110 protein-coding genes, 1 pseudogene and 1 riboswitch (2 of these 112 cut by a window edge) are annotated in these 111803 nt (G+C 70.7%); of the genes and pseudogenes, 44 read left to right on the top strand and 67 right to left on the bottom strand.

Going from position 1 to position 111803, the window contains the following annotated elements:
* The 4 genes from ACQPZW_RS46290 to ACQPZW_RS46305 all read left to right on the top strand — a co-directional run.
* A protein-coding gene (locus tag ACQPZW_RS46290; RefSeq protein WP_433792336.1) for a FliI/YscN family ATPase crosses the window boundary here: on the top strand, positions 1 to 898 show its 3' portion. The gene continues 410 nt to the left of window position 1, outside the view; the window shows 898 of its 1308 coding nt (coding positions 411-1308); its start codon lies off the left edge, out of view; it ends in the stop codon at positions 896 to 898.
* A gap of 412 nt (positions 899 to 1310) precedes the next feature.
* Positions 1311 to 1769 carry a cell envelope biogenesis protein TolA gene (locus ACQPZW_RS46295; RefSeq protein ID WP_433792337.1) on the top strand — a complete coding sequence of 153 codons (459 nt, stop codon included), beginning with the start codon at positions 1311 to 1313 and terminating at the stop codon, positions 1767 to 1769.
* Positions 1766 to 2773 carry a transglycosylase SLT domain-containing protein gene (locus ACQPZW_RS46300; protein WP_433792338.1) on the top strand — a complete coding sequence of 336 codons (1008 nt, stop codon included), beginning with the start codon at positions 1766 to 1768 and terminating at the stop codon, positions 2771 to 2773. Before ACQPZW_RS46295 ends, ACQPZW_RS46300 begins: the two co-directional genes overlap by 4 nt.
* Positions 2774 to 2792: 19 nt before the next feature.
* Positions 2793 to 4958, top strand: coding sequence for a flagellar hook-length control protein FliK (locus ACQPZW_RS46305; RefSeq protein ID WP_433792339.1), 2166 nt, complete (start codon positions 2793 to 2795; stop codon positions 4956 to 4958).
* A 45-nt stretch (positions 4959 to 5003) separates the two neighbouring features.
* On the opposite strand, the gene ACQPZW_RS46310 is transcribed toward ACQPZW_RS46305, so the two are convergent.
* From ACQPZW_RS46310 to ACQPZW_RS46435, 26 genes are all read right to left on the bottom strand, one after another.
* Entirely contained in the window at positions 5004 to 5252 is a 249-nt protein-coding gene (locus ACQPZW_RS46310; protein WP_433792340.1) for a hypothetical protein, read from the bottom strand.
* Between the two features lie 6 nt (positions 5253 to 5258).
* Positions 5259 to 6779, bottom strand: a complete 1521-nt coding sequence (locus ACQPZW_RS46315) for a hypothetical protein (protein WP_433792341.1) — start codon at positions 6777 to 6779, stop codon at positions 5259 to 5261.
* Positions 6769 to 8817 carry a flagellar biosynthesis protein FlhA gene (locus tag ACQPZW_RS46320; protein ID WP_433792342.1) on the bottom strand — a complete coding sequence of 683 codons (2049 nt, stop codon included), beginning with the start codon at positions 8815 to 8817 and terminating at the stop codon, positions 6769 to 6771. Before ACQPZW_RS46320 ends, ACQPZW_RS46315 begins: the two co-directional genes overlap by 11 nt.
* A gap of 170 nt (positions 8818 to 8987) precedes the next feature.
* Entirely contained in the window at positions 8988 to 10079 is a 1092-nt protein-coding gene (locus tag ACQPZW_RS46325) for an EscU/YscU/HrcU family type III secretion system export apparatus switch protein (RefSeq protein ID WP_433792343.1), read from the bottom strand.
* A 47-nt stretch (positions 10080 to 10126) separates the two neighbouring features.
* Positions 10127 to 10891, bottom strand: a complete 765-nt coding sequence (locus ACQPZW_RS46330; RefSeq protein WP_433792344.1) for a flagellar biosynthetic protein FliR — start codon at positions 10889 to 10891, stop codon at positions 10127 to 10129.
* A 4-nt stretch (positions 10892 to 10895) separates the two neighbouring features.
* Entirely contained in the window at positions 10896 to 11678 is a 783-nt protein-coding gene (fliP, locus tag ACQPZW_RS46335) for a flagellar type III secretion system pore protein FliP (protein WP_433792345.1), read from the bottom strand.
* Positions 11656 to 12078: a flagellar biosynthetic protein FliO gene (locus ACQPZW_RS46340; RefSeq protein WP_433792346.1), complete on the bottom strand. Its 423-nt coding sequence runs from the start codon at positions 12076 to 12078 to the stop codon at positions 11656 to 11658. The genes fliP and ACQPZW_RS46340 overlap by 23 nt, the downstream gene beginning before the upstream one ends.
* A 5-nt stretch (positions 12079 to 12083) precedes the next feature.
* Positions 12084 to 12836 carry a flagellar motor switch protein FliN gene (gene fliN / locus ACQPZW_RS46345; RefSeq protein ID WP_433792347.1) on the bottom strand — a complete coding sequence of 251 codons (753 nt, stop codon included), beginning with the start codon at positions 12834 to 12836 and terminating at the stop codon, positions 12084 to 12086.
* Positions 12833 to 13663, bottom strand: a complete 831-nt coding sequence (locus ACQPZW_RS46350; RefSeq protein WP_433792348.1) for a flagellar motor switch protein FliM — start codon at positions 13661 to 13663, stop codon at positions 12833 to 12835. Before ACQPZW_RS46350 ends, fliN begins: the two co-directional genes overlap by 4 nt.
* Before the next feature lie 231 nt (positions 13664 to 13894).
* Positions 13895 to 14353, bottom strand: a complete 459-nt coding sequence (locus tag ACQPZW_RS46355; protein ID WP_433792349.1) for a flagellar basal body-associated FliL family protein — start codon at positions 14351 to 14353, stop codon at positions 13895 to 13897.
* Positions 14354 to 14369: 16 nt separating this feature from the next.
* A complete protein-coding gene (locus tag ACQPZW_RS46360) occupies positions 14370 to 15395 on the bottom strand; it encodes a flagellar motor protein MotB (protein WP_433792350.1) in 1026 nt (341 codons plus the stop codon).
* A 5-nt stretch (positions 15396 to 15400) separates the two neighbouring features.
* On the bottom strand, positions 15401 to 16036 hold the full coding sequence (locus tag ACQPZW_RS46365) for a motility protein A (RefSeq protein WP_433792351.1): 636 nt from the start codon (positions 16034 to 16036) through the stop codon (positions 15401 to 15403).
* Positions 16033 to 16191: a hypothetical protein gene (locus ACQPZW_RS46370; protein ID WP_433792352.1), complete on the bottom strand. Its 159-nt coding sequence runs from the start codon at positions 16189 to 16191 to the stop codon at positions 16033 to 16035. Before ACQPZW_RS46370 ends, ACQPZW_RS46365 begins: the two co-directional genes overlap by 4 nt.
* Positions 16191 to 16448, bottom strand: a complete 258-nt coding sequence (locus ACQPZW_RS46375) for a flagellar FlbD family protein (protein WP_433792353.1) — start codon at positions 16446 to 16448, stop codon at positions 16191 to 16193. The genes ACQPZW_RS46370 and ACQPZW_RS46375 overlap by 1 nt, the downstream gene beginning before the upstream one ends.
* Positions 16449 to 16670: 222 nt before the next feature.
* Positions 16671 to 18008, bottom strand: a complete 1338-nt coding sequence (locus ACQPZW_RS46380) for a flagellar hook protein FlgE (RefSeq protein WP_433792354.1) — start codon at positions 18006 to 18008, stop codon at positions 16671 to 16673.
* A 45-nt stretch (positions 18009 to 18053) separates the two neighbouring features.
* On the bottom strand, positions 18054 to 18482 hold the full coding sequence (locus ACQPZW_RS46385) for a flagellar hook assembly protein FlgD (protein WP_433792355.1): 429 nt from the start codon (positions 18480 to 18482) through the stop codon (positions 18054 to 18056).
* A gap of 143 nt (positions 18483 to 18625) precedes the next feature.
* Positions 18626 to 19114, bottom strand: a complete 489-nt coding sequence (locus tag ACQPZW_RS46390) for a hypothetical protein (RefSeq protein ID WP_433792356.1) — start codon at positions 19112 to 19114, stop codon at positions 18626 to 18628.
* A gap of 7 nt (positions 19115 to 19121) precedes the next feature.
* Positions 19122 to 19484, bottom strand: a complete 363-nt coding sequence (locus ACQPZW_RS46395) for a response regulator (RefSeq protein ID WP_433797838.1) — start codon at positions 19482 to 19484, stop codon at positions 19122 to 19124.
* Positions 19481 to 19966 (bottom strand): chemotaxis protein CheX, encoded by a 486-nt coding sequence (locus ACQPZW_RS46400; RefSeq protein ID WP_433792357.1) that lies wholly within the window; start codon positions 19964 to 19966, stop codon positions 19481 to 19483. Before ACQPZW_RS46400 ends, ACQPZW_RS46395 begins: the two co-directional genes overlap by 4 nt.
* A complete protein-coding gene (locus ACQPZW_RS46405) occupies positions 19963 to 20358 on the bottom strand; it encodes a response regulator (protein ID WP_043533206.1) in 396 nt (131 codons plus the stop codon). Before ACQPZW_RS46405 ends, ACQPZW_RS46400 begins: the two co-directional genes overlap by 4 nt.
* A complete protein-coding gene (locus tag ACQPZW_RS46410) occupies positions 20355 to 21200 on the bottom strand; it encodes a CheR family methyltransferase (RefSeq protein WP_433792358.1) in 846 nt (281 codons plus the stop codon). The genes ACQPZW_RS46405 and ACQPZW_RS46410 overlap by 4 nt, the downstream gene beginning before the upstream one ends.
* Positions 21197 to 22357, bottom strand: coding sequence for a protein-glutamate methylesterase/protein-glutamine glutaminase (locus tag ACQPZW_RS46415; RefSeq protein ID WP_433792359.1), 1161 nt, complete (start codon positions 22355 to 22357; stop codon positions 21197 to 21199). The genes ACQPZW_RS46410 and ACQPZW_RS46415 overlap by 4 nt, the downstream gene beginning before the upstream one ends.
* Positions 22358 to 22370: 13 nt before the next feature.
* The gene (locus ACQPZW_RS46420) at positions 22371 to 23243 is read right to left on the bottom strand and encodes a hypothetical protein (protein ID WP_433792360.1); all 873 of its coding nucleotides are present in this window, start codon (positions 23241 to 23243) and stop codon (positions 22371 to 22373) included.
* Positions 23243 to 23680, bottom strand: coding sequence for a chemotaxis protein CheW (locus ACQPZW_RS46425; protein ID WP_093619555.1), 438 nt, complete (start codon positions 23678 to 23680; stop codon positions 23243 to 23245). Before ACQPZW_RS46425 ends, ACQPZW_RS46420 begins: the two co-directional genes overlap by 1 nt.
* Before the next feature lies 1 nt (position 23681).
* A complete protein-coding gene (locus tag ACQPZW_RS46430) occupies positions 23682 to 26042 on the bottom strand; it encodes a chemotaxis protein CheW (protein ID WP_433792361.1) in 2361 nt (786 codons plus the stop codon).
* An 86-nt stretch (positions 26043 to 26128) separates the two neighbouring features.
* Positions 26129 to 26827 (bottom strand): response regulator transcription factor, encoded by a 699-nt coding sequence (locus ACQPZW_RS46435; RefSeq protein WP_433792362.1) that lies wholly within the window; start codon positions 26825 to 26827, stop codon positions 26129 to 26131.
* A 308-nt stretch (positions 26828 to 27135) separates the two neighbouring features.
* Here ACQPZW_RS46435 and ACQPZW_RS46440 point away from each other — a divergent pair, with 308 nt between their 5' ends.
* Positions 27136 to 27705 carry a CAP domain-containing protein gene (locus ACQPZW_RS46440; protein WP_433792363.1) on the top strand — a complete coding sequence of 190 codons (570 nt, stop codon included), beginning with the start codon at positions 27136 to 27138 and terminating at the stop codon, positions 27703 to 27705.
* 6 nt (positions 27706 to 27711) lie between these two features.
* On the opposite strand, the gene ACQPZW_RS46445 is transcribed toward ACQPZW_RS46440, so the two are convergent.
* On the bottom strand, positions 27712 to 28674 hold the full coding sequence (locus ACQPZW_RS46445; RefSeq protein ID WP_433797840.1) for a UDP-N-acetylmuramate dehydrogenase: 963 nt from the start codon (positions 28672 to 28674) through the stop codon (positions 27712 to 27714).
* A gap of 147 nt (positions 28675 to 28821) precedes the next feature.
* Here ACQPZW_RS46445 and ACQPZW_RS46450 point away from each other — a divergent pair, with 147 nt between their 5' ends.
* From ACQPZW_RS46450 to ACQPZW_RS46460, 3 genes are all read left to right on the top strand, one after another.
* Positions 28822 to 29580 carry a maleylpyruvate isomerase family mycothiol-dependent enzyme gene (locus ACQPZW_RS46450; protein WP_433792364.1) on the top strand — a complete coding sequence of 253 codons (759 nt, stop codon included), beginning with the start codon at positions 28822 to 28824 and terminating at the stop codon, positions 29578 to 29580.
* An 86-nt stretch (positions 29581 to 29666) separates the two neighbouring features.
* Positions 29667 to 31052 (top strand): GH1 family beta-glucosidase, encoded by a 1386-nt coding sequence (locus ACQPZW_RS46455; RefSeq protein WP_433792365.1) that lies wholly within the window; start codon positions 29667 to 29669, stop codon positions 31050 to 31052.
* A gap of 14 nt (positions 31053 to 31066) precedes the next feature.
* Positions 31067 to 32080 carry a LacI family DNA-binding transcriptional regulator gene (locus tag ACQPZW_RS46460; RefSeq protein ID WP_433792366.1) on the top strand — a complete coding sequence of 338 codons (1014 nt, stop codon included), beginning with the start codon at positions 31067 to 31069 and terminating at the stop codon, positions 32078 to 32080.
* A 315-nt stretch (positions 32081 to 32395) separates the two neighbouring features.
* Here the strand turns inward: ACQPZW_RS46460 and ACQPZW_RS46465 are convergent, their stop codons facing one another.
* The 9 genes and pseudogenes from ACQPZW_RS46465 to ACQPZW_RS46505 form a co-directional block, all read right to left on the bottom strand.
* Positions 32396 to 32941 (bottom strand): O-acetyl-ADP-ribose deacetylase, encoded by a 546-nt coding sequence (locus tag ACQPZW_RS46465; RefSeq protein WP_433792367.1) that lies wholly within the window; start codon positions 32939 to 32941, stop codon positions 32396 to 32398.
* A gap of 268 nt (positions 32942 to 33209) precedes the next feature.
* The gene (locus ACQPZW_RS46470; RefSeq protein ID WP_433792368.1) at positions 33210 to 34016 is read right to left on the bottom strand and encodes an EI24 domain-containing protein; all 807 of its coding nucleotides are present in this window, start codon (positions 34014 to 34016) and stop codon (positions 33210 to 33212) included.
* 106 nt (positions 34017 to 34122) lie between these two features.
* On the bottom strand, positions 34123 to 34623 hold the full coding sequence (locus ACQPZW_RS46475) for a hypothetical protein (RefSeq protein ID WP_433792369.1): 501 nt from the start codon (positions 34621 to 34623) through the stop codon (positions 34123 to 34125).
* Between the two features lie 199 nt (positions 34624 to 34822).
* Positions 34823 to 35713, bottom strand: coding sequence for an alpha/beta fold hydrolase (locus ACQPZW_RS46480; protein ID WP_433792370.1), 891 nt, complete (start codon positions 35711 to 35713; stop codon positions 34823 to 34825).
* A gap of 4 nt (positions 35714 to 35717) precedes the next feature.
* The gene (locus ACQPZW_RS46485) at positions 35718 to 36029 is read right to left on the bottom strand and encodes a DUF2516 family protein (protein ID WP_433792371.1); all 312 of its coding nucleotides are present in this window, start codon (positions 36027 to 36029) and stop codon (positions 35718 to 35720) included.
* A 69-nt stretch (positions 36030 to 36098) separates the two neighbouring features.
* Positions 36099 to 36569 (bottom strand): hypothetical protein, encoded by a 471-nt coding sequence (locus ACQPZW_RS46490; RefSeq protein WP_433792372.1) that lies wholly within the window; start codon positions 36567 to 36569, stop codon positions 36099 to 36101.
* 29 nt (positions 36570 to 36598) lie between these two features.
* Positions 36599 to 36949: pseudogene (locus ACQPZW_RS46495) on the bottom strand (helix-turn-helix domain-containing protein); the annotation flags it as partial.
* 81 nt (positions 36950 to 37030) lie between these two features.
* The gene (locus tag ACQPZW_RS46500) at positions 37031 to 37939 is read right to left on the bottom strand and encodes an asparaginase (protein WP_433792373.1); all 909 of its coding nucleotides are present in this window, start codon (positions 37937 to 37939) and stop codon (positions 37031 to 37033) included.
* Positions 37936 to 38769 (bottom strand): 3-keto-5-aminohexanoate cleavage protein, encoded by an 834-nt coding sequence (locus tag ACQPZW_RS46505; protein WP_433792374.1) that lies wholly within the window; start codon positions 38767 to 38769, stop codon positions 37936 to 37938. The genes ACQPZW_RS46500 and ACQPZW_RS46505 overlap by 4 nt, the downstream gene beginning before the upstream one ends.
* 113 nt (positions 38770 to 38882) lie before the next feature.
* On the opposite strand from ACQPZW_RS46505, the gene ACQPZW_RS46510 reads away from it, so the two are divergent.
* Complete coding sequence (locus tag ACQPZW_RS46510; RefSeq protein ID WP_433792375.1) at positions 38883 to 41201, top strand: endo-1,4-beta-xylanase; 2319 nt, start codon at positions 38883 to 38885, stop codon at positions 41199 to 41201.
* 48 nt (positions 41202 to 41249) lie between these two features.
* On the opposite strand, the gene ACQPZW_RS46515 is transcribed toward ACQPZW_RS46510, so the two are convergent.
* Both ACQPZW_RS46515 and ACQPZW_RS46520 read right to left on the bottom strand, forming a co-directional pair.
* Positions 41250 to 42278, bottom strand: coding sequence for a YgfZ/GcvT domain-containing protein (locus ACQPZW_RS46515; RefSeq protein ID WP_433797841.1), 1029 nt, complete (start codon positions 42276 to 42278; stop codon positions 41250 to 41252).
* Between the two features lie 8 nt (positions 42279 to 42286).
* Positions 42287 to 42709, bottom strand: a complete 423-nt coding sequence (locus ACQPZW_RS46520; RefSeq protein ID WP_093619539.1) for a Fur family transcriptional regulator — start codon at positions 42707 to 42709, stop codon at positions 42287 to 42289.
* A gap of 18 nt (positions 42710 to 42727) precedes the next feature.
* Here ACQPZW_RS46520 and ACQPZW_RS46525 point away from each other — a divergent pair, with 18 nt between their 5' ends.
* The gene (locus ACQPZW_RS46525; protein ID WP_433792376.1) at positions 42728 to 43474 is read left to right on the top strand and encodes an aminotransferase class IV; all 747 of its coding nucleotides are present in this window, start codon (positions 42728 to 42730) and stop codon (positions 43472 to 43474) included.
* 107 nt (positions 43475 to 43581) lie between these two features.
* Here the strand turns inward: ACQPZW_RS46525 and ACQPZW_RS46530 are convergent, their stop codons facing one another.
* A complete protein-coding gene (locus ACQPZW_RS46530) occupies positions 43582 to 44181 on the bottom strand; it encodes an FABP family protein (protein ID WP_433792377.1) in 600 nt (199 codons plus the stop codon).
* Positions 44178 to 44282: a small membrane protein MtfM gene (gene mtfM, locus ACQPZW_RS46535; protein WP_433792378.1), complete on the bottom strand. Its 105-nt coding sequence runs from the start codon at positions 44280 to 44282 to the stop codon at positions 44178 to 44180. Before mtfM ends, ACQPZW_RS46530 begins: the two co-directional genes overlap by 4 nt.
* Positions 44283 to 44296: 14 nt before the next feature.
* Between mtfM and ACQPZW_RS46540 the strand changes: the two genes are divergently transcribed.
* A complete protein-coding gene (locus tag ACQPZW_RS46540; RefSeq protein WP_433792379.1) occupies positions 44297 to 44671 on the top strand; it encodes a DsrE family protein in 375 nt (124 codons plus the stop codon).
* A 260-nt stretch (positions 44672 to 44931) separates the two neighbouring features.
* On the opposite strand, the gene ACQPZW_RS46545 is transcribed toward ACQPZW_RS46540, so the two are convergent.
* From ACQPZW_RS46545 to ACQPZW_RS46555, 3 genes are all read right to left on the bottom strand, one after another.
* A complete protein-coding gene (locus ACQPZW_RS46545; protein WP_433792380.1) occupies positions 44932 to 45849 on the bottom strand; it encodes a hypothetical protein in 918 nt (305 codons plus the stop codon).
* A gap of 545 nt (positions 45850 to 46394) precedes the next feature.
* Entirely contained in the window at positions 46395 to 46838 is a 444-nt protein-coding gene (locus ACQPZW_RS46550; protein ID WP_433792381.1) for an NUDIX domain-containing protein, read from the bottom strand.
* Between the two features lie 332 nt (positions 46839 to 47170).
* Entirely contained in the window at positions 47171 to 49423 is a 2253-nt protein-coding gene (locus tag ACQPZW_RS46555; protein ID WP_433792382.1) for an ATP-dependent DNA helicase, read from the bottom strand.
* Between the two features lie 56 nt (positions 49424 to 49479).
* Between ACQPZW_RS46555 and ACQPZW_RS46560 the strand changes: the two genes are divergently transcribed.
* Entirely contained in the window at positions 49480 to 49992 is a 513-nt protein-coding gene (locus ACQPZW_RS46560; RefSeq protein ID WP_433792383.1) for a DUF402 domain-containing protein, read from the top strand.
* A 42-nt stretch (positions 49993 to 50034) separates the two neighbouring features.
* On the opposite strand, the gene sigJ is transcribed toward ACQPZW_RS46560, so the two are convergent.
* Complete coding sequence (gene sigJ / locus ACQPZW_RS46565) at positions 50035 to 50925, bottom strand: RNA polymerase sigma factor SigJ (RefSeq protein ID WP_433792384.1); 891 nt, start codon at positions 50923 to 50925, stop codon at positions 50035 to 50037.
* A 99-nt stretch (positions 50926 to 51024) separates the two neighbouring features.
* Here sigJ and ACQPZW_RS46570 point away from each other — a divergent pair, with 99 nt between their 5' ends.
* The 3 genes from ACQPZW_RS46570 to ACQPZW_RS46580 all read left to right on the top strand — a co-directional run bounded on the left by ACQPZW_RS46570 (position 51025) and on the right by ACQPZW_RS46580 (position 53696).
* Positions 51025 to 51969 (top strand): hypothetical protein, encoded by a 945-nt coding sequence (locus tag ACQPZW_RS46570; protein ID WP_433792385.1) that lies wholly within the window; start codon positions 51025 to 51027, stop codon positions 51967 to 51969.
* 86 nt (positions 51970 to 52055) lie between these two features.
* Positions 52056 to 52682, top strand: coding sequence for a DUF47 domain-containing protein (locus tag ACQPZW_RS46575; RefSeq protein WP_433792386.1), 627 nt, complete (start codon positions 52056 to 52058; stop codon positions 52680 to 52682).
* Positions 52683 to 52685: 3 nt separating this feature from the next.
* On the top strand, positions 52686 to 53696 hold the full coding sequence (locus ACQPZW_RS46580; RefSeq protein WP_433792387.1) for an anion permease: 1011 nt from the start codon (positions 52686 to 52688) through the stop codon (positions 53694 to 53696).
* 240 nt (positions 53697 to 53936) lie between these two features.
* Here the strand turns inward: ACQPZW_RS46580 and ACQPZW_RS46585 are convergent, their stop codons facing one another.
* Together ACQPZW_RS46585 and ACQPZW_RS46590 are read right to left on the bottom strand one after the other, a co-directional pair.
* Positions 53937 to 54206, bottom strand: a complete 270-nt coding sequence (locus ACQPZW_RS46585; protein ID WP_433792388.1) for a LysR family transcriptional regulator — start codon at positions 54204 to 54206, stop codon at positions 53937 to 53939.
* A gap of 247 nt (positions 54207 to 54453) precedes the next feature.
* Positions 54454 to 54867, bottom strand: a complete 414-nt coding sequence (locus tag ACQPZW_RS46590) for a hypothetical protein (RefSeq protein WP_433792389.1) — start codon at positions 54865 to 54867, stop codon at positions 54454 to 54456.
* 285 nt (positions 54868 to 55152) lie between these two features.
* On the opposite strand from ACQPZW_RS46590, the gene ACQPZW_RS46595 reads away from it, so the two are divergent.
* Entirely contained in the window at positions 55153 to 55350 is a 198-nt protein-coding gene (locus tag ACQPZW_RS46595) for a hypothetical protein (protein WP_433792390.1), read from the top strand.
* A gap of 156 nt (positions 55351 to 55506) precedes the next feature.
* On the opposite strand, the gene ACQPZW_RS46600 is transcribed toward ACQPZW_RS46595, so the two are convergent.
* Complete coding sequence (locus tag ACQPZW_RS46600) at positions 55507 to 56775, bottom strand: helix-turn-helix domain-containing protein (RefSeq protein WP_433792391.1); 1269 nt, start codon at positions 56773 to 56775, stop codon at positions 55507 to 55509.
* 211 nt (positions 56776 to 56986) lie between these two features.
* A complete protein-coding gene (locus ACQPZW_RS46605; RefSeq protein WP_433792392.1) occupies positions 56987 to 58039 on the bottom strand; it encodes a nucleotide disphospho-sugar-binding domain-containing protein in 1053 nt (350 codons plus the stop codon).
* 412 nt (positions 58040 to 58451) lie between these two features.
* On the opposite strand from ACQPZW_RS46605, the gene lxmK reads away from it, so the two are divergent.
* The 14 genes from lxmK to ACQPZW_RS46675 all read left to right on the top strand — a co-directional run bounded on the left by lxmK (position 58452) and on the right by ACQPZW_RS46675 (position 72198).
* Positions 58452 to 59588 carry a class V lanthionine synthetase subunit LxmK gene (gene lxmK / locus ACQPZW_RS46610; RefSeq protein ID WP_433792393.1) on the top strand — a complete coding sequence of 379 codons (1137 nt, stop codon included), beginning with the start codon at positions 58452 to 58454 and terminating at the stop codon, positions 59586 to 59588.
* Positions 59588 to 60541, top strand: coding sequence for a T3SS effector HopA1 family protein (locus ACQPZW_RS46615; protein ID WP_433792394.1), 954 nt, complete (start codon positions 59588 to 59590; stop codon positions 60539 to 60541). The genes lxmK and ACQPZW_RS46615 overlap by 1 nt, the downstream gene beginning before the upstream one ends.
* Before the next feature lie 86 nt (positions 60542 to 60627).
* Positions 60628 to 60822 (top strand): LxmA leader domain family RiPP, encoded by a 195-nt coding sequence (locus tag ACQPZW_RS46620; RefSeq protein ID WP_433792395.1) that lies wholly within the window; start codon positions 60628 to 60630, stop codon positions 60820 to 60822.
* A 68-nt stretch (positions 60823 to 60890) separates the two neighbouring features.
* Complete coding sequence (locus ACQPZW_RS46625; protein ID WP_317789878.1) at positions 60891 to 61073, top strand: LxmA leader domain family RiPP; 183 nt, start codon at positions 60891 to 60893, stop codon at positions 61071 to 61073.
* Positions 61074 to 61224: 151 nt separating this feature from the next.
* The gene (locus ACQPZW_RS46630) at positions 61225 to 61428 is read left to right on the top strand and encodes an LxmA leader domain family RiPP (RefSeq protein ID WP_433792396.1); all 204 of its coding nucleotides are present in this window, start codon (positions 61225 to 61227) and stop codon (positions 61426 to 61428) included.
* Positions 61429 to 61466: 38 nt separating this feature from the next.
* Positions 61467 to 61649 (top strand): LxmA leader domain family RiPP, encoded by a 183-nt coding sequence (locus tag ACQPZW_RS46635; protein WP_317789876.1) that lies wholly within the window; start codon positions 61467 to 61469, stop codon positions 61647 to 61649.
* Between the two features lie 67 nt (positions 61650 to 61716).
* Positions 61717 to 62736, top strand: coding sequence for a methyltransferase (locus ACQPZW_RS46640; protein ID WP_433792397.1), 1020 nt, complete (start codon positions 61717 to 61719; stop codon positions 62734 to 62736).
* 11 nt (positions 62737 to 62747) lie between these two features.
* Positions 62748 to 63638 carry an ABC transporter ATP-binding protein gene (locus tag ACQPZW_RS46645; RefSeq protein ID WP_433792398.1) on the top strand — a complete coding sequence of 297 codons (891 nt, stop codon included), beginning with the start codon at positions 62748 to 62750 and terminating at the stop codon, positions 63636 to 63638.
* Positions 63635 to 66622 (top strand): ABC transporter transmembrane domain-containing protein, encoded by a 2988-nt coding sequence (locus ACQPZW_RS46650; RefSeq protein ID WP_433792399.1) that lies wholly within the window; start codon positions 63635 to 63637, stop codon positions 66620 to 66622. Before ACQPZW_RS46645 ends, ACQPZW_RS46650 begins: the two co-directional genes overlap by 4 nt.
* Positions 66623 to 66638: 16 nt before the next feature.
* Positions 66639 to 67601 carry an LLM class flavin-dependent oxidoreductase gene (locus ACQPZW_RS46655; protein WP_433792400.1) on the top strand — a complete coding sequence of 321 codons (963 nt, stop codon included), beginning with the start codon at positions 66639 to 66641 and terminating at the stop codon, positions 67599 to 67601.
* Entirely contained in the window at positions 67598 to 68215 is a 618-nt protein-coding gene (locus ACQPZW_RS46660; protein ID WP_433792401.1) for a flavoprotein, read from the top strand. The genes ACQPZW_RS46655 and ACQPZW_RS46660 overlap by 4 nt, the downstream gene beginning before the upstream one ends.
* Positions 68212 to 69108, top strand: a complete 897-nt coding sequence (locus ACQPZW_RS46665; protein ID WP_433792402.1) for a hypothetical protein — start codon at positions 68212 to 68214, stop codon at positions 69106 to 69108. The genes ACQPZW_RS46660 and ACQPZW_RS46665 overlap by 4 nt, the downstream gene beginning before the upstream one ends.
* A gap of 34 nt (positions 69109 to 69142) precedes the next feature.
* Positions 69143 to 71536, top strand: coding sequence for a M16 family metallopeptidase (locus ACQPZW_RS46670; protein ID WP_433792403.1), 2394 nt, complete (start codon positions 69143 to 69145; stop codon positions 71534 to 71536).
* Positions 71533 to 72198, top strand: a complete 666-nt coding sequence (locus ACQPZW_RS46675; protein ID WP_433792404.1) for a GOLPH3/VPS74 family protein — start codon at positions 71533 to 71535, stop codon at positions 72196 to 72198. Before ACQPZW_RS46670 ends, ACQPZW_RS46675 begins: the two co-directional genes overlap by 4 nt.
* Positions 72199 to 72244: 46 nt before the next feature.
* On the opposite strand, the gene ACQPZW_RS46680 is transcribed toward ACQPZW_RS46675, so the two are convergent.
* Positions 72245 to 73222: a Gfo/Idh/MocA family protein gene (locus ACQPZW_RS46680; RefSeq protein WP_433792405.1), complete on the bottom strand. Its 978-nt coding sequence runs from the start codon at positions 73220 to 73222 to the stop codon at positions 72245 to 72247.
* Between the two features lie 93 nt (positions 73223 to 73315).
* On the opposite strand from ACQPZW_RS46680, the gene ACQPZW_RS46685 reads away from it, so the two are divergent.
* Complete coding sequence (locus tag ACQPZW_RS46685) at positions 73316 to 74086, top strand: NUDIX hydrolase (RefSeq protein ID WP_433797843.1); 771 nt, start codon at positions 73316 to 73318, stop codon at positions 74084 to 74086.
* A gap of 279 nt (positions 74087 to 74365) precedes the next feature.
* Here the strand turns inward: ACQPZW_RS46685 and pstB are convergent, their stop codons facing one another.
* From pstB to ACQPZW_RS46715, 6 genes are all read right to left on the bottom strand, one after another.
* Positions 74366 to 75142 carry a phosphate ABC transporter ATP-binding protein PstB gene (gene pstB / locus ACQPZW_RS46690; protein ID WP_433792406.1) on the bottom strand — a complete coding sequence of 259 codons (777 nt, stop codon included), beginning with the start codon at positions 75140 to 75142 and terminating at the stop codon, positions 74366 to 74368.
* Positions 75143 to 75156: 14 nt separating this feature from the next.
* Entirely contained in the window at positions 75157 to 76242 is a 1086-nt protein-coding gene (gene pstA, locus ACQPZW_RS46695; RefSeq protein WP_433792407.1) for a phosphate ABC transporter permease PstA, read from the bottom strand.
* Positions 76243 to 76315: 73 nt separating this feature from the next.
* Positions 76316 to 77389, bottom strand: a complete 1074-nt coding sequence (gene pstC / locus ACQPZW_RS46700; protein ID WP_433792408.1) for a phosphate ABC transporter permease subunit PstC — start codon at positions 77387 to 77389, stop codon at positions 76316 to 76318.
* 40 nt (positions 77390 to 77429) lie between these two features.
* Positions 77430 to 78524, bottom strand: coding sequence for a phosphate ABC transporter substrate-binding protein PstS (gene pstS / locus ACQPZW_RS46705; protein ID WP_433792409.1), 1095 nt, complete (start codon positions 78522 to 78524; stop codon positions 77430 to 77432).
* Between the two features lie 235 nt (positions 78525 to 78759).
* Positions 78760 to 79641, bottom strand: a complete 882-nt coding sequence (gene mshD / locus ACQPZW_RS46710; protein ID WP_433792410.1) for a mycothiol synthase — start codon at positions 79639 to 79641, stop codon at positions 78760 to 78762.
* Positions 79642 to 79656: 15 nt separating this feature from the next.
* Complete coding sequence (locus ACQPZW_RS46715) at positions 79657 to 80373, bottom strand: winged helix-turn-helix transcriptional regulator (RefSeq protein ID WP_109595296.1); 717 nt, start codon at positions 80371 to 80373, stop codon at positions 79657 to 79659.
* 280 nt (positions 80374 to 80653) lie between these two features.
* Between ACQPZW_RS46715 and ACQPZW_RS46720 the strand changes: the two genes are divergently transcribed.
* From ACQPZW_RS46720 to ACQPZW_RS46740, 5 genes are all read left to right on the top strand, one after another.
* Positions 80654 to 81658 carry a hypothetical protein gene (locus tag ACQPZW_RS46720; protein WP_433792411.1) on the top strand — a complete coding sequence of 335 codons (1005 nt, stop codon included), beginning with the start codon at positions 80654 to 80656 and terminating at the stop codon, positions 81656 to 81658.
* 87 nt (positions 81659 to 81745) lie between these two features.
* Positions 81746 to 82534, top strand: a complete 789-nt coding sequence (locus ACQPZW_RS46725) for an LmeA family phospholipid-binding protein (protein ID WP_433792412.1) — start codon at positions 81746 to 81748, stop codon at positions 82532 to 82534.
* Between the two features lie 69 nt (positions 82535 to 82603).
* Complete coding sequence (locus tag ACQPZW_RS46730; RefSeq protein WP_311772860.1) at positions 82604 to 82681, top strand: Ms5788A family Cys-rich leader peptide; 78 nt, start codon at positions 82604 to 82606, stop codon at positions 82679 to 82681.
* A 187-nt stretch (positions 82682 to 82868) separates the two neighbouring features.
* A complete protein-coding gene (locus tag ACQPZW_RS46735; protein WP_433792413.1) occupies positions 82869 to 83717 on the top strand; it encodes a sulfurtransferase in 849 nt (282 codons plus the stop codon).
* 2 nt (positions 83718 to 83719) lie between these two features.
* Entirely contained in the window at positions 83720 to 84055 is a 336-nt protein-coding gene (locus tag ACQPZW_RS46740) for a DUF1416 domain-containing protein (RefSeq protein WP_433792414.1), read from the top strand.
* Positions 84056 to 84118: 63 nt separating this feature from the next.
* Here ACQPZW_RS46740 and ACQPZW_RS46745 read toward each other — a convergent pair whose 3' ends face one another.
* Complete coding sequence (locus ACQPZW_RS46745; protein ID WP_433792415.1) at positions 84119 to 85372, bottom strand: AI-2E family transporter; 1254 nt, start codon at positions 85370 to 85372, stop codon at positions 84119 to 84121.
* Between the two features lie 151 nt (positions 85373 to 85523).
* On the opposite strand from ACQPZW_RS46745, the gene ACQPZW_RS46750 reads away from it, so the two are divergent.
* Positions 85524 to 85820: a GroES family chaperonin gene (locus tag ACQPZW_RS46750; RefSeq protein WP_433797845.1), complete on the top strand. Its 297-nt coding sequence runs from the start codon at positions 85524 to 85526 to the stop codon at positions 85818 to 85820.
* 7 nt (positions 85821 to 85827) lie between these two features.
* Here ACQPZW_RS46750 and ACQPZW_RS46755 read toward each other — a convergent pair whose 3' ends face one another.
* Together ACQPZW_RS46755 and ACQPZW_RS46760 are read right to left on the bottom strand one after the other, a co-directional pair.
* On the bottom strand, positions 85828 to 87303 hold the full coding sequence (locus ACQPZW_RS46755; RefSeq protein ID WP_433797846.1) for a PrsW family intramembrane metalloprotease: 1476 nt from the start codon (positions 87301 to 87303) through the stop codon (positions 85828 to 85830).
* A gap of 255 nt (positions 87304 to 87558) precedes the next feature.
* Positions 87559 to 88689, bottom strand: a complete 1131-nt coding sequence (locus ACQPZW_RS46760) for an FUSC family protein (RefSeq protein ID WP_433792416.1) — start codon at positions 88687 to 88689, stop codon at positions 87559 to 87561.
* Between the two features lie 29 nt (positions 88690 to 88718).
* Here ACQPZW_RS46760 and ACQPZW_RS46765 point away from each other — a divergent pair, with 29 nt between their 5' ends.
* The gene (locus ACQPZW_RS46765; RefSeq protein ID WP_433792417.1) at positions 88719 to 89357 is read left to right on the top strand and encodes an HD domain-containing protein; all 639 of its coding nucleotides are present in this window, start codon (positions 88719 to 88721) and stop codon (positions 89355 to 89357) included.
* On the opposite strand, the gene ACQPZW_RS46770 is transcribed toward ACQPZW_RS46765, so the two are convergent.
* A complete protein-coding gene (locus ACQPZW_RS46770; protein ID WP_433792418.1) occupies positions 89329 to 89613 on the bottom strand; it encodes a DUF4031 domain-containing protein in 285 nt (94 codons plus the stop codon). The two genes, ACQPZW_RS46765 and ACQPZW_RS46770, sit on opposite strands and share 29 nt — an antisense overlap.
* Positions 89610 to 91409, bottom strand: a complete 1800-nt coding sequence (locus ACQPZW_RS46775) for a glycerol-3-phosphate dehydrogenase/oxidase (protein ID WP_433792419.1) — start codon at positions 91407 to 91409, stop codon at positions 89610 to 89612. The genes ACQPZW_RS46770 and ACQPZW_RS46775 overlap by 4 nt, the downstream gene beginning before the upstream one ends.
* Before the next feature lie 176 nt (positions 91410 to 91585).
* On the opposite strand from ACQPZW_RS46775, the gene ACQPZW_RS46780 reads away from it, so the two are divergent.
* Complete coding sequence (locus ACQPZW_RS46780) at positions 91586 to 96856, top strand: Ig-like domain-containing protein (protein ID WP_433792420.1); 5271 nt, start codon at positions 91586 to 91588, stop codon at positions 96854 to 96856.
* A 61-nt stretch (positions 96857 to 96917) separates the two neighbouring features.
* Here ACQPZW_RS46780 and groL read toward each other — a convergent pair whose 3' ends face one another.
* A complete protein-coding gene (groL, locus tag ACQPZW_RS46785; protein WP_433792421.1) occupies positions 96918 to 98540 on the bottom strand; it encodes a chaperonin GroEL in 1623 nt (540 codons plus the stop codon).
* Positions 98541 to 99190: 650 nt separating this feature from the next.
* Between groL and ACQPZW_RS46790 the strand changes: the two genes are divergently transcribed.
* Complete coding sequence (locus ACQPZW_RS46790; RefSeq protein ID WP_433792422.1) at positions 99191 to 99694, top strand: N-acetyltransferase family protein; 504 nt, start codon at positions 99191 to 99193, stop codon at positions 99692 to 99694.
* Positions 99695 to 99740: 46 nt separating this feature from the next.
* Positions 99741 to 100175: a hypothetical protein gene (locus tag ACQPZW_RS46795; protein WP_433792423.1), complete on the top strand. Its 435-nt coding sequence runs from the start codon at positions 99741 to 99743 to the stop codon at positions 100173 to 100175.
* A gap of 233 nt (positions 100176 to 100408) precedes the next feature.
* Here the strand turns inward: ACQPZW_RS46795 and thrC are convergent, their stop codons facing one another.
* From thrC to ACQPZW_RS46815, 4 genes are all read right to left on the bottom strand, one after another.
* Entirely contained in the window at positions 100409 to 101692 is a 1284-nt protein-coding gene (thrC, locus tag ACQPZW_RS46800; RefSeq protein WP_433792424.1) for a threonine synthase, read from the bottom strand.
* 9 nt (positions 101693 to 101701) lie between these two features.
* Positions 101702 to 101840: riboswitch (SAM riboswitch) on the bottom strand.
* A 132-nt stretch (positions 101841 to 101972) separates the two neighbouring features.
* Entirely contained in the window at positions 101973 to 102881 is a 909-nt protein-coding gene (locus ACQPZW_RS46805) for a GNAT family N-acetyltransferase (RefSeq protein WP_433792425.1), read from the bottom strand.
* A gap of 68 nt (positions 102882 to 102949) precedes the next feature.
* Entirely contained in the window at positions 102950 to 103819 is an 870-nt protein-coding gene (locus ACQPZW_RS46810; RefSeq protein WP_433792426.1) for an ABC transporter permease, read from the bottom strand.
* A complete protein-coding gene (locus tag ACQPZW_RS46815) occupies positions 103816 to 106542 on the bottom strand; it encodes an alpha/beta fold hydrolase (RefSeq protein ID WP_433792427.1) in 2727 nt (908 codons plus the stop codon). The genes ACQPZW_RS46810 and ACQPZW_RS46815 overlap by 4 nt, the downstream gene beginning before the upstream one ends.
* Positions 106543 to 106661: 119 nt before the next feature.
* On the opposite strand from ACQPZW_RS46815, the gene ACQPZW_RS46820 reads away from it, so the two are divergent.
* The gene (locus tag ACQPZW_RS46820) at positions 106662 to 108875 is read left to right on the top strand and encodes an AAA family ATPase (protein ID WP_433792428.1); all 2214 of its coding nucleotides are present in this window, start codon (positions 106662 to 106664) and stop codon (positions 108873 to 108875) included.
* 66 nt (positions 108876 to 108941) lie between these two features.
* On the opposite strand, the gene ACQPZW_RS46825 is transcribed toward ACQPZW_RS46820, so the two are convergent.
* Together ACQPZW_RS46825 and ACQPZW_RS46830 are read right to left on the bottom strand one after the other, a co-directional pair.
* Complete coding sequence (locus ACQPZW_RS46825; protein WP_433797847.1) at positions 108942 to 109274, bottom strand: DUF3263 domain-containing protein; 333 nt, start codon at positions 109272 to 109274, stop codon at positions 108942 to 108944.
* A gap of 159 nt (positions 109275 to 109433) precedes the next feature.
* Positions 109434 to 110219: a DeoR/GlpR family DNA-binding transcription regulator gene (locus ACQPZW_RS46830; protein ID WP_433792429.1), complete on the bottom strand. Its 786-nt coding sequence runs from the start codon at positions 110217 to 110219 to the stop codon at positions 109434 to 109436.
* Positions 110220 to 110409: 190 nt separating this feature from the next.
* Here ACQPZW_RS46830 and ACQPZW_RS46835 point away from each other — a divergent pair, with 190 nt between their 5' ends.
* Both ACQPZW_RS46835 and ACQPZW_RS46840 read left to right on the top strand, forming a co-directional pair.
* Positions 110410 to 111333 carry an SIS domain-containing protein gene (locus tag ACQPZW_RS46835; protein ID WP_433792430.1) on the top strand — a complete coding sequence of 308 codons (924 nt, stop codon included), beginning with the start codon at positions 110410 to 110412 and terminating at the stop codon, positions 111331 to 111333.
* Positions 111330 to 111803 carry the beginning of an ROK family protein gene (locus ACQPZW_RS46840; RefSeq protein WP_433792431.1) on the top strand. 480 nt of this gene lie beyond the right edge of the window, so the window shows 474 of its 954 coding nt (coding positions 1-474); the start codon lies at positions 111330 to 111332; its stop codon lies off the right edge, out of view. The genes ACQPZW_RS46835 and ACQPZW_RS46840 overlap by 4 nt, the downstream gene beginning before the upstream one ends.

The following is a 111803-nucleotide window of genomic DNA, read 5'->3' on the forward strand; positions in this document are numbered from 1 at the left end:
CGAACAGATGTCCCTCGGGGTACGCGTTCTCGACACGCTCGTCCCGTGCGGCAAGGGCCAGCGCATCGGCATCTTCGCCGGCTCCGGTGTCGGCAAGTCCACCCTGATGAGCCAGATCACCCGGGGCACCGCCGCCGAGCTGAACGTGGTCGCCCTGGTCGGTGAACGCGGCCGGGAGGTGCGCGAGTTCATCGAGCACGACCTGGGGCCGGAGGGCCTGGCCCGCTCGGTGCTGGTGATCGCCACGTCGGACACGCCACCACTGGTCCGGCTCCGGGCCGGCGCGGTCGCCACCCGGATCGCCGAGTACTACCGGGACGAGGGCGCCGACGTGCTCCTCATGATGGACAGCGTGACGCGTGCGGCGATGGCGCAGCGTGAGGTCGGCCTGTCGGTCGGCGAGCCACCGGCCACCCGCGGCTACCCGCCGTCGGTCTTCGCGATGCTCGCCTCCCTGCTGGAACGGGCCGGACCGGGCGCGCGCGGCAGCATCACCGGCCTGTACACGGTCCTCGTCGAGGGTGACGACCACAACGAGCCGATCGCCGACGCGGCCCGATCGATCCTGGACGGGCACATCGTGCTCGACCGGAAACTGGCCACGGGCGGGCACTTCCCGGCCGTACAGGCCCTCGACTCGATCTCCCGTGTGGCCAACAAGATCACGAACCAGCAGCAGCGCTCCGACGCCACCGAGCTGCGCCGGATGATGGCCGCGCACCGCGAGGTCCGCGAGCTCGTCGAGATCGGCGCCTACGTGCCCGGCACCAACCACGAGGCCGACCGGGCGAACGCGGCGTGGCCGCAGATCACCGCCTTCCTCCGGCAGGACCTCGACGACCGCACCACGGCCGAGTCCGCGTGGACGGCACTGCGCGCGCTGATCGCCACCACCTGACCGGGTCGGGGAACCACCGCATCAGCCCGGCGGCCGCGTTGCGGCCTCGACCTTCGCGGACCTGGCGCGGCGCGGGCGGGGCGGTCCGGTCTGCGGTCGAGGACTTCTCCCTCCGTACGAGAAAAGGCGCGCGACACCACCGCAAGAGGCCGCACCGGTCGGCAGGGGTCGTAACCGGAACCCGGCCGCAGACCGCGCCCACCCGCCGCGCCCGGCCCCGGCCGACGTGAACCGGTAGCGACCGCGCACCGCGCCCACCGGGCCCGTTCGGAGCCGGAACGGCAGCGAACGGCGGTCTTGAGGGATGCCGTCCTGGCAGCTCAGTAGCGAAGTCGGTGCAGGGGCTCAGGGGTTCGGCGGGCGGACCGAAGCGGCTAGGTGAGGGCCCACCGGCCCCGCTAGGAGGCCAACGTTGAACCGCCTGTTCCGACTGGCGCCCGTGCTGCGTGCCCGCAAGGCACAGGAGGATGCCGCCCGCGGCGCCGTCATCCAGTCCCGCGCCGAGATCCGTGAGGCCGAGGCCATGGTCAAGCGCCGCAAGCTGGACCTCGTCGGGGCGGACGCGCCGAGCGAGGGGTCCGCCCGGGCGATGGTCGCCGCGCTGGTGGCCCGGCAGTCGCTGGCCGCCGGCCTGTTCGACGCGCAGCGGATGGTGACCAGCGCCGAGGTGATCGAGCAGGAGAAGCTGGCCGCTCTCGCCGACGCCGCCAAACGCCGCCGGGCGGTGGAGCTGATGGCCGAGCGCCACGCCGCCACCGTCAAAGCCCACGACCTGAAGACCGACCAGGCCGTCCTCGACGAGCTGGCGGTCACCGCCGAAGCACGGAACGCCGCCGGAACCGTCACCGACCCGAACCGGAGCGAAGCATGATGCTGGGTGTCACCGGAGTCATCTCCCGCGTCGCCGAACTGCAGGATCAGCTGGGCCTCAACCCTGCGCCCGCGGCGGCCGGCGGCACGTCGGGCGCCAAGTTCGCCTCGGCACTCGCCGGCGCCACCGGCTCGACCGGCGGCGCGCTCGCCACGTCCGGCCCGACCGGCGGCGACATCGTCGAGGCGGCCAAGAGATATCTGGGTACGCCGTACGTCTTCGGCGGCTCCGACCCGGCCAAGGGGCTGGACTGCTCGGCCCTGGTCCAGCGGGCCTACCGCGACCTCGGCGTCGAGCTGCCGCGTAACTCCTGGCAGCAGGCGAAGGCCGGCCGCCCGGTGGCGAGCCTGGCCGACGCCAAGCCGGGTGACATCCTGGCGTTCAACTCGCCGGTCGACCACGTGGCGATCTATCTGGGGGACAACCGGATGATCGCGGCCCCGAAGCCCGGTGACCGCGTCAAGATCCAGAATGTGTACGAGACACCGAGCGCCATCCGCCGGGTCCTCGACACCGTTCCCACCGCCGCAGTGCAGGACATGTCCTCGCTGCGCCCGGCCGGGCTGCGGACCGCCTCCGCCGGTGGGCTGGCCGGTGTGCCGTACGCGAACCTGTTCGAGCGGGCCGGCGCCGAGCACGGCGTCTCCCCGAAGCTCCTCGCCGCGGTGGCCAAGGTCGAGTCCGGCTACAACCCGAGAGCCGTCAGCAAGGCCGGCGCCCAGGGCCTGATGCAGCTGATGCCGGCGACCGCCCGCGGGCTCGGTGTAGACGACGCGTTCGACCCGGCCCAGGCCGTGGACGGCGCCGCCAAGCTGCTCGCCAAGCACCTGCGCGAGTTCAAGTCGGTGCCCCTGGCGCTGGCCGCCTACAACGCCGGTGGCGGGGCCGTGCACAAGTACGACGGCATCCCCCGTTCGCCGAGACCCAGGCTTACGTCCCGAAGGTGCAGAAGGCTCTGGCCGCCCTCGGCGGCTGACACCGCGCCCGGATCAGACACCCACTAGCAGGGGAGACCGTATGACCATGTCGAGTTCAGTGACGGGTCCCGAGCGCCGGGCGGGCGCCGACGCGACCAGACGAGCGGGCGGGAAGCGCGATGAGGGCGGCGCGGAGTTCGGGTCCGCGCTCTCGGCCGAGATGGGCCGGCCCGGCGACGACGACGAACGAGCGGTCGACCGGCCACCCGGGCGGCCGGAGTCCCGGAGCACCGGCGCCGACCCTCGGACCCTGGCCTCCTCGCACGCGGCGGCCCGGTTCGCGGCGATGTCGCGGGCCGCGGCCTCACGGACGGCGACATCACCGGCCGCGGCCTCACCGGCCGTGGCCTCACCGGCCGTGGGTGACCGCGCGGCCTCGCCGGATGCCGCCGACGGGCGGGAGGCGGCGCAGCGCGCGGCTTCCCGGACGGCGGACGGGCGGGAGGCCGCCCAGCGCGCCGCGGCGTCGCGGGCGGCTTCCGGGCGGGCTACGGCGTCACGGATCGCGGCCGAACGGGCGGCGGCTGACCGGGCCATGACCGAACGGACCACGACCGAACGACCCGGGCCGGATCGGGCCGGGGTTGACCGGACCGGCCGGCGCGCGGTCACGGACCGGGTCGACCCGCGTGCCGCCGACCGGGCCGGCCAACGGACGGCGACCGATCGGGCTCCGGAGGGGCGGGCCGCTGCCGGGCGGGACACGAAGCGGGCTCCGGACCCGGTGGCCGCCGGACGGGCCGCCGTGGATCGGGTGGCCGGTGGTTCGGCCGGTCCGGCGGACGCCACCGACTTGCAGGCTGGCCCCGCCGGGGCCGGGCCGGTCGAGGAGACCACGGTGACCGGCACGGACTCCGCCGCCGCGGAGACAACCGGTGCCGAGGAGACCACGGAGCCCGAGGAGAGCGCGGACGCCGCGGTGACCGTTCTGGCCACCGGCACGATGCCGGTTCTTCCGCTGCCCGTCACGCCCGAGGTCGCCGCGACCGAGGACACCGCTGCCGCCGGAACCGCGGCGATCACCGGTGCGGCGCCGCAGGCGGCCGCCGGGACGACCCTGACGGCCACCGACACGGGCGCGACACAGACCGCCACGACACCGGCGGGACAGCCGAGCGGCACGGCGACGGCCGAGACGCCGGCCGCTCCGGCCGATGGCACGGGCACAGGCACGGGCGCGAGCGCGAGCACGGCGGCTCCGGCCGGCTCCGGGGACGCGGCGGGCACCGCGACTGGATCGGCTGCTCAGGGCGCCGACGGGACCGTAGGTGCCGCATCGGCGTCCGGTGGCCAGGTCGCCGGGCAGGGGGCGGCTCCGGCTGCGGCGGGGGCGCCTCAGGGCGTACCCACGGGGACCGGATCTCCGGCGGCTCAGCCCGCGGCGACCGTCGTCGAGGCCGCGGCCGCGCCACGCCCGGAGGGGCTGCGTGCCCCGGAGGCCACCGCGGCCGCGCCGGCCGAGAACACGACCGGGGCGGCCACCGCCGACCCCGCGCCGACCGGCGAGGTCGCTCCGGACACCGGCGGACAGGGCGGCGCCGGGCAGGGCGACCGCTCGGGTCAGGGCGATGGATCCGGTACGGCCGGCGCCTTCACCGGCGGGGCCGAGCCGACCACCGAGCCCACCGCCGGTACGGCCACCGCGTTCCCGCAGATCAGCACACCTGCCGAGACCGGCGCCCCGGTAGCCCCGGCGACAGTGGGCCTGGGCGGGGTGACCGGCCCGCAGGCCGCCGCCCCCACGGTGCCGACCGCCGACGCGCCCGCTCCGCAGGAGGCTCCGGCCACACCGGCGCCTCCGGCGGCACAGCAGCTGGCCACCCGGCTCGTCCCGCTCCGGCTGGACGCGGACGGGGTCCACCGGCTGACCGTGCACCTGCACCCGGTCGACCTCGGCCCGGTGCAGGTGGTGGCGGAGATCCGCAACGGCGACATCACGGTGCAGCTGGCCGGAGGGACCGAGGCGGGCACCGAGGCTCTGCGGTCGTCGCTCGACGACCTGCGGCGTGAGCTGGAGAGCTCCGGGTTCGGCAACTGCACGCTCGACCTGCGCCAGGGCAACACCCAGCAGCAGGCCCGGCAGCAGCTCGCCGAGTCTCCGGGGCGGCGGGCGGACACGGCGCGCGGTGGCCCGGACGTCGGCGCCGAGCCCGCGCCGGTCGTCACCCGCCGGGTGGACCCGGGCTCGGGACGGCTGGACGTACAGGCCTGAGACGAAACGGCGCCGGCTCCCGTCATGTGCGGGGGCCGGCGCCGGTCAGTTGGACTTTCCGGGTTCGCGACTGTCGTACGGCTCGGGCACCATCACGGCGCCGGGCGTCTCCTCGTCCGCCTTGCGGTAACCGGAGAGGACGAATCGGAGCCCGGCCAGGAGCACGGCGGCGATCGGCACGGCGATGAGGAACCGGATCAGCACCTGGATCAGGTCCACCTCGTCACCGAGCAGACGGTAGAACGCCGGCGCGCTCATCAGCAGCGCGAACAGCAGAACCGACGGCTTGATCATCGGAGGTCAGCGGCGGCCCGAGCGGGTCACCCGCCGCGGCATCATGGCCGTCGGCATGACCTCGGCCGCGATCCGGGCGCAGAGCATGGCCGCCCAGGCGTGCGGCGTGGCCGGCTTGCCGTCCAGCGAGAAGATCGGGACGTCCAGGCCGAGCACCGACGCGGGGTCGGCGGTGAGCTCCACGCTGTGCACCACGAGCGCCTCGACCTCGCCGAGATTGCGCAGGTGGCGGGCCGAGTCGGCGGTCTTGCGGGTGGCGTCGACGACGGCCCACAGGGCGGTGGCGCCGAGTGCGTCGCACATGTCGTTGACCCAGAACGGATCCGTGCCGCCGACCGGCGCCTCGATCACCACCACCCACGGATGCTCCGAGCTCTGCAGCTTCTCGGCCCGCGACTCGGCCGCGCTGCGGCTGGAGACGAGCCGGGACGAGTGCAGCCCGGTGCCGGCCGTCGACGGCGCGGCGAGCAGCAGGTGGGTCTGGTCGACGTGCAGCTGCTCGAGGATTTGCTTGGCGATCGGCACCGCGGTGTGGACTTCGCCGGCCAGGACCAGGATCTCGCCGGGGCCGTCCGGGATGCCGGGCGCGGCCGGGCGCGCGGCGAGGACGCTGAGCACACCGGCGTACGTGTCCCCGCCGGTGATCTTGCGGGCCATCGACTCGGGCATGCCGACCGTGATCAGGTTGCGTTGCACCGGGTCCAGTTCGCCGGAGCGCAGTGCGGCCGGGGCGGTGGTGGCCGGGGCGGGCGAGGCCGGCGCCGGCTCGTCCAGTCCGTACACGTCGGCCGCGGACCGGATCGGAGCGGCCGGCTGGGCGAACGCGGCGCGCGGCGGGGCCGGGGTGGGCTCGGCGGTCCGGAACGGCGCCGGGGAGACCGAGCGTGGGGCGGCGGTGGCCGCCCGGATCGGGGTCATCGTCTCGCGGGGCTCCGCGGCCGGGCGCTCCTTGGCGGCGGGCCGCTCGGGGAAACTCGGCACGGTCGGCAGCGCCGCGGGGAGTGGCCGCTGACCCGCGTTGACCGCTGAGCCGGTGGCGGTGGCCGGTCGGAACGGGCGCACCGTGGGCGTCTCCTCTCGGGCCTCGGCCGGCTTGGATGCCTCGGCCGCGCGGGGCCGGGACGGCGCGCGGCCCTCACCGAGGTGACCGGCGACGTCGAGGCCGGCCATCAGCTCGGCGAACGCGGCCCCGGTGTCGCCGAGCCCGGCCTGCCGGCCCTCCTGGCGGGTTCGCCGTTCAGGGGATGCCGGCGCCCGCTCGGCGGTCACCCGGTCATGCGCCTCGGCCTGCTCGAGCAGGCGCTCGAAGTTGTGTGTGCCGTTGCCGGCGACGGTCTGTTGCGCCATGTCATCACTGTCCTCGGTTGGATCCGGTACCTCGACGGAGAGCTCGTAGTGCTGCTTCGCGAAGAAGCCCCCGATGCCACCACTTCGTACCTTGTCGGCGGAGATGATCCGGACGCTCGAGCCGTACTCGTCACGTACCTGAGCCAGCAGCGGCTCGATGGCCGGTCCCTCAAGCAGCACCCGCGTAGGCACCGTTCACCACCCCTATCGTCTCGATCTGTGCGGTGGAACCAGAGATTTCGCTGTACGACAGCACCTGAACCCGGCGCGAGCCGGCTCGCAGCAGTCGCATCAGGGGCAGCCGCAGCTGCGGGGAGCAGGCCAGGACGGGGTTGAGTCCCTGCTGCTCGGCGGCCTCGGAGAGCCGGCTCGCCTCACTGACGATCGCCTCGGCGCGCATGCCGTCGATCGCCATGAAGGCCCCGGTGTCGCTCGGCCGCAGCGACTCGAGCAGGCCCTGCTCGAGCATCGGGTCGAGGGTGATCACGGTGAGCCGGCCCGCGGTCGCGTACTGGGCGGCGATGGCCGGCCCGAGTGCGCCACGCGCCGCCTCGACCAGGCCGTCGTGGTCCTGGGAGGTCTTGGCCCGCAGCGACAGGGCCTCGAAGATCCGGACCAGGTCGCGGATCGGCACACCCTCGTCGAGCAGTGCCTGCAGCACCTTCTGCACCTGGCCGAGGCTGAGCAGCGCCGGGGTCAGCTCCTCCACCACCACCGGGTGGGTGCGCTTGACCATCTCGGAGAGCGCGCGGACGTCCTCGCGGCCGAGCAGTCGGCTGGCGTTGGTCCGGACGATCTCGGCCAGATGCGTGATGATCACCGAGGCCCGGTCGACCACGGTCGCGCCGGAGATCTCGGCCTGGTAGTGCAGCTCGGCGGGGACCCATTTGCCGGCCAGCCCGAAGACCGGTTCGACCCCGGCCCGGCCGGGGAGCGCCTGCAGTCCCTCGCCGATCGCCAGGACGGTGCCCGGCGGCGCCTGACCGGTGCCGGCGTCGACACCGGAGATCCGGATCGCGTACGAGGAGAGCGGCAGGTCCAGGTCGTCCCGGGTACGGACCGGCGGCATGATCACGCCGAGCTCCATGGCCATCTTGCGGCGCAGGGCGCGTACCCGGTCGAGCAGGTCCCCGCTGCTGGCGTCGACGAGGTCGACCAGGTCGGGGGCGAGCGCGAGCTCCAGCGGGTCGATGCGCATCTCGCCGAGCAGCTGTTCCGGCGAGTCGGGCGCGGGCAGGTCGACCGCCTCGGCCGCGGCGCCCTTCTCGATCGGCTCCGGGACCGGTTCCTTGATCCGATGAGCGATGAGCAGCACGGTTCCGCCGACCAGCAGGAACGGCAGTGGCGGCAGCCCGGGGATGATGCACAGGGCCATCGCCGCGCCGCCGCCGATCCGCAGGGCGAGCTTGTTCTGGCTGAGCTGGGTGGTGACCGTCTGGCCCATGTCGCCGGAGGTGGCCGAGCGGGTCACGATGAGACCGGTGGCGACCGACAGCAGCAGCGCGGGGATCTGCGACACCAGGCCGTCGCCGATGCTGAGCATGCTGTAGTGGTTCATCGCGTCGACCGGGGCCATGCCCGCCTGGAGAATGCCGACCGCGAATCCGCCGACCAGGTTGATCACCGTGATGATGATGGCCGCGATGGCGTCGCCCTTGACGAACTTGGATCCACCGTCCATGGCGCCGTAGAAGTCGGCCTCCGAGGACACCTCGGCGCGGCGCTTCTTGGCCTCGGACTCGTCGATCAGGCCGGCGTTGAGGTCGGCGTCGATGGCCATCTGCTTGCCGGGCATGGCGTCGAGGGTGAAGCGGGCGCCGACCTCGGCGACCCGCTCGGCGCCCTTGGTGACCACGATCATCTGGACGATCACCAGGATCGTGAAGATCACCAGGCCGATGACCAGGTTGCCGCCGACGACGAAGCTGCCGAACGCGTGGATCACCTTGCCGGCATCACCGTCACGCAGCACCAGGCGTGTCGCGCTGATGTTGAGCGCCAGCCGGAATAGTGTCATGACCAGCAGCAACGCGGGGAAGACGGCGAAGTCGAGCGGCTTCTGCACGAACATGGAGATCAACAGCACGAGCAGGGCGGCCGTGATGTTCACGGCGATCAGCAGGTCGAGCAGGAAGGTCGGCAGGGGGACGACCATCATGATGATGATGCCGACGACCCCTATGGGTACGGCGAACCTGCCTATGTTTCGGTTCTTCACGGCACCTTCCGAGCGTGGGCAGTCCGATGGCCATCCGAGCCCAGCCGTCGCCGTCCTGGCGATGTTCTGTTCGGCGTTCCGTCGCCGTCACTGAGGCCGCTGTGGCACCGCCACGTCTCGATCTTCCCTGCTCTTGCACCGCGTTGTGAGGAAATCTCCGGAATCGGTGGTTATGCCATGGCTGGGGTCGGGTTCGGGTTGCGGTGCAAACCGGCCGCCGCACCACGTGCCTTCAGGCTCATCACGAACGCCAGCACCTTCGCCACCGCGCCGTAGAACTCCGCCGGGATCTCCTGACCGATCTCGCAGTTCTTCTCCAGCGTCCGGGCCAGCGGGATGTCCTGGACCATCGGGATCCGGTTCTCGGTGGCGATCTCGCGGATCTTCGCGGCCATCGGGCCCTTGCCCTTCGCCACCACCCGCGGTGCGCCCTTCTGCGGCTCGTACCGCAGGGCCACCGCGACGTGCACCGGGTTGACCACCACGACGTCCGCGGTCGGCACGTCGGCCATCTGCCGGTTCCGGGCCATGGCGTGCTGCTTGGCCCGGATCTGGGCCTTGATCAGCGGGTCGCCCTCGGTGTTCTTGTGCTCCTGCTTGACCTCCTCCTTGCTCATCCGCAGCTGCTTCTTGGTACGCCGTCGCACCACGAAGTAGTCCGCCGCCGCCATCACGATGCCGGCCGCCGCCGCTGCCCGGATCAACTGGATCGCCGCGTCGCTGACCACCCCGAGCAGCGTGACGAGCGGGAGCCGTCCGGCGTCCATCAGCACCGGAATCATGTCCTGCATCGTGAACCAGAGGACCAGCCCCAGCACGACCGTCTTGATCAGGGCCTTGAAGCCCTCCCAGAGCGCCTGCGGGCCGAGCATGCGCTTGATGCCGCTGAACGGGTTGAGCCGGTTGAACTTGGGGATGAAGAGCTTGGTGGCGACCCGGATGCCACCCTGCGCGGCGGCCGCCACGATGCCGACGGCCATCATGGTCAGTGCCAGCGGCAACACCGCCCAGGCGGCGCTCAACAGCGCCTCGCGGAGGATGGCGAGCCCCTTGCCGACGTCCGGTTCGACGATCGTGTCGGGGATCTTCTCCATCAACTCCTGGGCGTGCTCCATGGCCTGCGTCAGGGTGCGCGGCAACATGATGCTCGCGGCGAGCATGCCGACCCACGCCCCCAGGTCCTGGGTCTTACCGATCTGGCCCTCTTGCTTGGCCTTCTTGAGCTTTTGTTGTGTCGGTTCCTCAGTCTTCTCACCGGACATGTCTCACCTCCCCGCGCTCGTGACCCTCCCCCGCTTTTCGGCGTGGTTCAGCCCCCGCTGAGCCGGACCACCACGGTGACCGCCTTCTCGACGAGCGTGTCGAGCGCGCCCGGCAGCATCGCGATGGCGATACCGGAGAGCGTCACCACCAGGAAGATCTTGATAGGGAAACCGAGCTGGAACGCGTTGAGCGCGGGCGCGACCCGGTTCAGCAGACCCAGCGCCACGTCGGCGAGGAACAGCACGGCGATCAGCGGCCCGGCGATCTGGACAGCGGCCACGAACATCTCGCCGATCCCCTCCAGCAGCAGCCGGCTCAACGTCTCCGTCGAGAACGTGGCGTCCAGCGGGAGCGTACGGAAGCTCTGCAGGAACCCGCGCAGGATCATCTGGTGCCCGTCCCCGGCGAAGAGCAGGGTCAGCGCCACCAGGTTGTAGAAGCGGCCGAAGATCGAGGCGCTGCTCTGCGAGAACGGGTCGTACGTCGACGCCAGCGTGAACCCGCTGAAGAGGTCGAGCAGGTCGCCGGCGGCCTGGATGGCGGAGAAGAGCATGAGCGTGAAGAAGCCGAGCGACGCGCCGACGAAGACCTGCAGGGCGGCCGCGAAGATCAGATCCCGGGTCTCCAGGGACGGGACCGTGGTGGTCAGGTACGGCGCCATCGGCAGTGTCAGGCCAACCGAGAGCAGCGCTTTGACCTGTCCCGGGATGAGCCGGGAGTTCAGCGGCGGGCACACCATCATCCACGCGCCGGTCCGCACCGCTCCCAGCATGATCGCCAGGAACTGCGCGATGGCGATGTCGAAGCTCATCGTCTCAGTACGAGCCGACCAGCGCCGTGATGATCAGGGCCCACCCGTTGACCAGCACGAACAGCAACAGTTTGAACGGCAGCGCGATGGTGACAGGGGGCAGCATCATCATGCCCAGCGACATCAGTGACGCCGACACCACGAGGTCGATGATCAGGAAGGGGATGAAGATGACGAACCCGATGATGAACGCGGCCCGCAGCTCGGAGAGCACGAACGCCGGCACCAGCGTGGTCAGCGGGACCGCCTGGATGTTGGGCGGACGGTCCGCACCGGACACCTTGATGAGCAGCGCCAGCTCGTCCTCGCGGGTCACCTCGTACATGAACTCGCGCAGCGGCTCGACACCGTCCTTGAAGGCCTGTGACTGGGTCTTGTCGCCGGCCAGATAGGGCTGCACGCCCTCGTCGTTGATCGCCGACAGGGTCGGGCCCATGATGAACAGGCTCAGGAACAGGGCGAGGCCCGCGAGCACCTGGTTGGGCGGCATGGTGGTCAGCCCGAGCGCGTTGCGGGTGATGCCGAGGACCATGAAGACCTTGGTGAAGCACGTGCAGAGCAGCAGCAGCGCCGGGGCGACCGACAGCAGAGTCAGGCCGAGGACGATCACGAGCGACGCGGCCGGCCGGCTGCCGTCCGGGTTGGTGCCGTTGATCCGGATGTCGATGCTGGGTGGTGTCGGCGCGGGCGCGGCAGAAGCGGCCGTCGGCAGCATGATCAGGGTCGCCACCAGGATCAACAGCGAATACGCGCGGCGGACCATGTCATCGCCTCGTAGTCCGGTCACGGAGGAACTCGATGGTCGAGACCCACGTCTTCGGCGAGAGAAGGGAGCCGTCGAGCCGGCCGCCGAGGCTCCTCGGGTGCCGGCCCGGAAGCTTGGCGTGCAGGCCGTCCGACTCCAGCTCCATGTGGTCCCGGTGCTCCTCGGGCTCGGTCTCGAAGGCGTCGATGTCCGTCTCGCCGAGGAGGCTGACCTGCTGTTCGGTGATCCCCAGCACCAGTGCCCGATCCGCCACCCGGACGACCGCCACCGCCGACCCACGGCTCAGCTGCTGACGGTTGAGCACCGCGAGGATCCCCTCCCGGCGGCTCGTGTACGGCCGGCGGACGGCCTTCGCGAGCAGCCACATCAGCATCAGGACGACCAGCAGGGAGGCGATGACGCGCAGGGTGAGCGAGATCAAGGCGGTTACTCCGCGCCCGGCGAGACGATCTCGGTGATCCGGATACCGAAGTTCTCGTCCACCACGACGACCTCGCCCCGGGCGATCAGCCGCCCGTTGACCAGCAGGTCGGCCGGACTGCCCGCGGCCCGGTCCAGCTCGACGATCGCGCCGGGGGTGAGCGAGAGCAGCTCCCGCACGCTCATCCGGGTCCGGCCCAGCTCGGCCGACACCTCCATCTCGACGTCGTGCAGCATGTCCAGGCCGCCCCGGCCGGTGGCCATCCGGCTCGGCGCCGCCCGCTGGGCGATGTTCACCGCACCCGGGTCGTCGCCGGGCCACTGGCTCAGCGCGAGGGCGACCACCGCCCGTACCTCTGTCTCGTCCCGGAGGGGAACCGCGACCGAGCCGTCCTTGGCGGCCAGCGCGCTCAGCGCGACCTCCGGTTCCATCAGCTGGCCGGGGTCGAGGACCACCGGGCCGAAGACCCGTGCGGCCGCCTCGAGGGCGGGCCGCACGGCGGCGGTGAGGTCCAGCTCGCCGAGCGGGCTCTCCCGGAGTGCGTCCGCCAGGTCCTGGCCGACCACCACGAGGACCTCACCGGAGGCCGCGCCGGTGAACCGCGCCGTGATCGCCTGGCCCTCGATCACCGTCCCGGCGTCCGGTACGACCGGATCGCCGACCACCAGGGCTCGGCTGGTGGGCAGGACGGCCAGCGCGGCCTCGGCGGCGTTCCGGGCGAGCGCCATCTGAGGCGCGGTCATGGTGGGCGCTGTCATGGGCGGCCAGACTCCTTGGACGAGCTCTCGTTGGGCGACGGCACGACGAGACAGGCGAGCCGGGCGCCCTGGTTACCGGGAACTGCATGCGCGAACACGATGTCGTGAACGGTCACCTCGAGCGGCCGGCTGGTCGCGTGTCCGAGCGGGACCACGTCGCCGGGGCGCAGATCCACGATGTCATCGGTACGCATCCGAATGGGCTGAAATCGCACTGCTACGTCGATCGGAGCTGCGGAAAGTCCGGCCGTCAGGTTCCGCAGGGCGGTGTCCTTCGCCTGGCGTTCGGCGGCGCTCAACACGATCGCCTCGGTACGCGACAGCACCGGCAGGATCGTGTTGAACGGCAGGCAGAGGGTGGAGATGCACTCCTCCGCGCCGATCTTGGTCTCGAAGGAGGCCACCACCACGGCGTCGCCGGGCGCGTGGGCACGCAGGAACTGCGCGTTGTACTCGATCTCCTTGAGCTTCGGCGAGATGTCCACCATGCTCTCGAACCCGTAGCGCAGCTCGCCCAGCATGCGCTCCATCAGGCCGCGCAGCAGCGGCATCTCCACCTCGGTCAGCGGCCGCTCCGGCTGATTGCCGCCGGGGCCGCCGAGCATGTGATCTATCGCGGTCATCACCGCCGACTGGGCGATCTCCAGCAGGACCGTCCCGGGCAGCGGGTCCAGCGTGACCACACCGATGATCGTCGGGTTGGCGAGCGCGGCGACGTACTCGTCGTAGTTCAACTGCTCGATGGAGATCAGACTGACGTTGCTGACCGCCCGGAGCCGGGTGGTCAGCAGGGTGCCGCAGCTGCGCGCATAAGACTCGAAGACCATCTGCAGCGTACGGACGTGTTCGCGGGAGAGCTTGATGGGGCGCCGGAAGTCGTACGCGGTCGGGCCTCCGCTTTGGCCGCGACGTGACATCCTGCCGGGGGATCGCTGAGCGGTGGTCACGTCGTCCTCATCGGCTCACTTACCGAACCGCTGAGCCGTGGCGGCGTTTTCATCCAGTTCTCGCACCGATGGGCGGGTCCCCCTGGGGAGACCCGCCCGGCCGGCGCTGACTTACTGGGTGACGAAGGAGGTGTAGTAGATGTCCATGACCTCCTTGACGTCCTCCACCGTGTAGGTCTTGATGAGCTCGGTCAGCAGCTCTTCCTTGATCTTGGCGCGGCCCTCCGCGGTGGAGAGCTCGGCGATCGTGCGGCCGGTGTACTCGTCGATCACCAGCTGGTAGGCCTCGCTCAGGTCGATCGCGTGGTCACCGGACTCCTCGGTCTGCTGGATGGCGAAGCCGAGCTTCAGGTAGTGACCGTCGGCCAGGTTCACCGTGATGGTGCTCTCGGCGACCGTGACGATCCCCTTCTTCGGCTTCTCCTCAGCGGCCTCGGCTGAGTCTCCGCGGAGCATGAAGAACGCCCCGGCCCCACCACCACCCAGGACGACCAGCACGAGGGCGATGACGATCATCATCATCTTGTTGGACTTCTTCGGCGCCTCGGCCGTTTCCTTCTCGTCTGCCATGAGAACTCCCCTCGGTTCAGTCGTGCGTGGTGGTCGTGGTGGTGTGCTCGGTGGTGGTGCTCGGCGCCGTGGTCTCGCCCGACGCCTTCTGCTCGGCGGCGTACTCGGCGGTGGTCTGACCGGTGTGCAGCTTCCCGTCCGCGCCGGCCGCGGAGGGCAGCAGTGCGGCCTGGTCAGCGGTGAGCTGGGTCAGAACGACGACGTCCACCCGGCGGTTCATCTGGATCGAGCGCGGGTCCTTCGGGTCGATCAGCGGCTTGGTGTCGGAGAAGCCCACCGCGCTGAGCCGCTTCTTCGGCAGACCGTGGTCACCGAAGAACCGGACCGTGGTCGAGGCGCGCGCCGCGGACAGCTCCCAGCCGCTCGGGTAGAACGTGGTGCGGGCCTTGAGCTGGTTGGTGTGGCCGTCGACCTCGATGCTGTTGGGCAGGCCCGCCAGCGTCGGGGCGATCGCGCCGAGGATCTTCTCGCCACCGCTCTGCAGCTCCGCCCGGTTGCCGGCGAAGACCACCTCGTTGGTGACGATGGTGACGATCAGGCCCCGCTGGTCGATCGTGAACTTCGCGCTGCCGAGCATCTTCTGCGCCGCCAGTGCGTCGGCGATCTTCCGTTCGATGGCCTTCAGGTCCTCGGCCTCCTTGGCGGCTTTCTCCGCGTTGGCCGAGGCCTTCTTACGGTCCTCGGCCTTGATGGCCCGCTCGACCGCTTCCTTCTGCTTCTGGTTCAGGCCCTCGGTGCCCGAGCTGCCGTCACCGGGGTTGGAGCCCGGGTCGATCTGCACGACCTGTGCGTTGTTGGAGGCGCCGTCCAGCGGGGCGTAGTTACCGCTGAACGCCGCGCTCTTGGAGCCGAAGCCCTGTGACAGGCCCTGCGCCAACTGGGCGAACTTCTTCTGGTTCACGTCGCTCATCGAGAAGAGCACCACGAAGAGAACGAACAGCAGGGTCATCATGTCTGCGTACGACACGAGCCAGCGCTCGTGGTTGGCGTGCTCCTCGTGCTCCTCGTGCTTCTGCTTACGCTTGCCCCCGCCGGAACTCATCTAGGTCAGGCCGCCTTCTTGCTCGAGGCCGCAGCTTCGGCCTTCTTCATCTCGTCCGGGGGAAGCAGACTGCGGAGCTTCTGGGCGACCAGACGCGGGTTCGAGCCGGCCTGGATGGCCAGGACACCGTCGATGACCAGCTCCATCTCCTCGGCCTCGATCGCGCTCAGCCGGGCCAGGCGGGCACCCATCGGAAGAAGGATCATGTTGGCGCTCAGCACGCCCCAGAGGGTCGCGCAGAAGGCCGCGGCGATCGAGTGGCCGAGCGTCTCGGGCTTGTCCAGGTTCTCCATGACGAGCACCAGACCCATGACCGTGCCGATGATGCCGATGGTCGGCGCGTAACCACCCCAGGACTCGAAGAACTTCACGCCGGCCTTGTCGGCCTTCTTCTTGGCGGCGACCTCGGCGTGCAGGATGTCGTGCAGCTCGTCCGGGTCGGTGCCGTCGATCGCCAGCTGCAGGCCCCGCTTGAGGAAGGGGTGCTCGACGGTCTTGACGGCGTCCTCGAGGGCCAGCAGACCCTCGCGCCGGGCGCGCTCGGCCAGCTTCACGACGCTGTCGAGCAGCACGGCCGACGGGACGACCTTCTTGGTGAAGCCCTTCTTGAGCTGGTCACCGAAAGCCTTCGTGTCCTTCATGACGCCACCCGCCATGGCGGCGAAGAAGCCCCACCGAAGACCAGGAGCATCGACGGCCACAGCATGATCGAGGTGGGTGATCCGCCTTCGACGAGCTGCACCGTGAAGACCACGGCCAGTCCGGCGACGACACCGATAATGGTAGCGAGGTCCATCAGCGTTCCTTCCGGTGCAGCGGGAGCACCTTGGCGTCGAGCTCGTCATCCAAGGAGGACGAGGATGTGGTGAGAGCCGAGGGCTCGGGCTCCATGCGGCTCGCCTGGGCGATCAGCGAGGCGCGGTAGTGACGCACCGAGTCGATGAACTCGGGCACGGACTCGGCGATGACGTACTTGGTGCCGTCCACCAGGGTGACGACCGTGTCGGGCGTGCAGTCCACGCGCTCGACCAGATCGGGATTCAGGGCGAACACGGCACCGTTGATACGAGTTACGAGAATCAAGACAGTTCCGTCCTTGGGTCGTCCTTGGCTGGTGGGGCCGTCCGTGGCCCTTCGCCTGTTACTTCGGCCCGATCCCGGTTGCCGATGAGATCGAGGCGGTCGCGATCCGGGTGCGAAGCGCTCACCCGACCAGATCGCACGAACGGCCGGGACGGGCACGTTCGCCCGTCCCGGCCGCCCGGGTGCTGTCGCCTACCGCTTCATGCTGACGAGCTCCTGGAGGATCTCGTCGGAGGTCGTGATGATGCGGCTGTTGGCCTGGAAGCCGCGCTGAGCGACGACCAGGTTGGTGAACTCCTGCGCGAGGTCGACGTTGGACATCTCCAGCGCGCCGGAGATGACCTGACCCATGCCGGCACTGCCGGGTTCGCCGACCTGGGCGTACCCGGAGTTGACCGTGGTTCGGAACAGTGAGTTGCCGACCTTCTCCAGGCCGTTGACGTTCTTGAAGGTCGCCATCGCGACCTGGCCCAGCGTTTGCTTCAGGCCGTTGCTGTAGACGCCGATGATCTCCCCGCTGTCGGACACGGTGTAGGAGAGCGAGGTGAGAGCGCCGGCCGTCTGGCCGTCGGTGTCGAACACGCGCGCGTCGGTGTTGCCCGAGTACGACGTGACGTCGCTCAGATCGACCGTGTACGGGGGGTTCGCACCGACCGAGATGGTCTTCAGGATGTTGAGCGGGTCGTCCTCGGGCGCGGTGTTGTCGATGACCGGCTTGCCGTTCTGGAACTGGACGTCGACCGAGGGGCCGACCAGGGGCAGCGGGGTCAGCGGGTCGCCGTCGTCCTCACCGAGCAGTTGCACGCGCCAGGTCGAGATCGGCGGGTCCTGCGTGTTGTCCATCGCGGTCCGGGTGAACTTCGCGGTGACCGTGTGGGTGCCGCCCTGCTCGTCGAAGACCTTCACCGGAATGGTGGTGATGTAGCCCGGCCGCGCGACGGGGTCGGACGGGTCCTCGACCCCGTAGTTGTCCTTGTCGTTGACGTCCGGGATGTTGTCGCTGCTCAGGTTGCCCTTGAGAGTCATCGTCGTGGTGCGCTCCGGCGGGATGGTCGCGCCGAGCGGCATCCGGATGTCTCCCGGCTTGGCGGCCGAGTTGACCTTGCCGTCCACCGCGGTCCAGCCCTGCACCGGCTCACCTGTCGACGTGGCGAGCACGCCGTTCGCGTCGAAGAAGAACGAGCCGGCCCGGGTGTAGAGGCTCTCGTTGCCGCTGCGGGTGATGAAGAACCCGTCGCCCTGGATCATCATGTCGCCGGACTTGCCGGTGGTCTGCGCCGAGCCCTGGCTGAAGTTCGCCGTGATACCGCCGACCCGCACACCGAGGCCGACCTGCGCCGGGTTGGTGCCGGCCATGCCGTCCTGGGGGGAGCCGCCCGCACCCATCATCTGGCTCAGGGTGTCGTTGAACTGCACCTGGGACGACTTGTAGCCGGTGGTGTTGACGTTCGCGATGTTGTTACCCGTGACGTCGATCATCCGCTGGTGAGCGTTGAGGCCGCTGATGCCGGAATAGAGAGAACGCAGCATTAAGAACTGTCCTTACGCTTTGGAGGGGAAGGGCGATCGGATGGGTCAGGCGGTCTTGGAGTCGGTGACTTCCGTGACCTTGGACAGCTGCACATCCGTGTTCCCGACCTTGAGCGTCGGTTCGCTGTCTCCATTGAGCTTTGCCGCAGTGATCACGCCGGTCTGTGTCGCACCGGTGTCGTCCATGTACGTGACCGTCTTGCCGACCAGGGAGCTGGCGCCGATCATGCGCTGCGACTGCAGCATGCCGATCATGTCTTCCAGCTTCTCGACCTGCGTGAACTGGGCGGTCTGCGCCAGGAACGCGGTCGAGTCGGCGGGTTTGGTGGGGTCCTGATACTTCAGCTGAGCGACCAGGAGCTTCATGAAGGTGTCCTTGTCGCCGAGCGATTTGCTCTTGGCCTCGGCGGCTTTGGCCGCAGCCACGGCCTTCGTAGGATCGGCTCCGGTTGGTCCGGACATCGGTGAGGTCATCGACTTCTCCTGTCCCGTAGCAGGCTCAACCTAAGCTTCGGCCCGGCCCTGGATTTGCTTAGACAGAAATTTGCGGGCCCGCCATCCGGCGGGCCCGCAACGGGAGATCTTCAAATTTGTACGCCTTCGGCGGATCTGTCGGGTCAGGGCGCGAGGGAGAGGCTGAGCTTTCCCTTGCCGTACCGGTTGACCTCGACCGACAGGTCGAGACGCCGGCCCAGGGCGAGCAGGACGGCGCGCGCGTCGGCCGGCAGCTCCTGCTTCGGGTAGATCACCTGATGAAGCTTCACATGCGGCGATCCCTCCTTGTTGAGAAGGCTGGTGAAGATGTTGCACAGCTCGAAGACGTTCTCCGCCAGGTTCGGGAAGAGCTGCTTCTCATCGATGCTGTCCTCGGCGGCGCCGGCCGGCAGCAGACCGAGCGCGGCGCCCGCGTTGGCGGCGAGGCTGAGCGTCATGCCCATCACCGCGAAGATCTTCTGGCCGTTGTCGGTGAAGATCGCACAGGTGGTGAGAGGCACCTCGGGCGCGCCGATCGGGTCGCCGGGGCTGACCGTCACCTCCCGACCGAGAAGGTCCTCGAAAAGGTTACGTACGGCTAGAGAGCCGGGAAGAACCGAGACGTCTGACATGTCTTAATCATCCCAAAATAGGAGCGAACACTTCGTCGAATCGCTCAGCGGTGAAGGGTTTGACGATGAAGAACGCCGCGCCGGCGCCTTCGGCGGCTGACTTCATCTCCGGAGTGCTCTCCGAGGTCACGAAGCCGAACTTGACGTTGTTGCCGGCGGCACGAAGCTGACGCAGCACCTCGATACCGGTCATCTGCGGCATGTTCCAGTCGGAGATCACCAGGTCCGGCTTCTCCGTGCCGACCATGTCGAACGCCTCCTTGCCGTCCGCGGCCTCCACCAGGTCGTGATCCCCGAACCCGGCCTGTCGCAGGGTCCGGACGACGATCTGCCGCATCACCCGGCTGTCATCGGCGATGAGGATCTTCATGCACCCTCCTCCTTGTTGTCGCTGCTGCTCTGCCACATCGAAATGGACACCGGTTCGCCTTCCCACGTCCCGTACACGCCGCTGATGCGCTCGGTGTTCGGGAATCGCGCCGAAGCCTCCGGCGCGAGTACCACCTGCGGGAGCGACAACTGCGCCCCCGGCGGCAACATGGCTTTGACGTTGCCACCGACGATGTTGGCCAGTTCACCGAGCGTGTCGGACATGTCCTCCTCACTCACTTCCTCAAGCTCCATGGCGAGGAAGGCGGCCGCGGCGCGCTGGGCGGCGGCACGGGAGGACGCGTACACGACGTGCCCGGACCAGGACCCGGTGATCGATACCGAGGAGTGCACCTCGGAAGGCTGGTTTTCGTCGTACGTCGGGATCAGCGGACTGACCCCCTCGGGGTCCAGGTATGACTCCCATACCTGCTCCACCATCTCGGCGAGGTCACTCTCGTCGACCTCGACTTCGACACTCATGAGTTCGCTCCGGTCGGGACGAGGCCCAGCAGGGCCAGCTTTTCGATCATGGCGCCTTCGGTGAAGGGCTTGATCACATATTCGTGGGCGCCCGCGGCGAGCGCCCGGACGATCTGGCTCTGTTCGCTCTCGGTGGTGACCATCACGAGCGTCATCTCCCGCAGTCGCGGGTCGGCCCGGACCTTGGTGACGAATTCGAGCCCGTTCATGTTGGGCATGTTCCAGTCGATGAGGGCCAGCTCCGGCACCTCCGTCATGTCGGCCAGAAGGTCCATCGCCTCCTTGCCGTCCCCGGCCTCCACCGCCTCGAAGTTGAGCTTCGTGACAATGCGCTTGAGGATCATTCGCATCGCGCGCGAGTCGTCGATAACCATGGCACGCATCGGCGTCATCCCCTTCTCGCGGCGCCGGCCGGCGCCGCTGTACGAGACCGGTAGGCAGAGGTGCGCCCGGCGGCCACCCGTTCGTAGTTGTCGTCGATCCCGATCGTGGTCTCGGCAGCACCGAGGAAGAGCAACCCGTCCGGGCGCAGGATCTTGGCAGCGTTCTGCAGCACCTGACGCTTGGTGGCGACGTCGAAGTAGATGAGCACGTTCCGCAGGAAGATCACGTCGAACGGCTGCATCGGAGGGAAGGGCGCAGTCAGGCTCATGTGCTTGAACGACACGTTCTTGCGCAGCGCCGGGATGATCCGCCAGTGCGCGCCGGCCCGCTCGAAATACTGCACGAGCTGTGTGGCGGCCAGACCCCGGTTCACCTCGACCTGGCTGTACTCGGCCTTTTGCGCCCGCTCCACCATGGCGGTGGAGATGTCGGTACCGAGGATCTCGTACGTCCATCCGGCGGGCAGGTTCTCCTGCAGCGTGATGGCCAGGCTGTACGCCTCCTGCCCACTGGAACTGGCCGCGGACCAGAAGCGCAGCTTGCGCACGGTGGCCCGGGACTTGATCAGTTCCGGCAGGACGACGTCGGTGAGAGCGGCGAACGGCTCACGGTCGCGGAAGAACGAGGTCTCGTTGGTGGTGAGCGCGTCGATGATCTTGCGCTGGTGCGTCGGGTTCGGGCGCCTCTGCAGGTCACCGATGAACTCGTTGACGTTGGGTGCCCCGACCGCCCGGGCGACCGGGATGAGCCGGGCCTCGACCAGGTACTCCTTACCCGGCGCGAGGACGATGGACGCCTCTTTGCGCACCAGGTTGGAGACGAAGGAGAACTCCGCTTGCGACAGGGTCATCGGGCCACCGCCGGCGACCGGCCCACCCGGACGCGGTTGATCAGGGCCCCCGCGATCCGGTCCAGCGGCAGCACCTCGTCGGCCAGTCCGGCGGCCACGACGGCGCCGGGCATGCCCCAGACCACCGAGGTCGCCTCGTCCTGCGCCAGCACCTCGGCGCCGGAGTCTCGTAGCACCTTCGCACCACCTCGTCCGTCTTGTCCCATTCCGGTGAGAATCGTGGCGAAGCACGACCCGCCGTACAGAGCGGCCACCGACCGGAACATCACGTCCACCGCCGGCCGGCACGAGTTCTCCTGCGGCCCGTTGTTGAGCTGGGTCATCGTCGCCGTCCCCCGGCGCTGGAACACCAGATGCCGGTCACCCGGGGCGATGTAGACCGTCCCGGCGGTGAGCTCCATGCCCTCGCCGGCTTCCACCACCTTCAGGGGTGTGCTGCGATCCAGCCGCTCGGCGAACATCTTGGTGAACACAGGCGGCATGTGCTGGGTGATCACGATCGGGACGGGCAGGTCTGCCGGCAGCCCGAGCAGCACCTTGGTGAGAGCGTCCGGTCCTCCGGTGGACGAGCCGATCGCCAGGATGTCGATCTTCCCGCCGGGGCTGCGCTTGGCCGCGGGCCGCGCCGGAGCCGTGGGGCCGGCGCCCGGGCGCGCGGGGGCTCCGGGTGGGGAGCCGGGTCGCAGCGGGGCGGGACCGGCGGGGCGCAATCCGGCCGGTGCGGGCCCGCGGCTCGGCGGTCCGGCCGGCGGACGGCGGCGGCCACCGAGCGCATGGATCTTCGGTACGAGCTGCTCGCGTACCGCCATCATCGACTCCTGCACGGAGCCGACGTTGCTGGGCTTGGTGACGTAGTCGGTGGCGCCGGCGGAGAGCGCCTCCAGCGTGGCCGTCGCGCCCGCCGCCGAGAGCGTGCTGAACATGATCACCGGAGTGTTGTGGCGTTTGCGCAGCTCGCGCACTGCCTCGATGCCGTCCATCTGCGGCATCTCGATGTCCATCGTGATCACGTCGGGTTTGAGCTGATCGATCTTCGCCTGTGCGAGCAAGCCGTTCGCGGCAGTGCCGACGACCTGGATGCCCGGCGCCTCGCCGAGAGCATCGACGATCAGTCGTCGTACCACCACGGAATCGTCGACGACGAGAACCGAGATCATTCGACCACTCCCTTCAACCGAGCCAGGCCGGGCCGAGCGCCGCGACCACCGGAGCGAGCAGCCGGTGAGCCGTGGCGGTGTCCAGCAAATCGCGCACCACCAGCGCCTGAACCGCGCCGCTGAGCATGTTCCAGACCCCTCCGGCACGATCTGCCAGCGGAATCCCGGCCGTATCCACCGCCTGCACCAGAAGCATCTGGGCGGCGGCAGCGGTACGGACCCGGTCTGAGAGGTATGCCGCCCACGACGCCGAGTGCACGGCGGGCGACCAGCCGGCGGTGTTGCGCCGGGCATCGTCGGCTGCGGTGGAGACGCGTTGACGGTCCTCCAGTCGCAGCGTGCGTAGCCGGTCCAGCAGGGCCGAGACCGTGTAGTGGTGCGGTCCCAGGTCGATCGGTGGGCCGGACGGCAGCTTCCGCACCGCCGAGACCCACCCGGCGCCGAGCCGGCGGCGGGTCTCCTCGTCCAGCACCTCACGCAGGTAGCTGGCGACCGCGGCGTCACAGAGCAGAGCCGTCGCGGCGGCCGCGTCCTCGCTCTGCCGGGCGTCGCGTCCGGTGCCCTCCCACGTCCACGACATCACGTCGTAGCGAAGGCAGGTCAGCAGCGCGTCCACCGAGCCGATCGGCGCGCGCTCGACCAGGGCGAGGTTTCCGGCCGGATCGTCTTTCGACATGCCCTTGAGCGTGGGCATCCGCCGTGCGGCGGACTCCACCTCGACCCACAATGGCCCGCGCACGTTCTCGTCGGGCAGCCGCTCGGCGAGCACCGGTAGGTCCCCGCTCTGCAGTCGCAGGGCGCGCAGCATCACCTCGGCCGCGGCCGGCCCGCCCTCCAGGCGGGTCAGGTCGAAGCCCAGCACGGGGGCACTGACCAGGCTGTACATCAGTTCGTAGCGCGGTAGGTATCGACGGCCTGATTGACGTCGAGAGCCAACATCAACCGCCCGTCCAGCTTGAACGTGCCGACCACGAGCTCCCTCGTGGGACCGCTCAGCGTGTCCGGTGGGGGCTCGAAAGTCTCGTCGTCCAGATCGACCACCTCGCCGATCTTGTCCACCAGCAGTGACACCGGCTCCCCGTCACCCCGCAGGATGACGTTCATGACCGGTCCCTGCAGCGCCTGCCGGGCCAGGCCCAGCTGCACCCGCAGGTCCACCGCGGCGATCACCTGACCGCGAAGGTTGAACAGGCCACCGACCGCGGGCGGCGCCAGCGGCACCGGCGTGTACTCGTTGTACGAGAGCACCTCCTGCACCGTGTGCACCTCGACCCCGAAGAGCTGGCCGTCCACCTCGAAAGTGGCGAACTGACGACTCGCCATGTCAGGCCTCCACCAGCATGTCGTCCATCGAATCGCTGTAGAAGTTCGGGTCGGCGGCGAGGATGGCCCGGCGCACGTCGAGCAGCTCGGTGACCCGCTGCTGGATCACGGCGGTACCGACCAGGCCGTCCTCCTCCGCGTCGCGGCGTGCGGTGGTCGAGTTCTCGGCGATGTCCACGATCCGGTCCACGACGAGCGCCACGCTCTTTCCGCCCTCGCTGTAGACGACCACCGAGACCGTGTCGCCCTCCAGCTCCTCGCCGTACGCCCCGAGCAGGTGCGACAGCCGCACCAGAGGCAGGATCTGACCGCGGTACTGGACCACCTCGCGGGAGCCGGCGTGCTCGATCCGGTCGCGCGGGAACTCCTCCAGGCGCGTGACGGTGTCCAGCGGGATCGCCACCCGGCGCTCGCCGACCGCGGTGACCAGCAGGCGCTCGGTGCCACCGCCTTGCTGACCGCGCTTGTCCGCGACGGTCTCGCGTTCCGAGTCGACGGCGAGGTGCGAGCGGCGGGCCAGCGAGGACACGTCCAGGATCAGACCCACCTTGCCGTCACCCAGGATGGTCGCTCCGGCGTACAACCCGATGTCCTTGAATCTGGTGTTGAGGGCCTTGACGACGACCTCTTCGGTGTTCAGCACCCGGTCGACGACCAGGCCGAACCGCCGGCCGTCGGCCTGCAGCACCATGATGTAGACGCCCTGGTCGCCGCCGACCTCCAGGCCGAGCGCCCGGTCCAGGCGGACCAGCGGGAGCAGTTTGCCGCGCAGCCGGTAGACGGGCGCGCCGGAGGCGTACTCGACCTTCGTGGTGTTGCCGTCGATGAAGACCAGCTCCAGCACCGCGACCTGCGGGACGACGTAGCGCTGATCCGCGCAGTCGACGGTGAGGGCCTGGATGATGGCGAGCGTCAGCGGGATGGTGAGCCGCCAGACGGTGCCCTCGCCGGGCGTCGAGTCGACGCTGACCGCTCCGCCGATGTTCTCGATGTTGGTCTTGACCACGTCCATGCCGACGCCACGGCCGGAGACGTTGGTGACCTTGGCGGCGGTGGAGAAGCCGGGCTGGAACACCATCGCCATGATGTCGCGCTTGTCCATGTTCGGAATCTGCTCCGGCCGGAGCAACCCGTTCTCCACGGCCTTCTGCGCGATGCGTTCGACGTTCAGGCCGGCGCCGTTGTCGGCGACCTCGACCGCGACGTGCCCGCCCTCGTGGTAGGCACGGAGTGTGAGCGTGCCTTCCGGGTCCTTGCCGGCCGCGATTCGCCGCTCCGGCTCCTCGATGCCGTGGTCGACGGCGTTGCGGACGAGGTGGGTCAGCGGGTCCTTGACCGCTTCCAGGAGGCTTCGGTCGAGCTCGGTCTCCTTGCCCTGCATCTCCAGCGCGACCTGCTTGCCGAGCGAGTTGCTGAGGTCCCGGACGACTCGGGGCAGCTTCGACCAGATGTGCTCGATGGGCTGCATCCGGGTCTTCATGATGCCCTCTTGCAGCTCACTGGTGATCATGCCGAGCCGCTGGGCGCTGCGGACCAGACCGGAGTCGCCGATCTCCATCACGCCGCGGACCAGCTGGTTCCGCGCGAGAACCAGCTCGCCAACCATGTTCAGCAGGGTGTCGAGCAGATCGACGTCCACCCGGATCGCGCTGTCGGCGATGCTCCGCTTCGGGGCCTGGGACTGCAGCGCCTCGCTGACCGCGGCCGGCTGCGCCTTGCCCTCCTCGAGCAGGATCGTGCCGAGTTTGCGCTCGTCGCCCTCGATCTGCTGCTGCAGAGCCGAGGCGACGTCGGAGGGCTGGGCGGCGCCGGCGTCGACGAGCATCTGGCCGAGCGGCTGACGCTGGTCGGAGACCGGCTCAGGGGCCGGGCGCGCGGCCGCCCCTTCCTGCTCGACGCTCGCCGGGGCCTCGGCCTCGGCGACCGGTGCGGCCTCGGCGGCGGGAGCGGCCGCGGGAGCCGCAGCGGCGTCCGTCGGCACGTCCATCTGCGCCTTGATCCGGACGATCATGCTCTCGATGTCGACCTCGGCCTCGGACCCGTTCTCCTCGATCGAGGCGAGGATGGACCGCACGCCGTCGATGCAGACCAGCAGGACGGTGATGGTGTCCGGGGTGACCGGCTGGACGCCGTCGCGAAGACGGGAGAGCAGGGACTCACCGGCGTGCGCCAGCTTCTCCAGACGGGAGAACGCCAGGAACCCACTGGTGCCCTTGATCGTGTGGATCGCCCGGAAGATCCGGGAGATCAGGTCACGCGAGGCCGGCTCCTGTTCGAGGCTGACGAGGTCCCGGTCGATCTGGTCCAGGTTCTCGTGGCTCTCCATGAGGAATTCGCCGACGATCTCGCCAAGGTCTTCCACGGCTTTGCTACCTCCTGCTCGGCTTCACTGCCCTCATCGACCCCTCGGGGCACCAACTGAGAAGATCGCCCGGTACGCCGGAATGATCAGGAATCCCCGCCCGGGCGGCGGTAGCGATAGCCGAACCCGCGCACCGATTCGATCGGCGACTCGTCCGGGTCGGACCAGCCGAGCTTGCGTCGCAGGCGCAGCACCGCGAACTTGACCCGCTCCTGGCCGATGCCGGTCGGGTCGTCCCAGGCCTGGGTCAGCAACTGGTTCGGCGAGAGGACCGCACCGGCATGTCGCACCAGCGCGTTGAGCAGGCGGAACTCGGTCGGAGTGAGGCGCTTCTCCTCACCCTTGACGTAGACCCGGCGCTTGGTCGGGTCGAGATGCACCAGGCCGTCGTCGTAGACCTGGCTGGCCCAACTGTTCTGCCCGGAGGACGAGCGCCGCAGCAGCGCCTCCACCCGGGCCAGCAGCTCGTTGTTGGCGAACGGCTTGGTCAGGTAGTCGTCGGCACCGCCCCGGAGGCCGCGCACCTTCTCCGCTTCCTGACCATGGGCGGTGAGGACCAGCACCGGCACATCCGAGACGTCCCGCAGCCGCTCCAGCACCTGCCAGCCGTCCATCTCCGGCAGGCCGACGTCGAGCACCACCAGATCGGGGTGCTCGGCGTAGGCCTCTTTCAGCCCGGAGCGGCCGTCGGCGGCGTGCGCCACCTCATAACCGGCCCGGCTGAACAGCAACCGGAGAGCGAGTGCGATGTCCGGGTCGTCCTCGACCACGAGTAGGCGACTCATCGTGTACTCACCCTGTCCCTAACCCGCACTGGCGGCGCAAAACCACCATATAGCGTGATGTCACCGCCTATTTACGGACAGTGACAGTCTAGCGCCGGGTGACGGGGTCCGAGCCGGTCCGCAAGGATCCGCCGAGACGGGCCGAAAGCCGGATTCTCCAGCGGCCCGACCAGGACAGCCCTACAGCCTGACATTTCCCGTACGGCTTATCGCCCTTTCCGCGAAAGATGTGACACGCCGCGAGGTACGGGGTGCGATAGCCGTGACGGGCGATAGGCGCCCGGTCAATGCGTTCCGGGAGGCAACCCGTGTTCGACCTGGTGGTACGACGCGTCGCCATGCTCGCGGCGGCACCCGCGCTGTTCGCGCTCTCCGCACCGGCTCTGGCCAACGGACCGTTCCTCCCGCCGCGCCCCCAGCAGACCCCGCCGACGACCGCCACGGCCGAGCCCGCTCCCCGGGCGACGCCCTCGCTCAACCCGACGCAGATCCGGGCCCGTGCCGTGATGGTGCAGGTGGTCCGCCTGACCAACGCGGAACGCAAGGAGGCCGGCTGTCCCCTGCTGACCGTCGACGGGCAACTGGTCACCGCTTCCCTGCGGCAGAGCAACTACATGGCCCGGACCAGACTGTTCAGTCACGTGTGGCGGGACGGCTCCACCTTCGTCGACCGCAGCCAGGACTCCGGTTACCGGCAGCCGGCCGGCGAGAACATCGCCTGGGGCTATCGCACCGCGCCCGAGGTGATGAAAGCGTGGATGGCCAGCCCCGGGCACCGCCACAACATCCTCAACTGCAAGGCCAAGTCGTTCGGCGCGGGAGTGGCCTTCGCGGTCGACGGCACGCCTTATTACACCCAGGTCTTCGGCTGGGAGTGAGACCGGTCAGAGCTCGCAGCCGATCAGCACCGGCTCAGGGTGCAGCTCCACCCCATACCTCTCCCGGACCCCGTCCCGGATGGTGCGGGCCAGGTCGAGCAGCGCCGCCGTGGTGCCGCTCCCCCGGTTGGTGAGGGCGAGCGTGTGCTTCCCGGAGATGGCCACGCCGTCACCGGCGAATCCCTTCGGGAAGCCGGCGTGCTCGATCAGCCACGCCGCGGGCAGCTTCACCAGGCCGCCCTCGACCGGCCAGTGCGGCACCTCACCGATGCCCGCCAGCACCGCCGCCGGGACCACCGGGTTGGTGAAGAAGGAGCCGACCGACCAGGTGTCCCGGTCCTCCGGGTCGAGCACCATGCCCTTGCCGGCGCGCAGCTTGAGGACCGTGTCGCGGGCCTGTCGCAGCGGGACCCGGTCGCCCGCCTCGGCGCCGAGCGAGCGGGCCAGCTCGGCGTAGCGGATCGGGGCCGACTCGTCGGAGCGGGACAGCCGGAAGTCGACCGCGGTGACCAGGTGACGGTCGTCGTGCTTGAAGACGCTGGTCCGATACCCGAAGCGGCACTCCTCGGGAGTCATCACCCGGATCTCGTCGGCCTGCCGGTCGTAGGCGTGCACCGCCGCGATGGTGTGCGCCACCTCCTGCCCGTACGCCCCGACGTTCTGGATCGGGGTGGAGCCGGCCGCGCCCGGGATGCCGGAGAGGCACTCGACACCGGACAGGCCGCCGGCCACCGCGTACGCCACGAAATCGTCCCAGGGCTCGCCCGCGGCGACCCGCACCAGAACACCGGAGGAGTCCTCACCGACCATCTCGACACCCCGGGTGCGCAGCAGCAGCACCTCGCCGTCGAAGCCGTCGTCGCCGATCACCACGTTGCTTCCACCGGCGAGCACCAGCAGCCGCCGCCCGGCCGCCGCGGCCGCACGCACCGCACCGACCGCCTCGTCCGTATGGACCGCGGTGGTCATTGTGCCTGCGGGCCCGCCGAGGCGTAGCGTCGTGTATGCCGACAGGAATCTCTCCGGGGCCGAAGGGGTATCAGTCACGACGCCAACCCTAAGGTCCTTCCGCGAGAAGGTTCACCGGCGGTCCGGCCGAGCGGGGAGACGACTGCGATGAACAGGTTGCACGCGACGAAGGATTTCTGGCTCGCGGCGTTGCGCGCCGACGGGCCGGCGCTCTGGGACGCCGTCGCCGAGACGGGTCCCGACCCGGCCATCCCCGGCTGCCCGGACTGGACCGTGGCCGACCTCGCCCACCACGTCACCGAGGTGCTGCACTGGGTGCGCAGCACGGTGACCCGCGGGGTCACCTCCCTCCCGGAGAGCACACCGGTCCTGGAGCGCAGCGACTGGCCGGAGACGCTCGACCGGCTGCGGCGGGAGCTGACCGGCACGATCGAGACGCTGGAGGCGCTCGATCCGGACTTCCCGGCGTGGAACTGGGCACCCCAGCCGAAACGGGCCGGCTTCTGGGACCGCCGGGTGGCACACGAGGTGTCGATCCACCGGTGGGACGCCGAGTCGGCCGCCGGCCGGGCGACCCCGATCGAGACGAAACTCGCGACCGACGGGGTCAGCGAGATCCTCGACACCTGGCTGCCGGCCGGCAAACGCCAGGGCCCGACTGATCTGCACGGCGTCGTGCACCTGGTCGGGACGGACGCCGGGCAGGAGTGGTTCATCCGGCTTCGTGGTGCGGGGATCGCCCTGCTGGACACCGGCACGATCCTCGACAGCGACGATCATCACGCCCGGGCCAGGGCCACCGGCAGCGTGAGCGATCTGCAATTGGCCCTCATGGGCCGCAAGCGAGCGGACCAATTGGCGCTCAGCGGAGACCCTCGCCTCTTCCAGGCTCTGCGAACGGGCTGAACCTTCCCGCCGCTTACCCTTGTTGGAGCGCTCTCAGGCCGTAAGATGAACCGGTTAAGTTCGGCGGATCATCAGGAGCAGATGACATGACGGCAACCGTCACGTCCACGTCGGCGCAGCCGGCCCCCGTGGGGATCACCTTCCCCGAAGGCTTCGTCTGGGGGACAGCCACGGCCTCGTACCAGATCGAGGGCGCCGCGAGGGAGGACGGTCGCGGCCCGTCCATCTGGGACACCTTCAGCCGTACGCCGGGAAAGGTCTTCGCGGGCCACACCGGCGACGTCGCGTGCGACCACTACCACCGGTATGCCGAGGACGTCGCCCTGATGGCCGACCTCAACCTCGGTGCGTACCGTTTCTCGGTCGCCTGGCCGCGGATCCGGCCGGACGGCACCGGCCCGGTCAACACCCGCGGTCTCGACTTCTACGACCGACTCACCGACGAGCTGCTCAGCAAGGGCATCGACCCGGTCGTCACCCTCTATCACTGGGATCTCCCGCAGACGCTGGAGGACCGCGGCGGCTGGACCGTGCGGGAGACCGCCGAGGCCTTCGCCGAGTACGCGCAGGTCGTCTTCGGCCGTCTCGGTGACCGGGTCGGCACGTGGACCACGCTGAACGAGCCGTGGTGCTCGGCCTACCTCGGCTACGGCAACGGCATCCACGCCCCCGGCCGGCGCGACCCGGCCGGCTCGCTGGCCGCCGTCCACCACCTCAACCTCGCCCACGGCCTCGCCGCCCGGGCGCTGCGCTCGGCCGGCGCGCGGAGCATCAGCATCACGCTCAACCCGTGCGAGGTCTCCCCGCTCGACCCGGCCAACCCGGCCGACGTCGACGCCGCCCGCATCATCGACGGCGTCGCCAACCGGATCTTCCTCGACCCGCTGCTGCGTGGCCACTACCCGGCCGACGTGCTGGAGCACATCTCCCGGATCACCGACCTGTCCTTCATCAAGGACGGCGACGAGACGATCATCAACGCGCCGATCGACGTGCTGGGGATCAACTTCTACACCCCGTCGTACGTGTCGGCGAAGCCCGGTCAGCCCGCCGCCCTCGACTACCCCGGCAGCGAGGGCATCGCCTTCCGCAAGCCGGTCGGCCCGGTCACCGACATGGGCTGGCAGATCGAGCCGGAGTCACTGACCCGCCTCCTCACCCGCATCCACCGGGACTACCCGGGCACCCCGCTGATGATCACCGAGAACGGTGCGGCCTACCCCGAGGGCGTCCACGACCCGCTGCGTATCGAGTACGTCGACGCCCACCTGCGCGCCTGCCACGACGCTCTCGCGGCCGGCGTCGACCTCCGGGGATACTTCGCCTGGTCATTGATGGACAACTTCGAATGGGCCGAGGGGTACGCGAAGCGCTTCGGTATGGTGCACGTCGACTACACGACGCAGCAGCGTGTGCTCAAGGACAGCGCGAAGTGGTACCGCGAGGTGATCCGGCGTAACGGGCTGGAGTAAAGACGGGGGCACATGTGACGACGCGGGAACGGCCCACTCTGGAAGCGGTCGCCCGTCGCGCCGGGGTCTCCCGTGCGACGGTGTCCCGCGTCGTCAACGGCTCCACCACGGTCGCGGTCACCATCCGTGAGGCCGTCAACCGGGCCGTCGAGGAGCTCGGCTACGTGCCGAACCAGGCGGCCCGGAGTCTCGTCACCCGGCAGACCGACTCGATCGCGCTGATCCTCCCGGAGACCGCGAACCGGGTCTTCTCCGACGACCTGTTCTTCCCGGCCATCATCCGCGGCGTCGGCTCCGAGCTGGAGGCCGCCGACAAACAGCTGGTGCTGATGATGGCCGGCTCGGCCGCCGGGTACCACCGGGTCGAGCGCTACGCCGTCGCCGGCCACGTCGACGGCGTCATGTTCGCCTCGATCCACGGCGCCGACCCGCTGCCCGGCCTGCTGGCCCGGCGCGGCATCCCGGTCATCTGCAGCGGCCGCCCGATGCTCGCCGACCCGCCGGTGCCCTACGTGGACGTCGACCACGCGGGCGGCGTGGCGGCGGCCCTCCACCACCTGATCACTTCCGGACGCCGACGGATCGCGACGATAGCCGGCCCGCAGGACATGGTGGCCGGCCTCGAACGCCTCACCGGTTACCGCGACACCCTGGACACGGCCGGCCTGCCGTCCCTGGTGGCGGCCGGCGACTTCACCCGCGACTCCGGCGTGAGCGCGATGCGCGCTCTCCTCGCCCAGGATCCCGATCTCGACGCGGTCTTCGCCGCTTCCGACCTGATGGCTCACGGCGCTCTCCAGGCCCTGCGTGATGCCGGTCGCCGGGTGCCGGACGACGTCGCGGTGATCGGCTTCGACGACTTCGAGATCAGCCGCTACAGCGATCCGCCGCTCACGACGGTCCGCCAGCCGATCGCCGAGGCGGGCCGGATGATGGCCCGCCAGATGCTGCGCCTGATCGCCGGCGACCCCGAGATCGACCCGGCGATCATCCTCCCCACCGAGCTGATCATCCGAGCCTCGGCCTGATCATTACCGGCCTTCACGGTCGCTACTACGCCTTCTCTCCGGCCCGCCACGGTTCCCGTTCCCGGCCCGCGCGGCGTTTCCTCACGCCCCACCTCCGCCCGCCGCGATTCCGTTCGCGGCCCGCGCGGCGTTTCCTCACGCCCCACCTCCGCCCGCCGCGATCCCGTTCGCGACCCGCGCGGCGTTTCCTCACGCCCCACCTCCGCCCGCCGCGATCCCGTTCGCGACCCGCGCGGCGTTTCCCTGCGCTTGGCGACGCCTTTCTTGTACGACCATCGGGAGAACCGTGAGCTACCCCGCAAGGTGGCTGCCACTCTAGGCCGACTCGCGACCGCCGGGCTGAAGCCGCTGGTCACCGGCAACCCGCCGAGCGATCGCCGCCGTGTCCGAGCCGAACAGCACGAGCGTCGCGGTCCGCAGACGTGCCGGGCGGGCGGCGCCGAGCACCGTGAGCGCCTGACTGACCGCATCGTCCACCGGCCACCCGTAGATCCCCGCCGAGATCAGTGGGAACGCGATCGTCTCGGCGCCGAGCCCGTCAGCGACCCGCAGCGAGTTGGCATAGCAGGCCCGCAGCAGGCCCGACCGATCCTCCTCGGCGCTGAAGACCGGCCCCACCGTGTGCACCACCCACCTGGCCGGCAGCCGTCCGGCCGTGGTCGCGACGGCCTCGCCGGTCGGAAGCCCTCGCCCGTACTTCGAGGCGCGCAGCATCCGTGTCTCCGCCAGGATCTCCGGGCCGCCTCTGCGATGGATCGCCCCGTCCACACCACCGCCACCGAGCAGCGACGAGTTGGCCGCGTTGACGATCGCATCGACCTGCTGCACGGTGATGTCGCCCTCAACCAGTTCGATGTCCACTCCGAAACCGTAGACATCGATCCTGTGGACGCCTTCGCCCGCCTGGTTTCTCGACATCGTCCCCGGCAACCGCCGGAACAGCCGACGACCCGGCGTCGGCATCGTTGAGGCAGTCGAAGGCCTGGCCGGCGCCCCGGAGACAACGAAGACCGGGCCGAACGTCGACGTCCACTCGACAGCACTGAAACGACACACGAAACCCGGCCGGACGCCGACGTCCGCTCGACAGCGCTGACGATGCGCGGGGACCGGCCGGAAGGTGGCGTCTCTACAGGGAGGCGGTGTCGACGATGGCGATCGGCTTGTGTAGGGAGCGACGCGCCAGCAGGGTCGCGCCGGCGATCGCGGCGGGCATCAGGACGACAGCGCCGAGCGGGACCAGGAAGGTGGCGAAGACGGCGGCGCCGAAGCCCAGGGTCAGCGGCTTGTTGCGGGCCAGGACCTCACGCCGGTGCCGCAGCCGCTGGCCACGGCGCTGGAACGGAACTCCGGTGAGCTCCAGGGCGAGCAGCCAGCCACCGACGGCTCCGGCGAGGACCGGGATCGCCGTCTGACCGACCACCGGGATCAGGCCGAGCAGGAAGAGCGGGATGGCTACGACGATCGAGATGCCGACGAGTTTGAGCGAGTCGACGAGGCTGCGGCGCAGGGACCGCCAGAATCCGACGTCGACCGCGTCGGGGACGCCGCCGAAGCGGTCCTCCACGAGTTCCGAGATCTTCTCGTAGAACTGGTCGCCGATCAGCAGGGTGACCGCGGTGAACGTGAGGACGGACACCAGCAGGCCCAAACCGAGGACGGCGATCCCGCCGACCACCCGGGTCGTGCTACGCAGCCAGTCGGCCCAGTCGTCGGCGAACCAGGTGACCTGTGCGGCCAGGTCCGGCAGATAGCGGATCAGGAAGACCAGCGCGACTATGTAGAGAATGCCGGTCACCAGGGCGGGCAGTAGTCCGAGCAGGAGCAGCCGGGGGCTGCTCAGCACCAGGCCGAGCCCGCGCCCGAGCAGTCCGGCGCCGGTCGCGAATTCACGGAAGGCCGTCACCGGCCGGGTCTCACTCAGATCACCGCTCACGTTGCGTGAGCTTAGATCCCGGGCTCCAGCAGGGACAGCGCCGACTCCACCGATCTCGGTTGATCGACCACCGGACGTGGCGGTCGATCGGCCGAGATCGGCGAGGTCAGTTTGAACGCCCCCAGTAACGGAAGCGCTCGAAGATGTTCTGATCGGACGGCAGCGGCGGGAACGGGAACGGCGGAGTCGCGCTCGGGTCGAACGGGAATCCGAACGGGTCCTCCGGTGCTCCGGTGACCTGCGTCGGCGTGGGCACCGGTGGGTCGGTGAGCAGCGGCGGGTCGGTGGATTCGACCGGGAACGACGGGTCGGCGGTACGGACGACCGTGACCGTCGCGGTGACCGTGCTCGGCCCGGTGGCGGGCGTCGGTTTGAGGTCGGCCGGGTCGGCGGTGGCTCGTGGCGCCGTGGATCCGGCTCCGCCGTGATGGCCGGCGCCGGGAGCCGATCCGAGGGCGCCGTCGCCGCCGAGGGGGCCACCGAATTCGGAGGCGCCCAGGCTTGCTTGGGTTACCGTCGGAGCGCCCAGCGCCCAGCCGGCCACTACAGCGAACGGCAGGCCGAGGACCAGCAAGGCGAGGAAGACGGTCTTAGGGGACAAACGCACGTACGCTTCACCGGATGAGGGCCGTCAAAAGTTACGGCTTTCGGACATAAGGTCCGGAAGTCGCGGCCCCGGGCGAGGGCTGGGCCGAGCGTCAGGAGCAAGGCAGGCGAGGGCCCGAACCGGCTGGGCCGAGCGTCAGGAGCAAGGCGGGCCCGCGAGGACGTCACCGGCGCGGCCCCGGGCGCGGCCTGGAAAACGGCTAGGGCTGGTTGAGGAACGACGAGATCCGCTCCCGGAGGGCGGCGCGATTGCTCCAGAGGACGGCGGGCCGGTCGTACACCTCGAGGTCGGCGCCCGGCAGCAGGCCGGCGATGCGCTCGGCCCACGCCGCCGGATGGGTGTCGTCGCCGAGGCAGCCGATCACCAGCGCCCGCCCGGTGAACCCCTTGAGCAGCGTCTCCTCGGCCAGCGCGGGCGCCGACCACACCGACTCGATCTCCTGCGCCAGCCCGTCGCGCTGCAACTGCTCGACCCGCTGCCGCAGAAAGCTCCACCCGGCCGGGGTGTTGCGGACCGACGGCGGCATCTCCTGCTCGACAGCGTCGGCGATCATCGCCACCTCCCCCGACTCGACCGAGGCCAGCAGCCGCCGCAGGCGCTGCACGGAGGCGGCGGCGCGAACGCCGTCGAGGGGGGCGGGAAGGTAGAGCACGACCCGCTCGAACCGGTCGGGGCTCGCGGCGAGCAGGCGGCAGAGCGCGGCCGCACCCATGCTCACGCCCACCGCCCGGGTGGCGCCCGTCAGATCGGCGACTGCCCGCAGGTCGGCGGTGAGGTCGGCGAACGACCACGGGCCTGGCGGGATGTCGGAGCGGCCGTGCCCGCGGAAGTGGAAGAACACCCGACGGCCGGTGACCGCGCTGCCCAGTGGCCGGGTGCCGGAGATGTCCCCGGCCAGCCCGTGCGCGAACACCGTGATCGGGTCGCCGGCGCCTGTGGTGAGCTGCTCCACTCGTACGCCCGAGGGGAGGGTGACCATCTCGGTGGCCGGGCCCGGCAGCGTCGGGCGACCACCTCGCGGTCCGGTCCGGTCGACGCGCTGCAGGCGCGGCCCACCGTCTGGCGGAGGTGGACCGAAACGACCCCTCACCGCATCACCAGAAGCCCTTGCCGTCCGAGATGTCCTTGAGACCGGGACGGACGTCGAGCATGTAGATCATCGCGGCGGCGATGCCGATCATGCTGATCAGCAGGGTGTTGTAGAGGAAGCCGCTGAGCACCAGCAGGACGCCCAGGATGCCGGCCCACGCGCCTTTAGGCAGGGTGCCGAGCGCCTGGAACGCCGGTCCGCGCTGGGTCAGGCAGTGGATCAGCGCGACCGCCTGGACACCCATCGACAGGAGCATGAAGGCGAGGTTGATCCAGAGGACGACGTAGAAGTAGAAGAGCGGCGCGTCTGTGCCCATGAGGAGAGAGTCTATGCCGCGGGCCCCGGTGTATGCCGGGGCCCGCGGTCATGACAGATCAGTGTCGGGTCACTCGGCCGGCGTGGCCGGCTTGGCCCGCTTGCGCGGCTTCGGCGCGGCCTCGACGGCCTTCGCCTCCTCGACGGCGGCCTCGACGGCCTTCGGCTGCTCGGTGGCCTCGATGTCGGAGTTGACCACGTCGGCGGCCTCGACCACACCGGTGCCGACCACGCGCTCGCCGCGGGCGACCAGCTCGTTGTAGACGGCGACGGCGCGATCCTGGGCGACCTGGGCGAAGTTGAGGGCGGCGGTGGTCGCGCTGTCCCGGAGGGCGACGAGGTCGGTCTCCTGGGCCTTGCCGCGCAGCTCGGCGGCCTTGGTGCCGGCCTGGTCGTTGTACGCCTTGAGGGAGGCGGCGGCACGGTCGCTCAGCTCGTTGAGCACGGCCGGCAGCTTGCGGAGCTGCTCGTAGGCGGCGTCACCGGCACCGGCGGCGGCGTAGAGCGGGGTGGGGATCTTGGTCTTGGTCTGCTCGGTCATCTCTGCTCCTCAGCGTCATCAGCGGGCGGCGCGTTTCGCGCGTTCTCGTTGCGGAACGTCTCGTAGATCTGCGTCAGGGACTGCTTCTGCGCGATCGTGAGCTCCGGGTCGACCGCGATGGCGGCCAGCACACCCTGCTGACCCTCGCCATCGAGCAGCCCGGCCCGCAGATACATCGCGGGCGTCGACACTCGCAAGGCGCTGGCGATCTGTTGCAGCACCTCGGCGCTCGGCTTTCGCAAGCCACGCTCGATCTGACTCAGGTAGGGGTTGCTCACCCCCGCCTTGTCGGCGAGCTGCCGGAGCGAGATCTTCGCGGTCTGCCGTAGGTCTCGGATGAACGTCCCGATGTCCTCTGGCAGGTCCTTCGGCGTGGCCATGCTTCGACGTTAGCCGGGGGTGCTAGCTATTGCAAGCAGAATGCTTGCAATAGCAAGCGTGAACCGAGTCACCCCTAGGGGTCAGAAGACCGCGCGGACCTCACCGACCGGACGGCCGCCACCGAGGACCGGCTCGGGCAGGTCCGGAACGTCCAGGCCGAGACGGCGCAGGGCCTCCAGCAGCACGGGTACGCGCGCCCGCGTCGAGCCGTCGGAGATCTTGAGAGCCACCGCTCCGGCGCCGGGCATGGCGGCGGCGGACACCCCGTCGGCCCCGCGCTTGACGATCAGGCCGGGCATCGCGGTCATCAGCACGGTGTCCTCCGACCCGGTGCCCGCGACCAGCTCCGGATGCGCCCGCATCGCGTCGGCAACCCGGCGTTCCGGGGTGCCCGGCTCCGCCTCGACCAGGCGCTGGAAGGCCCGGGCCAGTCCGAGCGGCGAGATCGCGAAGATCGGCGCGCCGCAGCCGTCCACCCCGAGCGCGGCGATCGGCTCACCGGACAGACGGCTCACCGCGTCGGCCAGCGTCTTCTGCAGCGGGTGGTCGACCTCCAGGTACGACTCCAGTGGCCACCCGTTGACCACACAGGTGGCGAGGAAGCCTGCGTGCTTGCCGGAGCAGTTCATCAGGATCCGCTCGGGCTCGCCGCCGGCGCGTAGCCAGTCGCGTTTCGCCGACTCGCTCAACGGCAGGTCCGCCGGGCAGCGCAGTGCCTCCGGACCGAGGCCGGCCGCGGCCAGGATCGCGCGCACACGTTCCACGTGGAACGGCTCGGCGTCGTGGCTGGCGCTGATCAGGGCCAGGTCCGCCTCCTCGCGCGGAACCAGCCCGGCGGTCAGCAGGCCCACGGACTGGAGTGGCTTGTTGGACGAGCGGGGGAAGAACGGCGACTCCACGTCACCGAAGCTCGCGCCACCCACGACGGCGACGACCCCGTGGTGGACGCTCTCCACGAAACCCGAACGGATCACCTCGGCGACGATCATCGGGCCGGGACTCCGAGCACGTCACGGGCCTGGGCCGGGGTCAGCGGCGGGCGCTGGGCCAGCTGGGCGAAGCCGACGGCACGGGCCACGAGCTGCATGTTCGACTCGACGGCACGGCCTTTGGCGTACGTCAGGGTGTCCTCCATGCCGACCCGGAGGTGACCGCCGGCCGACAGGGACGCGAGCATCACCGGCAGAGCGCTGCGGCCGATGCCGGTCGCCGAGAACGTGGTGCCCTCCGGCAGGTCACGGATCACCTGCTCGCAGGCGACCAGGGCGGCCGCCGTCCCCGGCATCCCGCCAGGCACGCCCATCACCAGGTCGACGTGCACGTGACCGCCGAACGGCAGACCGTGCTTCCCCAGGAGCCGTTGCAGGCTGGTGAGCTGTCCCAGGTCGAAGATCTCGTACTCCGGCACGATCCCGCGCTCCTGCATACGGGTGTGCAGGTCGACGATGAGCTCCCAGCGGTTCAGGAAGACGTCGTCACCGAAGTTGACCGTGCCCATCGTGCAGGAGGCCATCTCCGGCCCCGCATCGAGCACGGCGAGCCGATCGGCCTCCGGGTCATGCACCGAACCCCCGGAGGAGAGCTGCACGATCAGGCCGGTGGCCTCGCGCAGCGCGGCGACCGTGTCACGCAGCCGGCCCTGATCGAGGGTCGGGCGGGCGTCGTCGTCCCGGATGTGGACATGGATGATCGAAGCGCCCAGCGCCTCGCACTCCTTGGCGGTGGCGGTCAGCTCGGCCAGGGTCACTGGCAGGGCCGGCACGTCCACCTTCTTGCTCTCCGCGCCGGTCGGGGCGACGGTGATCATGGTCCCGGTCATGCCTCGCATCCTGCCATGCGGAAGGCGGCGAACCGGCCGGCCGGAACGACCCGGCTCCGACTCCGGCGGTCACCGGACCGACACCGGCCCGCCGCTGCCCTACAGTGTCCGGAATGTCGACACGAAGAGCCCTTCCAGGGGCGTTGGGCGCGGTGCTGATCGCCGCCACGACCGTGCTCATGGTGGGCCCGGCCGAGATGGCATCGGCTGCCGGCGTTCCCCTGGGGGAGCTGGCCGCCGGGAAAGGGATCACCTTCGGCACCGCCGTCAGCGCGGCCGCCCAGGACCAGGACACCGGCTATGCCGCCCGTCTGGCCACCGAGTTCGGCAGCGTCACGCCCGAGGACGCGATGAAGTGGGCGGCGGTCCACCCGGCGAAGGAGCGGTTCGACTGGCGCGCCGCCGACGCGGTCGTGAACACGGCCCTCGGCAACGAGCAGGAGATCCGCGGGCACACACTGGTCTGGCACAGCTCACTGCCCGGCTGGCTCACCGGCGGGACCTTCACCACCGACGAGCTGAAGGCCATCCTGCGCGAGCACATCCAGACCATGGTCACCAGGTACCGGGGACAGGTCTCGGTCTGGGACGTGGTGAACGAGCCACTGAACAACGACGGCACCCTCCGGCCGGGCTTCTGGCTGAACAGGCTGGGCCCCGACTACATCGTCGACGCCTTCCGCTGGGCACACGAGGCCGACCCGGACGCGACGTTGTACCTCAACGAGTACGGCGCCGAGGCGAACGGCGCCAAGGCCGACGCCCTGTACGAGCTGGTGAAAAGCCTGATCGCGAAGGGCGTACCCCTCGGTGGTGTGGGTTTTCAGGCGCACCTGACCGGGTCGAGCCGTCCGGACGCGCTCGCCGCGGTGCTGCGCCGCTTCGCCGATCTGGGCGTCGACGTCGCCGTCACCGAGCTCGACGTGCGCATCACCACACCGCCGACGACAACCGCCGAGACGAGCCAGGCACAGGTGTACGGCCGGGTCGTCGCCGCCTGCCTCACCGTCCCGCGATGCCGCTCGATCACCGTCTGGGGATTCACCGACAGGCACTCCTGGGTTCCGGCCACCTACCCCGGCTGGGGCGCCGCCACCCTGCTCGACGAGGGCCTCGGCGCCAAACCCGCCTACACCGCCGTGGCGGACACCCTGCTCGCGAGCGGTCCGGCCGCCGGTGCGCCCGCGGGATGGTGGCGGCTCGACGACCCCGCCGGCGCCACGGTCGCCGCCGACATCTCCGGTCACGGGCGGGACGCGCGGATCCGCGGAGCGGGCACGGGCAGCCCCGGCCGGGTGCCACACATGACCGCCTTCACCGGAGACGGCGCCACCACGGAGGCGACCACGACCACCCCCGTCCTGGACACGGCCGGCAGCTTCACGGTCTCCGCCTGGGTGTCCATGACGAGCACCGCCATCCCCGGGGTGGTGGCCGCCCAGGACGGCAGCGTCCGCAGCGCCTTCTACCTCATGTACCAGACCGGCACCAATCGCTGGGAGCTCACCGTGCCGTCGGCGGACGGCGCGACGGTCACCTGGTCGACGGCCCGGTCCACGACCGTTCCCGTCCTGAACCGGTGGACACACCTCACCGGCGTCTACGACGCGAGCGCCCGCCGGCTCCAGCTCTACGTCGACGGGGTGCGCGAGGGGACCCGTGACGGCGTGACCGCCTGGGCGTCCGACGGCCCGTTCCACATCGGGCGCAGCCTGTCCGGCGGCCGCTTCCCCGGAGCGATGAGCGACGTCCGGGCGTGGAACCGGGCGCTCTCCGCGAGCGAGGTCAGCACGGCCGGCGATCGTACGGTCGCCTCCTGGGAGTTCGACGGCACCTCGACCGACTCGTCCCCGTTCGGACGGGGCACGTCGCTGACCACCACCGGCGCCGGATACACGGCGGATCGCGGCGGGACGGCGAACCGGGCGCTGGGCCTGAGCGGCACCGGATGCGCGGAGGGCCACGGACCCGTCCTGGCCACGGACCGGTCGTACACCGTCGCCGCCTGGGCCAGACTGGCCGACAAGGGTGGATCCCGCACCGTGCTCAGCCAGTCGGGGACCGGGAAAGACGCGTTCTACCTGCAATACCACCAGTCGTACGACCGGTGGGCGGTCCTCGTCCCGTCCGGCGACGAGGACACCGCGACCTGGCAGACCCTGCTCTCCACCACGTCACCGGCCCTGAACACCTGGACCCACCTCGCCGCCGTGCACGACGCGCAGGCCGGCACGCTGGCCCTCTACGTCGACGGGGTGCGACAGGGCGGCCCGCTCACGGTGGCCACCTGGCCGTCCACCGGCCGCATCCACATCGGCTGCTCCGGCACCGGTGGCCGGTTCAACGGGGCCCTCGACGAGATCCGGGCGTACGCGTCAGCGCTGACCGCCGGCGACGTCGCGGCACTGGCCGCCGGAACCCCCGTGCGGTGAGGTCAGGCTGCGCTGACCGCGGAGCTCGTGGTCAGCGCAGCCCGCCCGTCACTCGACGTCGATGGCGGCGGCCGACTCGCCCACGGTGAGTCGGGCGTCGTCGGGGACGTTGCGCTTGAGCACGGCCAAGGCGACCATGCCCAGCTCGTGATGACGGACCGCGGTGCCGACGAAACCGACCGCCCGCCCGTCCAGCTCCACCGCGGTGCCCCGTGCGGGCGGATGATCGGTGGCCACCCCGTCCAGGTGCAGCAGAACCTGGCGGCGAGGCGGGCGGCCCAGATTGTGCACCCGGGCGACCGTCTCCTGGCCGCGGTAACAACCCTTGTCCAGGTGGACGCCCGGGGCCATCAGCTCGATCTCGGCCGGGATGGTCCGGTGGTCGGTCTCCCAGCCCAGCCGGGGAACCCGGTGAGCGACCCGGACCGCCTCGTAGGCCCAGAGCCCCGCCCGGCCCACACCGAGCTGCTCGATCACCGCGTCCTTGCGGGACCTCGGCACCAGCAGGTCCACGCCGAGCGGCACCCGGCGAGCCAGTCCGCCCTCGTACGCTCGTACCGAATAGAGGCTCGTCGCCCTCGCCGGAACCGACCCGGAAGCGAACCGGGGACCCGGCACCGCACCCACCTCAGGGGCCGCGAGATCCGGGAAGAGGCCCGCCGCGCCCGGGCCGACAAGTGAGAGAACCGCCAGCTCAGCGGTCGCGTCACGCGGCTCGACCCGGGTGAAGAACCGCATCATCTCCAGGTATTTGAGCAGCCCCGCACCGGCGCCGGGCTCGGTGTCGAGCCACGCCGTCGTCCCGTCCTCGGTGACGTAGGCATGCTGCTCGACATGCCCGTTCGGTGAGAGGACCAGCAGCTCACTGCCCTGGTTCGCACTCAGCGTCGACAGGTGCTGGGTGGTCAGCGTGTGCAGCCAGCTCGCCCGCTCCTCGCCGGGAACCGCGATCACCTCACGGTTCGACCGGTCGACCAGGCCGACCCCGGTCTCCAGCAGCCGCTGCTCACGCATCGGGTCGCCGAAGTGCGCCGGCACCCCGGCATCCGCCGCACCGGGCTCCAGATCCTCGACCATGACGATGGTCACTCGGCCTCCTTGCAGTTGCCGCACACCCCGAACAGCGAGACGTGCCCCACATCGACCCGGAAATCGCGCTCCCGCAGCAGCCGGTCGGTGACCGGCTCCATCACCGCCGGATCCACCTCGGCGATCGACCCGCACGCCCGGCACACCAGGTGCACGTGCTGATCCTCGCCGGCCGCATGGTACGTCGGTGAACCGTGCGACAGATGGGTGTGGTTGACCAGACCGAGCTCTTCGAGCAGCTCCAACGTCCGGTAGACCGTCGTGATGTTGACGCCGGCGGCACGCTCACGGACCGCGTTGTGCACCGACTCGGGCGTCGCATGACCGAGCTCGTGCACCGCTTCGAGGATCAGCTGGCGCTGTGGAGTGAGTCGCAGGCCCCGCTCGCGGAGCATGGCGGCTAGCGATGTGGCGGACACGAGACGAGCATAGTTCGGGTGAACGACCGGATCCTTGTCGCGCCCACCGACCTGCTCGGCGACGGCGTGTTCGAAACCGTGCACCTGCGCCCGACCGGGCCGTGGCTGCTCGAACAGCACCTGGCCCGACTGGCCCGGTCGGCCGCGATCCTCGGCCTTCCCGAACCCGACGTCACCCCGATCCGGGAGCGCGTCTTCGTCGCGACGGGCGCGCTACGGATCATCTACACCCGCAGTCTCCTGGACGCCTCGGTCTCCCCGCTCCCCGAGTCGGCACTTCGGGAACGACGAGACGGCGTCCGGGTCCTCAGCGCCGACCTGGGCATCTCCGTCCGGCGGCGGCCACCGTGGTCGATCTCGGGGGCCAAGTCGCTGTCCTACGCGGAGAACTTCGCGGCCCGCCGCTGGGCGGCACGGCAGGGCGCCGACGACCTGATCTGGCTGTCCACCGAGGGGTACGTGCTGGAGGCGCCCACCTCGTCGGTCGTCTGGCTGACCGGTGACGAGCTGTGCACGGTCCCGCCCGATGAGGCGGACATCCTGCCCGGCATCACGGCCGCTCATCTGCTGTCGTCAGCGCCCGCTGTGGGGCTGCGCCCGGCCGAGCGGATGATCAGCCTGCCCGAGCTGGCCGCGGCCGACGGGATCTGGCTGTCGTCGTCACTGCGCGGTCTCGCCGAGGTGACCGAGTTGGACGGGACGCCCCGGCCGCGCTCACCGTGGACCGGGCGGCTCCTCGCGGCTCTCGGCTTCTCGGCCGGCTAGCCGCGTTCTCCTTGCTCGGCGCCCGCCCGGCTCGGCGCCCGCCCGGCTCGCCGCCGCGATCTTGTGGGTTCGGGGTCGAACTCACAAGATCGCTGGCGGCGGTGGTGTCAGCCGCCGATGCGGAGCAGTCGCGCCGACATGTGCGGCTTCAGACCGCTGTGATCGACGGCGATCTCGTGCGCGTAGAGCAGCGCCCCCTCGACGACCCCGAAAAGCCGGTGCCCGCCGGTGACGTGCAGGCCGGACGGCGTGTAAGCCACCGCGTCCGCCGCCATCTCCAGCCGGGTCGTGGCCGCCTTGCCCAGATAGAGCTCGGCCACCCCGTCCGGCCGGATCATCGTGGCCTCCATCTCGTCGCCCGGCCGCCCGTCGACCAGCACCGGACGCCAGAACCCCGACTCGACCAGCGCCTGCCCGAGCGGCTTCGACTCGTCGTCGAGCAGCCAGGCACGCGACTCATACCGCAGGAACGACCGCCCGTCGTGACTGATCCGGATCTCCTGAGCGAAGTTGTAGTCGTCCTCCTCAGGGAACCCACCCTGCCCCCGCCCGCGCCACAACCCCACGAACGGCAGCAACCCGAGCAGGGACGGGTGCAGATCCGGCCCCGACCGCAGGTCATGAGTGTCCTCATAGGGATACCCACCGACCGGCGGAGCGTTGAGCCACGGCGGCGGGCCGATCGGGTTTTCCGTCTCGTTGCTCACCAGCGTCCCCTCGAAATACGCATTGCCAGATAGCCGAAGCCGCCGGCCAGACCACCCAGGCCGGCCACCAGCAGACTCACGAACCCGATCTCCGTAACCATGACGGGCCCATCTTATGCTGGCCGGTATGGCACGTTTGCTGGTCGTCAAGGCCACCGCCGGCGCCGACGCCCCGGAGCGCTGCAACCAGGCGTTCAACGTGGCGAGCACAGCCGCAACCGCCGGCGTCGACGTATCACTGTGGCTGACCGGCGAGTCCACCTGGTTCGCCCTGCCGGGCCGGGCCGCCACGTTCCAGCTGGCCCACGCCGCTCCCCTACCCGACCTGCTCGAGCTCCTCCTGGAAGCCGGTCGCGTCACGGCCTGCACCCAGTGCGCGGCCCGCCGCGAGATCACCCCCGCCGACGTCATCCCCGGCATCCGCATCGCAGGCGCCGCACTCTTCGTCGAGGAGATCATGACCGACGGCGCCCAGGCCCTCGTCTACTGACCGCAACACCCGCCTCGGGCGGTCTCCCCCCTCGCGGCCTCTTCCCGCACCCGCCCGCTGTCCGCCTGCCCACCCACCAGCGAAGTCCCAAGCCACCAGGTCCGCAGCCGCCCGACCGCCCGCAACCACGCCCTCCGGCGCCCGGGCTTCAACCCGCCCGACAGCCCGGCTCCCCCGACTATCGCTCGGCCTCTTCGCCGCCCGGGCCTCACCACAGCCCGGCTCCCCCGACTATCGCTCGCCCTCTTCGCCGCCGGCTTTCAGCCGGCTCGGCAGGAGGTGGTGACGCTCACCTGAAAACGATCACGGTCAGCGGTGATCACCAAGCTTTCAGACCCGATGCGGTACGCCCATCCGCCCGCATCCGCCCACACCGGGACCGTCCCCTCCGGCAGTCCCTTCGGCCCGCTCTCCGCGGTGACGGGTCCCGCATCCCGCACGAATGTCGACACCGTCCCACCTCCAGGACAGACAACCGCCCGTGTCTCCACCGCCCCGTCCCCGGCACTCCCCGAGCCCGGAACTTGCGGGCTCGCCACGGCCGGCGCTGTCGGGGTGGCCGCGGGCGATGTCGGCTTCACCGCGCCCGGAGGTGTCGCCGGGCTTCCGGCGGTTATCGCGGCGACCGTGCTGTCGAGAACGACCGGCGCGGCACCGGCGGGCGGGTCGGCCCGGTCCAAGCCGCCGACGGGTGGGCGGCAGCCGGTGAAGACCCGCAGTTTGAGCACCTGATCGCCCGAGTTCGCCTCCGCCTCGACCCCGACGTGCTCCCCTGCATCGGCGAAGAACGTCAACCGCGTCCCTCCACGACCGGTCACCACTCCGGCCCGATAATCGGGGGGCAGCCCGTTCGCGACCGTGTCGAGCGCCGTCCGCGCGTCGCCCTCGGGCACGTAGACGGTCACCTCACGGCTGGCTTCCTGCCCGTCCCACACCGGGGTGATCGCACAGCTCGTGACCTGCAGTGCCCCGAGGCTGAGCACCCACCGCTCATCCCCGGCGGCCGCGACGACCGCCCCGGACGCGACCCGGAGCACAGCCAGCGCCTGCCCGACATCACGCTGCTCAGGCACGGTCGGCGGATCGTTGCGCACCGACCAGAAAACGGCTCCGATCAGCACCGCACCCCAGACCCCGACCACCACCGGCAGCCACCGCCGCCGCAGCCCGGAACCCACGGGCGGCGGATACCCATACCCCGGCCCCGTCACGGCAGCCATGGTGACACGCCACCCGCAGGAATCGAGCGCTGCCCGCGGTGCGAAGTCCACACACTCTCGCCTCCGCGGCCGAGAACCGCAGCCCACGAAGGTGCACTACACCTTCATGAAGATGCGTGAAGTCGACATCAGAACCGCTGATGAGTCACCACTCCGAGGCCCGTCACGTTCGTCGGCGGCGATTCACGTCGCTTCCAGAGCCGCTGCGAGACAGGGCGGGCAATTCACCCCACATCCGAAAGCGCTTACGCGACAAGAGCGAGCGACTCGAACCGCATCCCGAAGCGCTACGCGACAAGGGCAAGCGGCTCACACCACGCCCCGAAGCGCTACGCGACAAGGGCAAGCAATGCTCGGATCCGCGAGTCGGCGCGATCTCGGGGGAACGTTGGCATCGCCGAACCGGACCGGGACAGCCCTGATCGCCGTCGCACGCCGGAGCCTCAGGCGGGGAGCAGATACTCGCCGGAGTCATCGGCGCTCGACGTCGCGAACCGGTGATCTCAGACGAGTGAGGCGTATTCGGGTGAGGTCAGGAAACGCTCGATGATCTCGGCGCTGCCCGGTGTGAACGGTCGGTCCAGCACTTCGGCAGCCGAAATGAAGACCATCGCCGCGCCCTCGCCGAGGACGACATCGTCCTGGCCGGCGGAGGTCGTACCGTAGAAGTAGTTCTTCACCCGGCCCTGATGGGAGCCTTGAGCGGGAAGTTCCTGCCGCGCGAAGAGTCGCAGCGGCCCATCCGGCCGGATCCGGGTCTCTTCCCACAACTCCCGGACGGCGCCCTCCTCGGCCGACTCGCCCTCCTCGATCGTCCCTCCGGGCAGCCCCCACACGTTCGGGTAGTACGGCGCCTTGTCATCCCGCAATTGCAGGAGCAACGCGCCGTTCCGATCGACCAGGAACGTGCACGCAATCGCCAACAACCCTGTCACCGACAACCCCATTCACCGTAGATCCGTGGCTCCACGCCTCACCGTCCTCGCCGAACACCCGAGGTTCACGGCACCGGCCGTCAATCCTGTGAGGTAGCGCGAGGACAACGTCATTCTTCACGGACGCCGCCACGGCGGGCAGACGCCGCCGCAGTGCATGGACGCCGCCAAGCCGGTGAGACGCCGACGGCGGCCGGTGGCCGTGGCGGCCAGCGGTGGTGCCCAGTGCCGGTGGCGGCTGGCGGCGGCGCCGAGTCTCGGAAGGACGGCAGGCGCACACGGATGGCGGGTGCACGCATAGGCAACCGGACCGCACGCGTGATCGGACGGCACGGGTCGAGGGGTCAGCTGTTGGCCAGGCGGCGGAGGGCTCCCTCGGCGACGTCGGGACGGGTCGTGTACCAGAACGGGGGCAAGGACTTGCGGAGGAAGGCGCCGTAACCGCGGGCCGTCTCCAAGCGGGAGTCGAGGACGGCGACTACGCCCTTGTCTCCGGTGGAGCGGATCAGGCGGCCGACGCCCTGGGCGAGGCGGACCGCGGCGATCGGCACGCTGACGGCGGAGAAGCCTGAGCCGCCGTTGGCGTCGACGGCGGCCGCGCGGGCTGCCGCCAACGGCTCGTCGGGGCGGGGGAACGGCAACCGGTCGATGACGACGAGCTGGCACGAGTCGCCGGGGACGTCGACGCCCTGCCAGAGGGACATCACGCCGAAGAGGCAGCTGGCCTTGTCCTCCTTGAACTTGCGGACCAGGATCGGCAGCGTCTCCTCACCCTGGAGCAGGATCGGCAGGTCGGTCTTGGCGCGGAGCAGCTCGGCGGCCTGGGTGGCGGCCTTCCGGGAGGAGAAGAGCCCGAGAGTACGCCCCCCGAGCGCCTCCACCAGCCGGAGCAACTCGGCGCCGGCCGCGTCGGGCAGGCCGGAGGCGGCGGGCCTGGGCAGGTGCGCCGCAACGTACAGAATGCCCTGCTTGGGATAGTCGAACGGAGACCCGACGTCGAGCGACGTCCACCCGTCGCCGGAGGAGAACCCGGCAGTGGATGCCCCGGCCGACGAAGACCCGGCCGAGGAGGACCCGGCTGACGAAGACCCGGCCAGGGAGGACCCGGCCGAGGAGGACCCGGCCAGGGAAGACCTGGCCGAGGAGGACCTGGCCGAGGAGGACCTGGCCGAGGAGGTCTTGCCGGTGGAAGCCTTGCCGCTGGCAGCCTTGCCGGAGGAATCGCCCGAAGCCCCGCCGGCAGACCCGGCATTGGGACCACCGGAGGACGGGCCGGCGGAAGGGCCGGGCGGGGAGACCGGCAGGCCGAGCGAACGGGCCACGGTGTCGAACCGGCCGCCGAGGGTCAGTGTGGCCGAGGTGACCACCACGGTCCGGTCGGCATACAGGTTTTCCGACAGCGTGCCGGCGACCGAGAGCGGCGCGACGACGAGGGCGCGCCGCCCGCTGCCCATGTCGGATTTCTCCACCCAGGCGACGTCGTACGCATTCTCCTCCAGCAGCCGCTGCGACGTCGTGGACAGCTCGTCGAGGACTGCTTTGGCCTGCTGTTTGCCGACCGGGTCGGGATCGTCGGACTTGATCTCGCCGATCGCGGTGAGCCCGGCCCGGGTGGCCGACTCGATCATGGAGACGGCCAGACGCAGCCGCTCGGGGAGGCCGTCGGTGAGCCGCCCGGCGGGGAGGTCGGCGAGGCTGACGGTGAGCGCGTCGGCCGCCTCGGCCAGGGACTCCGCGGCGGCCGGGGTGATCATGGTGCGGGAGCGGCGGCCGGCCCGCTCGACCACCTCGGGGGTGATCTCGGCCTGGGCAGCGGAGGAGACCCGGTCGGCGAGCTCGTGGGCCTCGTCGACGATGAGGAGCTTGTGCGGCGGGACGATCTGCCGGCCGGCGATCATGTCGACGGCGAGGAGGCTGTGGTTGGTGACGACGATGTCGGCCTCACGGGCCCGGGCGCGGGAGGCCTCGGCGAAGCACTCCGCACCGTACGGACAACGGCCGGCCCCGACGCAGTCGCGCGCCGGCATGGAGACCTGGCGCCAGACGAGGTCCTCGACGCCGGGGTCGAGCTCGTCGCGGTCGCCGGTCTGCGTCTTCTCCGACCATTTCCGGATCCGCAGGATCTGCTTGCCTATGCGGGCGCCCTCGCCGAGCCACTGGCCGGCCTTGGGTGCGGCGGGCTCGGCGTCGAAGAGGGTGTCGGTGGGACCCTCCTCGTCGGCGTGCTCCATCTTCGCCGCGCAGAGATAGTGGTGCCGGCCTTTGAGCACGGCGAACGTGGGTTTGCGCCCGAGCACCGGCTGGACCGCCTCGGCGAGTCGGGGCAGGTCGTGCTCGACCAGCTGGTTCTGCAGGGCGAGGGTGGCCGTGGAGATGACCACGGGACCGTCGACGAGCAGGGCCGGTGTGAGGTAGCCGAGGCTCTTGCCGGTGCCCGTGCCGGCCTGGACGAGCAGGTGCTCCTTGTTCTTCACAGCCTTGGCGATCGCCTCGACCATGGCCTGCTGACCTGGGCGGGCGGAACCGCCGGGGACGGCCCCGACGGCGGCGGCGAGGAGCTGCTCGGCGGTTGCCTTCTTCTTACTTGCTGCGGGCACGGAGGAACCGTACCCGCCACCACCGACATATCCGGGTCACCGCTAGGGTGCAAGCCATGCCGAGCGAGATGGTCCGGGTGATCTACACGAAGTACGACGGATCGGCGCATCGTGACTACCCGGCCCGTCGTCTGGCTGAGGACGATCTCGGCATCTGGGTCGGCGTGACCCGGGGCACCGCTTCGGTCTACCACGGCCGGCCCTCCGTCGAGCAGATTCCGTTCGTCCTGCTCATCCCGCATCACGCCTGGTGGACGGGGATGTTCAACCCACCTCCGCGGACCAGTGAGGTGTATTGCGACATCACCACCCCGGCCCGCTGGGAGGGTGACACGGTTCACATCATCGACCTGGACCTGGATGCGGTTCGGCGCCGCGAGACCGGCCTGGTGGAGTTGCGCGACGAGGACGAGTTCGCCGAGCACCGGGTCGAGTTCGGCTATCCGGACGATCTGGTCGAGCACGCGTTCGCGGCCTCCCGGTTCCTGATGACGGCGCTCGGCGACGGCACCGAGCCGTTCGCCTCGCACTACCGCAAGCACCTGCTCGAGGTCACCCCCGCGGAGTGAGCGTGACCCCCGCGGAGTGAGCGCCGGCCCGCGCGACCGGTCTCAGGACCGGTCGGCGGCGAAGCTGATCTTCTCCGGGTTCTGCTGGTTGAAGATGCCGGTGATCCGGCCGTCGTCGACCGCCACCGCGCTCACCACGACGAGCCTGCTGCCGTCCGGGCGGGTGCCCTGGAGCAGCATGGCGGCCGAGCCGTTGACGACGACCGGCTCGGCCTTGATGTCGGTGACGTCGGCGAGGCGGTAGTTGAGCAGGCCGACGAAGAACCGGGCGACCTTGTCGGCCCCGAGGACCGGGCGCGGGGCGGTGCGGGCCAATCCGCCGCCGTCACCGATGGCGACGACATCGGGTGCGAGCACGGCGGCGAGCGTACGCATGTCGCCGCTCTGCGCCGCGGCGAGGAAGGCGTCGAGCACCCTCCGTTGTTCAGCGAGCCCGGCGGTGTGGCGGATGCTGCCGTCGGCGACCGCCTTGCGCGCTCGGGAGGCGTGCTGCCGGGCCGCCGCCGGTGTGCTGTCGAGCACCGCGGCCACCTCGTCGAACGGCACGGCGAAGACGTCGTGCAGGACGAACGCGACCCGCTGCTCGGGAGTGAGGCGCTCCAGGACCACGAGCAGGGCGACGCTGACCTGGTCGGACAGTTCCGCTCGGCCGGCCGGGTCGGCGTCGCGCTCGATGACGAAGGCGGGCAGCCACTCGCCGGGGTACGCGGTACGCCGTACCCGCGCGGAGTTGAGCTGGTCCAGGCAGATCCGTGCGGTGACCGTGGTGAGCCATCCCCGCACGTCCCTGATCTCCTCGGTCTGTTGCGCGTAGCGCAGCCAGGCCTCCTGGACCGCGTCCTCGGCCTCGGCACGGCTGCCGAGCATGCGATGGGCGACGGCCATGAGGTATGAGCGGTGGGCCTCGAACTCGACCGCGGACGGTGACGGCATGACACGAATTCTGCGCGACATTCCCCGTCTACGGGTATCGGCTGTGCCACAGTATGAATTACCCATAAAGTACGAATCGGACGGTGCTCGGTGCAGGACATGGCGACTATCGCGGGGGGACTGGCCGGGCTGGCCGGAGCCGGCGGCGCGGTCTCGGTCGCGATCATGCGCCGGCCCCGCCCTTTTCTCCCGGCCGGCCACGCGCTGACCGGCCCCGACGCGACCGACCCGCTGCCCGGCGTGCTCCGGCTCGGCCTGGCCGGCATGACGGTCCGGGTGGTGCCGGGGCCACACGGTGAGCTGTTCCTCGGGCCGGGCGGGCCGCAACCGGGCCGCACTCTGCGGCGCCTGGTTCTCGCCCCGCTCTTCCACCGCGCCCGGTCCGCCGGCGGGCGGCTCTGGCCCGACCAGCGTGCGCCGTTCCGGCTGGTGGTCGAGTTCGGCGGGACGAGCCGCGACCCGGGGGCGCTACTGCACGCCTACCGCATGCTGGACCGTCAACTGCAGGACCACGCCGCCCTGCTCAGCCGATGCCGGACCGGTGTCCTCACCCCGGGAGCGGTGACCGTCACGGTGACCGGCGTCATCGACGTACGGGAGCTCCTCGCCGCGCAGACCGAGCGGTACGCGTTCGCCGACGGCACTTTCGACGACCTGGGCTCCCGGTCCACCCCGCCGTCGCTGGCGCCGATGGTCAGCGAATCGTGGCCGCGGCGGTTCGGCTGGGACGGACGCGAGCCGATCACCGCCGAGGAGCGGCACCAGTTGCACGCGCTGGTCCGGGCGGCACACGCCGACGGGCGTACGGTCCGGTTCTCCGGCCTGCCGGACGGCTCCCGCAAAGCCCGCGCCGCGATCTGGACCGAGCTCGGCGCGGCCGGTGTGGACGTGATCGCCGACACCGACCTGTCCGGACTGGCCCGCCACCTGCGCCGGAACCCGGTCGCCGACTCGCCCCGGCCACACGTTCCGACCAGGGCCGTTCGCCGTTCAACGCCGCGCCCGAACGCGCCCCGTCCCGCGAATCGTCACGAGTCGGTTTAAGGGCCGTCGCGAAGGGTGAACCCCCGTGGACCGCTAGCATGCGTTCGGAGATCCATTCATAAAGCCTGTTGATCGAGGTCCGCGCCGTGAAGTTCTCATTCCGCCCCGTCGAGGGGGCCTTCTACGAACTGTTCACCAGGGCGGCCCAGAACCTGGTCAAAGGCACCGAGCTGCTGAACGAGCTGGCGCTGCCCGGAGTGGACGTCCAGTCGGTCGCCGACCGGCTGAGCGATGTGGAGCACGACAGCGACTCCATCACCCACGAGCTCTACAAGAAGATCAACTCCACCTTCATCACCCCGTTCGACCGGGAGGACATCTACTCGCTCGGCTCCCAGCTGGACGACGTGATGGACCACCTGGAGGCGGCCGGCAACCTGCTCTACCTCTACGGCCTGACCGACCTGCCCTCGCTGCCACGGGAGATGCACGAGCTGGTCACCGTGCTGGACACGCAGGCCAAGGTGACCGCCGAGGCGATGCCGCGACTGCGCTCGCTGAAGGGCATGGAGGAGTACTGGATCGAGATCAACCGCTTGGAGAACGACGGCGACCGGGCGTACCGGATGCTGTTGGTCCGTCTCTTCTCGGGTGAATACGACGCGCTGACCGTGCTGAAGATGAAGGAGGTCGTCGACGAGCTGGAGGCCGCCTGCGACGCCTTCGAGCACGTGGCGAACACCATCGAGACCATCTCGGTGAAGGAGTCCTAGAGCGTGGATCCCGAACTCATCGCGGTCGTGGCGGTGATCCTCGCGGCGATGGCGTTCGACTACACGAACGGCTTCCACGACGCCGCCAACGCGATCGCCACGAGTGTCAGCACCCGCGCTCTCACCCCACGGGTCGCCCTGGCCATGGCTGCGGTCGGCAACTTCATCGGCGCGCACCTGGGCACCGAGGTGGCCAAGACGGTCGGTGACGGGCTGGTCGACCTGCCGCTCGGGATCCCGAGCCTGGGCATCGTCTTCGCCGGCGTGCTCGGCGCGATCACGTGGAACCTGATCACCTGGTATTTCGGTCTGCCGTCCAGCTCGTCGCACGCGCTCTTCGGCGGGCTCGTCGGCGCCACGCTCTTCGCGACCGCGGGCGAGGTCCAATGGGACAACATCATCAACAAGGTGCTGATCCCGATGGTGGTGTCGCCGTTCGTCGGGCTGGCGCTCGGGTTCGTCTTCATGGTCGCGATCATGTGGGCCTTCCGGCGCGGGCACCCCGGCCGCCTCAACCGGGGCTTCCGCTACGCGCAGACGCTCTCCGCCGCGGCGATGTCGATCGGCCACGGCATGCAGGACGCGGCGAAGACGATGGGCATCGTGGTGCTGGCGCTCTACACGGGCGGGTTCCAGTCGGACTCGTCGCACATCCCGGAATGGGTCTACTGGACCTCGGCGGGAGTGCTGGCGGCCGGCACCTATGCGGGTGGCTGGCGGATCATCCGTACGCTCGGCCGCAAGATCATCGACCTCGGGCCGTCCGAGGGGTTCGCCGCCGAGACCGTGGCCAGCTCGGTGCTCTACTTCAACGCTCTGGTGCTGCACGCGCCGATCTCGACGACCCACACCATCACCTCGGCGATCATGGGGGTCGGGGCGACCAAGCGGCTCAGCGCGGTCCGGTGGAACGTCGCGGGCAACATCATCATCGCCTGGATCACCACGTTCCCGGCGGCCGCGTTCTTCGCCTGCGTCTTCTACTTCGTGGTCCGCCCACTCTTCGCCGGCTGACCCGCCCGGCAGACCGCTCGCCACCGGCAGACCCGCTCGGCAGACCGCTCGCTAACGGCAGGCGCGTCCGGCAGACCGCTCGCCGCCGGCAGACCGCCCGCGGTCCGGCAGACCCGCCCGCGGTCCGGCAGACCCGCCCGGCAGACCGCCAGGCAGAACCGCTCGCCGCCGGCCGACGGGCCGGGCGGACACGACGAAGCCCCCGGGACTCGGCTCCCGGGGGCTTCGTTGTACGAGTTGTCAGGCGACCAGCGCGAGGTCTCCGGTCGTCGCCTTGATGCCGCGCATGAGGGTCAGGACCGCCTGGGCCGAGGGCAGCATGAGCGCGCCGCTCCGGGTGAGGGTCACACCCGCCGAGGTGCGGACGAACAGCTTGGTGCCGAGGGTCATCTCCAGGCATTTGATCTGGTAGCTGACCGCGGGCTGCGAGTAGCCCAGCGCCTTGGCGGCGAGATCCATCCGGCCGTGCTCGGCGACGGCCACGAAGGCTAGGAGTTCACGCTCATTCATTTCGACCCCCGTACGTTCGATCCCGATCAGTTGACTTCTGTCATCGCTGCGCAGTCATGAGCGTAATATCTCGAAGCCGGATCGTCAATGTCTGTCATCAGCCTGACCCGTGCACGTTAGCCCTGGTAGAAGGGCTTCTCAGGAGTCTCACAGCAATCTCCCCGTCGCGTCGCCCCGTCATACGACGAGCGAGCCCAGTCATATTTCATGACTGGGCTCGCTCGTCGGGGGAGGAATCAGGTACGAGTCACCACAGCGAGACGGCCGTGCCGCAGGCCGACGTGCTCGACGCCGAGCACAGGCGCACGGTCGGCGCCTGGCCGATCGCCACGGCGCGGAACGTGGTGAGGAAGGACTGCGCAGTGCCCCCGGAGCACGTCACCGGCGACGTCCAGGAGGTGCTCTGGGCGTCGATCACGGCCTGGAAGCAGCCGGTCGCCGAGCCCGTTTTGATGACTCCCTTCACGGTCACGGTCCGCGTGACCCCGAACGGGTCCTGCGTATAGGTGGAAGTGCCGCCGGCCTGGGCGCCGGCGTACGACGCGGTCCAGCTCAGCGGGATGACGGAAGCCGCGAACGCCGGCGCGGCGGTGGTGACCGCCGTTGCAGTCATCACCACCGCGGCGGTGAGGACGCGACGGAAATGGCGGGAAAGGGACATGACCAACCTCCGATACCGATCCGGCAATTGCGGCAGCATGCCCTGAGCGAGGCATTAGGCGTAGGGCGGTTATCGATGTGCCCTGGTTGCTGCCGGGACAATTGCAACAACGCCGTCACCGGTACTCAATGCCGTATTGAAACCTTTGAAACACTCGACCGGTCGCCACGGGGCGGGCGATCTTACGATGGACCCCACCCCGGTTCGCCACCCCTTACCCCGTCATCCGCAAAGATTTCGATACAGGGACCACCAGGCCGCACCCGGACCGGTAGACATTGAGCCATGACGAAGAACCCGCGCCACCTGGTGATGCCGACCATCCTCGCCGCCGCCGCGATCGCCCTCACCGGCACGCAGCTCGCCGCCCCGCAGCCGACCGCCTCGGCCTCCGGGACCACCCCGCCCGTCGTCGTCCCGGCCGACCTCCCGGGCGGCCCGCTCAGCCCGAAGCTGCCGATCGTCGAAGACTGGCCCTGGTGACCATCGAGACAACCGTCCCGGAACACATCCGGTCGGCCGCGGCAGCGAGGGAGCCGCGACCTTCCTACCGAAACGGCCTCCGCGCACAGCGCGGGGGCCGTTCCCCTTTCCGGGGCCGGCGTCCGCCGTGCCTCCCGGTCAGCGGGCGTCAGGATCTCAGCCGAGCTCGGACGCCTCGCGCCAGATCTGGCTGGCCCGCCGGTACGCGGCTGCGGCCTCGGCCATCTGAGCCGCACGGCGCAACGACGCGACGGCCTCCTCGGTACGGCCGCAGCGCCTCTGCGCGCGCCCGATCGCGAGCACGAACCGCACCTGCTCGATGCCGGACAGGTCGGTCTCGTCGACGGTGGCGGCGATCTCCAGAGCCCGTTCCGGCTCGCCGATCGCCACCGCATACCGCACTTCGAGGCTCGCGGCCGCCGACGGCGTCGCCGCGGTCTCGGAGGCGGCCATCGCGGCGCGGGCGGCCTCCATCCGCGAGGTGATCTCGCTCAGCTCCGCGTCCGCGTCCATCAGCGCGGACACCGCCGCGACGGAGAACCGCGCCCAGTCCCGCAGCGACGTGGTCGGGTGCGCCAGCATCTCCCGGGCCGACCGCAGGTGCTCCAGCGATCGCTCGACCTCGCCGATGCGGGCCATCGCGATGCTCGCGACCCAGTGCGCCCGGCCGGAGATGGTCAGGCTCTTCACCTCGGCCGCCATCGCCACCATCCGGTCGACGATCCGGGTGATCTCGGCGCCGCCACCGGCGTCGCTGAGGATCGAGATGTGCACGGCGTACAGCCGGACGTGCTCGCTGCCGCCGACGAAGGCGGTGTCGGCGATCTCCGCCTGGGCCTGCTCGATGTGGGTGAACGCCTCGGTGAGCCGGCCCACGTCCCGGGCGGCCGCGGCGAGCGCGACCCGGGTACGCACCAGCGCCTCCGGGACCCCGGCCCGCTCGGCCACCGTCACCAGCTCGTTGAGCAGCTCGTAACGCCCGCTGCGGTCGTTGCGCTGCTCCAGGATCCGCTCCAGGGCCAGCCCGTGACTGAGCATCGCGGCCGGCTGCCCGTCGCGCCTGGCCTCCGCGAGGGCACCGGTCAGCACCTGCTCGGCCCGGGACAGATCGCCCTGGTCGACGGCGCTGCTGACGATCAGCTCGCGGGCCAGCCCGGTGCCGGTGACGTCGGAGGCCGGGGCCGGAGCCGCGGCCGGAGCCGCGAAGCCGGTCTCGACGCCGGCGAGCTCGTCCATCGAGATGCCGAGCACCTCGGACAAATGGCCGACGACGTCCAGCGTCGGAACGCGGGAGCCTTTCTCCAGCAGCGAGATGTAGGACTGATTGACCACACCCACGGCAAGATCGCGCTGCGACATTCCCCGCTCGATGCGCAGACGCCGCAAACGGCGCCCGAACTCGGGCTGCACAATCTGCGTGGCCATGTGGACTACCTGCAATTCATGTCGCTGATTCTGGTCGTGTGATCGGCCGATTCTGCACGATACTCCCGGCCGACTCCGCTCGGGGATACCGAGTCGCGGCACGTTCGGGGGCCACCTGGACGGACAGCCCCGTGGGAAGGCGTCCGTCCAGGTGGCGGTTCAGGGGGTCACCGGAGCGATGACTCATCTGTCATGAAGATGACGCGATCGTTCATGCCAGCTGCTTCTCGATGAGGTCGGCAGCGGCGGGCGCGCCTCCGGACAGGAGGATCTCGGCCCGCATCGTGTCCAGGGCGGCCCGGGTCGCGGCATCGCCGGTGAGCTCCTCGGCCGCGGCGCGGACCGCCGCCGCGGAGAACCGCTCCGGCGTGATCATCCGACCGACCCCGAGGGCCTGGACCCGGGCCGCGGTCAGGAAGTGCTCGACATCCTGCGGTACGACCACGAGCGGCACGCCGTACGCCAGCCCGTCCAGCGCGTCCCCGGCTCCGCCCGCGGTCACGACGACCTGGGCGTGCTCCAGCACCCGGGCCGGCGGCAGGTCCCGGTGGATCTCGACGCTGCCGGGCAGCTGGTCGGGGCCGAGGGCCCGGTCGGTGACGATCACGACGTGCCAGCCGGCGGCGGCCAGACCTTCGGCGCAGCGGAGCGGCATGTCGGTGCGGCCGTGGTGGTCGCTCCGGAGGGACACCAGCGCCACCCGCCGATCAGCCGGCGCGCTCCAGTCCTCGCCGGCACGCCGATGCCACGGCGTCGGTCCCACGAAGAGGTGCTCCGGCCCGACCCGGTCCACATCGGCCTGCAGGGATCGCGGAATCGCGACCACGGAGGGGACGATCGGCTCGTCGCCGGCCGGCAGGAGGACGTGGGTCGGGGAGAACCGCACCCGCGGCACGCCCCAGAACTCGGCGAGCTGCGGCGCGAACGCCGTGACCGAGTCGTGGACGATCAGGTCCGGCCGGTCGGCGCCGTACGCCGAGACGAGCTGTGGGAAGGCGGCATCGCGCTCGCGGCCGAACGTGCGGGCGGTCTGCCCGCCGTCGCCGGCCGCGGCGAGCCAGCCGTCGCCGGGCGCCCCGTCGGCCGGAAAGGTCGACAGATAGGGCACCGGAGTCGCGCCGGTCTCGGCGATCAGCGGGGCGAGAGCCCCGCCGGAGGCGAACGTCACCCGGTGGCCGCGGTCGACGAGCTCGGCGGCAATGCCCAGCATCGGATTCACGTGGGCGTGCAGTGGAACGGACATGAGCGCGATGTGCGATCGCATCGGTGCGCCTCCTTTCGCGATTGCTCGAGTCGATGAGAACAGTTCTACCCATCGGCGGGGGCGGAAACCAAGCGTGCATAAGAGACTTGAATGTGCGCTGGTAGGGGCGTCTGGATCGACACCTGGAGCACGACTGCCCTGGTCGGAGCAGTGCCGTACATATAGGGCATGGACGTACGCCATTGACGGGTCGATATCGAATATGTGGAATCGGCGGCCTGGCAAGCGCCCGATAATACGAACCCCGAACGATTTGGCAATACCGGAAAGGCACTGATTCAAAGCTTTGAATAAGAGGTTACATCGACGGCCGCGGGGCCCGTAGAAAGTTGGACATGACGAGGCGCCGCCACAACGGCGGGTCGTCGAGGACCACCCGATGAAGCACCTGCGACGTACGGAAGGGGTAACAGTGGGATCGAACACCGCGCTGCTGCCGGAGAAGAAGGTGGAGCGGCCCCGGTACACGCCGGTCGATCTCGATCGGCACCCGGCCGTCGAGGCTCTGCTCGGACGGCTCGGACTCGGCGCCTTCGACCGTGACTCCCTGGCCGCGCCGGTCGGCCGCAACGACGCCTGGGCCGGCCGGACCACCGGTGGCCGCTCAGTGTTCGTGAAGCGGCTCGTCGGTACCGACCCGGCCGAGGTCGAGCGGCGCATGAAGCGACTGCTCGCCTTCCACCTCTGGGCGCGGGACCTGCCGACCGAGGCGCTGCGCGGCCCGGAGTTCCTGGGGTACGACCGGGACGCCGCCCTGGTGGTGTTCGAGCTGGTCGACGGGGCCCGCAACGGCGCCGAGCTGATGGTCGACGAGACCTTCGACGCCGCGCTGTCCACCACGATCGGCGAGGCGGTCGGGCGGCTGCACGCGGCAGTACCGCCGGCCGGCGCCGACTGGGACCGGTCGCTGCCGTACCAGCCTCCGCTGGAAGCGCTGCACGGCCTGTCGCCGGCCACCTTCGACTCGCTGAGCTTCGGCGAGGTGCAGGGCTGGCGCCTGATGCAACAGGACGCCGACCTGCGTGCCGCCGTGGCCCGGCTGCGCGAGCGGGAGGCCGAGGCGCCGCTGGTGCCCACGCACTGCGACCTGCGGGTCGACCAGCTGCTGATCACCGGCGACACGGTCTACCTGACCGACTGGGAGGAGTTCCGGCTCGCCGACGGCGCCCGTGACGTGGGCTCGTTCGCCGGCGAGTGGCTCTACCGCTCGGTGCTCGACATCGTGACCACCCGCGGCGACACCGTCTTCGTGGACCTGGAGCTCACGCACGAGATGGTGCTCAGCCGCGGCGTGGCGAAGATGCAGCGCCTGATGCCACTGGTCCGGGACTTCTGGCGCGGCTACCGGACCGCGCGGCCGACGGTCGACGACCGGTTCACCGCACGCGCCGCCGCCTTCGCGGGCTGGCATCTGCTGGACCGGCTCATGGCCGGCGCCTCCCGGGCCTCCCGGCTCTCCGGGATCGAGCGCGCGGCCGCCGGCATCGGCCGGGGCGTGCTGCTCCAGCCGGAGAAGTTCATCGACACCCTCGGACTCGGAGACTCGTGATGACTGTGACGACCTGGCGGATCCCCTCCGCCCTCAACGTGGCCCTGGACTCGGTGACCGTCGCGCCGGACCGTACGTCGGCGACGGTCGGTGACCGCACCGTCGAGTCGGAGAGTCCCCGCGAGCTGCGCCGGCTGCTGGCCGAGGCGATCTATGACGTGCTGCACGCCGGTCAGCACGTGGAGAAGGACAAGCTGCCCTTCCGGCTGCGGGACGACGAGCTCGAGAGCCGGTTCGCCGCGGCGATGCCGCATCGGACCACGACCGTGCGGGCCAGATATCACGGCGCCCGGCGCACCGCGAACAACGGCCGGGAGATGGTGCTGGTCGAGCGGGACGGGGTACGGGTCTGGGTGCCCGAGGCCGCGGTGCCGGACACCGATCCGGGGCCGTTCGTCGACCTGACCGTGCCGGCCATGCGTCCCGCGCTCTCGCCCGGGTTCTTCCTGGTCGACGGCTCGACGCCGCAGCCCGGTCGCTCCGAGATGCTGCGCGTCTACGTGCACCTGACCGCCTGGGAGCCGGCCGCCGAGGTGTTCGGCCGGGTGCTCGGTGTGCTGGAGGACGGCGGTGTGCCGTACCGCGCCAAGATCTTGTCTTCTCGTCTGCTCTATCCGCGCCGTGACGCGCTGGTGGTCTACCTGGACCGGCCCTGGTGGCCGGCCGCCCACCGGGTCGCGGAAGCGGTCCGGGACCAGCCCGGCCTGGGTGAGGCGACGTCCGTCTTCACCGAGCCGCTGGGTCCCGGTGTGGCGGTCGCCTGGGAGCCGGACGACTCCCGCTCCGCCATGAAGGGCCTGAGTTTCGGGCAGCACCGGGCCACCGCGCTGGCCACCGCGCTGCTCGCCGACGGCGACTCCTTCGAGGACGCGCTGTCGGAGGCCTTCGCCGAGGCCGGGATCGACCCGGTCCGGCCGGCCCGCAACACGAGCTCCAGTCCATTCCTGGACTGAGCCGAAACCCCGGTTTGAGCAGATCGCAGGGGACGAGTGTACGCATCCCCTGTTTTCCGCTCAAACCCATATGAAAGGAGTCCACGATGGACAAGAACACCGAGATCGTCGACCTCGTCGCGCAGTACGAGACCTACGCCGAGGCGAACGAGCTCAACCTGTCGGCCGCGTCCGACGCGCCCGCCACCTCCCCGGTCTGCGCCGCCTCGGTGGCCAGCTCGACCTGGTGCGCGGCCGGCGCGAGCGCCGTCTCGGGCGCCACCTACGAGTTCGTCTGCTGACGAGCTTTCCACCCCTTCCCATCCCAGTAAACCGACACAAAACACCCAACACAGAAAGAGGAAATCCCATGGAGCAGATCGACACCGTCATGGAGCTCGTCGCCAACTACGAGGCCTACACCACCGGCGCCGAGGAGCTGGCCGTCTCGGCCGCGGCCGACGCTCCCGCCACCAGCGCCCCCTGCGGCGCGGCCGGCGTGAGCTGGATCGTCAGCCAGTTCTCCGGCAAGACCATCGCGGAGGGCTGCTGAGCCACGGGCCCCGGGTGGGGCGGCGGTCCGCCGCCGCCACCACCCGGCCCGGCCGGGCCCGGCCGATGAGCTGAGTACAGGGGGCGAGTACACGCACCCTCTGTCGTCAGCTCAACGGGAGCTGTCGATCCATCACCGAAGGGAATCCCCCATGTCGAACAACACCCAGAACACCGAGATCGTCGACCTCGTCGCGCAGTACGAGACCTACGCCGAGGCGAACGAGCTCAACCTGTCGGCCGCGTCCGACGCGCCCGCCACCTCCCCGGTCTGCGCCGCCTCCGTGGCCAGCTCGACCTGGTGCGCGGCCGGCGCGAGCGCCGTCTCGGGCGCCACCTACGAGTTCGTCTGCTGACGAGCCCCCACCTGTTCGAGAACGAGAGAAGGAGACCCATGGAGAAGAACGAGAACCTCAGCGAGCTGATCGAGGGCTACCTCGTCTACAGCGAGACCGACGAGCTGAACGTGGCGGCCGCCGCGGAGGCCCCCGCGACGACCGCTCCCTGCGCCGCCGCCGCCACCGCCAGCTGGATGGTCAGCCAGTTCTCCGGCAAGACCATCGCGGAAGGCTGCTGACGCAGCATCAGGCACGGGGTGCGGCCCGCACGGGCCGCACCCCGCCCGAACCCCAAGGACGGAAGAGATGTCGACCACCACCCTCACCCACCACGAACGTCTCCGATCGTTGACCGACCTCCTGACCCCGTCGATCATCCGGGCCGCCGCCACCCTGCGGTTGGCGGATCACATCGCCGCGGGAGTCAACCGTACGGACGCGCTGGCCGAAGTGACCGGCACGATCCCCGAGCTGCTCGACATGCTGCTGCGCCGGCTGGCAGGGCTGGAGATCCTGAACCGGGCCGAGGACGGCACCTACTCCCTCGCGCCGCTCGGCGAGCCGCTGCTCGACACCGATCCGTCCGGGATCCGTGGTCTGCTCAGGATGGACGGCCTCTTCGGCCGGCAGGACCTGGCCCTGGTCAACGTCCTGCACACCGTGCGCACCGGCCAGCCCAGCCACGCCGCCGTCTTCGGGGCCGGCTACTGGCAGGACATCAACCACAACCCCGAGTTCATCGAGGCTCTCGAGCTCAACGCCCGCAACCCGATCGGCTGGGACGCGAGCATCATCGTCGAGGGCTACGACTGGTCCGCCGTGCGCAGCGTCACCGACGTCGGCGGCCACGGTGGAGCGCTGCTCATCGAGCTGCTCCGCAGCCACCCGCACCTGAACGGCCGTCTGCTCGACCTCAAGAACGTCGCCGAGGTCGGTGGCCGCGCCATCGCCGACGCCGGGCTGGCCCACCGGGCCGAGGCCGTGGTCGGCAGCTTCTTCGAGCCGCTGCCCACCGGCACCGACGTGTACCTGCTCTCCGCAATCCTGGCCGACTGGGACGACGAGCAGGCAATCACGATCCTCCGGAACTGCGGCCAGGCGGCCGGCCCCGGCGGCAAGGTGCTGCTCGCCGAGGTGAACCTGCCGGTCGGCGTGACGGGCAGCCTGGAGACCGCCGGTTTCGAGCTCTACCTCCGGGCCACCATGCCCGCCCCGGTCCGCAGCGTCGAACAGCTCGAGCGTCTCGGTGAGGCCGCCGGGCTGCGCGTCAGCTGGCGTGGACCGGTGACCCAGGTGCGCTCGCTGCTCGAGTTCACCCTCGCCTGAGGAGCCACACCATGCTGAACTTCGATCGAGTGGTCAAGAGCTTCGGCCCCAAGCGGGTTCTCAACGAGCTCAGCCTCACGGTTCGTCCCGGAGAGCTCTACGGATTCTGCGGGGCGAACGGCGCCGGCAAGACGACCGCGATGCGCATCGCCCTGGGGGTGCATCCCGCCGACAGTGGCACGGTCACCATCGACGGCCGGCCGATCGACGCCGAACTGCGGGCTCAGATCGGCTACATGCCCGAGGAACGTGGGCTGTACGCCAAGATGCGTCCCGTCGACCAGCTCGTCTACCTGGCGAAGCTGAGCGGCGTACGTCCTGAGGAGGCGTCTCGGCGGGCCGCCGAGTGGATCGAGCGGCTCGGCGTGGTGATGGCTCCGAAGGACCCGCTGGAGAAACTGTCGCTGGGCAACCAGCAGAAGGTCCAGCTGATCGCCGCGCTGATGGCCGAGCCGCGGGTGCTGGTGCTCGACGAGCCCTTCTCCGGGTTGGACCCGGTGGCCGTCGACGCGATGGCGGACGTGCTCCTCGAGCAGGCCCGCAAAGGCATCCCGGTGCTCTTCTCGAGCCACCAGCTGGACCTGGTCGACCGGCTCTGCGACCGGATCGGCATCATCCGCGGCGGCCGAATCGTGGCCGAGGGCACCGTCGGCGAGCTGCGCGCCAAGGTCGCCGGGCGGCTGCTGCAGATCTCCCTGCAGGGCGCCGAGGCGGGCTGGCCGGAGAACGTGCCGGGGGTCCGGCGCGTCGACGACCACGATGGCCTCGTCTCGTTCGAGCTGACCGACGGCACCGATCCGGACGACGTCCTGGACGCGGTCCGCCGGCTGGGCCGGATCGAGCACTTCGGCTGGCGCAACCCCTCCCTGTCCGACATCTTCCGCGAGGCGGTGACGGCATGAGCATCGACGTCCGTACTGAAACGGTCCACGTGACCACCTCCAATTCGACCACTACGACGCCGCCGCGCGCCCGGACGCTCGCGCTGATCCGGGCGGTGGCCGGCCGGGAGATCTCCCAGCAGCTGCGCAACAAGAACTTCTGGTCCTCGCTGCTGGCGACCGTCATGCTGGCCGCGATCAGCCTGGGCCTCACCACCCTGCTCGACCGGGACACCGAGCAGCCCACCGTGGCGGTACTGGCCGGTCAGGGCGCGCTCACCGAGGCGCTGCGGGCACAACTGCCGGTGACGGAGCTGCCCGACGCCGAGGCTGTCCGCACGGCCGTCCGTGAGCAGAGGGCGGACGTGGCGATCATCGGCGACGAGATCGTGGTGCTGCGCAAACTGCCCGACGACCTCGGCCGTACCCTCGCCGACACCTTCCGTACCGTCACCTATCAGGAACGTCTCCGCGCGCTGAACGCCGCACCCGCCGATGTCGCCCTGCCGGCGATGCGGGTGACCGCTCTGGACGCGGACGCCGCGCGGGTGCAGCAACGCACCATCACCGCCGGCGTGGCGGTCATCGCCCTGGTCCTGCTCATGTTCATGGCCGGCCTCGGCATCGCCCAGGGTGTCGCCGAGGAGAAGTCGAGCCGGATCGTCGAGCTGCTGCTGGCCAAGGTCACCCCGCGTCAGCTGCTGATCGGCAAGATCCTCGGGCTGGGCGTGGCGGCCCTGGTGCAGATCTCGGTGATGCTCGGCCTCGCCCTGGTCGGCGCGACCGTCGCCGGGTTGTTCACCGCGCCTGCCGAGATCCTCGGCACCGCGCTCAACGTGCTGCTCTGGTTCATCCCCGGCTACCTGCTCTTCGTCACCCTCTACGCGGTGGCGGGCTCGCTCGCCTCCCGCCAGGAGGACGTCAACCACGTCACCGGTCCGGTCAGCATGATCCAGATGGCCACGACGATCGGCCCGATCCTCGCCATCACGGCGCCGGCCTCTCCGGCGCTGGCCGTGGTCTCCATGATCCCGGGACTCTCCTGGGCCGCCATGCCGGTCCGCATGGCCTACAGCTCCGTGCCGTTCTGGCAGGTCGCCGTCGCTCTGGCGCTGACCGTGGCCGCCGTCGGGGTCCTGCTCGCCATCGGCAGCCGGGTCTACACCGGGGGCTTCTCCAGTACGGCGGCGTCATCAAGGTTCGCCAGGCCCTCCGCGCGGCCCGGCACTGACTCCCCTCACACAGGAAGGACCGTCGTCATGCCCGAACGGCTCAAGATTCTCCGGGAACTGACCCGCGGCCGCGGGATCCAGGTGGCGCTGATCGCGATTCTGGTTCTCGTCTCCACCAGCTCGTCGCTGGCCGTACCGATGCTGGTCGGCAGGCTGGTCGCGGCGATCCAGTCGGATGAGGCGCTGCTCGGGCTGACCGGGCTGCTCATCGCCACCGGCCTCGGCACCGCCGCGGCCGGAGCCCTGGCCACCTTCCTGCTGGGCCGCATGGGCCAGCAGCTGATCTACCGGTTGCGGGTCCGCACCGTGGACCACTCGCTGCGGCTGCGGATGGCCGACATCCGCCGCCAGGGCAGCGGCAACCTCGCCGCGCGGCTCACCATGGACGCCGCCCGGCTGAAGGCCCTCATCGACATCGGGCCGGTCCAGCTGCCGATGGCCGGGGTGACCCTGCTCGGCACGTTGATCATCATGGGCTTCCTGGACTGGGTCCTGCTGCTGGTCACGCTGGCCGCGTTCGCGGTGGCGGCGGCGATCGTGGTGGTCGTGGTGCGCCGGCTGCGCCGTACGTACCAGAACGTCCAGATCGAGGTCGGCGGCTTCGTGCAGCGGTTCGTCGGCGTGATCGAAGCGATCACCGTGATCAAGTCGAACCGGGCCGAGGCGATCGTCGCGGAACAGCTCGCCGAGAGCGCCGCCCGGCTACGTGACCTGGAGATCAAGGCCGCGCGGATGGAGTCGCTGATGGTCCCGGTGATCAACCTGGGTCAGCAGATCGCACTCGCCGCGGTGGTCATCGGCGGTGGCGCCCGGCTGCTCGGCGGCCACCTGACCCTCGCCACCTTCGTCTCCTTCCTGCTCTACCTCCTTCAGCTCGCCGCGCCGCTGCTGATGGCGGCGTCCGGGGTGACCGGCCTGCAGATGGGCCTGGCCGCCCGCGAGCGGTTCGACGAGATCTTCGCCCTGCCCCGGGAGGACCGCGACGATCTGGCCGGCACCGACGCCGACACCGACGCCACGGCGCCCCGACCGGTCACGCCCGCCGCCGCGGTCGAGTTCGACCAGGTCACCGCCGGGTACGACGCACGGCCCGTCCTGCGTGACGTCTCCTTCAGCGTGCCGTCCCGCGGCCTCACCGCTGTCGTCGGCCTCTCCGGGTCGGGCAAGAGCACCGCACTGAACCTGATCCTGCGCTTCCTCTCCGCCGAGCGGGGCGTGATCTCGCTCTTCGGCGAGCCGGTGCAGAACTGGCGGCTCGACCGGCTGCGGGCCGAGATCGCCTATGTGGACCAGGCGGCGACCCTGCTGCCGGACAGCATCCGTACCAACCTGACGCTGGGCTCGGAACGCCCGGCCGACGACGCCGAGCTGCGGGCCGCCCTGGACCGGGTGGGACTGCTCGACGAGATCGGTCACCTGCCGGACGGGCTGGACACGGTCCTCGGCGGCGAGTTCGACCTCTCCGGCGGCCAGCGCCAGCGGCTCGCCCTGGCCCGGGCGCTGCTCTCCGGCTCCCGCCTGATCCTGCTGGACGAGCCCACCTCGCACCTGGACGGCGTCAACGAGCACCGGCTCCGCGAGGTCGTCGACGAGCTGTCCACCGACCACGCGGTCATGGTCGTCGCACACCGGCTCTCCACCGTGCGGCAGGCCGACCACGTGATCGTCCTGGACAACGGCCTGGTCGCCGATCAGGGCAGCCACCACGAGTTGCTCAACCGCTGCGAGCGCTACACCGAACTGGTCGACGCGCAAGCCCTGGCCCACGCGTGACCTCGGGAGGACACCGATGAGCACCTATTCCATCCTGATGCCGTTCGCACCCACCCGACCCGAGCAGGCGCTGCCCTTCGGCGCCTTCGCACAGTGGAGCTCCGCCCACCGGCTGTGGCAGGGCCAGGCCACCCTGCACGAGCCGCACCACACCTTCACCCACCTGGCCGCCAGCGGGTTCCGGATGCCGGTCGGGCTGGGCGTGACGCTCATGCCGTTCCGTCACCCGTACGACGCCGCGATGCAGGCCCAGTCCCTGGCCGTCACGATGGGCCATCCGGTGGTCGCCGGGTTCGGGCCGGGTGCCAAGGTCCTGCAGGAGGGGCTGCTCGGTGCGCCGTACCAGAGCCAGCTCCGGGCCGTCCGGGAGTACGTCACCATCGTCCGGGGACTGCTCGACGGGGAGCCGGCGCCGCCGCCCGGCGAGTTCTTCACCTGCAAGGCCCGGCTGACCAGGGTGCCCCGCCCGCCGGTCGAGGTGGGGCTGGGCGTGCTCCGGCCGGGCATGGCACGGGTGGCCGGCGAGACCGCCGACGTGGCGATCACCTGGCTGACGCCGGCGTCGTACCTGAGGGACACCGTGATCCCGGCGCTGCGGGAGGGCGCCGAGGCGGCCGGCCGGCCGACGCCGCGGGTGGTGGCGATCGTCCCGATCGCCCTGGACCGGGACGGGGCGGACCCGCGTGACGCGGTGCTGACCGCCAACTCCGGTCACCTGTCGCTCCCGCACTACCGGGACATGCTCCGCCGCAGTGGCATCCACGTCGACACCTCGGACCCGCGGACGGCCGCGGAGCAGGTCCTCAAGGGCGGGGCGTTCCTCGCCGGGACCTCCGGGCACGTCGCCGATCGGCTGCGTGAGTTCGCCGACGCGGGAGTCGACGAGATCGTTCTGAACACGACCGCGACGTACGCCCGGTTCGGTGTGAAGTCCGCTTTGGAGGAACTGGAGAAGGTACTGAGGGAGGTGTCGTCATGACCGATCTCGCCGGACCGCAGGCGCCCGTACTGGACATCCAGCGACTGGTGCTGGTGGTCACCGGATCGGCCGCCGCCGCGGGCATGCCGTTCTGGGTGTCGTGGCTGCGGACCCAATACCCCGAGATCCAGGTCACCACCGTGGTGACCCGCAGTGCCCAGCGTTTCGTGACCCGGGCCGCGCTGGCCGGGCGCACCCACGGCGAGGTGCTCATCGACGAGTGGCCGCCGGACGAGCACCGGGCCCGCCACGTCGAGCTGGCCGAGTGGGCCGAGGCGTTCGTCGTCTACCCGGCGACCCTGCACTTCATCGCCCGGCTCGCCCTGGGACTGGCCGACTCGCCGGCACTGCTGGCCGCCCAGTGCGCCACGGCGCCGATCGTGATCGCGCCGGCGCTGCCCCCCGGCGGGATGTTCAGCGCCGCCTTCCGGGCACATTGGAGCTCGCTCTCCACCCGGGAGAACATCGTGCTGGTGGCGCCGCAGACGGGGGTCAGCCTGACCACCGGGCGGGCCGAGGCGTGGGCGCCGCCGCCGCTGCCCGAGGTGCTGGAGCATCTCGCCGAGCACCGGCTGCGGCCGGCCGCACCGGTGATGCGGACGGTGCCGTCATGAGCGTCGACACGACGCCCCGGCACGCGAGCGAGCGGGGCACGGCACTGCTGCGGACCACCGAGGTGCGCGGACCGGGCGGCATCGGCGTGCGACGCCGGCTGCCCGGCCCCCGGGCCCCGCGCCCGTTCGTGCCGCCGGAGCCGGGTCTGCACCGCCGGCTGGCCCGGATCCGGGTCCCCGGCGACGCGCGGCTGGCGCTGCCCCGCTCGCGCGGCGACGCCCGGGTCTACTACGTGGACGGTGGCGAGTCGATCGCCAAGGTGCTGCTCGCCCACGGTCCGGTGCCGGAGCTGGTGGAGCCGGTGCGCAACCTGGGCCGGCTCCTGCGGGCCGTGCACGCGGTGCCGGCTCCGGCCGCGCTGGCCGGGGAGCGCCCGCCCGGCCTGGACCGGCTCGGTGACTGGCTGTCCGGGCGCCACCGGGAGGCTTATCCCGCATACGCCGAGGCCGTGATCCGCCGCCGCCTCGGACCGGCCGGATGGGCTCTGGTGCGCGAGCACTACGAGCGGCTGGCCGCCGGCGAGACCGGCCTCGTGCACGGGGCCGCCGGGCTCGGCGCGATGATCGTCGGCTCGGCGCAGGGCGACGTCCTGCTCACCGGCGAGGACCTGGCCGTCGGCGACTGGCGGATGGACGTCGGCTGGGTGATCGGCGAGCTGGTCGAGCTGCGGTGGCAGCTGGGCGGGGACGGCCCCTCCTGGCAGCGGCTGATCCAGGCGCTCCTCGACGGGTACGGCCACGACCTCGGCCCCGACTGGCCGATGATCGCCGTCCTCCGGATCCTGCTGCACGTGCACGACATCGCCTCGTACGTCGACTGGTTCCAAGCCGGCTTCGACCACTACGCGGGGTTCGTCGCCTTCCTGGTCGGGCTGGCCGTCGAATCCTCCTGAGCCGCCGACCCCCTCTTGAGAAAGGGCAGTTTCGATGCGTACCCGTACCCTCGGCAATGGTCTTCGTCTTCAGATCGTGCACGTGCCCGGCGCGCTGCGCACCGGGATCGCCCTGCACTACGGCGTCGGCTTCCGCTCCGAGCGCCCGGGGCAGGAGGGCCTGGCCCACCTCTTCGAGCACCTGATGTTCCGGGGCAGCGCGAGCCTGCCCGACGGCCGCTTCTACGACCACATCAAGCGCTGGGGCGGTGCGGCCAACGGCACCACCCATCAGGACTACACCGACTACTACCAGGTGACACCGCTGGTCGCGCTGGAGGCGGCACTGTTCGCCGAGGCCGACCGGATGCGGTCGCCACGATTCACCGCTGCCGGGCTGGCCGAGCAGATCGAAGGCGTCGGCACCGAGATCGACGAAGCGCTGCGGGGTCGGCCGTACGGCGGTTTCCCCTGGCCACTGCTGCCGTCGGTGCTCTTCGACGGGCACGCCGACGCGCATGACGGGTACGGCGAGCCCAGCCGTCTGGCCGAGGTGACCCTGGACCGGGTCGAGGACTTCTTCGACACCCACTACACGCCCGGCAACGCCGTCCTCACCGTGGCCGGCGACGTCGACGCGGACCACGTCGAGTCCCTGGTCGAACGACACTTCGGCGACATCCCGCCGCGCCCGGTCCCGACCGTGCCGGACAATCCCGCGCCGAGGCTGGCCGCGGACCGCCGGCTCACCACGACCCGCGCCGGCATCCCGCTCACCGCCCTGGCCGTCGGCCACCCGCTGCCCGGCCCGGAGCAGGATCTGGAGGGTTACCTGGCCCACCTGGTGCTGGGCCGGATCACCGCCCGGCACGGCGCCCGGCTCGGCCTGCACAGCCCCTCCGCGAGCTGCGGCTTCTTCGGAGGGTTCGACGCGCGTACGCCCGACGTGCTGATCACCGCCGGCCTGCTGGCCCCCGGCCACGAGCCGGACCGGGTGATCGACGACCTGCGGGCACTGTGGCGGGGCATGGGCGATCCGGACGCGGTGGCCGGCGCGGTCCGCCACGTCGTGCCGCTGATCGTCGCCGAGCACCACCGCAAGCACGCCGACATCGGGGAGCACGCCCGTGCGCTCGGCCGGTTCGCGCTGCTCTTCGACGACCCGGGCCTGCTGGACCGGATCCCCGCCGCGCTCACCGCGCTCACCCCGGAGACGGTCGCCGCCACCGCCCGGCGGCTCGCCACCCGGCCGCACGCCGGTCTGGTCGTGGCCCCCGCGGTCGTGACGCCCCGGCCCCGCCCGGAGGCGCGTCCGCTGCCCGCGCCGGGTCCGCAGCTCACCCCCGATCTCGGCCCGGTACGCGAGCGGGTGCTGCCCCGTGGCCTGCACGTGGTGGCCGCTCCGGACGGCCGGGCGCCACTCGCCGAGGCCCGCCTGCGACTGCCCGTCGGCGGCTACGAGCCGGCCGCGGTCAGCGCCTGGGTCCGCTCCGCCACCACCCGCGCCCCGCTTGCCGAACGTCTCGGCGGCGCCCTCACGGTCACCGCCGACGCGCACTGGCTCGACCTCAGCGCGTACGCCCCCCGCCACCGTGCCGCCGGCCTGCTCGATCTCTTCGCGACCGTGCTGGACACCCCGGCCGGCCCGGCGACCGCGGTCACCGCCCCGAGCCCGGAACACGAGATGGACACCGCGCTGCGCCGGCACTGGCTCGGTGCGCCCGGCCCCGGACCGTTCGTCCCGCCGCTCTCCGCCGGTGTGCTCACCGTCGTCGGCGCCGACCCGCGGACGGTCCTGGACGTCGCGGCCGTTCTGGACCGGGCCGACGCCGTCCCGGCCCCGCGGCCCGGTGTCGCCCGGCCGGGCATCCTCGCTCTGAGCCGGGACGGCGCGACCCGCGCCCACATCACCGTGAGTGTCGCCGAGCCGGAGGACGGCCCGTCCGAGGCGGCGCGTTTCCTCGCCGCGGCGGTGGTCGGCGGCGGCCCGGACGCGCGTGTCCCGGCTCGTGCCATCCTCGGTGACTATCACGCGCGTACCGGCCGGGACCAGGTCGGGGACTTCGCCCGCGCGTACGTCCGGGCCGACTGCGCCCCCGATCAGCTGGCCGGCGCGCTCGGCGATCTGGCCGCCGAACGGCAGCGCCTGCACGACGAGCCGCTCACCGCCGCCGAGATCGATCCGATCCGTGAATACTGCGCGGCCCAGTTGCTGGCCGCGTTCGACAGCCCGGCGACCTTCGCCGACCTGCTGTCCACTCTGGTCTCCGGCGGGCGCGATGCCCGCTGGCTGCAAAGACTGCCGGGCCTGCTCGGCAAGGTGCCCGCCGAGGAGGTGGCGGAGGCCGCCCGAATCCTGTACGGCTCGACCGAATCGTGCATTGTGGTACATGGCCCCGCCGAATCCGTATCCGTCCTGTCCCCCGCTTTCGAAGGAGCCGAACGATGAGCACTCTCGCTGAAGACGTCCTGCAGCTGGTCTTCGACGACAAGACCGGCCGCTCGGTGATCAACCAGACCTACCTGGACTCCGTGATCGCCGGAGCGCTCCTGCTCGACCTGATCCGGCTCGGCCGGGTGGTTCCGGGCGAGCCGGAGGGCCGTGACGGCAAGAAACGCGCCGCGATCGTCACCGACCGCACCCCGACCGGCGACCCGCTTCTCGACGCCGCGCTGGCGACCGTCGCGGAGAAGCCGCTGACCCTGAAGAAGGCCGTGGCGGCGCTGGTCAAGGGCAACCGGAAGGCGGTCATCGAGCGGCTGGTGGAGCGGGGCATCCTGCGCCACGACCGGTCCCGCGTCCTCGGCATCTTCAAGCTCACCAGCTTCCCCGCCGCGGACACCGAGAACGAGGCCGCGCTGCGCCGGGCGCTGGTCGCCGCGCTGCACGAGGGGGCCGAGCCGGACTCGCGTACCGCCTCGCTGATCGCTCTGCTGCACTCGGTGAAGTCGTTGCCGAAGGTCGTCGGCGGTGACAAGGCCGAGCTCAAGGCCCGGGCCGACGCGATCGTCTCGCGGAACCCGGCCGACGACGCCGTCCGGGAGGCGGTCAAGCAGGTCTGGACCGACGTCGAGATGAACGCGGCCGCCGTGGCCGCCGCGGCGACCTGATCTCGCGGGGTGCGGGAGGGGCCACCGCCCCTCCCGCACCCGCCCGTCAGTAGGTGACGCCGATCTGCTCGCGGAGCGTGTCCAGCAGCGCCATCACCTCGAGGGTGGTGTCGTGCGAGACGATCGGGCTCTCCCGCTCGCCGGCCAGCAGTGCACGCTGCACCTCGGCCGCCTCGAACTGGTAGCCACTGCCCTCGAACGGGAACTCGAACGTCTCCGGCGCCAGGTCCGGCCGGGTCAGGGTGAACGAGCGCGGCACGAAGAAGCCGACCGGCAGATCGATCCGCCCGGCGGTGCCGGTGATCGACGCCGCGTTCCGGCTGGCGCCGTTGATGCTGCAGGTCAGCGCGGCCACAGCCCCCGACTCGTAGCCGAGCAGCACCCCGGTGCTCTCGTCCACCCGCTCCGGCGTGAGGTGCGCCCACGCCTGCGCCGACGACGGCACCCCGAGGATCGTGTGGACCAGGTGGATCGGGTAGACGCCCAGGTCGAGCAGGGCGCCGCCACCGAGCTTCGGGTCACGCAGCCGATGTGACGCCTCGAACGGCCCCTGCAGGCCGAAGTCGGCGTGGATCGCGCTGACGTCACCGATCGCGCCCTCGGCGACCAACTGCGCGATCCGGCGGATGGCCGGGTTGCACCGCATCCACATGGCCTCCATCAGGAACACGCCGTTGCTGCGCGCCGCCTCGACCAGCAGCGCCGCCGACGGCAGGTCCAGGGCGATCGGCTTCTCCACCAGGACGGCCTTGCCCGCCTCCATGCAGAGCAGCGCCGCCTCCAGATGGAACGCGTGCGGTGTGGCCACGTAGATCACGTCGACGTCGTCGGCGGCGGCCAACTCCGCGTAGGAGCCGTACGCCCGGGCGAACCCGTGCCGCTCGGCGAACGCCTCAGCGCTCGCGAGGTTTCGTGAGCCCACCGCGGCGAGCTCGGCGCCCTCCACCAGCGGCAGATCTGCGGCGAATGTGCTGGCGATCCCGCCGGGGCCGAGAATCCCCCAGCGCACCTTCTCTCCGGTCATGATCGATACCGTATCGCCCGGACCGCGCCCGGCGGCACGATCGTCCGTGACCTGACCGCCGTCCGGTGTCAGGATCGAGCGGTGACCGACTCGATGCAGCTCCCGCCCGCCATGTCACAGCGCGCCCGGGAGTTCACCGGCCCACCGGCCGAGGCCCGCCCGGCCGCCACCGTGGTGCTGCTGCGCCCACACGGCGACGGCTTCGAGGTGTACGTCCTGCGCCGCGCCTCCACGATGGTCTTCGGCGGCGTCTACGCCTTCCCCGGCGGCGTCGTCGACCGCTCCGACCGGCCCTCGACGATCCGCAACGACTGGTCCGAGCGTCTCGGTGTCCCCGACGAACAGGCCCGGGCCGTCGTCGGCGCCGCCGCCCGCGAGCTCTTCGAGGAGGCCGGGATCCTGCTGGCCGGCCCGCTGGCCGAACCCGACCGGACGGTCACGGCCACCGGCACCGACGACTGGGAGGCCGACCGGGCCGCCGTCGCCCGCCACGAGCTCACCATGACCGACCTGCTGGCCCGCCGCGGCCTGCGGCTGCGAGACGACCTGCTGCTCCCCTGGGCTCGATGGATCACCCCGGACTTCGAGCCGCGCCGCTACGACACGTGGTTCTTCGCCGCGCTGCTCCCGGAGGCGCAGACCGCCCGCGACGTCTCCGGCGAGGCCGAGGGCACCGCGTGGATCAGCGCGGACAACGGCGATCTCCCGATGCTGCCGCCCACCCGCCGGACCCTCGACCAGATCGCCGCCTGCCCGACCATCCCGGACGTGGTGGCGGCTTCCGCACACCGCGACGCGGCGACGCCGCTCAACCCCCGCATCTCGGTCGCCGCGGACGGCCAGGTCACCGTTCATCTGCCTTAGGTGGTACGAGCGGCACCTCCCGCCGGACCACGCCGTCCCGGAGCCACCCCGCGACGGGGCTGCCCACTCCCGGCCGCAACGCGCCGCACGGGCGTCTCCGTGGTTCCCCGGCTCCCGGTGACCCGAGGCCCCAGCCCGGCGGCCGCGGTGCGGCCGGGAGACTCGCCTGCGTCGCAGTGTGGTCCGGGACGGTGTGGTTCGGCGGGAGGGGTGGCCGTACCGAAAGAGAGGCGCCGGCCCCCGGAATGCGGGACCGGCGCTCGAACGCAGGGGTGTTGATCAGCCGAAACGACCGGTGATGTAGTCCTCGGTCTTCTTCTGCGTGGGGTTGCTGAAGATCTTCTGGGTGTCGTCGTACTCGATCAGGCGGCCCGGGTCGCCGGTCTTGTCGATCGAGAAGAAGCCGGTCTTGTCGCTGACGCGAGCGGCCTGCTGCATGTTGTGCGTGACGATGATGATCGTGAAGCGGTCCTTCAGCTTGAACATCAGGTCCTCGATCGCCAGCGTCGAGATCGGGTCGAGCGCGGAACACGGCTCGTCCATCAGCACGACCTGCGGCTCGACCGCGATGGTGCGGGCGATGCAGAGACGCTGCTGCTGGCCGCCGGAGAGACCGGCGCCGGGCCGGTCGAGGCGGTCCTTGACCTCGTCCCACAGGTTCGCCGAACGCAGCGACTTCTCGGCCGCCTCGTCGAGGAGCGACTTCTTCTTGACGCCGTTGAGCTTCAGGCCGGCGACCGCGTTCTCGTAGATCGACATGGTCGGGAACGGGTTGGGCCGCTGGAAGACCATGCCGATCATGCGCCGGACGGCGGTGACGTCCACGTCCGGGTCGTAGATGTTCTGGTCGTCGATCGTGAGGCTGCCCTCGATGCGGGCGCCCGGCAGCACCTCGTGCATGCGGTTGACGGACCGCAGGAAGGTCGACTTGCCGCAACCGGACGGGCCGATCAGAGCCGTGATCGTCTTCGGCTCGACCGTCATCGAGACACTGTCGATGGCTTTGAAGGAGCCGTAGTAGGAGGAGACGTTGCTCGCCTCGATGCGCTTGGCCATGGATGACACCTTCTCTACCGGGACAGTTTGTTGCGGCGGGCGAGCAGCTTGGCGGCGACGGTCAGGACCAGCACCAGCGCCACCAGGGTGAGCGCGGCGGTCCAGGCCCGGTCCGGGGCGTAGCGGGAGGCGTCGCCGGCCTGCTGGTAGACGAACAGCGAGAGCGACTGCTGGTTGCCGGCGAACGGGTCGAAGTTGATCGCCGCGGCGCCACCGGCGACCAGCAGGACCGGTGCGGTCTCGCCGGCCGCGCGGGCGACGGCGAGCATGATGCCGGTGACGATGCCGGGCAGGGCGGTCGGCAGGACCACGCTGAGGATCGTCTTCCACTGGGGGACGCCCAGCGCGTACGCGCCCTCGCGCAGCGGGCCCGGCACCAGCCGCAGCATCTCCTCGGTGGACCGGACGATCGTCGGCAGCATCAGCACCGCCAGCGCCAGCGCCGCCGCGAAACCGGAGAAGCGCGGCTGCCCGTTGTTGAACCACGGGCTGACGATGAGCACCCAGAACGAGAGGATGAACAGGCCGGCGACGATCGACGGGATGCCGGTCATGACGTCGACGAAGAAGCGGACGGTGGTGGCGAACTTGCCACGGCCGTACTCGACGAGGTAGATCGCACCGAGCACGCCCAGCGGGACGGACATCAGCGTGGCGATGCCGACCTGCTCCAGGGTGCCGATGATGGCGTGGTAGGCGCCACCCTCCGGGTCCCGGGCGCCGATGTTGTTCATCGAGGAGCCGAAGAAGTCGCCGTCCAGCCGGGCGACACCCTTGGAGACGAGCGTCCACACCACCGACGCGAGCGGCAGGATCGCCAGGACGCACGCCGAGTAGATGAGCGCCTTCATGGCCCGGTTGCGGGCGGCCCGCTTGCCCTCGATCCGGCCGGCCACCACGTTCAGGCCGACCAGGTAGAGGGCGGCGCCGAGCACCACGACCAGCACCCAGTTGCCGATCCCGGCGCCGAGCACGATCGCGGCGGCAACCACGAACGCACCCACGGCGATGCCCAGGTTGACGACGGCCGGGAGGGTCCGGCTGCGAATGTTGTCCGGCGTCATGACGACGCCCGGAACCTCACGATCAAGCAGGCTCATGCCGACACTCCGCTTCGCTGCGCACCGGCATGAGCCTTGGAGCTGTGCTCGATTTTTCGTTCGCTTCGCTCACTCATGCGGCACTGTCCCGGAACTCGCGACGGCGGTAGATGATCGCCCGCGCCGTCATGTTGACGACCAGCGTGATCGCGAACAGCACCAGACCAGAGGCGATCAGCGCGCCACGGCCGGTGTCGTTGGCCTCCGCGAAGGAGTTCGCGATGTTGGCGGCGACCGAGTTGCCGCCGTTCTCGATCAGGTTGAACGAGATGTTGAAGGCGACGCTCAGCGTCAGCGCCAGCGCGATCGTCTCGCCGAGGGCACGGCCGAGGCCGAGCATCACCGCGGCGATCACACCGGGCTTGCCGTACGGCAGGACCGCGGTCCGGATCATCTCCCAGCGGGTGGCGCCCAGTGCGAGGGCGGCCTCCTCGTTCATGCCCGGGGTCTGCTGGAAGACCTCGCGGGAGAGCGAGGTGACGATCGGCAGCACCATGATCGCCAGTACCAGGCCGCCGAGCATGACCGACTGACCGAACGGGCCGTCACCACCGAAGAGCGGGATCCAGCTGAAGTACTCGTTGAGCCAGATCGAGAAGTCACGGACCGGCGCCTGGAAGACGTCGCGGCCCCAGAGGCCGAAGACGACACTGGGCACGGCCGCGAGCAGGTCGATCACGAAGCCCAGCGGGGTGGCCAGCCGCTTGGGCGCGTAGTGCGACAGGAACAGCGCGATGCTGAGAGCGATCGGCACCGCGACGATCAGGGCGATCACCGAGCTGAGCACGGTGCCGAAGGCCAGCGCCGCGATACCGAACGAGGGCTGCGTGTCGTTCGGGTTCCACTCGAACTGGGTCAGGAAGCTGCCGGTGTTGGCCTGCAGCGCGGGGATCGCCTTGGAGATCAGGAAGACGGCGATGGCGACGATGATGACCAGCACCATCGCACCGGAGGCCGTGGACAGGCCGCGGAAGCCCGCCTCGATCGAGAACCGGGCCTTCTTGGGCAGTGCGCCACCGCCACCGCGCGGGGGCTCGTCGAAGTTACTCGGAGAAGCGCCGTAGCCGGCGCCCTGAGCGTGACGCGGGGTCGCGCTCAGGTCGCCGGCGGTGGCGTTCTTCACCGAGCGGGAGGGGTAGTCACCCATCTGCGCGCTCGCTGTCGTGTCGGAGGGATTGGCGGGTTCGTCAGGCGATCGTGGCGACCGACTCGGCGACCTTGGCCCGGAGGGTCTCCGGCAGCGGGGCGTAGCCCAGCTCGCCGAGCTCCTTCTGGCCCTCGGTGCTCGAGGTGTACTTCAGGAAGGCCTGGACCTCCTTGGCCTTGGCGCTGCCCTTGCTGCAGGCGATCTCGTAGGTCACCAGCACGATCGGGTAGGCGCCCGGGGTGGTGGTGGCGTAGTCGAGGGAGAGGGCGAGGTCGCCGTCCTTGCCCTTGATCTCGGCGTTCTCGAAGGTCTTGCCGGCGTTCACGGCGGACAGCTCGGCGAACTCACCCGCGCCGTTCTTGATCTTCGCGGCCTGCAGGCTCTGGTTCTCCGCGAACGACATCTCGATGTAGGAGATGGTGTTCGGGGTGCCCTTGACCTTGGTGGCGATGCCGTCCGACTTGGAGACGGCGGTGCCGCCCGGAGCCTTCCACGCCTTCGCGTTGCCGTAGGTCCAGTCGGCCTCGGCGGTCTTGCTCAGGAACTTGGTGAAGTTGTCGCTGGTGCCCGACTCGTCGGCACGGTGCACCGTCTCGATGTTGGCGTCGGGCAGCTTCGCGCCGGCGTTCTCCGCCGCGATGGCCGCGTCGTTCCACTTGGTGATCTTGCCGGAGAAGATCTTCGCGAGGGTGGCCGACGAGAACTGCAGGCCGTCCGCGCCCTCGACGTTGTAGACCACGGCGATCGGGCCGATGACCATCGGGAGGTTGAGGGCCTTGCCACCGACGCACTTGGCGTCGGCCTGCGGCTGCTCCTCCTCCTTCAGGGCCGAGTCGGAGCCGGCGAAGTCGGCGGTGCCGGCGATGAACGCCTCGATGCCCGCACCCGAACCGGTGCCCTGGTAGTCGACCGTGGTGCCACTACCGCACTGCTGCTGGTAGGCCTTGATCCACTCGTCCATGGCGTTCTTCTGAGCGGTGGAGCCCTGCGCCGTCAGGCTGCCGCTGACGCAGCTGCCCGGAGCAGCAGACGTGCCGCCGGCCGCCGGCTCGTTGTTGTCCGAGCCGCACGCGGTGAGAGCGATGGTCGCAGTCAGAGCAATGCCGGCCACGAAACCGGACCGCTGGAGCTTCACGATTGTCCCTTCGGGTTTGCCGCCGGTCTCTCACCGGCCCACACCCGAAAAGCTAGGAAGGCGAAGTGACCGGATCCCCGGTCGCAAATGAACTGGGAGTGAACAGGTCCGCGCCGAAAGGTAGCCATCCCCCGGAATACAGTTGTCCGTTAAGTGAACTGCGCTCCAGCTACCCGATATGTCGGTTATTTACGGGCAGTCGTGACCGCAGCGAGACAATCGCTTTACCGGGCCGTTATCGGCTGTAGTTCACGTCCGCCTTGAAGACCTCGAACCCGAGCCCCCGGTAAAGCTTCACGGCGGCGGAGTTGGACTCGTCGACGTAGAGGCCGGCAACGGTCAGCCCACGCTCGGCGAGATGCCGCAGACCGGCCACGCTCAACGCGGCGCCCAGACCACGACGGTGACCGGACGGGTCGACCCCGAGCACATAGATCTCACCGAGCGCCGGCTCGTCACCGGACGCCGGGTGCACCTTGGTCCAGTGGAAGCCCAGCAGGGTGTCGGTGATGTCGACGGCCAGCAGGAACCCGGCGGGGTCGAACCACGGCTCGGACTCCCGGCTCAGCAGGTCGTCGAGGGTCCAGCGGCCCTGCTCCGGGTGGTGGGCGAAGGCCCGGGCGTTGACACCGATCCAGGCCTGCTCGTCGGCGCCGGGCCGGAAGTGACGCACCGTCACGCCCTCGGGCAACGGGATCACCGGCAGGGGCTCGACCAGCGAGCGCCGCATCTGCCACAGGACCCGGGCCCGCTCGAAGCCGTTGCGGTCGGCGAAGGCGGCCGCACCCGGCTCGTCGCCGTGCGCCCAGAACCGCAACGGGCCCGGGCCGGCGGCGGCCAGCAGCTCGGTGCCGACGCCCGCGCGCCGGAAGTCGGGATGGACGATCAGCTCGCCCGATCCGTCCTCCAGGAACGCGTAGCCGGCCAGCCGGTCACCGGCATAGGAGAGCAGGTGGACACCCTCGTAGGGGACGTCGGCGCGAACCCGCAGCACGACGTCCTCGGAGAGCGGATAGACGCCGTCGAGGTGCCCCGCGGCCGCGGCCAGCGCCAGCACGTCATCAGCCTCGGACGACGACAGCCGGCCCGTGGCACGGACCGGCTGTCGACTCGTCATGGGAAGAACTCTAGATCAGACCGGGAGGGAGACCGGCTCGTTGTCCGGCAGCTGGCGGCCGGACGGCGGAACCACGAACTTGTAGCCCACCTGGCGGACCGTGCCGATCATCGACTCGTACTCCGAGCCGAGCTTGGCCCGCAGCCGACGCACGTGCACGTCGACCGTGCGGGTGCCGCCGAAGTAGTCGTAGCCCCAGACCTCACGCAGCAGCTGGTCACGGGTGAAGACCCGGCCGGGGTGCTGGGCGAGGAACTTGAGCAGCTCGAACTCCTTGTAGGTCAGGTCGAGCGGACGGCCCTTGAGCTTCGCGGCGTAGGTGTCCGGGTCGATGTTGAGCTCACCCGCACGAATCGAGCCGCCGGCGCCGGCGGTCGCGTTGTTGAGACGGCCGACCGCCAGACGAAGCCGCGCCTCGACCTCGGCCGGGCCGGCGCTCGCCAGGATCACGTCGTCGACGCCCCAGTCCGCGTTGAGCGCGATCAGGCCGGCCTCGGTGACGACCGCGACCAGGGGGACGCCGATTCCGGTGGCGTGCAGCATGCGGCAGGTGGCACGCGCCTCCGAGAGCTCGGAGCGGGCGTCGACCAGAACGGCGTCGGGGCTCGGCCCGGACACCAGGGTGCGCACGTCACGCGGAGCGGTACGAACCGAGTGGGGGAGAAGGTCCAGGGCGGGCAGAACGGCAGAGGGCTCACCGGCACGTGCCGTGACCAGCAGAAGGATCTCCACACTCACCTCCGTCCTCGCGGCGTTGAGCCGCTCGGGTGACCCGGCTGCGAAAGCCACGGGGCTCCGCCACCGGCGAATAGGGCCCGGCGTCACCGACGGGTGGGTTGCGCTCACCTTAACCGATGCATCAGCCCGAATACCCAGGTCGACCACGCAAGTGATGTAGCGAACGCCCGGTAGGTGACCGAACGGCGGATTCGTAACCGGCCTTTTACCTGAGGGGCCGAGCCCCCACAGCAGCGATTGGGACGACGGTCACCGGTCTGGCACGATCGCAGTCGTGTTTCCCTCTATGCCGAACGACGACCCCTGGGACGCCGAGGCCTCCCAGCAGGTCGCCCGCTTGAATCCGGGCCGCCCCAAGGCCGGGTTCTACGGCGCCGTCCCGGAGGACGACGAGGAGAACGCGCCCTCCTCCGACTCCGAGGACGAGGAGGAGTTCGAGGACATCCCGATCCTTCCGGTCCGGCCGCGACTGTCGGCGGCGATCGGTGGCTTCGCGGTGCTCCTCGCCGTCGCACTGATCGTCGGCAGTCATGTGACCGGGCCGGGAGCGCGGGTGTCGTACGCCATCGTGCTCTTCGGGGTGCAGTTGCTCGGTCTGCTCGCGTGGATCATGGCGCTTCAGCCGCCGGCGGCGGGTGTGACCGCCGGAGTGGTCGCGGCGACCGCGCTGGGCGCCGACTATCTGGCGGTGACCGGCCGGCCGGGCGAGTTGCTGCCGCTGTTGTGGGCGGGTCTCGCCGGTTTCGCGGTGGCGATGATCGCCCAGGTGATCCTGGTCAAGGACCGGCAGCACGCCAAGGACTCCTGGCGGACCACGCTGCTCATCGTGTCCGGCGCGGTGGCCTACGCCGTCCTGATCACGCTGGTCAAGGAGCCGCTCGGCGCTCCGGCCATCCTGATCTGCTGCACCGGCGCCGGGGTGGCGCTGCTGATCGCCCGGCTCACCGACGCGGTGTTCCCGAAGCCGCGGATCGCCCTTCAGGTGCCGCGCGGCGCGACCGGCGTCGTGCTCGGCGCCATGCTGGGCACCCTGGCGTCGGCCGTGCTCGGCAGTTACATGGTGCTGCCGTTCGACCCGACGAAGGGCGCGGTGCTCGGCCTGGTCGCGGCGGTGGCGGCGCAACTGATCGACCTGGCGGTCAACTTCGGCGAGGCCGGCCGCCGGCTGGCCGGCGACGCGCCGACGTTCTGGCTGGCCCGGCACATGCAGGGCCCGCTCGGGGGGTTCGCGCTGACCGCCATGGCCACGTATCTCTCGGTGCACTGGTATCTCTCCTGACACACCGGTCGCCCGAGAGTTGTTTCGCTGAACCATGGACCCGGGCATGTACGTTCCCCAGGGCAGCCGGGTGATTCGGGAGGAAAAGTGGCCGAGGTGTACGGATCGGATCGTCCCCGCCGTCGCCGGGGGCGCACGCTGCGGGTCGTGCTCCTGGCCCTGCTCGTCTTCCTGATCGTCGGGGTCGTGCTCCTCGACCGGTTCAGCAACTCCTACGCCGAGAACGTGCTCGCCGAGAAGGTGGCCACCGAGGTGGCGAACCAAAAGGCGGAGAGCAGCCGCCCGGTGGTCACGATCGCCGGCGTCCCGTTCCTCACCCAGGTGGTGGCCGGGAAGTACGAGGAGATCCGGATCGAGCTGCCCGACTTCAAGGCGCAGACCGGCACCGGCGAGACCGTCCGGATGGATCTGCTGGACATCCGGGCCCGTGACGTGAAAGCCCCGCTGAGCGCCCTGCGCGGTCAGGGCGACGTGGTGGCCGGCACGGTCATCGGCACCGGCACCATCGACTACCGGCTCCTCGCCGACGCGACCGGCCAGAAGGACCTGAAGCTGACCGAGAAGGACGGCAAGCTGGTCGGCTCCGGGGTGCTGGCGATCACGCAGACCCAGGAGTTCCCGGTGTCCGCCTCGGCCGATCTCAAGGTCGTCGACGGCAGGGTTCAGGTGCGTTTCTCCGATGTGAGCACTCCGGGTCTGACGGTCAATCCGCTGATCCAGTCCCAGGTCGACGCGTTCGTCCAGCAGATGGCCTTCGAGCTGGACGTGCCGAAGCTGCCGTTGAACCTGGTCATTCAGGAGTTGCAGCCACTCCCGGAGGGCCTGCGGGTCACCTTCGGAGCGAGCGACGTCAACCTGGCCGCGGCCGGGGTGTGACGACCGTCCGATCCCGGATCGTGGTCGGACCTGTTCCGAGAGTTGGGCCCGCTGGTAGGGTCGTTTCCCATGAGCCTGTTGCTCACGAAAAGGCGCGCGGTCGACCTGTGCCGCGTGGCCGCGTGCCTGTGTCGTCCCGTCATCTGACGGGGCCATCTCGTGCTGAGCACCTTCTGAAGCTCTAGCTAAGCCAAGGGCACTCAACTTGCCCGGCAGTGGCGCCGTCGCACAGCAGCCCGTGATCCCACCCACCGATGGGTCCGCGCGGAGTGCGACAACAGCTCTCTCCGTGCGCTGACTCTCCCTCCACCCACCTTCCACAGGGAGTGAACCGATGAGTCGCGACACCGCACTCGTCTCGGCCGAGTGGGCCGAGCAGAACCTGGAGACCCCGGGCCTCGTCTTCGTCGAGGTCGACGAGGACACCACCGCCTACGACGGCGGCCACATCCCCGGCGCCATCAAGCTGGACTGGAAGAAGGACCTGCAGGACCCGGTCCGGCGTGACTTCGTCAACCAGGAGCAGTTCGAGGCGCTGCTCTCCGAGCGGGGCATCTCCAACGACGACACCGTGATCCTGTACGGCGGTAACAACAACTGGTTCGCGGCCTACGCGTACTGGTACTTCAAGCTGTACGGCCACGAGCAGGTCCGCCTGATCGACGGCGGCCGCAAGAAGTGGGAGCTCGACGCCCGTCCGTACTCCAAGGACGTGCCGGTCCGGGCGAAGACCTCCTACACCGCCAAGGCTCCGGACCTGGAGATCCGCGCGTTCCGTGACGAGGTCGTCCAGGCCATCGGCGTGAAGAACCTGGTCGACGTGCGCAGCCCCGACGAGTTCGCCGGCCGCCTGCTCGCCCCGGCGCACCTGCCGCAGGAGCAGTCGCAGCGGGGTGGCCACATCCCGACCGCGATCAGCGTGCCGTGGAGCAAGGCCGCCAACGAGGACGGCACCTTCAAGTCCGACGAGGAGCTCGCCAAGATCTACGGCGAGGCCGGCCTCGACGGCAGCAGGGACACCATCGCGTACTGCCGTATCGGCGAGCGCTCCTCGCACACCTGGTTCGTGCTGAAGGAGCTCCTCGGCCACGAGAACGTGAAGAACTACGACGGTTCGTGGACCGAGTACGGCTCGCTCATCGGCGTGCCGATCGCCCTCGGCGACGAGCCCGGAAAGGCCTGATCATGACTTCTCCCGCTACCAACGTGGCCGCCGGCTGCGCCGCCCCCGACCAGTCCGCGCCCCTCCCCAGCAGCGTGGACCTGGCCAAGGAGACGGTCATCACCGGTGTCGTCCGCAACGCGGACGCCGAGGTCGTCGGCGGCGCCTACGTGCGCCTGCTGGACGGCTCCGGTGAGTTCACCGCCGAGGTCGTCTCCTCGCCCGAAGGCGTGTTCCGCTTCTTCGCGGCTCCCGGCTCCTGGACCGTGCGGGCGCTCAGCCGGCACGGCAACGGCGAACTGGCCGTCGACGCCGCCCGTGGCGTCAACGAGATCACGCTGAACGTGGCGACCGTCTGACCCACGCTCTGTTGAAAAGGGGGACCCCTCGGGGTCCCCCTTTTCATGGCTCGATGTGGCCGCTCACGCTCCGCCGGTGGTCACGACCTCGGCGTGGGGTGGGACCTCCGGGCGCCGCCGGGACAGGCGGCGGACCGCTGTGTTCAGCACGGCGATCAACGGCACGGCCACCAGCGCCCCGATGATCCCGGCCAGCACCACGCCACACGCAATCCCGATGATCACCGCGAGCGGGTGCACCGACACCGCCCGGCCCATGATCAGGGGCTGGAGCACGTGGCCCTCGATCTGCTGGACCAGGATGACCGCGCCCAGCGTGATCAGGGCGATCACCCAGCCCTCGTCGACCAGCGCCACCAGCACGGCCACCGCACCGGACACGCTGGCGCCGACGATCGGCACGAACGCGCCCAGGAAGACCAGGGCGGCCAGCGGGAACGCGAACTCCACCTCGAGCACCATCAGCGCCAGGCCGATGCCGACCGCGTCGATGAAGGCGACCAGCACGGTGGCCCGCACGTAGGCGCCGAGCGTGCGCCAGCCTGCGTCCCCGGCGTCGGCCAGCGACCAGCGCGCGTTCACCGGGAAGAGCCGCACGATGAACCGCCAGATCGCCCGGCCGTCCCGCAGGAAGAAGAACGTCGCGAAGATCACCAGCAGCATGCCGGTGGCCAGCTCGGCGATGGTCGCGACGGTGGCGATGCCGGTCGACGTGAGGGCCGCCGTGTTCGAGTTCACCCACTCCTGCGCCGCGGAGATGCCCTGGGCCACCTGGTCGTTGGAGAGGTGCAGCGGACCGGTCTTGGCCCACGTCTGGATCTGGTTGACACCGGCCGCCGCGTTCTCGGTCAGTTTCGGCACACCGGCGATGAACTCGTTCACCACCAGGGTCAGCGTGCCCACCAGCAGGCCGATGCCGGTGACCAGCACCAGGAACGTCGCCAGCGACCGGGGCAGGCGCAGCCGGAGCAGCCAGCCCACCGCCGGGCCGAACAGCGCGGACAACAGCAGCGCGATGGCCAGCGGGACGACCACGATGCTGACCATGCCGATCAGGCGGAGCAGCGCCCAGCCGATCACGCCGACCACGATCAGCCGCCAACTCCAGGCCGCGGCGATGCGCAGCGGCTGTGGCACGTCGGCGTCGTCCCGGCTGTTCGTCGAGGCGTGCACGATCTCGGCCTCCGACGTCGGTGGGAGGAACTCGTCATATCTGTCGGACTCCGCCGGACGGTCCGCCCGGGCCTGCCGCACCGATTGCCGGCCGGCGTCATACGCCTTGATCACGTTGTCCCGGACGCGCTGGAAGCGGTTCAACCGGATAACCCCCTCCACCTCGAATTCGCAGTAGTCACGCTAGTACGCGTACGCCCGCGACGCCTTACCCGGCGACGGGGCCGGCGGGCGGCGGCGTACCGTCTGCAGCGTGAGTGCCGACACCCGTACCGAGACCGGACTGCCGATCCGGATGCTGCACGACCGCGTCCTCGTCCGTCAGGACGGCAGCGAGGGGGAACGACGGTCGACCGCCGGCATCGTGATCCCGGCCACCGCTTCGATGGGCAAGCGCCTGTCCTGGGCCACCGCGGTCGGAGTGGGGCCCAACGTCCGGTCGATCGTGGTCGGCGACCGCGTCCTCTTCGACCCGGACGACCGCTCCGAGGTGGAGCTGCACGGCAAGGGCTACGTCCTGCTGCGCGAGCGGGACGTGCACGCGGTCGCCGCCAACCGGGTCGAGTCGGACGGCACCGGCCTCTACCTCTGAGACCCCGTCACCACCGCTGCTGCTGTGGCGGCGGGGCGAACGGGGGCGGGCCACCATACGGCCCGCCGTAGGGACCGCCGTAGACCGGCGGCGGCGGGGGCGGCAGGACGATCGGCACCGGCATCACCGGCTCGGGCGGTGGCGCGACGGTACGCACCACGCCGTCCGGGAAGGTGATCCGGTAGTTGCGCCCGTCCCACCACGACGGCGGCGTCTGCGGGTCGCGCCCGGCGAAAGCCGACCGGTAGCCGGTGATCGCGACCAGCAGCTCCCGTTCCTCGTCGACCGCCCGTTGCAGGTCCACCGGCGTCCGCGCCAGACCACGCTCCAGCCCGTCCCGGATCAGGGCGAGCCGGGTCGCGGCGAACTGGAACGCGCGCATCGCCCGGTGCCCGACCGGACCGCCCACCCGGCGTGCCCACTCACGGGCGGCGTGCCGGCGGCCCAGTGTGCCCAGCGCGGCCACCTCGGCCGGGGCGAACCAGCCGGCCTCCGCGTACCGGTACAGCACCCGCTCGGCGAGCCGCCCCTCCCAGCTGCGCAGAGCCAGGGCCAGACCGACCACGGCGAAGAAGAACGGCACCATGAAGCCGAGATAGCCGTACAACATGATCATGGTCTCGCCGGTCGCGGCGGACAGTGTCGGCAGCAGGTTGAAGATGCCGTGCAGCATCATCGCCAGCAGCAGGCCGCCGACCGGGGCGAGCCACCGCATCGTCCGGTTGCCCGACCGCGCCGCCAGACCCAGGCCGATACCGGCCATCGAGGTGAAGAGCGGGTGCGCGAAACCGGTGAAGAGGATCCGCACGATGAAGATCAGGAAGACGTTCTGCAGGCCGGTGGCCGGGCCGTACTCGGCCTCGCCCGCCGCATAGCCGTGCCCGCCCAGATAGAGCACGTTCTCCACCATGGCGAAGCCGAGCGCGGACAGGCCGCAGTAGACGATGCCGTCGGTCATGCCGGACCACTCGGTACGCCGCCGCCAGAAGACCAGGAGGGGGCCGAGCACCTTCATCGTCTCCTCGATGAAGGGCGCCACCAGCACGGCGACCAGGGCGTCCGGCAGCCCGGCCTTGTCGAACAGCCAGGCCGATCCGGTGTTCACCACCAGGGCCACGGCGGTCGCGATCGCCGCGCCCCAGGCGAAGCAGAAGACCAGGTATTTCGTCGGCTCCGGCTCGTAGCGGTCCAGCCAGACGAAGGTGCCGGCCAGTAACGGCACCGGGAGGATGGCCGCGGTCAGGCCGATCGCCAGGCCGGTGACCCCGATGTTGTAGCCGAGGTAGGTGAGCATCCCGATGGCCACCAGCGCGATCACCACGATCGCCGCGGTCATCGGCAGCCAGCGCCGCCAACCGGTACGGCGGCCGGGGACGGCCTTCGCCGCGTCACCGCTCACCTCGTAGGGCGGAACCGGCTCCGACCCGGCCGGCAGCTGCACCGGCGTGAGCGGCGCCTGCTGGGGCAGCGTGAAATACGCCATCGGGGGCGACGCGGGCGGAGACTGCGCCGAGGAGGACGGGTAGTTGCTCTGCACCGGTGACGACGGAAAGGCACCCGACGCCGGTGACGACGGCCGGATCGCCGGCTGCTCGAAGGCCGACGGCGAGGGGACAGCCGGAGGGGCGGACTGCGGGCGGTCGGCGGGATCGGGCGTTCCGCTCGGCGAGACATCGGCCATGACCGCCAGCGTAGTCACCGCGGCCGCGTTCGACCGGCCCGAGGAGCCCGAAACCGATCACGACGGCATCGACCCGGAGCGGCCCGGCTTCCGGCGTGTCCCGTGCGGCCGCCCGCGCCAGCCGATCGCGTCGCGCACCTGACGTGTCGCCTCGGCGTATTCGACACCGGTGGCGCGCAGCAGATCGGCCACCGCGGTACGCGTCTGCGCCACCACCACGCCCCCGGAGTAGCCGACCCCGGCCTGATAGGCACGCCCTGACTCGCCGACCGCCAGCAGCGCCTGCCGTCTGGCGCTGACCGGCTCGTCGCCCCGGTCCCACTCCTGCCGCAGCAGCTCCACCGCGTCGCCGAGGTGACGCACCGAGACCGGCAGGACCTCCGGGATCGGCTCCCGGTCCTCGATCGCGGTCTGTGCCCGCCGCAGCAGCACCCGCACGTTGCGCAGCGCGTAGGTGAGCTGGGCGGCGCCCTCCACGTATTGGGCGAGGGCGCCACGGGACCGCCAGCGGGCCGGCGCGAAGGCCACGTTCTCCCGGGCCGCGTCGATGGCCGCGCTGAACGCCGCGAACGTGCCCTCGGCCGCCCGCAGCCGCTCCACCGCGGCCCGCACCACCGACGCGTCGGAGTCGGCCAGGCCCGCCGCGGCGTCATGCAGCCCACCGGTGAAGGCCCGCAACGCGGGGTCGGCGGCCCGGCGGACCACGGTGAGCGGGTTGAGTGGCAGCAACACGGTCATCACGACCAGGGCGATCCCGCCGCCGACCAGGGCGTCCAGGAAGCGGGTCCAGGGCTGGCCGGTGGTCGAGGTGAGGGTGGCGACGAGCACGGCCGACGACGCGGACTGCACGATCAGGGGCGCGCCGCCGCCGACCGCGGTGGCCAGCAGCACCGCGAGCAGCACGATCACCCCGATCTGGACCGGGCCGGCGCCGATCAGCAAAATGATGCCGTCACCGAGGCCGATCCCGGCGGCGACCCCGACGACCAGCTCGGTGGTTCGCCGCAGCCGCTGCCCGACGGAGGAGCCGAGGGCGATCACCGCGGCGATCGGCGCGAAGAAAGGCATCGGGCGGCCGAACAGGTCGTGCGCCACGAACCAGGCCAGACCGGCGGCGAGCCCGGCCTGCACGGCGAGCATCAGCCCGGCCCGGCCCCGGGACAGCGCGGCGGTCAACCGGCCGATCATGATCTCAACCTACGTGCCAGGATGCCTGGGTGACATCTCTCCCCGATGCCTTCCGGTCCGCGGCTCGCGGCGCCGGCGCCACGGCCGACGACACGGACCTGGACGCGGCCGCGCAATACCTGCTCGGCCGCTGGAGCGAGCCGCAGCGCCACTACCACGACGTGAGCCACCTCGCGTCGGTGCTCGAGGTGATCGATCGCTTCGCTCACCTCACCCCCCATCCCGATCGGGTACGCCTGGCCGCCTGGCTGCACGACGCCGTCTACGACCCCCGTGCCCTGGGTGACGCGAACGAACGGGACAGCGCCGAGTTCGCGGCCGGCCTGCTGCAGAGCCTGGGCGCCCCGGACGAGGTGTCGGCCGAGGTGGCCCGCCTGGTCAACCTGACCGCCGGGCACGCGACCGAGGAGGACGACCCGGACGGCGAGCTGCTCTGCGACGCGGACCTGTCGATCCTCGCCGCCGACGCCGAGCGCTACATCGCGTACACGAGCGCGATCCGCCGTGAGTACGCTCACGTCCCCGACGACGCGTTCCGGGCCGGCCGCTCCCGGGTGCTCACCGAGCTGCTGAACCTGCCGTCGATCTACCGCCTCGCCCCGATCCACGAGGAGTGGGAGGAGCGGGCCCGCGCCAACCTCAAGACCGAGCTCGAGGAGCTGGCCTGACCAGGTGTTTCGGGCGGCGCAGGCCGGAGGCGCGGAGGCGGGCGGTCAGGTCACGGGAGCGCAGCAGCGTGGCGCCGAGCCACAGCGCGCTGTGGAACCGCGCCTCCGGGATGTCGTAGTGGTCACGGTCGAACCCGCGCCGCGGCACGCCCAGCATCTCGGCGAAGGCGTGCAGCTCGGCGTAGGAGACGTCGCTGACCAGGTGGGACCACAGGTGGCCACGACCCGGCCAGCGAGGCTCGTCGACGAGGATCAAAGCTCGATCTCGAGCAGCGGCATCCTCCGGTCGGCGGCCAGCCCGCGCACGTCCGGCACGCCGATCCGGGCCGCGTCGGCGGTCGCGTCGTCCGGCATGGTCTGGGACTGCCGCTCGGCGGTGACCCGCGCCAGGTAGTGCTCGACCTCCTTCTGCCGGACGGTCGCGTCCCACCCGAGGGCCTCGCCCATGATCTCGGCGGCGTGCCCGGCCGACTCGGCACCGCGGTGGGCGGTCTCGATCGAGATCCGGGTCCGCCGGGTGAGCACGTCGTCCAGGTGCAGCGCGCCCTCGGCGAGCGCCGCGTACGCCACCTCGGCCGCCAGATACTCCGGGGCGCCGGTGAGCGGGACGGCCAGCTGGGGCTGGGCTGCCATCATCGCCAGCAGGTGGACGGTCAACGTCCCGTACCGCTCCAGGAGATGCTCGACGACGCCCGCCGTGACGCCGTGCCGCCGGGCGATGTCCTGCCGGTCGCGCCAGGCGGCGGCGTAGCCGTCCGCGCCGAGCAGCGGCAGCTCGTCGGTGCGGGACGGCCGGGCCGGGACACCGAGACGACGCACCGCACGGTCGATGACGTCGGCCGCCATCACCCGGTACGTCGTGTACTTGCCCCCGGCCACCAGCATCAGCCCGAGCATCGGCTCGACCACCGCGTGCTCACGCGACAGCGCGGAGGTGGAGTCGGCCTCGCCGGACAGCAGCGGCCGCAGCCCGGCGTAGACGCCCTCGATGTCGTCGGTGGTGAGCGGCCGGTCCAGCACCGCGTTGACCTGGTCCAACAGGTACCGGATGTCACGGGCGGAGGCCGCCGGGTGGGCGCGGTCGAGCTGCCAGTCGGTGTCGGTGGTGCCGATGATCCAGTGGCCGCCCCACGGGATGACGAAGAGCACACTCGTCGCCGTCCGCAGGATCAGCCCGGCCTCACCGGTGATCGCCGAGCGCGGCACCACCAGGTGCACGCCCTTGGAGGCGCGGACCCGGAAGCCCGGGCGCACCCCGACGTCGTTGAGCATCTGCGACATGTCGTCGCTCCACACCCCGGTCGCGGCGACCACCGTCCCGGCCCGGACCTCGAAGGGCTCCTGATCGGGAGACTCCAGGTCGCGCACGCGGACGCCGACCACCTGCCGGGCCTCGCGGACGAAACCGACCACGCGGGCGCTGGTGGCGACGGCCGCGCCCAGGCTGGCCGCGGTCCGTGCCAGGTTGACCACGAGGCGGGCGTCGTCGACCTGGCCGTCGAAGTAGCGGATCGCGCCGACGATCCTGTCGGCGCGCAGGCTCGGGAACATGTGCCGGGCGCCGTCACGGGTCAGGTGCCGGTGCAGCGGCATGCCCCGGCCGGAGCCGAACATCCCGGCGAACGCGTCGTACGCCGCCACGCCGAGCCCGTAGTAGCCACGCTGCCAGGCCCGTTTCGGCAGGTTGGCGCTCGGTAGCGGGACCAGGATCGGCACCGGGCGCACCAGATGCGGGGCGAGGCGGGTGGCCAGCAGGCCACGCTCGGTCAGCGCCTCGTGCACCAGATGCAGCTCCAGCTGCTCCAGATAGCGCAGACCGCCGTGGATCAGCTTGCTGGACCGGCTGGACGTGCCGGCGGCGAAGTCACGGGCCTCGACCAGGGCCACCTTGAGCCCACGGGACGCGGCGTCGACCGCGGCCCCGGCGCCGGTGACGCCGCCACCGATCACCAGGACGTCGAACTGTTCGTCACGCAGCCGCCGCAGGTCGGCGGTGCGACGGATCGGAGAGAGCCGGCCGGCCGAGTTGCGGGAGACGGAGGGATCACGCACCCGTCCCACGTTAGCGCTTCGCCCGTTCCCCCCGGCGAGGGAATTCTCCGGGCTCATCGCGCCGGGCGCGGCCCTGCAACCCAACGGGCAACGAACTGCGCCCGATCTGCACTCAGCCGTTCCTACGTTTGGCAATTCCCGGCCCGTAGGGCCGCTCCCCCAGGATGCGAGAGAACATGCCCCGAGCCGTTCTGCGATCACGCGCGCGGCAGGTGATCACCGCGATCATCACCATGGCGCTCGTGGTCACGTTCGGTATCGCCGTCTCGTCGAAGAAGGCCGAGGCGGCGATCACCAACCCGTTCACCACGCGTTACAGCGTCAACACGAACGGCTCCATACTGATCACCGGTAACACCAACATGCAGTGCTCGGCCGCGGTGGCGACGTGTGCCCATGCCCGGGCCGGGATCAACGACAACAACGGCGCCGAGACGCTGAACAACAACGGCTACGTCATGGGGTACACCGACACCGACGGCAGCGCCGACACGTTCAACGACAGCGAGGCGGCCGTCAACATGCCGACCGGCAGCCGGGTGCTCTTCGCCGGCCTCTACTGGAGCGCCGACACGAGCGCCGGCACGAGCGGTGCGGCGGCCCGCAACGCCGCCCGCAAGCGCATTGTCCGCTTCGGCGTGCCCGGCGGCGCCCTGGCCGGAGTCACCGCGACGACCAACTTCGAGCCGAGCGGGGTCACCACCTACCAACAGTTCGCGGACGTGACCGCACAGGTCGCGGGCGCGGGCAACGGCTCCTACCGGGTGGCCGACATCGAGGCGGGCACCGGCAACGACCGGTACGCCGGCTGGGCTCTCGTCATCGCGTACTACAACGCCGCCGAGCCGATGCACAGCCTCCGCGTGTACGACGGCTACGGCGTGGTCAGCAGCAACTCGGCCTCGGTCGACATCACCGTGTCCGGCATCCAGACCCCGCAGACCGGATCCTTCGCCACCGCCATCGGCACGGTCGTCTACGAGGGCGACTACGGGAAGGTCGGCGACGCCCTCAAACTCAACGGCGTCTCCGTGTCGGACCCGGAGAACCCGGTCACCAACTTCTTCAACAGCAGCGTCAGCACCGGGGGCACGGCGAACACCGCCCGCAACCCGAACGCCAGGAACCTGATGGGCATCGACGCCGACCAGTTCGACGCCACCGGTCTGCTGGCCAACAACGACACCTCGGCGGCCCTGCGGCTGACCACCGTCGGCGACACCTTCTATCCGGGCGCGATCACCTTCACCACCACCCTGTTCGCCCCCGACCTCGACACCGTCACGACCGTGGACGACCTGAACGACGGCGACCTGCTGCCCGGCGACACCGTCGAGTACGACATCGCGGTCCGCAACGAGGGCATCGACGGCGCCCGGAACGCGGTCCTCACCGACGCGGTCCCGAGCGGCATGACCTTCGTGCCCGGCTCGATGACCGTGGCCGGGGCTCCGGTCGCCGACACCGCGGCCCCGCTCACCTTCACCCTGCCGAACCTGGCGATGGGCGCCACCACGCACGTCACCTTCCGCGCCCGGGTCAACGAGTCCACAGCGCCCGGCACCCCGATCGTCAACGTGCCGACCATGCGGTACGAGGGCGCCGGCACCGGGCTCGTGCTGAACGGCATCGGCGACACCTCGACGGTGACGGTCCAGCGGCCACTGGTCGACCTGGTCGCCCACCTGACGGTCACGCCGAGCGTGGTGAACCGCGATGCGACACCCGCGACGGTCACCGTCACCGCCTCGGCCCGCAACGACGGCACCGGGCTGGAGCCGCTGCCGGTCGCCACCGTCGACCTGCCCGCCGGGGTGACGCCCGGGTCCCTGCCCCACGGCTGCTCGGCCGCCAGCCGCCGGGTGACCTGCGCGCTGCCCTCGGTGGCGCCGACGACCACCACCTCGATCGCCTTCCCGGCCACCGTGGACCGCACCACCGCGGACCGGGCCACCGCGAAGCTCACGGTGACCGGCGTCGGCGACGACGACACCCCGGCCGACAACGCCGACGCGGTGGACCTGACCCTGAACACCTCGCCCCGGGCCACCGGCGAGACCGCGAGCACCGGCTCCGGGACCGCGGTGATCATCCGGGTGCGCGACAACGACTCCGACGCCGACGACACCCGCGGCACCCTCACCGTCGCGATCAGCACTCCGCCGGCCCACGGCTCGGTGGTGGTGAACGACGACCAGACGATCACCTACACCCCGGATCCCGGCTGGCGCGGCACCGACACGTTCGTCTACCAGGTGTCCGACGGCAACGGCGCCTTCGACACCGCGACGGTCGACGTCGGCACCGCGAACGCCGACCCCGTCGCGGTCACCGACGACAGCTCCACCGGCCCGGGCGACCCGGTCACGATCGACGTGCTCGCCAACGACGCCGACGTCAACGGCGACACCCGTACGCTCGACGCGGTCACCCAGCCGCGGGCCGGCACCGGATCGGCCCGCATCAGCGACGGGAAGATCGTCTACACGCCGGCCCCCACCTTCAAGGGGACGGTGTCCTTCACCTACACCATCTCGGACGGCTACGGCGGCACCACGACCGGCACCGTCACGGTCACCGTCGCCAACGGCCCGCCGGTCGCGGCGGACGACAGCGGGAGTGTCGCCTACCGCGGCACGGCGACCCTCGACGTGCTGGCCAACGACACCGACCCGAACGACGACCCGCTCGCCGTCAGCGCGGTGAGCACACCGGACCACGGCGCCGCGCAGGTCCAGGACGGCAAGATCGTCTACACCGCGCCGGAGGGCTTCTCCGGAACCGCCGCGTTCACCTACACCATCCGGGACGACAGCGGGCAGACCGCGACGGCGGACGTACGGGTGGAGGTCGCCAACGCCGCACCCGTGCCGGCCACCGAGACGGCGAGCACCGACCACGCCACCCCGGTGATCATCGACCCGGCCGGACACTCGACCGACCCGAACGGCGACACCCTGACCGTCTCCGGTACCACCACACCCGCGCACGGCACCGTGGTGCTCGACGACGACGGCACGCTCACCTACACCCCGGACACCGGATTCCGCGGCGTCGAGACCTTCGGGTACACGGTCAGCGACGGCCGGGCGAGTGCCACCGGGACCGTGACGGTCACCGTCGCCAACGCCGTGCCGGTCGCCCGGCCCGACACCCTCACGGTCTCGTCGAACGCACCGACCACCCTCGACGTGCTCGCCAACGACACCGACCCGAACGGCGACACCCTGACCGTCACGGTCGACGTCGCGCCCTCCGCCGGCCAGGCCGAGGTGCTCGGCGGGACCATCACCTACCGGGCGCCGAACGGATTCCACGGCGCCGACTCGTTCGGCTACACGGTCTCCGACGGCCACGGCGGCACGGCCCACGCCGTCGTCTCGGTGGTCGCCGTCGACATGCCGCCCCGGGCCCATCCGGACGCGGCCGGCACCGGCACGAACGGCACGGTGACGATCAGCGTCCTCGCCAACGACGACGACCCGAACGGTGACGAGCTGACGATGACGGCGACGACCGCCCCGGGCCACGGGACGCTCGAGACCACCCCGGGCGGCGTGGTCACGTACACCCCGGCCACCGGGTTCTGCGGCACCGACGTGTTCACCTACACCGTCGCCGACCCCGCCGGGAACACCGGGTCCGCGACCGTGGTCGTCACCGTCGCCAACGTGGCGCCGAACGCGCTCGACGACCGGTTCACCGTGCGGTCCGGTGTGGCCACCACCTTGAACGTGCTGGCCAACGACACCGACGCGAACACCGGTCAGGTGCTGAGCGTGCTCCGGGCGCAGACCCCGGCGCACGGCGCGGCGACGATCACCGACGGGCGGCTGGTCTACAAGCCGGACGCGGGATTCGCCGGCGCGGAGACCTTCACCTACGAGCTCACCGACGAGCTCGGGGCCACCGACGCGGCCGTCGTCACCGTGACGGTCTCCGGGCTGCCGGTGGCCGCCTCCGACTCGGCCGCGACACCCTCCGGGAAAGCCGTGGACATCAACGTGACCGGTAACGACAGCGACCCGGACGGCGGCCGGCTGACCGTCGTCCGCACCGCGCAGCCGGCACACGGCCGCGTCGCGGTGAACGCCGACCGTACCGTCCGGTACAGCCCGGCCTCCGCCTTCCACGGCATCGACACGTTCACGTACACCATCGAGGACGCCGCCGGAGACACCGCCGACGGCAAGGTCACCGTGGTCGTGGGCAACGCCGCCCCGGTCGCCGCGGCGGACGTCGCCGCGGTGCAGAGCGGCCGGTACGTCGACGTGGACGTGCTCGGCAACGACAGCGACCCCAACGGCGACCAGAGGCTCGGCGTCGCCTCCGTGGGCGAACCCGGTCACGGCACCGCCGCCGTCACCGGCGACAGGATCCGGTACACGCCGCGGAAGGACTTCGCGGGCACCGACGAGTTCACGTACGAGGTGAGCGACGGCGAGGGCGGCAAGGCATCCGCGGCCGTGACCGTGACCGTGACCGATCACCTGCCGATCGCCGTCGCGGACCGGGGGACCACGCCGTACCAGCGGGCGCTCGCGATCCCGGTGCTCGACAACGACGTGGCTCCGGAGGGACCGCTGGCCCTGGTGTCGATCGGCACACCCGACCACGGCACCGCGACGGCCGACGGCGACCAGATCGTCTACACCCCGGCGGACGGCTTCTCCGGAGTCGCGACCTTCGAGTACCGGGCCCGGGACACCCTCGGGCAGAGCACCGGCTCGACCGTGACGGTCACCGTCTCCCCCGCGCCGCACGCACCGGACAAGGAGGCGGTCACCAAGCCGGACGAGCCCGTCGTCATCCCGCTGCCCACGGTCGACAAGAACGGCATCGGGATCACCGTGACCGAGGTGGGCGAGCCGGCGCACGGCACCGTCCAGCTCAACCCGGACGGCACGTTCACGTACACGCCGGACAAGGGCTTCACCGGCACCGACTCGTTCACCTACGAGGCCATGGACGCGGACGGCAACCTGACCACCGGAACCATCACGGTGACGGTGGCCGGGGACGGGGCGGGCATTTCGCCGAGCGCGTTGAAGGACCGCTACACCGTCGAGGCGGGCGGAACGGTCACCTTCATGCCCACGGCGAACGACAGCGATCCGAACGGCGGCGACCTGACCCTCGTCAAGATCAGCAAGCCGGACCGGGGCACGGCGACCATGACCGACCTGACCGTGACCTATGTGGCGCCCACCGGCTTCACCGGCACGGAGACGCTCGGCTACACGATCCGGAACGGGAACGGGAGCACCGCGAAGGCGACGATCGCCATCCGGGTCACCGCCGCCGCCACGGTGGAGCTGCCGACGACCGGCGCCGACCTCGTCCCGGCCGCGTCCGCGGGCGTCGCCGCGATCGTCATCGGTGGTGTGCTGGTGCTGCTCACGGCCGGTCAGCCCGGCCGCCACCGCCCCGGCCGCCACCGCAGCTGAATCGAACGGACAGCAAAGGGGCGGGTCGCTCGCGCGGCCCGCCCCTTTGTCACGACTGGACTCAGAAGTCCATGTCACCGCCGCCCGGGCCGCCGGCCGGAGCCGGGTTCTTCTCGGGCTTGTCGGCCACGACAGCCTCGGTGGTGAGGAACAGCGCGGCGATCGACGCGGCGTTCTGCAGCGCCGAGCGGGTGACCTTGGCCGGGTCGATGATGCCCGCGGCCAGCAGGTCGACATACTCACCAGTCGCGGCGTTGAGGCCCCAACCCGCTTCGAGGTTGCGCACCTTCTCCGCCACGACGCCGCCCTCGAGGCCGGCGTTCACGGCGATCTGACGCAGCGGCGCGTCGAGCGCGACCCGGACGATGTTGGCACCGGTGGCCTCGTCGCCGGACAGGTCGAGCTTGTCGAACGCGTACTTGCCGGCCTGGACCAGCGCCACGCCACCACCGGGGACGATGCCCTCCTCGACGGCCGCCTTCGCGTTGCGAACGGCGTCCTCGATGCGGTGCTTGCGCTCCTTGAGCTCGACCTCGGTGGCCGCGCCGACCTTGATCACCGCAACGCCGCCGGCCAGCTTGGCCAGACGCTCCTGCAGCTTCTCACGGTCGTAGTCGGAGTCCGAGCGCTCGATCTCGGCGCGGATCTGGTTGACCCGGCCCTGGATCTGCTCGGCGTTGCCGGCACCGTCGACGATGGTGGTCTCGTCCTTGGTGATGACGACCTTGCGGGCCTGGCCCAGCAGGGACAGGTCGGCGGCGTCCAGCTTGAGGCCGACCTCCTCGCTGATGACGGCGCCACCGGTGAGGATGGCGATGTCCTCCAGCATGGCCTTGCGGCGGTCACCGAAGCCGGGGGCCTTGACGGCGACCGACTTGAAGGTGCCACGGACCTTGTTGACGACCAGGGTGGCCAGGGCCTCGCCCTCGACGTCCTCGGCGATGATCACGAGGGGCTTGCCGCCCTGCATGACCTTCTCCAGGATCGGGAGCAGGTCCTTGACCGCGGAGATCTTGCTGTTCGCGATCAGGATGTAGGGGTCGTCGAAGACGGCCTCCATGCGCTCGGCGTCGGTCATGAAGTACGCCGAGATGAAGCCCTTGTCGAAGCGCATACCCTCGGTGAGCTCGAGCTCGAGGCCGAAGGTGTTGCTCTCCTCGACGGTGATGACGCCTTCCTTGCCGACCTTGTCCATGGCCTCGGCGACCTTCTCGCCGACCGTGGTGTCAGCGGCCGAGATGGAGGCGGTGGAGGCGATCTGCTCCTTGGTCTCCACGTCCTTCGCGAGCTTGCTCAGCTCCTCGGAGACGCTGGCGACGGCGGCCTCGATACCCCGCTTGAGGGCCATCGGGTTGGCGCCGGCGGCCACGTTGCGCAGGCCCTCACGAACCAGCGCCTGAGCCAGGACGGTCGCGGTCGTCGTGCCGTCACCGGCGACGTCGTCGGTCTTCTTGGCGACCTCCTTGACCAGCTCGGCGCCGATCCTCTCGAAGGTGCCCTCGAGCTCGATCTCCTTGGCGATGGATACACCATCGTTGGTGATCGTGGGGGCGCCCCACTTCTTCTCGAGAACCACGTTGCGGCCCTTGGGACCGAGGGTCACCTTGACGGCGTCGGCGAGCTGGTTCATGCCGCTCTCGAGGCCGCGACGGGCTTCCTCGTCGAATGCGATGATCTTGGCCATACGGCGTTGTCCTCCCGGACATCCGCGGCGCCGGGCCTCGTCGGCCCCGCTCTCCGCATGTTGAGGAAAGTCTGCGGACGCCACCACCTGGCGAAGGTGACGTCCTCAGGCCGAGCCGGATAGCCCGCGACGACCGGCTCCGTGCCCCGATGCCGATGGCGGCATCGCAACCGGAACCCCACCGTCCCGACCTGCTGGCACTCAGCATGCGCGAGTGCCAATCACTTGTTTAGCACTCTCCGATGGCGAGTGCAAGAAACCCCATCTTCCCGCGAAACCCCGGGAGTGGCCGCCGTTTCGGCTAAGGATCTTGCAAGCCCAGCTCAGGAGGGCTGTCGGCGGTCTCCGGCACCACCGGGCGGGACGTGACGAGCACCGCATCCGACCAGCCGACGATGCCGGCCGCCGCCGGCACCTCCGGGCAACCGCCCATCCGAGGACCGGCACAGCAGCACCCCGGAACGGCGTGGTGGCGGCGAGACCCGGCAGGACCGACATCACCGCGAGGATCACGGGACCGACGATCAGGAGAATCAGCGGCTCCGGCGCGACGTCGATGTGACAGTGCCCGGATCTGCGACATCATCCGTGCGCTCGGGTTCGCGACAACCCGGTTGCCGAGCCGGTGGACCGGCGGTAGTGATGAAGGCATGGAGAACTGGGACGTACGGCGAGTGACCCCGGATGACGCCGGGCGCATGCGGGCGCTCCGCCTGGAGATGCTGGCGGACAGTCCGCTGGCGTTCCTGGAGACCCTGGCGCAGGCCGCGGCACGGTCGCACGAGAGCTACCGGCAGCGGATCCGGCAGTCCTCCGAGGGGCCCGACACGGCCCAGTTCATCGTCGACCCGGGTGGGCCGCTGATCGGGCACGCCGGCGGGACCACGGTGCCCGGCGAGCCGGGTTGCACGGTCATCTTCGCGGTCTACCTGACCCCCGCCCACCGGGGTGGCAAACTGCTCGGGCAGCTCGTCGAGGCGGTCGCCGACTGGTCGGCGGCGGCCGGGCGGGACGAGCTGATGCTGGAGGTGGTCTGCGGCAACGAGCGGGCCGTCCGGGCGTACGAGAAGCTGGGTTTCACCGACACCGGGGTGCGCCTGCCGCACCCGACCGTCCGCGTCCTCACCGAGCTGCAGATGCGCCGGCGGGTGTGAGATGGCCGGGCGCGGGTGGCACGTGACGCGGACGACGTTGACCGCGGTGAACGGGACGACCCTCGCCGGGCTGTTGCTCGCTCTCGGCACCGGGACGAGGGTGCGGCGGGGACGGCACGGCGTGCTGATCGCGGAGAACTTCCGGTTCCGGATGCCGGCCGGCTCCTGTTTCACGGTCGGCTCGGTGATCATCACGAACCGTCCGGCCGAGTGGCTGCTCGCCGAGGAGCGTGCCCGGCTGTTCGCCCACGAGTGCCGCCACGCGAGCCAGTACGCGTTCTTCGGCCCGCTTTTCTGGCCCGCCTACTGGGTCGCCTGTGGCTGGTCGATCGCGTTGACGACGTCCTACGGGGTGCGCAACTGGTTCGAGAAGAACGCGGGGCTCGCCGACGGCCACTATCGGGACGACATACCGCTGCGGCCGTGGGTGCTCAAGGTCTTTGGTCGGGAGGACGGACGCACAGCGCCTCCGGGCACGTAGCCAATGGGTCAGCGCTGGATCGTTGGGACCCTCGGAGATTGTCGCCAAGCTCTGGTGAGGGGCCTCGTACGGCGTCGCATCCTCCCGCAGAGAGCATCCTGCCCATCCGGAGATCGGAGTGCAAGTCCTCGGAGGAGGTAATTCTGACAACCGGCTGATCGTCGGTGACGGTCAGTGAGAGTTGGTCACGAATTGGTGACCTTCGCCCGGCCGGTCGGGCGACCCGGCGCGTGTCAGCCGAGCAGCCCGGCCTCCCGGGCGCCCCGCAGCGACGGCTTGATCGTGTGGGTCGGTCCAACCTGGCCGGCCACCGCGTCGAGCGTCTTCAGGCCTTCGCCGGTGTTGTAGACGACGGTCTCCTTGGTGGGGTCGAGCCTGCCGCTCGCCACCAGCTTCTGGAGCACCGCCACGGTGGTGCCGCCGGCGGTCTCGGCGAAGATGCCGGTCGTCTCGGCCAGCAGCCGGATGCCCGCGCGGATCTCCTCGTCGTTCGCGTAGTCCATCCACCCGCCGGTGCGCTTGACGGCCTCGATCGCGTACGGCCCGGCGGCCGGGTCGCCGATGTTGAGGGACTTGGCGATGCCGGTCGGCTTCACCGGGGTGATCACGTCGGTGTCGGCGTGCAGGGCGACCGCGATCGGGTTGCAGCCCTCGGACTGGGCGCCGAAGACGGTCCAGCCGCCCTCCGGGGCCTCGGCCAGTCCGATCTCGACCAGCTCGCTGAACGCCTTGTCCACCTTGGTGAGCAGCTCGCCGGAGGCCATCGGGATGACCACCTGGGCCGGAATGCGCCAGCCCAGCTGCTCGGCCACCTCGTAGCCCAGCGTCTTGGAGCCCTCGGCGTAGAACGGGCGGACGTTCACGTTAACGAACGCGGTGTCCTCGAACTCGTCGGTCTCCACGAGCTCGCTGCACAGCCGGTTCACGTCGTCGTAGGAACCCTCGATGGCGACCAGCTCACCGCCGTACACCGCGGTCGTGATGATCTTGCCCTGCTCGAGGTCGGCCGGGATGAAGACGATGCTCGGCACACCGGCCCGGGCCGCGTGGGCGGCGACCGAGTTGGCCAGGTTGCCGGTCGAGGCGCAGGAGAACCGGTTGAAGCCCAGCTCCTTGGCCGCGGTGAGGGCCACCGAGACGACCCGGTCCTTGAACGAGTGCGTCGGGTTCTGCGAGTCGTCCTTGACGTAGAGCGGGGCCTCGATGCCGACCGCGGCGGCCAGCTGCGGGGCGGCCACCAGCGGGGTCAGACCGGGATCGAGGGTCACCCGGGTCGCCGGGTCCTGGCCCGCCGGCAGCAGAGCCGCGTAACGCCAGATGTTCTGCGGGCCCGCCTCGATCTGGGCCCGGGTCACCCGCGCGAGCGCCGCCTCGTCGTAGGCGACCTCGAGCGGGCCGAAACACTCGTAACAGGCGTGCTGCGCGGCGAGAGGATACTCAGCGCCGCAGGCACGACAGACGAGGCCGCGAGCGGGCGAGGTGGAGGCGGTGGAGGGTACGTCGACGACAGACGTCATTAGAGTTTCCTCTCATCTTTCCCCGCGGCGACCTGCCGTAACGGGGACGGAATTAGCACCTGCCACGCGCGGCTCGTCATCGAGAATCGCTGCGCGGTGGTTGCCGGGGCTTCGTCGGGCCGTATCCCTCTGCCCCTCTGGATGAGGTATTCAGTTGTTTCCAACACCTTACGACGAGATCCCGCGAACGCCACAGGAAGTTCCCGAGGTGTGAGCGACCTCCTTCTCCCCCGGCCGGTCGGCCTCACCCCCGCCGGTCGTCCTCACTCCCGGCCGGTCGTCATATCTCGGCGAGGCAGGAGATCTGGGTGCCGACCGGGCGGTAGCCGAGACGGTTGTTGACCGCGAGCATCGGCGCGTTCTCCTCGTCGTTGCTGGTGTAGGCGGTGCGTACACCGGAGGCTGCGGCCCGGCGCAGCGCTGCCGTCTTCACCAGGTGGGCCAGGCCGCGGCCGCGATGAGCCGGGACGGTGGCGGTCATGTCCGACCACATCCGGTCGCCGTCACGCAGCACCAGCGAGAACGACACGATCTCGCCGTCGGCCACGGCCGCGGTGCTGGCGTCCCGGTCCAGGCCCGGTTCGTCCCAGATCTCGTAGCGCCACAGCGGATAGGGCGTCGGCTGCGGCGGGGTCTCACCGGGCTCGTCGGTCGCGGCGGCCACATCCGCCTCGTACAGCGCCTTCTCCGCCAGCTCGCGCAGCCGCACCATCTGGATCCCGGCCGGCGCGGGAAGGAACGGCCGGTCGCCGAACCCGGTCAGATCCAGGGCCGAGAAGCGCATCTCGCGGGACGGCTCGAACCCGTGGGCGCGGGCGAACCCGACCGCCTCCGGCGCCGCCCAACTGCTCGCCCGGCACACCCCGATCGACCGCAGGTGGGTGATCGCCTCGGTGAGCAGGGCCGAGCCGATCCCCCGGCCTCGGCGCCGTGGGTGCACCTGCAACGCGATCCGGCCGAAGCCGGCGTCCGCCGAGCGGGTGTCCCGGAAGGCCGAGACCAGGCCGATGATCTCGCCGTCGCGCTCGGCCAGCAGGTGGATCCGGTTCCCGCCGGGTGGTGGATCGGCGAACATGCGGCGGGTGGAGGCCTCGCCACGGACCAGATAGGGATGGACCGCGGCGCGGAGCGCGGCCGCCGCGGCGGCGTCGTCGGGGTGGGCCGGGCGGATCGAGAAGTCAGCCGTCACGGCCGCCATGCCATCGCGCGCCCGCCCCGGCCGTCAACCGAATTGACGCCGCCGGGGCGGAAGCACTGTCAGGAGGTGACGTCCTTGCGGGTGAACCGGTAGAACGCGATGCCCCAGAACAGGGTGGCGTAGACCACCGCGGAGATCGCGCCCTTCGCCAGGTCCTCGGTCTGCACCGGTGTGGAGAGCAGGCCCATCCAGGCGTCGGTGTAGTGGGTCGGCAGCCCGTTGCGGATATCGCCGAGCGCGTCGATCTGGTCCAGGATGCTGGACAGGATCCACAGCAGCACCGCGCCGCCGACCGCGCCCAGCGCCGCGTCGGTCAGCACCGACAGCAGGAACGCCAGGCCGGCCACCACGAGCAGGGTGGTGGCCAGGTACGCGCAGATCCCCAGCAGCCGCAGCAGCCCCTCACCGGGTGGGATCTCGGCGGCGATCGTGCTGCCCATCGGGGACCAGCCGTACCGCAGCGTGCCGACGAGCAGACTGGTGCCGACGAGCAGGATCAGGGCCAGCAGCGAGTATCCGGCGGCGACGGTCAGCTTGACGCCGAGCAGCCGGGCCCGCGGCACCGGGATCGCCAGCAGGTAGCGCAGACTGCCCCAGCTGGCCTCGCTGGCCACCGTGTCGCCGAAGAACAGTGCGACCACCACGACCAGCAGGAACCCGGCCGACACGGCGAGCCCGAAGAGTGCGAAGTTGAGCCCGCCGGAGGTGGCCAGGTCGGCCATGCTGCTGAACGCGCCCCCGCCGTTGCCGTCGTCGTCGTCGCGGCCGCCGCCACCGAACTCGAAGGCGGCCAGGACGATCAGCGGCAGCAGCACCATGAAACCGAGCGCCATCTGGGTGCGCCGGCGGGACGCCTGCCGGCGCACCTCGGCCCAGATCGGCATGGTGCGCGACGGCTTGTAGCCGGACGCGGCTTCCAGGGTGGTCATCGGTCCCCACTTCCTCGCGAGTTGTCGCCGACCAGGGACAGGAACGCGTCCTCCAGGCGGCGGCGCGGCACCAGCCGGTCCACCCCGATGCCGGCCCCGACCAGGGAGGCGACCACCTCGGAGCGGGCCGTCCCGTTCATGTCGACGATCAGGCCGTTGGTGCCCTCGGTCGTGACCGAGGCCACACCCAGGTCCTGGAGGACCCGGGTGGCGGCGGGCACGTCGGAGACGTCGAGCTGCACCGACGGGGAGTCCCCGACGATGTCGCTGACCGGGCCGGATGCGACGATCCGGCCCTTGTTGACGACGACCGCGTGGGTGCAGGTCTGCTCCACCTCGGCGAGCAGGTGGCTGGAGACCAGCACGGCCCGGCCGTCGGTCGCGTACCGCTGCAGGACGCGGCGCATCTCGGCGATCTGCGGCGGGTCCAGGCCGTCCGTCGGCTCGTCGAGCACCAGCAGCTCCGGCAGACCGAGCATGGCCTGCGCGATGGCGAGCCGCTGCCGCATGCCGTGGCTGTACTTGCGGGTCTTGCGGTGGATCGAGTCGCCCAGACCGGCGATCTCCAGGGCCTCCTCGAAACGGGCGTCCGCCCACGGGCGGCCGGTGGCCTGCCAGTACGCCTTCAGGTTCTCCTCACCCGAGAGGTGCGGCAGGAAGCCCGGGCCCTCGACCAGCGCGCCGACCCGGGACAGGATCGGTGCGCCCGGGACGAGCCGGTGCCCGAAGACGTAGATCTCCCCGGCCGTCGGCTGGGTCAGGCCCATCAGCACCCGCAGCGTGGTGGTCTTGCCCGCCCCGTTCGGGCCGAGCAGGCCGACGACCTGCCCGCGCTCGACCGTGAAGTCGATCTCCTGGACCGCCACGAACCCGTCGCCGTACGCCTTGCGCAGCCCGTTCACCACGAGCGGGGTGTCCGCGTGCTCCTCGACCACGGCCACGTCCCGCCGCCGGTGCCGGATCCGGCTGACCAGCAGCAGCACCACCAGGCCGAGCAGGATCACGCCGATCACGCCGGCCAGCGCATACCACCAGAGGGTGCCGGGGTCGGCGATCGGCGTGCCGGTCAGCGTGGGCAGGGTCAGCGCCGGCTCCACCGCGACCGTGTACACGGCCGGCTGGGCGGGCGTGAGGAACGCCTGGTCGGAGGTGGCGACGGTGACCCGTACCGTATGGCCCGCCTCGATCTGCCGGACGATCGCCGGAAGCGTCACGCTGACCGGTTGGGCGGCGTTGACGTCGGCCGGCAGGCCGGTGAGCCGGATCGGCGCGACCAGGCCGGCGCTGAGCGTCGCCGACCCGTTGGCGTCGACGTCGTAGAGCTTCACGAAGAGGATCGCCTCGCCGGTCGGTGAGGCCGCCCGCAACCGCAGCGTGGGCGCGCCGGCCACCTCGACCGGCGCGGTCAGCGCCGCCGACTCGAAGACGGCGTGCTGGCCGGGCACGTCCATGGCGACGCCGCCGCTGAGCACCGAGCTGAGCCGGCTGGTGATGCCGGGCATCGACGAGATGGCGCCGGGATTGCCGTTCGGCGGGTTCGCGATCGGCTGCGCCTCGCCCCGCAGGGTGATCTCTGAGCTGCCGGTGCCGGTGAGCCCGGGGTACGACCCGGTGGAGTAGCCGTTGGTGACCAGGCCACGGTCGAGCGCGCTGAACCCGGCCACCCGGGAGAACGTGAAGTCGTCGCCCGGCGCGTCGCCCTCGCCCTTCAGGTAGTGATCGAGCCACTGGGCGGTGAGGAATTTCAGGCGGTCGGAGTCGGAGGCCGGGCCGGCGCCGCCGTCGTGGCCGCCGGTGAACCAGGCGACCCGCACCGGGGTCCCGGTCGCCGCGATGCCCTTGGCGTTGGCGTCCGCCTCGGAGAGCGGGAAGAGAGTGTCGACGGCGCCCTGGATGAGCAGAGTCGGCGCCTTGATCTTGTCGAGGACCGTGGCCGGGCTGGACTTGAGCAGCAGCGCCTTGGTCGTCTCGTCGGGGATGCCGGTGGTGGCCATCTGCAGATACGCCTTGCAGACGTCCTCGGCGAACCGGCCGCAGGCGGGATCGCCCTGCTCCTGAGGACGCCCACCACCCAGCAGGCCGAGCGCGGAGGCGCCACCGTTGCCGAAGAAGTAGCCGGCCCACGCCTTCTTGAAGACGCCACCCGGGACCAGCGCCTCGGTCAGGGAGTTCCAGGTGATCTGCGGGACGATCGCGTCGACCCGCTGGTCCTGCCCGGCCAGCATCAGGGCCAGCGCGCCGCCGTAGGACCCGCCGACCGCCGCGACCTTGGGATCGCCGGCGGCGTCGGTGACCACCTCGGGACGGGCGGCCAGCCAGTCGAGCAGCTTCTGCGCGTCCTTGACCTCGTGGTCCGGGCTGTCCAGGTGGATCTGGCCGGTGCTGCGGCCGAACCCGCGGGCGGTCCACGCGAGGACGGCGTAGCCGCGCCCGGCCAGTGACTCGGCGTCCTCGCGGACCGACTCCTTGGTGCCGCCGAACCCGTGCGCGAGCAGCACCGCGGGCACCTTGCCGTCACGGTCGGCCGGCAGGTAGAAGCGGGCGTCCAACTCGACGTCGGCGCCGGCGATCCGGAAGTCCTCGGTCGTCCAGGCGTCCGGCGTGGGACGGACCGCCCAGACGGCGGCGCCGGCCAGCACCACGAGAGCGGCGGCCGCGGGCAGGACCCGGCGCCGGGGAAGCCGGGAGAGCGCACGGCGCAATCCGGCGGTCAGGTCAGGCATGGCGCACACGCTAGCTCGATCCGACTGAGCGGTGCCTGTGAAACCTCTCAGCCGCCCGGCTACCCCGCTACGGATAGCGTTGACCCCCAGACCCACTCACCTTCGGAAAGGCGCGCCCGGTGGCCGATGACCTCACGCTGACCGTGACCCTGCGACCCGCCGCGCTGGACGCGCGCCGCGGCATCGTGCGGTTGCACCCCGAGGTGATGGCCGCGCTGGCCCTGCGTCCCGGCGACCCGGTGCGGCTGGCGGGAGCCCGGACCACCGCCGGGATCGTGGCCAAGGCCGAGTCGACGGCCGGGCGGGGCCTGCTCTACGCCGACGACCTGACCCTGGGCAACCTCGGTATGCGTGACGGCGGCCAGGTCACCGTCACCCCGGTCCCGGTGACGCGGGCGACCCGGGTGACGCTCACCGGGCCGGCCGAGGTGGAGGCGGTGGTCTCCCCCGAGATGCTGCGGCTGGCCCTGCTCGGCAAGGTGGTCAGCGCCGGTGACGACGTCTCCCTGCTGCCGCAGGACGTGCTCCCGGAGGCCGGGCACCGCCCGCTCGTCGAAGCGGCCCGGCGCAGCCTCGCCAACCGGGTCGGCTACGCCTGGACGAGCACGCTGCTCAGCGTGATCGAGGTGGCCGACGGCGACGCCTCGCTGGTCACCATGGACACGGTCGTCGCCTGGCAGGACGGCCCGTCCGCAGCCGCCCCCGCGGCCCGGCCGACGGTCTCCCCCGGCGCGCCCGCCTCGACCGACCCGGACGTGCCGCCGCTCAGCCTCGACGACCTTCCCGGCCTCCGCGCGCAGGCCAAGGAGCTGGAGGAACTGCTCGATCTCGGTTTCCACCACGGGGAGGTGCTGGCCAAGCTGGGCACCCGGGTGACGCTCGGCGTGCTCATCTCCGGCCCCTCCGGGTCCGGGAAGTCCGCGCTGGTGCGTGCGGTCGGCGCGACGGTGAACGCGAAGGTGCGCACGGTCTGGGCGCCGGAGCTGGCCGCCCTCACCAACAATGCGGCGGCGGCACGGTTGCGAGAGCTTTCCGCAGAGGTACGCGCTGAGCACCCGGCCGTGCTACTCGTCTCCGACGTCGAGGCGCTGGCCCCACGCGAGGAGCCCGGCCCGATCTCCACGGTGTTCCGTCAGGTGCTGGCCGACACGCTCGCCAACGGGACCGCGGTCGTCTGCACCACCAGCAGACTCGAGGCGGTGGACCCGTCACTGCGCGCCCCGGAGATGCTGTCCGTGCAGCTCACGGTGCCGCTGCCGGATTTGGCGATGCGCCGCGAGCAGTTGGGCGTGCTGACCCGCGGGATGCCATTGGCGGAGGACGTGCGGCTGGACGAGGTCGCCGGGCGTACCCCCGGGTTCGTCGCCGCCGACCTCGGCGCCCTGGCCCGAGAGGCCGGGGTCCGGGCCGCGCTCCGGCTGGTCGGCGCCGCCGAGGACTCCTCGGAGGTGGTCACCATGGCCGACTTCGAGGCCGCCCTCGACGTGGTCCGGCCGACGTCGATGGCCGAGTCCACGCTGGAGGTCGCGGCGGTGACCCTCGACGACGTCGGGGACATGGCCGAGGTCAAGCAGGTGCTCACCGAGTCGGTGCTGTGGCCGCTGACCTATCCGGACACGTTCGCCCGGCTCGGGGTGTCGCCGCCGCGCGGTGTGCTGCTCTACGGCCCGCCCGGCTGCGGCAAGACATATCTGGTCAAAGCCATCGCGGGTACGGGTAAGGCCAACGTCCTGTCGGTCAAAGGCGCCGAGCTGCTCAGCAAGTGGGTCGGCGACAGTGAGCGATCGGTGCGGGAGCTGTTCCGCCGGGCCCGGGAGGCGGCGCCCACGCTGGTCTTCCTCGACGAGGTGGACGCGCTGGCCCCGGCCCGTGGGCAGGGCACCGACGGCGGGGTCACCGACCGGGTGGTGGCCGCCCTGCTGACCGAGTTGGACGGTGTCGAGGACCTGCGCAACGTCGTGGTGATCGGGGCGACCAACCGTCCCGACCTGATCGACCCGGCGCTGCTGCGACCCGGCCGGCTGGAGCGGCTGGTGTTCGTGCCGCCGCCGGATGCCGAGGCCCGTACCGCGATCCTGCGCGCGTCGTCGAAGGCGGTGCCGCTCGACGACGCGGTCGATCTGGTGGAGCTCGGAGCCTCGCTCGACGGCTTCTCGGCGGCCGACTGCTCGGCGCTGATCCGGGAGGCGGCGCTGGCCGCGATGCGCGACTCGCTGGAGGCGACCACCGTGACCGCGGCGAACGTGGCGGCGGCCCGCTCCCGGGTCCGCGCCTCCCTCGACCCGGACCAGGTGGCGTGGCTGGCCGCCTACGCCGAGTCCCACCAGCCCTGACGGCCGGCCGCTTCGGCGATCGGCACGCGGCCCGTCTCCGCTCCGGTGGGAGCCGTACCGGTTCGCTCAGCGGCGGCGGGTGCGCGCCCGGGCCGAGCGCAGCCGTCGGAGGCGACCGACCAGGACGGGCTCCTTCTCCAGAGCGGCCGGGTTGTCGAGCAGGCCGTTGAGGAGCTGGTAATAGCGGGTCGAGGAGAGGCCGAAGGTGTCCCGGATGGCCTGCTCCTTGGCGCCGGCGTGCTTCCACCACTTGCCCTCGAAGGCGAGGATCTCCACGTCCCGGTCGGTGAGCGCGGAGGGCGGCCCGACGACCGGGCTGATCGGCTCCGCCACGCGCGGTGCCGGGATGTGCTGCTCCTCGACGGGCTGGTCACCGGTCGGTTCGGCGGCGGGCTGCATGGCGCTCCAGACGGCATCGGTGACCACGGATTTCACGAGCGATCCTCAGCATAGGACGCACCCGGGAACCCCGCAGACGCTACCCGAGGCGACGAGTCGACTACGGACCGTCCATATAGCGGCCACCCGATCGGCTACCGTACGGCCGATCCGAGGTTTTCAGGCCGTGATGACGTCCACCCCGGCGTCCTGGAAGGCGGCGATCGTCGAAGCGGGCGCCCCGGAGTCGGTGACCAGCGTCTCGATCTTGCTGATCGGGCAGATCCGGGCGAACGCGTGGCCACCCAGCTTGGACGAGTCGGCGATCACGACCACCCGCTTGGCCCGGGCGACCATCAGGCTGTTCATCGACGCCTCCCCCTCGTGGTGGGAGGCCGCGCCGAGCTCGACGTCCAGCGCGTCGACACCGAGCAGCACGATGTCGAGGGTGACCTCCTTGAGCAGCGCCCCACCGAGCGGGCCGACCACCTCGAAGGACTGCGGGCGCACCACCCCACCGGCGACCACGATCTTCATGCGCGAGCGCAGCAACAGCTCGTTGGCGATGTTGAGGGCGTTGGTGACCACGGTGAGCTGGGAGCCCTCGCCACCGGCGTTGAGGTCGGGACGGACGGCCAGCGCCCGGGCCACCTCGGTGATCGTGGTGCCGCCGTTGAGGCCGACCACCGTGCCGGGGGTGACCAGGCGCGCCGCGGCCTCGCCGATGCGCTGCTTCTCCGCGGAGTGCTTGGCACTCTTGTAGCGCAGCGGCAGGTCGTAGGAGACGCCGTTGGCGACCGCGCCACCCCGGGTGCGGGTGATCATCTGCTGCTGGGCGAGCTGGTCGAAGTCGCGGCGAATGGTCGCCTGGGACACGTCGAGGCGCTCGGAAGCCTGCTCCACGGTCACCCGGCCGCTCTCCGTCAGTAGCTCAAGCAGGGCATTCCACCGCGCGTACCGGTCCACCCACCACTCTCCGATGCACGTTCCATGATAAGTGTGTGCACATTAGTGCGCGAAAGCCCCGGAAGCAAAGCCATCTGATGCGCGAAGGTCCTTTGGAACTTGCCCCCGCGGCAGCACTCTGAGCACAATAACGCGCGAAAGACCCGGGAACCGAGCGCGAATGCGCAGCACCTACCGGTGAGGAACCGACATGAGCCATGTCAAAGCGGAGATCGCCACACAGGCCGAGTGCTGGCGGCAGGCGGCGAAACTAGCCGAGTCACCCGGACTCCCGGCCCGTGGGGAGCGCGTCGCCGTCGTCGGCTGCGGCACCTCCTGGTTCATGGCCAAGTCCTACGCGGTGCTGCGCGAGCAACTCGAGCACGGGGAGACCGACGCCTTCCAGGCCTCCGACTTCCCGTACGCCCGGCGCTACGACCGGCTCGTCGCGATCACCCGGTCCGGCACCACCACCGAGACCCTCGACGTGATGCGCGCCGTCAGCGACCACACCCCGGTCACCGTCTTCACCGCCGACGGCGACCAGCCGGCCACCGAGATCGCCGGTCACTCCGTCGTGCTGGACTTCGCCGACGAGAAGTCGGTCGTGCAGACCCGCTTCGCCACCAGCGTGCTCGCCACTCTCCGCGCCCACCTGGGTCACGACATCGAGGCCGCCGCCGCGGACGCCGAGGTTGCCATCCGGCTGCCGCTGCCGGTGCACCCGTCGCTGGTCGACCAGATCACCTTCATCGGCCGGGGCTGGACCGTCGGCCTCGCCGAGGAGGCCGCGCTCAAGTGCCGGGAGACCGCCGGGTTCTGGACCGAGTCGTACCCGGCCATGGACTACCGGCACGGCCCGATCGCGATCGCCGGCCCGCGCCGCGTGGTGTGGGCCTTCGGTGACGTCCCGTCCGGCCTGGCCGAGGAGGTCGAGGCGACCGGGGCGGCGTTCGTGCACAGCCGGCACCACGGTGGGTACGGCGCGATCGGCCGCTGGGCGGGCAAACGCGCCCCCCTCGACCCGATGGCCGACCTGATCCTCGCCCAGCGGGTCGCGCTCGCGCTGGCCACCACCCAGGGCCTCGACCCCGACCACCCACGCAACCTCAGTCGTTCCGTAGTCCTGACATGAGCGACCCGGTCGTCGTCGCCCTCGACGTGGGCGGCACCGGGATGAAGTGCGCGCTGGTCCGCCCGGACGGCACCGTCCACCACGAGGAACGGCACCCGACCCGGGCCGAGCGCGGCCCGGAGGCGGTCACCGAGACGATCCTGGGCGTCGCCGAGTCGCTGGCGGCCCGGGCCCGCGCCGACGGGCTCGACCCGATCGCGGCCGGAATCGCGGTGCCCGGTGTCGTCGACGAGCTGAACGGCGTCGCGGTGTGGTCGGCGAACGTGGGCTTCCGCGACGTACCGCTGAAGGCTCTCGCCGAGCAGCGCCTGAGCCTGCCCGCCGCTCTCGGCCACGACGTGCGGGTCGGCGCTCTCGCCGAGGCTCGCCTCGGTGCCGGCCGCGGACGGCGGCATGTGCTGTTCGTCGCGATCGGCACCGGCATCGCCGGCGGCCTGGTGATCGACGGGCGCGGATATCCGGGAGCGCAC

Source organism: Actinoplanes sp. CA-252034, assembly GCF_050956125.1.
In the GTDB taxonomy this organism is placed as follows: domain Bacteria; phylum Actinomycetota; class Actinomycetes; order Mycobacteriales; family Micromonosporaceae; genus Actinoplanes.

What these genes read in the sequence shown, in the direction of transcription:
- ACQPZW_RS46790 (WP_433792422.1), top strand. Translation starts at nt 99,191, where the DNA reads ATGGAGAACTGGGACGTACGGCGAGTGACCCCGGATGACGCCGGGCGC.
- ACQPZW_RS46630 (WP_433792396.1), top strand. Translation starts at nt 61,225, where the DNA reads ATGTCGAACAACACCCAGAACACCGAGATCGTCGACCTCGTCGCGCAG.
- ACQPZW_RS46650 (WP_433792399.1), top strand. Translation starts at nt 63,635, where the DNA reads ATGAGCATCGACGTCCGTACTGAAACGGTCCACGTGACCACCTCCAAT.
- thrC (WP_433792424.1), bottom strand. Translation starts at nt 101,692, where the DNA reads ATGACGTCTGTCGTCGACGTACCCTCCACCGCCTCCACCTCGCCCGCT.
- ACQPZW_RS46815 (WP_433792427.1), bottom strand. Translation starts at nt 106,542, where the DNA reads ATGCCTGACCTGACCGCCGGATTGCGCCGTGCGCTCTCCCGGCTTCCC.
- ACQPZW_RS46485 (WP_433792371.1), bottom strand. Translation starts at nt 36,029, where the DNA reads ATGGGCACAGACGCGCCGCTCTTCTACTTCTACGTCGTCCTCTGGATC.
- pstB (WP_433792406.1), bottom strand. Translation starts at nt 75,142, where the DNA reads ATGGCCAAGCGCATCGAGGCGAGCAACGTCTCCTCCTACTACGGCTCC.
- ACQPZW_RS46510 (WP_433792375.1), top strand. Translation starts at nt 38,883, where the DNA reads ATGTCGACACGAAGAGCCCTTCCAGGGGCGTTGGGCGCGGTGCTGATC.
- ACQPZW_RS46305 (WP_433792339.1), top strand. Translation starts at nt 2,793, where the DNA reads ATGTCGAGTTCAGTGACGGGTCCCGAGCGCCGGGCGGGCGCCGACGCG.
- ACQPZW_RS46640 (WP_433792397.1), top strand. Translation starts at nt 61,717, where the DNA reads ATGTCGACCACCACCCTCACCCACCACGAACGTCTCCGATCGTTGACC.
- ACQPZW_RS46635 (WP_317789876.1), top strand. Translation starts at nt 61,467, where the DNA reads ATGGAGAAGAACGAGAACCTCAGCGAGCTGATCGAGGGCTACCTCGTC.
- ACQPZW_RS46665 (WP_433792402.1), top strand. Translation starts at nt 68,212, where the DNA reads ATGAGCGTCGACACGACGCCCCGGCACGCGAGCGAGCGGGGCACGGCA.
- ACQPZW_RS46660 (WP_433792401.1), top strand. Translation starts at nt 67,598, where the DNA reads ATGACCGATCTCGCCGGACCGCAGGCGCCCGTACTGGACATCCAGCGA.
- ACQPZW_RS46750 (WP_433797845.1), top strand. Translation starts at nt 85,524, where the DNA reads ATGCTGCACGACCGCGTCCTCGTCCGTCAGGACGGCAGCGAGGGGGAA.
- ACQPZW_RS46645 (WP_433792398.1), top strand. Translation starts at nt 62,748, where the DNA reads ATGCTGAACTTCGATCGAGTGGTCAAGAGCTTCGGCCCCAAGCGGGTT.
- ACQPZW_RS46670 (WP_433792403.1), top strand. Translation starts at nt 69,143, where the DNA reads ATGCGTACCCGTACCCTCGGCAATGGTCTTCGTCTTCAGATCGTGCAC.
- ACQPZW_RS46735 (WP_433792413.1), top strand. Translation starts at nt 82,869, where the DNA reads ATGAGTCGCGACACCGCACTCGTCTCGGCCGAGTGGGCCGAGCAGAAC.
- ACQPZW_RS46500 (WP_433792373.1), bottom strand. Translation starts at nt 37,939, where the DNA reads ATGATCGTCGCCGAGGTGATCCGTTCGGGTTTCGTGGAGAGCGTCCAC.
- ACQPZW_RS46365 (WP_433792351.1), bottom strand. Translation starts at nt 16,036, where the DNA reads ATGAAGGACACGAAGGCTTTCGGTGACCAGCTCAAGAAGGGCTTCACC.
- ACQPZW_RS46810 (WP_433792426.1), bottom strand. Translation starts at nt 103,819, where the DNA reads ATGACCACCCTGGAAGCCGCGTCCGGCTACAAGCCGTCGCGCACCATG.
- ACQPZW_RS46680 (WP_433792405.1), bottom strand. Translation starts at nt 73,222, where the DNA reads ATGACCGGAGAGAAGGTGCGCTGGGGGATTCTCGGCCCCGGCGGGATC.
- ACQPZW_RS46490 (WP_433792372.1), bottom strand. Translation starts at nt 36,569, where the DNA reads ATGACCGAGCAGACCAAGACCAAGATCCCCACCCCGCTCTACGCCGCC.
- ACQPZW_RS46685 (WP_433797843.1), top strand. Translation starts at nt 73,316, where the DNA reads ATGCAGCTCCCGCCCGCCATGTCACAGCGCGCCCGGGAGTTCACCGGC.
- ACQPZW_RS46370 (WP_433792352.1), bottom strand. Translation starts at nt 16,191, where the DNA reads ATGGACCTCGCTACCATTATCGGTGTCGTCGCCGGACTGGCCGTGGTC.
- ACQPZW_RS46655 (WP_433792400.1), top strand. Translation starts at nt 66,639, where the DNA reads ATGAGCACCTATTCCATCCTGATGCCGTTCGCACCCACCCGACCCGAG.
- ACQPZW_RS46585 (WP_433792388.1), bottom strand. Translation starts at nt 54,206, where the DNA reads ATGAATGAGCGTGAACTCCTAGCCTTCGTGGCCGTCGCCGAGCACGGC.
- ACQPZW_RS46615 (WP_433792394.1), top strand. Translation starts at nt 59,588, where the DNA reads ATGACTGTGACGACCTGGCGGATCCCCTCCGCCCTCAACGTGGCCCTG.
- ACQPZW_RS46835 (WP_433792430.1), top strand. Translation starts at nt 110,410, where the DNA reads ATGAGCCATGTCAAAGCGGAGATCGCCACACAGGCCGAGTGCTGGCGG.
- ACQPZW_RS46420 (WP_433792360.1), bottom strand. Translation starts at nt 23,243, where the DNA reads ATGTACAGCCTGGTCAGTGCCCCCGTGCTGGGCTTCGACCTGACCCGC.
- ACQPZW_RS46550 (WP_433792381.1), bottom strand. Translation starts at nt 46,838, where the DNA reads ATGGGGTTGTCGGTGACAGGGTTGTTGGCGATTGCGTGCACGTTCCTG.
- ACQPZW_RS46415 (WP_433792359.1), bottom strand. Translation starts at nt 22,357, where the DNA reads ATGATCTCGGTTCTCGTCGTCGACGATTCCGTGGTGGTACGACGACTG.
- ACQPZW_RS46395 (WP_433797838.1), bottom strand. Translation starts at nt 19,484, where the DNA reads ATGAAGATCCTCATCGCCGATGACAGCCGGGTGATGCGGCAGATCGTC.
- ACQPZW_RS46540 (WP_433792379.1), top strand. Translation starts at nt 44,297, where the DNA reads ATGCTGGCCGGTATGGCACGTTTGCTGGTCGTCAAGGCCACCGCCGGC.
- ACQPZW_RS46385 (WP_433792355.1), bottom strand. Translation starts at nt 18,482, where the DNA reads ATGACCTCACCGATGTCCGGACCAACCGGAGCCGATCCTACGAAGGCC.
- pstA (WP_433792407.1), bottom strand. Translation starts at nt 76,242, where the DNA reads ATGAGCCTGCTTGATCGTGAGGTTCCGGGCGTCGTCATGACGCCGGAC.
- ACQPZW_RS46355 (WP_433792349.1), bottom strand. Translation starts at nt 14,353, where the DNA reads ATGGCAGACGAGAAGGAAACGGCCGAGGCGCCGAAGAAGTCCAACAAG.
- ACQPZW_RS46435 (WP_433792362.1), bottom strand. Translation starts at nt 26,827, where the DNA reads ATGAGTCGCCTACTCGTGGTCGAGGACGACCCGGACATCGCACTCGCT.
- ACQPZW_RS46760 (WP_433792416.1), bottom strand. Translation starts at nt 88,689, where the DNA reads ATGATCGGCCGGTTGACCGCCGCGCTGTCCCGGGGCCGGGCCGGGCTG.
- groL (WP_433792421.1), bottom strand. Translation starts at nt 98,540, where the DNA reads ATGGCCAAGATCATCGCATTCGACGAGGAAGCCCGTCGCGGCCTCGAG.
- ACQPZW_RS46595 (WP_433792390.1), top strand. Translation starts at nt 55,153, where the DNA reads ATGACGAAGAACCCGCGCCACCTGGTGATGCCGACCATCCTCGCCGCC.
- ACQPZW_RS46505 (WP_433792374.1), bottom strand. Translation starts at nt 38,769, where the DNA reads ATGACCGGGACCATGATCACCGTCGCCCCGACCGGCGCGGAGAGCAAG.
- ACQPZW_RS46350 (WP_433792348.1), bottom strand. Translation starts at nt 13,663, where the DNA reads ATGGTCTTCGAGTCTTATGCGCGCAGCTGCGGCACCCTGCTGACCACC.
- ACQPZW_RS46405 (WP_043533206.1), bottom strand. Translation starts at nt 20,358, where the DNA reads ATGACGCCGATGCGTGCCATGGTTATCGACGACTCGCGCGCGATGCGA.
- ACQPZW_RS46445 (WP_433797840.1), bottom strand. Translation starts at nt 28,674, where the DNA reads ATGACCACCGCGGTCCATACGGACGAGGCGGTCGGTGCGGTGCGTGCG.
- ACQPZW_RS46515 (WP_433797841.1), bottom strand. Translation starts at nt 42,278, where the DNA reads ATGGTCGAGGATCTGGAGCCCGGTGCGGCGGATGCCGGGGTGCCGGCG.
- ACQPZW_RS46410 (WP_433792358.1), bottom strand. Translation starts at nt 21,200, where the DNA reads ATGACCCTGTCGCAAGCGGAGTTCTCCTTCGTCTCCAACCTGGTGCGC.
- ACQPZW_RS46620 (WP_433792395.1), top strand. Translation starts at nt 60,628, where the DNA reads ATGGACAAGAACACCGAGATCGTCGACCTCGTCGCGCAGTACGAGACC.
- ACQPZW_RS46755 (WP_433797846.1), bottom strand. Translation starts at nt 87,303, where the DNA reads ATGGCGTATTTCACGCTGCCCCAGCAGGCGCCGCTCACGCCGGTGCAG.
- ACQPZW_RS46780 (WP_433792420.1), top strand. Translation starts at nt 91,586, where the DNA reads ATGCCCCGAGCCGTTCTGCGATCACGCGCGCGGCAGGTGATCACCGCG.
- ACQPZW_RS46325 (WP_433792343.1), bottom strand. Translation starts at nt 10,079, where the DNA reads ATGTCCGGTGAGAAGACTGAGGAACCGACACAACAAAAGCTCAAGAAG.
- ACQPZW_RS46310 (WP_433792340.1), bottom strand. Translation starts at nt 5,252, where the DNA reads ATGATCAAGCCGTCGGTTCTGCTGTTCGCGCTGCTGATGAGCGCGCCG.
- ACQPZW_RS46360 (WP_433792350.1), bottom strand. Translation starts at nt 15,395, where the DNA reads ATGAGTTCCGGCGGGGGCAAGCGTAAGCAGAAGCACGAGGAGCACGAG.
- ACQPZW_RS46730 (WP_311772860.1), top strand. Translation starts at nt 82,604, where the DNA reads ATGAGCCTGTTGCTCACGAAAAGGCGCGCGGTCGACCTGTGCCGCGTG.
- ACQPZW_RS46600 (WP_433792391.1), bottom strand. Translation starts at nt 56,775, where the DNA reads ATGGCCACGCAGATTGTGCAGCCCGAGTTCGGGCGCCGTTTGCGGCGT.
- ACQPZW_RS46675 (WP_433792404.1), top strand. Translation starts at nt 71,533, where the DNA reads ATGAGCACTCTCGCTGAAGACGTCCTGCAGCTGGTCTTCGACGACAAG.
- ACQPZW_RS46300 (WP_433792338.1), top strand. Translation starts at nt 1,766, where the DNA reads ATGATGCTGGGTGTCACCGGAGTCATCTCCCGCGTCGCCGAACTGCAG.
- ACQPZW_RS46560 (WP_433792383.1), top strand. Translation starts at nt 49,480, where the DNA reads ATGCCGAGCGAGATGGTCCGGGTGATCTACACGAAGTACGACGGATCG.
- mtfM (WP_433792378.1), bottom strand. Translation starts at nt 44,282, where the DNA reads ATGGTTACGGAGATCGGGTTCGTGAGTCTGCTGGTGGCCGGCCTGGGT.
- fliN (WP_433792347.1), bottom strand. Translation starts at nt 12,836, where the DNA reads ATGACAGCGCCCACCATGACCGCGCCTCAGATGGCGCTCGCCCGGAAC.
- ACQPZW_RS46625 (WP_317789878.1), top strand. Translation starts at nt 60,891, where the DNA reads ATGGAGCAGATCGACACCGTCATGGAGCTCGTCGCCAACTACGAGGCC.
- ACQPZW_RS46380 (WP_433792354.1), bottom strand. Translation starts at nt 18,008, where the DNA reads ATGCTGCGTTCTCTCTATTCCGGCATCAGCGGCCTCAACGCTCACCAG.
- ACQPZW_RS46450 (WP_433792364.1), top strand. Translation starts at nt 28,822, where the DNA reads ATGAACAGGTTGCACGCGACGAAGGATTTCTGGCTCGCGGCGTTGCGC.
- sigJ (WP_433792384.1), bottom strand. Translation starts at nt 50,925, where the DNA reads ATGCCGTCACCGTCCGCGGTCGAGTTCGAGGCCCACCGCTCATACCTC.
- ACQPZW_RS46400 (WP_433792357.1), bottom strand. Translation starts at nt 19,966, where the DNA reads ATGAGTGTCGAAGTCGAGGTCGACGAGAGTGACCTCGCCGAGATGGTG.
- ACQPZW_RS46740 (WP_433792414.1), top strand. Translation starts at nt 83,720, where the DNA reads ATGACTTCTCCCGCTACCAACGTGGCCGCCGGCTGCGCCGCCCCCGAC.
- ACQPZW_RS46455 (WP_433792365.1), top strand. Translation starts at nt 29,667, where the DNA reads ATGACGGCAACCGTCACGTCCACGTCGGCGCAGCCGGCCCCCGTGGGG.
- pstC (WP_433792408.1), bottom strand. Translation starts at nt 77,389, where the DNA reads ATGGGTGACTACCCCTCCCGCTCGGTGAAGAACGCCACCGCCGGCGAC.
- ACQPZW_RS46330 (WP_433792344.1), bottom strand. Translation starts at nt 10,891, where the DNA reads ATGAGCTTCGACATCGCCATCGCGCAGTTCCTGGCGATCATGCTGGGA.
- ACQPZW_RS46570 (WP_433792385.1), top strand. Translation starts at nt 51,025, where the DNA reads ATGGCGACTATCGCGGGGGGACTGGCCGGGCTGGCCGGAGCCGGCGGC.
- ACQPZW_RS46425 (WP_093619555.1), bottom strand. Translation starts at nt 23,680, where the DNA reads ATGGCGAGTCGTCAGTTCGCCACTTTCGAGGTGGACGGCCAGCTCTTC.
- ACQPZW_RS46605 (WP_433792392.1), bottom strand. Translation starts at nt 58,039, where the DNA reads ATGCGATCGCACATCGCGCTCATGTCCGTTCCACTGCACGCCCACGTG.
- ACQPZW_RS46390 (WP_433792356.1), bottom strand. Translation starts at nt 19,114, where the DNA reads ATGTCAGACGTCTCGGTTCTTCCCGGCTCTCTAGCCGTACGTAACCTT.
- mshD (WP_433792410.1), bottom strand. Translation starts at nt 79,641, where the DNA reads ATGACGAGTCGACAGCCGGTCCGTGCCACGGGCCGGCTGTCGTCGTCC.
- ACQPZW_RS46590 (WP_433792389.1), bottom strand. Translation starts at nt 54,867, where the DNA reads ATGTCCCTTTCCCGCCATTTCCGTCGCGTCCTCACCGCCGCGGTGGTG.
- ACQPZW_RS46825 (WP_433797847.1), bottom strand. Translation starts at nt 109,274, where the DNA reads ATGCAGCCCGCCGCCGAACCGACCGGTGACCAGCCCGTCGAGGAGCAG.